This is a genomic window from Mucilaginibacter gracilis (assembly GCF_003633615.1).
Lineage (GTDB): Bacteria > Bacteroidota > Bacteroidia > Sphingobacteriales > Sphingobacteriaceae > Mucilaginibacter > Mucilaginibacter gracilis.
In genome coordinates this window covers 403700-519042 of sequence record NZ_RBKU01000001.1, presented here as the reverse complement: position 1 = coordinate 519042, position 115343 = coordinate 403700, and the positions used below count along the sequence as shown (strand labels likewise).

The window sequence follows — 115343 nt, the reverse complement described above, 5'->3', positions numbered from 1 at the left end:
TTGAAACGGGTATACAGCTTACCGCCTTTCTTAATAAATGGTATCCATGGGACGGACGCATCAAAAGCAGGTTTTGCCTACAGTTTTGGATACATATCATTGTTATTTACATGGTGCTGGTTTTGTTTTTTGAAATTAAGTTCCCTAATTATTTTGGTTATGACGAACTGATGTTCAGACAAACGGTTATTGTAGGTATCATTTTTTCGTTGCTTATCACCGCTGTTTTTGCAGCCGAGTATTTTTTTTACCAATGGAATGATGCCAGACTGAAGACGCTGGAGATGGAACAGCTAACAACGCAGGCTCAGCTTGATGCACTAAAGCTGCAACTTGATCCGCATTTCCTGTTCAATAACCTTAGTATCGTAACCGCGTTAATAGAGGATCAGCCACAGGTTGCCATTTCTTACGTCGCTAAATTGTCGTCTATTTACCGGTATATGTTAGCCAATAGAACTCAGAATGTCATCGCTTTAAAAGAAGAACTGGAGTTTATCAAAGCTTATTTATTTTTATACCAAATTCGGTATGGGGACGGTATTTGTGTACAGATTGAGGAGAGTGAGCATATCGTCCAGTACTGTGTGCCTCCTTTAACCTTACAATTACTGATAGAAAATGCCATTAAACATAATGTTTTTAGTACGGACTCGCCGTTGAATATTCACATTTACTTCCCTGATGGAAAATTGCTGGTTGTGGAGAATAATAAAACACCTAAAGCCGTCAATGAACCAGGTGCGAATATGGGCCTTAAAAATATTAGGGAAAGATACCGATTGTTGAATAGCCCGGCGCCTGTTATAACCGATACCGACTTTTTTTTCAGGGTAGAAATCCCGTTAATTAATTTGAATAATTAAAAAAAAATCTGATGTTAAATGTTTTAATCATAGAAGACGAGTTGCCTAACATACAGAGGCTCAAGAAAATGCTTCATGTTTTAGACCGTGACATTACGGTAATAGCAAATCTTCAAACGGTTCATGACAGTATCCAATGGTTGAAAGCGAATGAGCAGCCGGATATCATTTTCATGGATATCCGGCTAACGGACGGGCTGAGCTTTGAGATATTTAATCATGTACAAATTACCTCACCGGTGATTTTTATTACAGCTTACGATGAATATGCATTAAAGGCCTTTGAAGTAAACGGTATAGATTACCTGCTGAAGCCTTTGGAAGCCGATAAACTGGCAAAAGGTATTCGTAAGGCGAAGTCTATGGCAGGTATCGGAAAGGATGAGAGTATACTACAATTGGTTAAAAGCATGCAGGCCAAGCAGGCCATCTACCGCAACCGTTTCTTAGTGGCCTACCGGGACAAGTATATCCTGGTAATGGCCGGTGAAATTGCTTATTTCACTTCCGAAAATAAAGCCACTTTTCTAATTATGTATAACGGACAGCGGTTGATGATCGATCAGACACTGGAAATTCTGGAAAAGGAAATGGACCCTGAGATTTTTTTTCGGGTTAGCCGCCAATTCATTGTTTCTTTAAAAGCTATCCATAAAATTCATCAATCTTTTAACGGGCAGTTAAAAATCGAACTTACACCCGCCCTGGATGAGGCTATCCTGATCAGTAGGGAAAAATCAGCACAATTAAAAAAATGGTTGGATCAGTCAGCCTGATATATTTGTGTAGCTTAACGGAATCCATTGCTGCGGCAATAGCGTTGGTTCTTTTGTGGGTTGGGTGGGCATTTTCGGCATTTATTTCTGGCAATATTCCCAAAGCTATGTCTGGCCCAATAAAAAGTAATCTCCGGTAATCCTTCAATATTACGTGATATTGTCCTTTAATTCCCGGTTAACGGCTCTATCCAGATGGTATATCGTTTTATAATTAGATAAAAGGCGCAAAAGTGTTATTGTACTCAACAAGTAGTTTACAATTTCGACACGTAATGGTAGGCCGGGACTACATGCACAACTTTACCATTTTTCTCTAACCTATCGGTTTGATCAAGCGTAACTATAAAGCCTTCGTGAGCGGCGAAAAAGGTAAGTGCTTCAACAACACCATCCAGTTCACGGTTTATATTATCAGGGTTTAATTCGAAACAAACTTGGACGGCTTCCACTAATTTGCTGTTATTGATGATAACGAAATCGCATTCATTTTTTTCGGCAAAATAATAGATCTCTCGATATTTTTGACGTAGGTGCAAGTAAATCAAATTCTCGAACTTTCGTCCGTTATCTTCCGAGAAGGAGCCTGAATTAACATTAATCAGCCCCGTATCTATGGCATAAACTTTCCTGGGATTAGCGATTTGCTTTCTTAAAGAGTAGCTAAATTTTGGTACAAATTGTAATAAATACGAATATTCCAGGTGGGATAGATATTCCATTACCGTACTGGTTGACCCTATTTCAAAAAGCGTTTTAAGCCTGTTACCGGTGATTAATTTTGAAACATTAGACAGTAGATAGAACGCCAGCCGCTTCAATGTTGTAACATCCCTTATGCTGTATCTCACTGCGATGTCCCTGATCAGTATGTCCTCGAATAATTGGTTTAATATTTCAGGTATTCCTTGCTTTAAATATTCTGGGAAGCCACCCAATTCTAAATAGCTCAACAAAGAAGATTTATCATAAGATAATTCTTTAAAGGTGCAGAATTCATGATAAGAAAAAGGAAAAAGTTCTTTTGTGATATGCCGCCCAGTTAATCTGGTACCTAACTCTCTGCTTAATAAAGAAGCGTTAGAACCGGTTATCACTAATTTGTAATCTTCATCCAGCTTTTGCCTGGCATATCTTTCCCACTCCGGTATAATTTGTATCTCGTCAAAAAAAAGCACATTGCTTCCACTGGCCTTTATGGATTCATCCAGCCTGGCAAAGTCGGTAGGGCCAAATTCATAAAGCCGAGGATCTTCAAAATTAAGATAAAGCGCATCAGGATATCTTTCTTTGAGTAACTGGAAGAGCAATGTGCTTTTCCCGCATCTTCTTATTCCCGAAACAATCAATGCAAATGCCGACAGGTTTGGTAGAGTTGCCAGCGCATCCCTTTTTAGGCCTGCATCTTTTTGAGATAGGTTTGCTTTTTGTGTTTCAATAACTTGGTTAAGAGCAGATTGAAGTATCATGGTGAATTGTGTGATACAAAAGTACAAAATTGTTTGTTAGTAAAATACAATTTTATTTGATAGTAAAATACAGTTTAAAAATCGTTAATAGATAAAACATTGAGAAATAACATGTTTTTTACGCATTTAGCTAAATTAAGCGCAGATTTAGATAAACCCTGCTAACCAAAGTAGCTCATCTTTGTATAAACAGCGTGATGGCCAATAATTATGGTATCATTCCAATTGCGAGCGGAGCCTGGATTCATCCAGGTCCATTTCTCTTTCCAGCTTACGAATAACGTCCGCATTATATTCGCCATCCCGATAAAATTTAACAAGCAGCTCCCGGTTAAATTCAATAACAGATAGTTGTGCTTTTATCACCCGCTCCAGCACCGTGCCTGTTGATATTGCTGCTTCAAGCGCTTTGTTTTCTTTGAGATAATTACCTTTCAGCCAATTGAAGCGTAATTCATATAAGCGTCTAACCTGATCCACAATTTGTACGTCAGTTTCGATGCCAGAAATACGACTATTGATAAAAGCAATATCTTGATCAATAACGAGCAACCTTAATTCTAACTCTTCATCTTCTTGGTCGTTAGTGGGAATAAAGTTAAGCCATTTGATCAATAGCGGTAAGGTTAGGCCTTGCCCAACCAGGGTAATCACCATAATGATAAACGTCAAAACCAAAATCACATTCCGGTGTGGAAATGCTGTTCCCGAGGTTGTTACCAGGGGTAGTGCCAAAGCAGTTGCAATAGAAACCACCCCTCTCATACCCGTCCAGGACAACACGAGCGTGTTTTTCCAAGTAAATACCTGTTCCTGTTTTTTGCCCCGCAAACGGGGAAAGATGCTTGCCGGCATGATAAATAAAAATCGGATTCCTATAGCCGCCATACTGATGACCAGCCCGTGAAACAGTAAGCTTGAAAGTTTAAAGCCCTGGAGGTTAGTTATAACATCTGATAATTCCAGCCCTATGAGTAGGAAGATTACACCATTAAGCAAAAACGTGATCATATTCCATACCACATTAGATTGTGTGCGCCCCTGGTAAGAAAATACCCTGGGCGACTGCCAGGATATAACCAGACCAGAAACAACCACGGCAAGGACGCCAGACATATTGAAGCGCTCGGCAACCAGGTAACAAATAAAAGGGGTTAACAGGGCAAGGCAATTTTGCGCCATAGGATTGCTTCTTGCCTTTTTGAGTATCAAACAGCAGCCGTAGCCCAGCAGCCCGCCAACCACTATACCGCCAACTGTAACGGCTAAAAACTGTAATCCGGCTTTCCAAAAAATGAAGCTTCCACTCACCACGGCTGCCACCGCTGATCGGTAAATTACCAAAGCCGAAGCATCGTTAACAAGGCTTTCACCCTCAATGATTGTAACTATCCGTTTATCAAGGCCCAGCCCTCTGATTAAACTGACGGCGGAAACAGCATCCGGCGGAGAAACTACTGCGCCAAGTATAAAAGCTGCGCCCCAGCCAAAACCCGGAATCAAGTAGTGGGCTACCACAGCGATAGTCATCGTAGTGCAGATGACCAGCCCTATAGCCAGCCTGGAAATGGGCCGGATAGCTGATTTAAAGTCTAACCACGAAGTGTTCCAGGAAGAGCGGAACAATAAGGGCGGCATAAAGATCAGTAAAACAACTGCCGGGTCAAGCCTAACCACAGGAAGACCGGGGATGAAGCCCACCAATACACCCGCTAAAACCAATAAAATAGGGTAGGGTATGTTCCTGATCTTACCTGCCAGTAAAGACAGGCCAATCAGCATGGCCACCATAAAAATAAATGGGGATAGATCTATCATGGGTTTTAAATATCAAAATGCCGACAGCTTTATCTGTCCCCTTGAGTTTTCGGTCGCTTACATTCCTTTGATTTCGGTAATCAGTTTTTGCAGAACATCTTTTGCATCGCCGAATAGCATATTTGTATTGGGCTGTGAGAATAGTTGATTCTGAATTCCGGCATACCCGGGTTTCATGGTCCTTTTATTAACAACAACCATTTTTGAAAGTCCTACATCCAGTATCTTCATCCCAAAAATAGGGCTTTTCGGGTCGTTCTCTGCAGCGGGATTAACCACATCGTTGGCCCCCAGAATCAAGGCGACATCGGTAGTTGAAAACTCCCCGTTTGACTGATCCATGTCCAGTAACAGGTCATAAGACACGTTAGCCTCAGCCAGCAATACATTCATGTGCCCGGGCATCCGGCCTGCAACCGGGTGGATGGCATATTTTACTTCCACACCTTTTTCTATTAATAATTTTTCTAGCTCATGACAAGTATTCTGGGCCTGGGCAACAGCCAGGCCATAACCTGGCACAATCATAATTTTTTTGGCATAAGCCATGGCGGTTGCAGCATCGCTTATACTGATCTGTTTATGTGCCTCTTCTGTTCCCGGAAGCGCATTGCTGGTTTCTCCACCAAATGATCCTACCAATACATTAGTCAAGGAGCGATTCATCGCCTTGCACATAATAATAGTCAGGATCATGCCGGCAGAGCCCACCAGGATACCGCCGGTTAGCATAACCGGATTTTGATAAAGAAACCCGCCGCAGGCGGTTGCAACACCCGTGCATGCATTGAGTAGTGAAATTACAACCGGCATATCCGCCCCACCAATGGGGAGTACAAAAAACACACCGTAACTAACCGATAATGCAAGTAAAGTGTAAAACACAAAAGAGCCCGGCATTCCCGGATTCCTGCAAAGCAGGTAAACAATTCCGAACAGAACCAGTGCTAGTACGATGAGGTTAAAGCTGTGCTGCCCTCGAAATGTATGATCCTTTACCTTACCGCTAAGCTTGCCATAGGCTACCATGCTCCCCGAAAATGACACCGATCCGATAACGAGGCCGGCAATAATGATAAGCGAGTGCAATACCGGAGATGCCTGTGCCATGTGCTCAAATTCAATGACGGAGATGAGTGCTGCGCATAAACCACCCATGCCATTGAAAATACTAACCAGTTCGGGCATAGCGGTCATTTGTACTTTGCGTGCCGCCGTTGTACCGATGACGGCCCCGATGGCCAATGCGGCGGCTATCCATACATAATTATGTAAATGTGTTCCGCCCGAGCGGTAAAGAACCAGGGTGGCGATGATGGCAATTAGCATACCGCCTGCAGCAACCTGGTTACCCCTACGGGCCGTATCGGGATGGGCCAGCATTTTAAGCCCGGTAATAAATGCTACCGAACCGGTGAGGTAACAAACTGATAATATACTTGCTTCCAGGTTATACATTGTGGCTGGTTTTTGTGGTTGTTGGTTTTCGCTTTTTAAACATTTCCAGCATCCTGTCGGTAACCACAAAGCCCCCTACAACGTTAAGTGTACCTACTACAACAGCCAAAAAGCCTATTATGAGCGCAGGGTAATTATCAGGTGCTGTCTCGCCGATGGCGATAATAGCACCGATAATGATTACCCCGTGAATGGCGTTTGCACCGCTCATTAGTGGGGTGTGCAATACTGATGGAACCTGCGAGATGACTTCGATACCCAGGAAAATCGACAAAATGACAATATAAAACATGTCAAGGTTGTCGTGAATAAAATTAAGTAAGGTGCTCATGATGAAATGGGGCTCAAGGTTGACGGGGAATTTGTTTTACTAACTGAACTTACGCAGGCTGCTCTGATGATTTCATCCTGCGAGTTAACATCTAAAACACCCTTTTCATTGATTAGCAGGCCCAGGAAGCTGGCAACGTTTTTACCATAGAGTTTGCTGGCATCTGCGGGAAGTGTAGCGGCAAGGTTGCTATTCCCTATCACGGTTACAGTTCCGCATTGAATAGTTGCGTTATCCACAGTAACTTCGGTATTGCCCCCCGTGGCCGAAGCCAGGTCGATGATAACAGAGCCTGGCTTCATTGCAGCTACCATTTCCCTGGTTACCAATACCGGAGCTTTTTTGCCACGTATCAATGCGGTGGTGATTAAAATATCTGTTTTTTTAATATGCTCTGCAATACTTGCTTTCTGCCTTTGCTGAAACTCCGCGTTTTGTTCTACCGCGTAGCCACCTGCTTTAGAAGCATCCGCTGCTCCTTCAACTTCAATAAACCGGCCACCCAGGCTCATCACCTCTTCCTTTACCTCGGGGCGGGTATCAAAAACTTCAACAACCGCGCCTAAACGCCTTGCCGTGGCTATGGCCTGGAGCCCTGCAACACCCGCCCCAATAATCATTACCTTAGCCGGTGGTACACTCCCCGCTGCGGTCATCATCATGGGTAAGTAATGAGGGAATATTGATGCCGCAAGTAATACTGCTTTATAACCGGCTATATTGGCCTGAGAACTTAATACATCCATACTTTGCGCCCGGGTGATGCGGGGAAGCATATCCAGGCTGAAAACCGTTAGGTTTTGTTGCTTCCAGGCTTCAATGAGTTGTACATTTGCTAAAGGCTGGTAAATACCAATAAGCACTTTGCCTTTTAAAAGCGCCGGGATATCATTGCCGTTGATGCTCAAAATAATGTGGGCAGTTGCTAACACCTCAGACCTTGACTTAATAATAGCACCGCTTGATGCATATTCAGTGTCAGAACAAAATGATTTTAATCCCGCACCACTTTCTACCCATACAATACAGCCGCTTTTAACCAGCGCCGCAACTTCGGCCGAAAGCATAGAAACCCGGGCCTCCAAAGACGGCTCTCTCAGTATACCTATTGTTATCATAAGTAGATAATTAAATTAGCCTTAGCAGCTCGGGTTATGGTTTGGCTATTTCCAGTACTATCCGGCCGCTGATATCTCCTTTTTTCATATCATCAAATACCGTATTGATATCTTCCAACCTGGCGGATTTGACGGTTGCTTTTACTTTTCCTTCAACGGCAAAGGCAATGGCTTCTTCCATATCCTTCCGTGTTCCAACAATGGAACCGCGGATCGTAGAGCCGTTGATGACAGTGTCAAAAATAGACAGGTCGAACGTGCCTGCGGGCAGTCCGTTTAGTGATAGCACTCCCTTGCGCCGCAGCGTGCTTAATCCCTGGCTAAAGGCAATCCGAGAGGGTGCGGTTACCAGTGTGCCGTGCATGCCACCAGTTTCTTTTTTAAGGAATGTACCCGGATCGTTTTCTTTGGCATTTACGGTAATATCCGCGCCTAAACCTTTTGCCAGTTTTAGTTTATCGTCAGAGATGTCTATCGCTGCAACATGCATTCCCATTGCTTTGGCATATTGCACCGCCAGGTGCCCTAAACCACCGATACCAGAAATAGCTACCCATTCACCGGGTTTAACGTCTGTTTGCTTTAATCCTTTGTAAACGGTAACACCGGCACAAATGATAGGTGCCATTTCTGTGAAATTTATATTGGATGGAAAGCGCGCAACATACCTGGCATCAGCCACCACGTATTCGGCAAATCCGCCATCTACGCTATAGCCGCCGTTCTGTTGACTTTCGCATAAAGTTTCCCAGCCTGTATAACAATAGTCGCAACAACCACAGGCACTGTAAAGCCAGGGTACACCAACAATATCACCCTCCTTCATTTTGTTAACACCATGACCAAGCGCTACCACGTATCCAATTGCCTCATGGCCCGGAACTAGCGGCATTTTAGGTTTGGCGGGCCAATCTCCCTGGCAGGCATGCAAATCAGTATGGCATACGCCACAGGCAATAACTTTCACCAGGATTTCGTTTTCACCCGGTTCTCTCACATTCACTTCTTCGATATGCAAAGGCTCTCCAAACGCATGGATGACGGCTGCTTTCATTTTTTTAGGAATCATAATTTTTTTATAAGTAATGGTTATAGAAAATTGGTTTTATTTTTTTGGGTTAAAGGCTAATAAAATAGGGCAATAGCCCTAAAAGCATGAATGGCCGCAAGCAGCGGCCATTCATGCTTTTAATTAGTAAGCACTATCGGGTGTGGTTACCCTAATCAATTTAGCATTAACAAATTCGTAGATGGCTGCAGGAGATTGTTCCCTGCCATAACCAGAATGTTTGGTGCCGCCAAAAGGCAATTCAGGGGCTATCCCGGTTACGTGGTTGATGTAAACCATACCTGTTTCTATCTTTCTGGCCACCTGCACTGCCCTTTCATTATTGGAGCTGAATACGCTGCCTCCAAGGCCAAAGTCGGTTGCATTTGCCAGGTTAATGGCGGCCTGCTCGTTCTTTACCCTGTAAAACATGAAAACCGGGCCAAAAATTTCTTCCTGATATGCGTCGGTTCCTGGCTGTATGTCGGTCAGGATGGTAGGCTCCATAAAAGCGCCCGGGCGATCGATACGATGTCCGCCGGTTATTACTTTTGCTCCCTGTTCAACAGCTTTTTGAACTTGTTTAATTACATCCTCCACTGCTTTTTCACTGCTTAATGGAGCGAGGTCAGTTTGTTCATCCGTCGGATTTCCTACTTTTAACGCGGCAAACTTAGTTTTGACTTTTTCCAGAAATAGGTCTGCCACTGCCTCTTCAACTATTACTCTCTTAGGCGACACACATACCTGGCCGGCATTCCACATCCGGCCGCGTACAGCGGCCTCGGCAGCTTTTTCTACATCAGCATCATCCAGCACCACAAATGCATCGCTACCGCCCAGTTCTAAAGTGGATTTTTTGATATATTTACCGGCAGCCGCGGCAATAGACGAGCCAGCAGGTTCGCTGCCGGTAAATGTTACGGCTTTAATCCGCTTATCGGCTATCAAACTATCTATTTTACTGCCCGGTATAAACAAGTTCTGGTAAACACCTTTAGGAAAACCGGCTTCTGTAAAAATATCTTCCATAATCTGTGCGCATTGGGGCACATTTGATGCGTGTTTCAACAGCATGGTATTACCGGCCATCAGGTGTGGCGCTGCCGAACGGGTGATTTGGTAAAAAGGAAAATTCCAGGGTTGTATACTGAGCAACACACCGATTGGCTCGTAACTCAGAAATGCGGAGCCTTGAGGAGTTTCAAGGGGCTGATCGGCCAGAAACCGTTCGCCGTGCTCAGCGTAATAGTCAAATATGGCAGCACATAGTTCCACTTCTGCCCGGCTTTCTTTCACTAATTTCCCCATTTCCAGCGTGGCCAAATTTGCCAGTTGAACTGATTTTACACGCATGATATGCGCGACACGGTATAAAAGCTGCGCCCGTTCCGTTTTTGGGGTATTTTTCCATTTTTGGAACGCCTCATCAGCAAGAGCAATCTTTGAATCAATCTGTTCTTCGGTCATCACATCGAAAGATTTAACCAACTCATTATTAAATGGGTTTATGGTTTTAATAGGCGATACCTTAGCTACTGTTTCCATTTTAATTTGATTTTTAATGTTATACAAAGCTATATTTATACTGACGAGGGAAAATGATAAAGGACAGTGATCAAGGTGAGCCTGCTCACATTTCTTTGTGTATATTATGGTAGTTTTGCTATTATTAAACAGTTTGCCATGAGTAGAGAATTAATGGAATTTTCGGATGAGATAGATGAATGGTTTGATAGCGTTACGGTTGAAACGGACGACTTTTGGGAACACCCATGCAATCTGTTTATTTGACGGGCTATTGTTAGGTCTAATAACTATGAACACCATACGGCGCTGGCCAAACCGTTATTATATTGCTATTCCCCGCTCTAAGGCTTTTATTATTCCGCGGTTAAGCTACCCAGCTGGCCGTGGCTATGCTGATGAACCCTTGGGATGGGTAGGCCTAGTTTATAGTTGAAATCTGCTAAAGCCGTAACTTTGAAAGAATATGATAAAGGGATTGCACAGGTGTTGGTAATTTGGGGAAAATACCATTTTGCAACAAAATTTGCGTATTGAACAACGGAGGGCTAAGGCGAAATTTATTGATATTCCGAAATCAATAGGGCATCAAGTTATTATCAAAGTTGTTATATACAAAAAGCCCCAACAGGGGCTTTTTGTATATGCTTGGTAAGCAAAATTACTGCTCAATTAATCCTTTTTTTCTTCTTCTTCTTGCTTTCTTTCGCCACCGGAGTGTTTGCCAATAACCTTTACCTCGCCCGATTCTTTATCGTGGTCAACTTCCATTACATCACCTTCAACCAACTCGCCTTTTAATATCTCTTCGGCAATTGGGTCTTCCAGATATTTTTGGATGGCTCGTTTTAATGGCCTGGCACCAAATTGCGAGTCGAAACCTTTCTCGGCAATAAACTCTTTGGCGTTTTCGGTTAATTCAATTTTGTAACCTAAAGCATGTACCCTGCCAAATAATGAGGCTAACTCAATATCGATGATTTTGAATATCTCATCTTTACCTAACGAGTTAAACACAATAACATCATCAATACGGTTTAAAAATTCGGGAGCAAAGGCACGTTTTAAAGCGCTTTCGATAACACCACGTGAGTGCGAATCGGCCTGATTAACTTTGGCTGCGGTGCTAAAGCCAACGCCTTGGCCAAAATCTTTCAACTGGCGTGCGCCAATGTTCGATGTCATGATGATAATGGTGTTCCTAAAATCAACCTTGCGGCCTAACGAATCTGTAAGCTGGCCTTCATCTAACACCTGTAACAAAATGTTAAATACATCCGGGTGAGCTTTTTCAATTTCATCCAATAACACTACCGAGTATGGTTTGCGCCTAACTTTTTCGGTTAGCTGTCCGCCTTCTTCGTAACCTACGTAGCCCGGAGGCGCACCTACTAAACGTGATACGGCAAATTTCTCCATGTATTCGCTCATGTCAATCTGTATCAGCGCATCTTCGGTATCAAACATAAAACGGGCAAGCTCTTTGGCAAGCTCGGTTTTACCAACACCGGTTGGGCCTAAAAATATAAACGAGCCAATTGGTTTTTTAGGGTCTTTTAAACCTGCACGGGTACGTTGTATAGCCTTGGCTAATTTTTTAATGGCTTCATCTTGTCCAATAATTTTATCGGCAACCTTTTCGGCCATGTTAAGCAGTTTTTGGCTATCGGCCTGGCCAACACGTTGTACAGGTATGCCTGTCATCATTGATACTACCTCGGCAACATTATCTTCGGTAACGGTATAACGTTTTGATTTGGTTTCGGCTTCCCAAACTGCTTTAGCTTGTTCAAGTTCTTCCAATAAATGTTTTTCGGTATCCCTCAGTTTAGCTGCTTCTTCGTATTTCTGGCTGCGTACTACTTTGTTCTTCTCAATTTTTATCTGCTCTATCTTAGCTTCAACATCCAATATATTTTGTGGTACGTGTATATTGGTTAAGTGAACGCGCGAACCCGATTCGTCTAAGGCATCAATAGCCTTATCAGGTAAAAACCTGTCGGTTATGTAACGTGCTGTTAAGGCAACGCAGGCATTAATAGCTTCGGGCGTGTATGTAACACCATGGTGCTCTTCGTACTTATCCTTAATGCGGGTTAAAATTTCGATAGTTTCATCGGGAGTAGCAGGTTCAACCATAACCTTTTGGAAACGACGGTCTAACGCGCCATCTTTTTCAATGTACTGGCGGTACTCATCTAAAGTAGTTGCGCCAATGCATTGTATCTCGCCACGGGCCAGGGCAGGTTTAAACATGTTTGATGCATCTAAAGAACCAGAAGCACCACCTGCGCCAACTATAGTATGTATCTCGTCGATAAACAAAATAACATCCGGCGATTTTTCAAGTTCGTTCATTACTGCTTTCATACGCTCTTCAAACTGGCCGCGGTATTTTGTACCGGCAACAAGCGAAGCTAAATCAAGCGTAACAACGCGTTTGTTAAACAACACGCGCGATACCTTGCGTTGTACAATGCGTAATGCCAAACCTTCGGCAATTGCACTTTTACCAACACCCGGCTCACCTATTAATATAGGATTGTTTTTTTTACGGCGCGATAGTATTTGCGATACTCTTTCAATTTCTTTTTCGCGGCCAACAATTGGGTCAAGCTTGCCATCTTCGGCAGCCTTGGTTAAATCGCGGCCAAAATTATCAAGAACCGGTGTTTTTGATTTGATATCGGATACTTTTTTAGGCTGGCTGAACGATTCTTCCTCGCGGAAATCATCGTCGCCTCCGGTTGGTGATCCGGGCATTTCGTCCGTTACATCGTTTTTATGCGAGTCAACTTCGCCTTTAAATACCTCATAGTTCACGTTAAACTGCATTAAAATTTGCGATGCAATGTTATCTTCATCGCGCAGTATTGATAACAATAAATGCTCGGTGCCAATAACGTCGCTTTTAAATATTTTAGCTTCCAGATAGGTTATTTTCAATACCTTTTCGGCTTGTTTGGTTAGCGGGATGCTACCAATATTAACGTTAGTGCCTGATGTTCCCTTTACAGCGTCTTCTATAGCGCGGCGCAAACGGGCGGTATCAACAGCTAAACTTTTAAGCAGTTTAATAGCAACCCCGTCGCCATCGCGGATGAGCCCTAATAAAAGGTGCTCCGTACCTATATAATCATGCCCAAGGCGAAGGGCTTCCTCTCTGCTGTACGAGATCACGTCTTTAACACGGGGCGAAAATTTAGCTTCCATATAATATACCTTTCAAATGTTTGAACGTCCTAATCTATAAAATAGTTTCTATTATTAGCACGTAATTTTCTTTAACAATATCAACAACGCTGCCAAGCTTATTTTTGTTATTAAAACAGACATTACAATGATATAACATGCAATTATTAATAAATTAAGCTTTTATGTAAAACAAAGCGGGGCTGCACCGTAAATATAAACAGCCATTTTGGTTAAAGCAAGCACCACCTGTAACATTAATTAAACGTTTTTTAACACTCCGTTAAAAAAATTACCCGTGAAACAGGAAATTAAGTCACACTATGACAATTAGACAGAACAATTTTAATAACAAGCCAAATTGCACCGAGTTTTACTTTTACTTCAATTCTCTTTTAAGGCGCCCCGGCTTAAAATTTAAATATTTCGTTTTGGATGGCATATAAAACCAGGCCCGTGCGCGATTTAATGTTGAGCTTTTGAAAAAGCGACTCGCGGTAATTATCAACCGTGCGCGGGCTTACAAACATTACTTCGGCAATTTCTTTATAGGTTAACTCCGAGCACGACAGGCGTAAAAATTCTTCCTCTTTTTTTGAGATATGTGGCAACGTTTCCACATCGGTAATGGAGCGGATGAGTTTGCCCGAAACCATTTCGTTAAGGTAGCTACCCTTGTTATAGATGGATTTAATAGCTTCCAAAAGTTCGCGCGGTTTTGATTCTTTAAGTACATAGCCACCGGCACCGCATTTTATCATTTGTATAACGGCCTTATCATCTTCAAACATGCTAAGGGCAAGTACCTTTATTTGCGGATATTTTGCTTTGAGCCATTTGGTGGTTTCGTAACCATCCATCACGGGCATGTTTATATCCATCAATATTACTTGCGGCTGGGGGTGGTTTAGCAGCATTTGTTGTAGTTGCTTGCCGTTTTCGGCATCGAAAACAACCCTCAGTTCGTTAAATTCGCTCATTAAGGCGGCTATACCGTTTCTGAAAAGGGTATGGTCGTCTACAATTGCTATATTTATTTGTTCGGTTTCCATGAGTTAGTTAAGGATACGGAATAGAAATGATGATGCATGTACCTTTATTGGGCTGCGAGTTTACCTGTACCTGCCCGTTTACTATGGCTGCCCGCTTATTCATGTTTTGCAGGCCCATGCCAAGCTTATTTACAGGTAAAATGGCGGCGTTAAAACCCACGCCGTTATCGTCAATTTGCAGGCGCAGCAGGTTATCTGCGTATTCCATTTTCAGGTTAATTTGAGTTGCCTCGGCGTGCTTGATAATGTTATTTAAAACTTCCTGCAAAATGCGGAAAAGGATAAGGTCCTTGTCGGAATTATTAACCGCAGGCAAATCACCTTCCAACACGTAGTCTATTATGTATTTACCCGATCGCTCGAGCCAGTTAATTTCGTGTTTGATTGCTTCGGACAGGCCGATTACGATGAGCTGGTCGCCCTGTAGTAGCTTGCCCAATAACCTCATCTCTTTTATCGACCGCATGGTTAAATCAATAGCCGCATCAATTTTTTGCCTTGACCGCTCTACATTATCCAATTCTATCGAATTCAGCGTAAGCGAAGTTAGGCTTAACAATTGGCCTATATTATCGTGCAAATCGGCTCCTATGGTTTGCATGGTTTGTTCCTGAACCTCGAGTTGGGTTTTGGTTAACTCGGCCTCAAATGTAACCCGCATTAATGCCTTCTCTTCAATATGGCTTTTTTTGCGCTGGTTATAAACAAAAACAAACAGTATGATAAAGGCAGGTGCTATCAAGAATATAAGCGTGGTGACGAGTACTAATACTTTGATATCCATTTTCGGCAAATAAATGAGTAACTCCAACAGCTATAGAGTATAATATTAAGCAACCTAAAAATGTAGTGTGTTAGGTGATACCCATTCCACAGGGTTATGGTTTTTAACTGGTTGAAAAATATGTTGCAGGCCGTGTTGGTAAAATAAAAAAACAAGGTGCCGGCCACCCACCAAAACTCGGGCGAATATTTGAGCACCACATAACTATCGTCCTTTAGCTGGAGGTAATAATAGTACAACGAATACAGCACAAACAGTACCGACATAACGGTAAAGGTTTGTATGTTATAGATGTATAAATGGTGGTTGTAATTATTTGTTAGTTCATAAATATATATGCCAATAAATATAGCAAGCCCGGTAAAAATTACCGGCTTGCTATTGGTGTATTTGCCAATTAAGTGAGCAAACATTAAATGTGTGAAGCCACCTTCGCACAGCAAAAAAATATTGTAGAGCCAATGGTTACTTATTAGCTTATGAGGGCCCGATATATATATACCCATCAATTCGGTAATGCATGTTGTCAATAAATATAATATCATGGCGCGCCAAACATAGCTTTTATCGGTAGCCAGGCAAAGCAGTGCGGCTATAAAGCAGATAAGCTCAACAACGGTATTTGCTGTAAGATATTGAAACATGATGGTGGTTAATTACAGTTATAAGGGCATAGTTCGCCATTGTCGTCTCCGGGAGGCGGGAAAAGCGGACTCCGTGCCTTTTTATTTTTATTATAGCTTTTTCTAACATTACTTATTACCGAGCAATCAAAAACGTCTACATTTGCCCTTGCCGCAGCATCATACAATGTAGTTGTGATAACAAAGGCATCGCGCCCTTCAATGCCGGTATCGGTATTTGGGTGGGTGGCATAATAAATACGCAGGCCGTAGTGGTGAGGGTCTTTAGCTAATACCTCAAACATGTTTAAATCAAACCACTCGCTTACTGTATTTATAGCATGGTTTTTAAAACCCATAACCATTTTTTCAGCTTTATCTCGGGTTATATTATGGGGTAGGGGCACACAATTAACATCATCACGTTCGCCGCTTACCGCATATAATTTTGCACCTGGTGCTGCAGCCACACCAGGCTGTACAATACTGTTTAAACTAAACAAGGCATCGTTAGCCGCATGTTCGTAATAATCGTGGTGCAACCTTTCTTGCGGGCTAAAATCGCCGCTATCCTTAGTGGAAACCAATATAATAGTAGGTTTTAACGGAAACGTTGTTACGCTGGGATCGGCTGCAAAATAAATACGTACGCCATCAATAGGTCCGGGTTTACTGGTTGATGTTTGGGCGGCCAGTTCTTTATCAAGCATAGTAACCATAGCGTTTAACATGTCCCAGCTAATCCAGTAAGATACTATGGAGGGCTTATTGTCGTGGGCACTATATCTTGCAAAATGATCGATCATTTTCAAGGCAGTTGCCTTGTCAATATTATTTAAGCTTAAAGCTTTAACGGAGGCTGGTGGCAGCATAGGTCTCATTTTTGCCTCCGCCGCTGTTGCGCCGGGGAATGCCGTACTACCTTTGTTTTGTCCGCACGATGCGGCAAATAATAACACCGATAATCCAAATAATAAGTTTTTCATGATGTTTAGGGTTTAAGTGTGAAAATAATAATTAATTGTGACTTTTTACGTTTTACTAAATTGTTGATAAACAATTGCAAAATCAACGTATTTCAACCTGTTTAATACCGTAAAAACACCCGATTAAAAAGGCTTATCATACCGTAAAAGGAGTTTATTTTCTGGATGTATAAATGCTCCCGTAAGGCTATCCTGTTGGTTCACTAATTTTAAATATCAATCGGTAACTCTCACATATTTCCCGATATTCGTCTCTCTCTTAAATACTACTATGGCAGACGAAAAGATCATTTTTTCAATGGCTGGAATAAATAAAGTTTATCCGCCGCAAAAACAGGTTTTAAAAAATATTTACCTCTCTTTTTTTTATGGGGCCAAAATTGGCGTTATTGGTTTAAACGGTTCGGGTAAATCGTCGGTACTGAAAATCATTGCCGGTTTAGATAAATCGTACCAGGGCGAAGTTGTGTTTTCGCCGGGATATACCGTAGGTTACCTTGCCCAGGAACCTGAGCTTGACCCTAACAAAACCGTTCGCGAAGTGGTTGAAGAAGGCGTATCAGAAACTACAGCGGTTTTAAAAGAATACGAAGACATTAACGAAAAATTTGGCTTACCCGAATACTACGAGGATGCCGATGCCATGGATAAGTTGTTAAACCGCCAGGGCGAATTGCAGGATATTATTGATGCCACCAACGCCTGGGAACTGGATACCAAGTTGGAACGCGCTATGGATGCATTGCGCTGCCCCGATCCGGATGCTTTGATATCGGTATTATCGGGTGGCGAGCGCAGGCGGGTTGCTTTGTGCCGACTGTTGTTGAAAGAACCGGATGTTTTGTTGCTGGACGAGCCTACCAACCACCTTGATGCCGAATCGATAGATTGGTTGGAGCAACATTTAAAACAGTATAAAGGCACCGTTATAGCGGTTACGCACGATAGGTACTTTTTAGATAACGTTGCCGGATGGATACTGGAGCTTGACAGGGGCGAGGGCATACCTTGGAAAGGTAATTACTCGTCGTGGTTAGATCAAAAATCCAAACGTTTGGCCCAGGAAGAAAAAACGGAGAGCAAACGCCAAAAAACTTTGGAACGGGAACTGGAATGGGTGCGTATGGCACCTAAGGCGCGGCATGCAAAATCAAAGGCGCGTTTATCAAACTATGATAAGCTGGCATCGGAGGATGGGAAGGAACGCGAAGATAAGCTGGAACTATTTATACCGCCCGGCCCGCGCCTTGGTAATATAGTTATTGAAGCGACCAACGTAACCAAGGCCTATGGCGATAAATTGTTGTTTGATAACCTGAGTTTTTCGTTACCGCCGGCCGGTATTGTAGGTATTATTGGGCCAAACGGCGCGGGTAAAACCACGCTGTTCCGTTTAATTACCGGGCAGGAAAAGCCCGATGCCGGAACTTTCCGCGTTGGCGAAACGGTTGCATTAGGTTACGTCGACCAGATGCACGACGATTTGGACGCCAATAAATCTGTTTGGGAAAACATTACCGATGGTAACGAAACCATATTGCTGGGTAACCGTCCGCTTAACTCGCGGGCATATGTTTCTAAATTTAACTTTAACGGTGCCGATCAGCAAAAAAAGGTAAACGTACTATCGGGCGGCGAGCGTAACCGTGTGCATTTGGCTATTACGCTCAAAAAGGGCTCGAACGTGTTGCTGCTTGATGAGCCCACTAACGATATTGACGTAAATACTTTACGCGCCTTAGAAGAAGCCCTGGAAAACTTTGCAGGCTGCGCCGTAGTGATAAGTCACGACCGTTGGTTTTTAGATAGGATTTGTACCCATATACTGGCCTTTGAAGGCGATTCGCAGGTTTACTTTTTTGAAGGCAACTACAGCGATTATGAGGAAAACCGTAAAAAACGCCTTGGCGATATTGCACCTAAACGCATTAGGTATAAAAAACTGGCTGGGTAAAAAGCAAATAAATAAAGGCTGCCATTTTTGGTGGCAGCCTTTCTCACAATTTAGATTAACAAAGGTTATTTAACCCCAAAGCCCTTTACAAGGTTAAAAACGCTAACGTAATCTAGTGGTTCATCAAAAGCTTCTATAGCAGCAGTTATTGATGTTGTACCGCTAACAGCTGCCAAAGTAGTAATGTTAACACCGCCTTGTGTTGTGTTGTTTTCGGCAGGATAACCGCTAACGCCAGCACCATAGTTGCCATCAACAGCGGCACCAATGCCTGTATCGTTGCTCACGCTTGCACTGCCAGATATCCAGGGTTTAAGTGTTGCCGCAGCACCACCACGTTTTTGGCGTATTTGGCGAATGTGTGCCGCATGGCGAGCCTCAACCGAGTGAATGTTTAATGCTGTAGTTAATACCGGGTTACCAATTAAATTTGGAGCCTGGCCTTTGTAAGCCCTTACACCCGTATCTTCGAGCGCGTTTGCAACGGCCAAAAATGTATCGTAATTGGTAAACACGGTTGGGAACGATGTTGTAAAATCGTAAACACCATTAACGCCCTGGCCAGATTGTGGTACCGCTGCGGCACCTAAAGCACCTTGCAATAAAGCTACGTGAGCCTTTTCGTGATCGCGGATTACGGTTATCGAAGCTAAATCGGCAGCAGCAATTAAATTGGTTGTTGCAACACCCTGGGTATAAAATGCAGCTTCAAGGTATTCTAACTTTAAAGCAAAATTTAATACTCCGTTAACGTTACCAATGTCGCCAACAGCTTGTCCGTAAGCGCGTTTAAATAAGGTGGCAAATGCAAATGGTAATGCAGCAACGGCTACCTTTGAGCCAAAACTGGTTATATTTTTTATAGCCGCACGGCGTGGGCTAAACCTGTCGTTCAATTCAGGATCAACTTTTTCTAATTCTTCTATTATACTGAAAATATTCATGGCGTGATATGATTAAATAGGTAAACTGTTTGCTGAAATTTTTGAACCGGCTGCCAAATAAGCATTGGCTATAACAAGCACCTGGCCTGGCGTGCGCGAAGTTTCTAAACCGGTAGATGTTGAAACAACTGTAGAGTCGGAGAAACTACCATAGCTTAACAAGTCGCGTATGGTTGCCGCATGGCGGGCCTCAACCGAAACTATTTTGCCTGCAAGCACCAAATAGACCGGGTTAACAATTAAATAACCGGCACCGTTATAAGCCGAAACGCCTGTATCTTCAAACGCTTTTGCCTGGGCCAAAATACCTGCGCGGGTTGTAAAATCAACCTTGCTAAAATCGGGAGTAAGGGCTGGTATAATGTTGGTTGGTGCAGCTGCGGTTAAAGCGGCCTTAAAAAATTCGCGGTGAGCAACTTCGTGGTCGCGGATGTCTGTTATATAAGCTTGTTCCTGTACAGATAGTGATGCAAAACCACTGCCCTTTACAGCCTGTATATAAAACGCTGCTTCCAGTTGTTCTAAAGCGTAGGCATAATTTAAAATACCTACATCGCCGCTGCCTACATCAATAGAAGCGTTACCTGAAGGTGTTACGTCGTTGTTGTTTTTACAAGCCGCCAAAACGCTCATGGCAGCAGCCCCTGCGCCGGCATACCGCAAAAAAGACCTCCTTTGCATCTTTGCGTTCAATGTACCTTCATCTCCGATGATGAGTTCATCGTTTTTTGTTAAGTTTTCCATAGATAGTTGATTTTGTTAAATTGGTATTACAATAATTTCTATTTAGTTAAATTGATATACGGCGTAAAATTGACGCCGGTTTTACAAAAACATCATATTACTGAAAATAAATACCTGAGAAAAAATGAGAATATTGAAAACCAAATACTTCATTTAAACGTATGCATGTGTAATAGGCAATACACAAAACGGTGTATAAAAGATTAGCAGATGATAGGTGTTTTTTTAAGCTTATTTACTACTTTTGCAAAATAAATACCATACTAACACGTTATAAAACCAATGTATATTTTAATCTTTTTTCTTGCTCACTGGTTTCTATCCTTATTTTTCCAGACGTTTTTTTTGCACAGGTATGCATCGCACCGCATGTTTACCACGAGCAAATTTTTTGAGCGCTTTATTTATCTGTTAGATTATTTGTGTTTGGGTTCGTCTTTTTTAAACCCGCGCGCCTATGCCTTAATGCACCGCGAGCACCACGCTTACAGCGATACGGAGAGAGACCCGCATTCTCCACATTTTTTTAAGGACGTTTTCCGGATGATGTGGGCAACCGTATTAACCTACGGCGATCACTTAAAGAGATTAAAAGAACCCGAGGCCCGCTTTGCAGGCAACATACCAGAGTGGCCACTTATTGACAGGATAGGATCAACCATTGCTTCGCGCATTGTATTTGGTGTTTTGTACACCTGGTATTATGTTGAGTTTGCAACCGCCTGGTGGATGTACCTGTTATTGCCTATACATTATTTAATGGGGCCAATACATGGTGCTATTGTTAACTGGTGCGGCCATAAATATGGTTATGCCAATTTTGATAACAACGATAAATCTAAAAACAGCACACCGTTTGATTTTTTGATGCTTGGCGAATTGTTCCAAAACAATCATCACAAACACCCCAACAGCGCAAATTTTGCCAAAAAATGGTTTGAGATTGATCCTGTTTACCCTATCATGAAGTTAATGCATTGGGTGCGCTTAATTAAGCTTCGTAAGGCGGTATAGCAATACTGTTTTTGAGATATTTATAAGAGAGAGGTAAGCAGTAATGTTTACCTTTTTTTTGTGGGGTTATTACAAACCCAAAATATGCTGGAGCGAAGTAATCCAATGAGAAGTCTGCCGTGATAATCTAAGCCCGGGTGGGGCTGGCAATTTAAAAGTTAAACTTAATACCTGGGTATATAAGTTTTAAAATAAAGACAAATAAAACCACTCAAAACTAAATTTGCGCGGCTTTATTTGTGTGTTTTTTAAGGATTATTTGTTTTCGGGTGGGGTTGAGGTAATTTCGCCAAACTCGTTAACATAGGCCATCATATTATCCAGGCCACCGCCTGTAGAGTTTTGTGCGCGTTCTTGCTTGCGCATTTCTTTTTCCTCTTTCTTTTTTTGCCTGTTCTTTTCGAGTTGCTTCTTCATGAAGGTTGCCTGAGATTTAGCCATAGTTCTGTATTTTAATTTTAAAAATGAACTTCTGTACAATAATACCTTTTGTGCTAAGCTTGCAAACGCGGGTACGTTAAATTAGGATAGATTATATTTAAGTTTTCTGTGCGTAACGGTATGAGCAAAGAGAAAAAAAAGATCCTGATCCAAAAAAAGCTGGTTAGCGGATGGGTAATAAAAGAAGCATATTGGTGTTCCGTTGCTACAAAGGTAAACAATTTTAGTTTATAAACCGCATAGGGTTACAAAGCATTTAGGAAGCGTTAAAATACAAATATTAATTAATAAAATTAATTAAAAACTTAGTTGTGTTGATTTTGTTAACTATAAATTAAAACAACAACCATGAAAAAATTAAGTTATTTATTAATGATTGCGGGGGCTATGTACACATTACAGGCCTGCAACAGCCATCCTAAAGATGCAAAAGAAACGGCCGATAGTGTTAACAAAACTAAAGACACTACAACTAACGCCATGAATACCGGCGGTATTGCTGTAACTAATGATGATGCTAAATTTGCTACTGCGGCTGCCACCGGCGGTATGGCCGAGGTTGCGTTGGGTAAACTTGCACTTACTAAAACTGCAAACCCGGCTATTAAAGATTTTGCTACCATGATGGTTACCGACCACGGTAAGGCTAACGACCAATTGATGGCTATTGCCAGAACAAAAAACATTACCCTGCCTGCTGCTGTTGACTCTACCCATCAAAAAAAGATGGATAAGTTAAGCAAACTTAGCGGTACCGATTTTGACAAGGCTTACGTTGATGCTATGGTTGACGGCCATAAAAAAACATTGAGCTTATTGCAAGATGAAGCTAAAGACGGTAAAGATGCCGACCTTAAAGCTTTTGCAGAAACAACGGCCCCTACCGTACAAATGCATCTTGATGCTATTAATAAAATACACAGTAGCATGAAGTAAGCAATTGATTTTTTAGCTCTGTATTAAAGGGAATGGCAAACGCTGCTTCCCTTTTTTTATGCCTTGTTATTTATATTGGTGGTTAGCTATTTATGCCACAGCATTTTTTAATTGTAGTGTTAAAAAAAGTATTATTCAAATTTAATTTTTGCGGTAACTAAGGATAATAAATTTTGTAGCTTTCCGGCGGCTAAGTAATTTTTTTGATGTTATATTAAAATTGTTATTGAATTTTATCTTGCATGTTAATATTTTGCCTTAAATAGCAGTTAACAATATAAAATTTTATTAAAAATAACGTACAGTAGCCAAATAGTGGATAATACAGTTTGCATGAACAACGCCCTTAATAAAACTATTGGTTTAACGTGCCGCATTAGTGCCTGCATATTGCTTTTATTGCTGGTATGCTCTTGTGGTTTTTTTGCCGATAAAAATATTAACCATGCGGCTGTTTTGAAACCGGTAAACGCCAGGGCCAACGAAATATTTAATACCGATCCCGAAAAAGCGCTTGCTTATATTGAAACGGAATACCGATTGTTGCCCTACGCTGGGCCGCAGGATCTGTATTTTAAATACGATTATTACCGTAAATATTACCTGGCTAAAAACCACAATTATACCAAAGCATTAGCATATGTTGATAGCATGCTGTTGGTTTTGCAGCCAAGAGCTACCGAAAAAGCAAATAGTTTACTTTTAGCAGAGGCCCATTTAGACCGTGGCGACATTTTGTTTGCCCAAGGTAAGTTTAATGCGGCCTACCTTGATTATTACGAAGCTAAAACAACCATACCACCAAACGACCCGCATTGCGATAACGCAGTGTTTCAGTTTGATTTTTATACGCGCCTTGCCAATATTAGCTATGGGCAGGGCAGATTTTTGGATGCTGCCGACTTTAATAAAAGAGCGTTAAATGCATTGCTGGTTTGTTATACCGATTCGGCTACGCTTTACTCGGTGCAGGGTATTTTTGATAATGTTGGCATTTGTTATTATAAAAGCGGGAGGCTGGATAGTGCCGAGTTTTATTTTCATAAGGCGTTAAAAGCCATCAGCAGTGTACATCCTAAAACACCGCAGCAAAAAATGAACGCAGACGTAGCCCGCGGCGTGGTTTTAGGAAATTTAGGATCGGTTAATTTTGCAAGGGGGGACATAAAATTGGCCGAGCAACGATTTGAGGCCGACATTAGCATTAACAGTAAGCCAGGCTACGCTACCGGCGATGCCTTGGTAACGCAGGTAAAACTTGCCGAACTTTATGTTAAAACCAACCAACTGCCAAAGGCAGCGCAAGTATTGCAACAAATTAAAGCAGCTAAAGATAGCTTACCCGAAGTGATTGATAAGTTACAGCTAATTATGTTGCAAGCATCATATGCAAACGCCACCGGGCAACCTAAACAAGCTTATCATTTATTGCAGTTGTACATAGCGCAAAAAAATGCGCTTAAACTGGCCAATATAAATCTCATGGCATCAGACTTTAGCAAGGAGTTTGAGTTGCTGCGCAGGCAGTTTGACCTTCAGGACCTAAAGAAGCAAAACCAACTTAAAAGCTTGTATTTGTTTGTTGCTATTATTACCTGCCTTATGGCCGCTACCATATTGTACCTCACGTTTAAAAGCTCAAGGCAGGCCAGGGCCAATGCAAAGCAATCGGCACTGCATAACAGGCAGCTTGAAATAACTTTGGATGCCCTTGAAATTAGCAACCACGAACATGCACACTTAATGCGTGTGGTGGCCCACGATTTAAAAAACCCTATTAGCGCTATTTATGGCATTAGCTCGCTGATGACAGAAGATGAGGGCCGCACAACCGAAGATATTGAGATGCTGGAATTAATTAAAGCGGCCAGCAAAAATTTGGATACGCTTATTTATGATTTGCTTGCGGCTAAAATTAATAAATCGGTAGAGGTAACAAAAAAAGCAAATGTTGATTTAAGCGACTTGCTTAAAGAAAGTGTTGCGTTGTTGCAATATCGTGCGGGCGAAAAGAAGCAGAAAATTTTATTTGAAGAGGGAAATAGCTGCCTTGTTCATATTAACCGCGACAGGGTATGGCGCGTACTTAATAATTTGATAGTTAATGCAGTAAAATTTAGTCCGGCAAATACAACCATCCATGTAAAATGGGAACGCGACGAAAACGAGGTTAGGATTGGGATAACCGACGAGGGTATTGGCATACCCGAGGAGCTGAAAAGTAAGATATTTCAGCTCTCCACAGATGCAAAACGCCAGGGCACATCGGGCGAAGAAGCTTTTGGCCTCGGCTTATATATATCTAAACAAATTATTGAGGAGCAAGGCGGCAAAATATGGTTTGAAAGCAACGCTCCAAAAGGCACAACGTTTTATTTTTCGTTGCCGCTGGCACAGTAGGTGCCATATGTTATTTGTTAAACATCACTACTGTGATGCTAATGGTGTAATGGCGGATAGTCTTTAGCATTAAGTCTTGAGTCAAAAAAAGAATAATCTAACTTTTGACTCAAGACTTAGTACTATTAACTTAACACTACGTATCCCGGTAGTAATGTTGTGAGCTAAACGGTTTAGCCGGCAATATTTAATATATTGCAGGTAAAGCTTAGTCGCCTTCTTCCAATAAAAATATCTCGTTAACGCTTAGCTTAAAAATGCCGCTAATTTTTAGCGCCAATATGGTTGACGGGGTGTAGCCACCTGCTTCTATAGAGTTGATGGTTTGGCGGGATACGCCTACGGCATCGGCCAGGTGCTGTTGTGTCATATCTAATTTGGCTCTTTCAACTTTAAGCTTATTTTTCATTTTTACCTGTGCGTTTTAGCAGCCAAAACCAAATGAGGTACATCATGAGCATATTCATTATCACTACCTGCCCGGTTATATCTTTGATTAAATCGCCAAACATTGGGGGAACAAAAGGGGCTACCAATGTATATATAGTTGCAAAACCAAAGGCGAATGCCATAGCGTTTAACCGGATAAACATGATCCGCTCATCCTCAATCTTATCTTTTGATATCGATATCAGGAATAGCCCGATAATGATGAGATCGATGAGCAGCAAGGGCATGATATCTATTCCAAACTGAGGCCAAAGGCATTTAATTAAAACCGCAACGGTAAACGATGTTAGGACGACTATCACCCCAACTGTTTTAAAAGAGTTAGGCAATAGCCTCATCCCTCTTTTTTTGTAAACTTTAATTTCCATAATGACAAATGTAGTTTACATTTTTTGATTCGCCAAATTTATTTTGATGATTTAATAATAGCGTGCAATAAAAGCTGGTAGATTGATTTTTAATATTCAATAGCCGTCCTCTTTCTGGCACCTTTGCTATTGCCAAGTGCTAAATTCTTTTTATATTCATGCCCAAATACCTGCCTTATGTACAAAAGTATACTGCTTGCTGCCTTTTTTATGCTGTTTTATGGGCTGGCCTTTTCGCAAACTGTAAAGCAATTTCCAAAGGTTAAGATGGGTACATCATCGGTAGGCAACGGAGATGTGAGTTTACAATTGGTGGGCCGTATACAAAGCTATAACGCGGTTACGCGCAACGCTCGTGATGTTTACGATAGGTCTATCAATTCGCCTAAATCGGTATTGATACTGGAGAAGAGTTTGAACGACAGTACTGTAAAAAAGTTATATGTTAATAACCTGGAGGGTGGCACTACTACGGTTTACAACATGAATAATAATTTTGTTAAAATAGCCGAAATAAAGCATTCGTTTTCCGGTCGCGATACATCGCTTTTTAAAGAAACCAATTTCCCGGGTTATGCTTTCCAAACACATAAGGTGCGCCCTAATGTGTTTACAGGTAAGCCGGTGGAGATGTGCCTGTCAAACCATAATAAGTACCTGTGGATACCCTATTACCGTCGTGATTATGATAAACTGGCCACCGAGCCATCGGCTATAGCCATTGTTGATGTGGATAGCGATAAAATAGTGCGGGTAATGCCTACGGCCCCGCTGCCCAAAATGGTGGCTTGCTCGGCCGATGATAAGTATATAGCCATAACTAACTGGGGCGATAATACAGTGCATTTGGTTGATATTAGCAGCGGCGACCCTATGAAGTTTCATTATGTGGCCCATTTTGTGGTTGATTATCGCCTCAATCTTAATTTTACAAAAGGTGCCCTTATTAACCGCGACCAGGATTGTGGCCTTTGCCTGCGCGGAACGGTTTTTACGCCAGATAGCAATTACCTGTTTGTTGGCCGCATGGGCGGCGGCGGCATAGCGGTATTTAACACGCAAAGCAAAAAATACCTGGGTACTGTTTACGGTACAAAAAATAATGTACGCCACCTGGTTATTAATGGCGATTATCTTTTTTTAAGCTCTAACAAAGACGGCATGGTTGAGAAAACAAAATGGAAGGAAATTCTCGACTACTTTTTGGCAGGGCAGGGCAAAAAAAACTCGGCTTACCACAACTGGCAAACTGCTTTTACCGGCCTTGGAGCCCGTACTATTACGGTTACTGCCGATGGGGCTTATCTTTTTGCCAATGCCAACATGGAATCCAAAATAAGTATTGTGCGCACAGCGGATATGAAAAATATAGGCTCTATTAACGCCGACCCTTACCCGGTTGGTATGGTGATTGACCAAAGCGACAAGTACCTGATAGTAACCGCACAAGGCCGAAAAGACAAAGGTGGAAATTCGGTAATGATTTATCAGATTACGAGGCGGTTATGAGTGCTGTAAATCCCGAATAACTCAATAATATCGGTAATCTTTCCAAAAAGCTTTTTCGTACAGGCTCCAATAGCAATTGCAAATTATAAAATCGCCTTGTTTGGCAATCAATCATTTAACAGGTTTAGCGGCTTGCTATTACTATCAGGATGATATAATATTTTAGGGCTGTGCGCAAATGTTTTAAAGCGGTAGTTAATTGATTTTCAACCGTCCGTTTAGAAATTCCTAATTTTTCGGCTATTTCCGTTATCGATAGGTTTTCTTTCCTGCTCATGTGGTATATCTCGCGGCATCTTCTTGGCAGGTTGTTCAATAAAGTTTCAACGGTTTCGTTAATTTCCTTTTCATCTATATTGCATTCGCCCTGGTTTTGTGAACTGGAGAGTGCCTCGTGTTGCAGGTTATCATAATCCTCAACGTACTGTACTGCCAATTTTGCTGTTGTTTGCCTTTTACGTATGCCATGATACCCGGCAGCGGTAATTACATAGCTTTTAAACGAATTGATACTAAGCTGTTGCCGTTTATTCCAGATATTCAAAAAAATATCATGAGCTATTTCTAAAGCATCTTCTTCGTTTTTAACATAACGGTAGGCCACGCTATAAACTTTAAACCAGTGTCGTTCAAATAGTTGGTTAAACGCTTTTTGGTTATTAAGTTTAATAGCCTCAAATAGCTCTGAGTCTGTTACATTAATATGCGGCATATAATTGATGCGCTAAAGCTATGGATTACAATTTATTTATTAAAAATTTATTTTGTTAGTTAAAAAAGCTTTGCTGCAACAGATACGCAAAAGCTGTTAGCCATAGTTGCTTTATTTACAGTTTTGCAAACAGCGCCTAAACGGTTACCTGTACCCCAATTAAAATATTTTTTATTTTTATGTGTGTGCCGCAGCGGCTACGTATCTATATAGGTGTAAACCAAATTATACCCTTTTTCAATACAATTATTAATGACTGAAGATCAATATCTTTCCTTGTGTGAAAAATATTTTAAAGGCTTAAGCACGCCCGAAGAAGAAATTTTGATTGAAAAGTACCAGGATGCCGCCGAATTAAATGCAGCAAATAAGAAAGATTGGAGTGCTGCCGATAAAGAGCGGTTAAAAAATTTATTATACACCAAGTTGCAAGCTAACCTTGAGCAACCCGCAGCCAGGGTTTTTAAAATATCTCGTTGGCTTTACGCAGCCGCGGCCGTGCTTGTATTCTCAATACTCGGCATTTACCTTAAAAATACGCAAAGCCATCATGTTGCCGTTAATGCGGTTCAAAATACTAATCCTGTAAAAACTGATATAGGGCCGGGTACAAACAAAGCGGTACTAACCTTAGCTAACGGAAACACCATAACACTTGACGATGCCCCGAACGGTGTTTTAAGTAAACAAGGCAATACCGCCATATCAAAATCGGCAAACGGTATAGTTATTAAAAACAACAACCAGGCTAATAGCCAGCTTGCCGGTAATGCATTAAATACCATTGCTATACCACGTGGTGGCAAATACCATATTACCCTGCCCGATGGTACCAAAGTTTGGTTAAACTCATCGTCGGTATTAACATTCCCAGGCACGTTTACGGGTAACGAAAGAAAAGTTAGTATAACAGGCGAAGCCTACTTTGAAGTAGCCAAAAACAAAAATATGCCATTTAAAATAGATGTAAATGGCAAGCAGGTGGTTGAAGTTTTAGGAACTCACTTTAACATTAATGCTTACGCGGACGAACAAGCCATCAGCACAACTTTACTTGAGGGCTCGGTTAAAATAAATTATCAAAACAAAGAAACCTTTATTAAGCCCGGACAAATGGCAGTTAATAATTTTGCCCAACCCATAAATGTTAAACAGGCTAATATTGACGAAGTGATGGCATGGAAAAATGAAATGTTTTTGTTTAACAATGAAAATATTACATCTATTATGCGTAAAATATCAAGGTGGTACGATGTAGATGTTGTTTTTAAAGGCGATATGAGCAGCATCAATTTCGATGGCAACTACTCCCGCTCAAAAGGATTAACAAGCTTGCTTAAAAATATAGAGTTAGTAGACAAAGTGCGCTTTATAACAGACGAAAGGAGGGTAACAGTTATAGCTAAATAATTACTTTCTGCAAAAAAAAATCCAAAAACCGGGAGTGTTGAGACCACCCCCGGCGTTGATTAGCCTTAGTTAGGTTAATTAGGATAAAACACCAATTAAATCGATTAACCAATTATTTAATCCTAAACAAATGTATAAAATTTTTACTGCACAAAAGTGCGGGAAGATGCAGCGTTGTATCCCTAAATTTGTATTGATAATGAAACTTACCGGCATTTTTATGTTGCTTACCCTTTTACAGGTAAGTGCTGCAAGCCTGGCTCAGCACGTAAGTATCAATGTAAAAAATGCGCCTGTAAAAGAGGTGCTTAACCAGTTAACCAAGCAAACAGGCTATAATTTTATTTGCGATGCCGAAATTATAAGCTCGGCTAAACCTGTTACTATTAACGCCAACGATACCGACCTTAAAACGGTACTTAAAGTTTGCTTTGCCAGCGAAACTGCCGAGATATTAGCCGGCGATAATAATACCATTATTGTGCGTAAAAAGATTTTACCGCCAGCTAAACCTGTTGTAGTTATTGCTGCAATTAGCGTTAGTGGTAAAGTTACCGATAGCAAAGGGCTATCGTTACCAGGCGTAAGTGTTGCAATTAAGGGTACCCAGCAAGGCACCACAAGCGATGGAAATGGCGATTATACCATAAAGGTACCTAACACCAGCGCCATATTGGTATTTACTTTTATTGGCATGGTTACCCAGGAGGTTGCTGTAAACAACAGAACTATTATTAATGTGGTATTGGCCGATGAGGCGCATGTATTAACAGATGTGGTAGTAGTAGGTTATGGTACACAATCGCGCGCTACAGTTACAGCAGCCATAGCCAAGGTAGATGGTAAAAGCATTGCCAGCCAACCCGTTAGTACTCCGGGCGAAGCTTTGGCCGGTTTGGCGGCAGGTGTACAGGTGCAGTCAGATCAGGGTTCAAAACCGGGTGCGGCACCTACTATCCGCGTGCGCGGTATCAGCTCTTTAAGCTCATCTAACGATCCGCTTTATGTTGTTGACGGTTATCCGCTCGAAAGTGCATCAAACTTTAATTTAATTAATCCCGGCGATATCGAATCGATAGAAGTATTGAAAGATGCGGCTTCGGCAGCCATTTACGGTTCGCGCGCGGCAAACGGTGTAGTTATCGTTACAACCAAACGGGGAAAGGCAGGTAAAACCACCTTCTCTGTTAGTGCATACAACGGTGTACAAAGTGTTAACAGGTTTATAAGCGTTTTGAAAAGAGACCAGTATGTACAACAAGTAAAAGATTTGAGCCGGATAAAAGGATTGCTGTACCCAACTGCCTTAGACGGCGATGTATCTGCCTTGCCCGATGTTGACTGGCAAAAAGCTATTTTTAGAAATGCGCCTTTAAGAGATTTTGAACTTAACGCTTCTGGCGGTAGCGAAAAAGTGAGATTTAATGCTTCGGCGGGCCTTTACAAGCAGCAAGGGGTATTAATTGGTACCGATTATAGCCGTTACACAACGCGTATAAACCTTGATGCCGATTTGGTAGACAAGGTAAAGTTTGGCTTTTCTATATCACCATCATACGCCGAGCAATTTAGGCAGCCGTCATCAGGCCAGGCAAGTGGTGCCGGTGCCAATCCATCCGATTTTTTGGTTGGTGTACCCGGTTTGGTTGCTAATGTAAACTTACCAAGTCCGTTAAATCAGGCTTTAACTTTCCAGCCTATAGTGCCGGTATACAAAGCAAATGGTGATATTCAACAACCTTATGATCGTGATCTGGGTTACAACCTATCGCCAACTGCTGCATTTTCGGCAAGTAACTTTTATAATCCGGTTGGTATTTTAAGCCAGTCTATTAACCGTTCAAGGGCTTTTCGCACGTTAAGCAGCACTTTCCTGGAGTATTCGCCTATTAGCGACCTGAAATTAAAAACCTATTTAGGTGCAACTTTAGAAAACGAACAAGTACATGCTTATATCCCCGGTACAATGGCTTACGGCTCGGCACCAACGGCCTCTGCGTCAAACCCGTCGTTGATTGGTATTTACGCATCTGACAATACCCGCACCAGTTTTGATTGGGTTTGGGAAAACACCGCTACTTACGATAAGCAAATAGGTAAACATCACTTTAATTTGCTGGGCTTATTCTCGGCACAAAAATATAACTCGCAAATTAATTACACAGCGGGCTTGCCGGGTACGTTTATTACTACAGCGGTACAAAGCCCTTTAGCTTCGCCAAACACTGTTGGTACCGAATTATTTGATGCCAATACCTTTGTATCATACGCTGGCAGGGTTACTTATGATTATGCTAAGAAATACCTTTTCACTGCCGCTGTGCGCGACGATGGTTCGTCACGCTTTGGTCCTAATAACCGTTACGCAATATTTCCTTCGTTTTCGGCTGGCTGGCGCGTAAGCGAGGAGCCTTTTATGAAACCATTTTTAGAGAAGCTAAAAATAAACGAACTGAAATTAAGAGGTGGTTATGGCCGCACAGGTAATGCCAACATCGGTAGCTTTACGTATGTAAACTCAATTGCTCTTAATACCAACTACGCATCTGGCAGTACCCGTACATTTGGTACCCAGCAAACCGGATTTGCCAATCCTGATCTTACCTGGGAAAAAAATGATCAAACCAGTGTAGGTATTGACCTTAGCTTTTTAAACAGTGCTATCGTTTTTACTGCCGATTACTTTCAGCGTAACTCTAACGGCATGTTGCTGAAAAAAGCCTTGCCACTTGATGTTGGCTACGCATCAAGCTACCAGGCAAACTTAGGTAAATTGAGCAATAATGGCTTAGAGTTTAACGTAAACACAGGTTTTAACCTAGGCAAAGTACGCTGGAACGCCAATGCCAATTTATCAACTTACCGCACTAAGGTTTTAGACCTTGGCGGCCCATCGGCATTACCTGCCGTGGCCGCTATGAACGGTTGGAATAATGTTTACCAGGTACAGGTAGGCCAGCCATTGGGTTTAATGTATGGCTATGTAGTAACCGGTGTGTTTAAAAACGCTGCCGATTTGGCCAATAACCCGAAGGCTACATCGGGTAACTCAATTGGCGATTGGATGATAAAAGATATTAACGGTGATGGTAAAATTGATGCTAACGACCGAACTGTGCTAGGCCACGGCTTGCCGGACTATACTTACGGTTTAACCAATACTTTTCAATACAAAAACTTCGACCTGAGTGTTTTAATACAGGGCGTACAAGGCGTTAGTATCATTAATGGAAATAACAGGCAAACCATTAGCGGTAACAACAACCAAAACTCGCGCAGTGTTTATTACAAAAATTATTTCGACCCGGCAACGCCAGATAGGAATGTAACTTATCCATCGCCTTTATCAGGTGCTTTTGTAAACCCGGGCAATGCCTTGGTTAACCTTGATGTTGAAAACGGTTCGTACCTGAGGGTGAGAAACATCACTTTGGGCTACCGCATGACGGATAGCCAGTTGCATAAAATATTTATAAAAACTGCCCGCATTTATGTAACTGCTCAAAATCCGTTTTTGATAACTAAATACTCAGGTTACAATCCCGAAGCAAATATTATGGGCGGCGACCCTACAACGCCGGGTGTTGACCAAGGAACCTATCCTACAGCCCGCACAATAATTGTAGGTGTAAATTTTGGATTTTAATTGTTTTAACTTGAAGATCATGAAAATTAAAAAACTAATCATAAGCAGCCTTTCCTTATTTACCCTGGTAGCCGTATTGCCCGCTTGTAACAAGTCGTTTATTGATGTTACACCGCAGGGTATAGTTCCGGTAAGTACTTATTATACTACCGAAATTGATATAAAAACAGCACTTAACGGAGTATATAGCAGCTTGAGGCCAATTTATAACGAACAATATGGTTTTGGCGAAGTCCCATCTGACAATACCGAAACTTATAGCGAAAGCGAGGTGCTTTACGGAGAAGAGGATAAACTAACCTGGGCCGCAACATCTACAAACCTGCAAAACGCATACACCCGGTTTTATGCAACCATAGCCTACGCAAATATTGTTTTGGGCCATGTTGGTACCCCGGTAATGACGCAGGCTAACCGTGATAGTTATACCGGCCAGGCTAAGTTTTTAAGAGCGCTAATGTATTTTAACCTGGTGCGCATGTTTGGCGGTGTACCATTAATATTAACCGAAATAACATCAGAGCAACAGGCTTACACCTATAACCGTGCAACATCGGCAGCGGTTTACGCCCAAATAGAAAAGGACTTAACTGAAGCTGCGGCAGTATTACCGGCATCATATACCGGTACCGATATAGGCCGTGCAACCAGCATAGCTGCCAACGCCCTGTTAGGCAAAGTTTACATGTTCGAAAACAAGTTTACCCAGGCCGAAGCAATTTTGGCTACCGTTTCGGCAACAGCCGGTACATTGATACCCTACAACCAGGTATTTGGGTTGGGTAATGATAACAATAAGGATATTATATTTTCGGTACAGTACATCAGCGGTGGCTTTAGCGAAGGTAATACCTTTGCAAGGGGTTTTGTGCCACAGCCATCAGGTACAACAATTACCACATCAGTTACCGGTAATAGTAATAATATTGGCACTGCCGATTTATATAGAGCTTTTGAACCCGGAGATGCCCGCTTAGCTACATCAATAGGCATTTATAATTCGGGCACGCTGGTGTATTATTATGCCAAAAAATTTGTTTACTCAAGCGTTACCGGCGTTAGCGAAGGAGATAACGATTGGCCGGTATTACGTTATGGCGATATTATTTTGCTTTACGCAGAAGCACTTAACGAAAACGGTAAAACTACCGATGCATTAACCCAACTTAACCTGGTACGCACCAGGGCTACCCTTACACCAAAACTTGGGCTTTCACAGGAAGACGCACGTACAGCAATTCGTAATGAAAGGCGTGTAGAGCTTTGCTTTGAAGCCGAAAGATGGTTTGACCTGGTACGCTGGGGTACCTATGTACAGGTGATGACAGCTTTTAAAGCCAATAACAGATCGGCAAACGGCACCATTGGCAATGTTGTGAGCACTTTAAATTTATTTCCTATCCCGTTAAGGGAAATTCAGTTAAATCCTAATTTAACTCAAAACCCCGGATACCTATAAAACCATTTGAGGCTGTCTCAAAAGTGAGGCAGCCTCTTGTTATTTTAGAGTGATTTTTGTTAACTTAAAGGCATGGGAGCGAAAGTAGTTTTTAAGCCATATGACCCTGACCAGTTAACATTTTTACCGTATAAACTGGAGGAGTTAGTACCTGAGGGCCACCCGGTACGCATAGTCAAACAAGTAGTTGACTTGATAGACGTTAAACCGATCAACCGCAAGTATAAAGGCGGCGGGGCATCAAGCTTCCATCCGCGGCTGATGCTGAAACTGCTGGTGTATGGTTACCTGACCAATACCTATTCATCAAGAAAGCTGGAAGACCAGGCGGCACAGAACGTCCACTTTATGTGGCTGTTGGGGATGAAGAAGCCCGATCACAATACCATAAACCGTTTCCGGAGCGAAAAGCTGTCGGGTATCTTAAAGCAGATCTTCTCTCAGATTGTACTGCTGTTGGCAGAACAGGGTATCGTTTCGCTTAAAGAGACTGTGTTTACCGATGGCACCAAGATCGAATCGGTGGCGAACAAATACACCTTTGTATGGGGCAAAAGCATCAAGAACAGTAAAGAGAAGATCAAAAGCCAGCTGGATGAACTATGGAAGTACGCGCAAGGCCTTGCGGCAGAAGAACTAAAAGATACCACGCCAATATCTTTTGAAGAGATCAACCCTGAAAAAGTAAAAGAAACCATAGCTAAGATCGATGCCGCTTTGAACGACAAGGAAGAAGTAAGCAAGCAGGTCAAACAAAAGCTGAACTATGCCAGAAAGAACTGGCCTGCAAACCTGGAACGTTATGACCAGCAGGAAAAGCAGTTAGGTATCCGTAACAGCTTTTCAAAGACCGACCCGGATGCGACTTTTATGCGGATGAAGGAAGACCACATGCTGAACGGGCAGCTTAAACCTGGATATAACCTACAAATATCCACACAAGATCAGTTCATCCTTAACTACAGCCTGCATCAAACCTCTACCGATTATCAGACCCTGCCATCTCACATAGACCAATACGAAGCACTATACAACACACTTCCCCAAGCAGTTGTGGCCGATGCCGGCTACGGTTCAGACGAGAACTACGGCATCTTACAGCAAAAAGGCATCGAAGCCTATATCAAGTACAATACGTTCGACAAAGAACAAAAGGAAGGCATCAAAGCGTTCAGTAATGACAGCCTGCATTACAACGAAGGGGAAAACTACCTGACCTGCCCGATGGGCCAGCGGATGGCACATATCGGTGATGGTCAAAGAATAACCACATCGGGCCATGTACAGCTGATCAGCCGTTACCAGGCAAAGAATTGTAATAACTGCCCCATGCGTGGCGTATGCCATAGCGGGCAGGGCAACCGGATCGTTGAGGTGAACCATTCCCTGAGAAAACACAAGCAGGAAGCAAAGGAAAGATTAAATACAGAACAGGGCATCAAATACCGAAAGCGAAGGCCTGCCGATGTGGAACCGGTATTTGCCCAACTGAAGCATAATCATGGCTTCAGGCGCTTTCTGCTGAAAGGCATGTCCAAAACCGAGGTCGAAATAGGCCTGTTATCCATCGCTCATAACCTCAGAAAGTGGAAAGCCTGAGGCTTTTCGCCCCCTTTTTCCAAAAAACGCTCTTAGAATCGATCAGAAACGAAATATCTGCACAATAGAGCTTCAGCCCCTAATAGCACAATCCAAATATATTCCATAAAAAAACCGCCTCATAATTGCTTATGAGACGGCCTCATTTAATATATTTAAGTCGTTTTAAAATTCGTTCTATCCCTTTTTACCAATAAAAAAATTTGATGGGTTTGCCTGCATTTGTTTGTAACTATCATTAATTAATAAAGCTACAATGAGTTTACCAAAATATGTTAAAAGCTGTATTATGGGTGCTTGTCTGTTATTCGTCACACACCTGGCTATAGCTCAGGGTTTGGCGAATTATGTACAACCAATGGCCGGTACAGCTACAGCCACCACATCATCAGCATTAAAACATGGTTCGGTACTGGCGCGTTACGCCAATACTATCCCCGCTGTTACCGTTCCTTTCGGGATGACACAATGGACACCTCAAACCCAGGCATCCGAAAGTAAATGCGTTCCGCCTTATTATTATAAGGATGATGTGTTAAATGGTATACGTGGCTCACACTGGTTAAGCGGATCGTGCACGCAGGATTACGGCAGCTTTAGCGTTATGCCCATCACAGGTAAATTAAAAACAACCAACTACGGTGCTACCTTTAAACATACAGATGAAACATCGGGTCCGGATATGTATAGCATTAACCTTAAACAATACCAGCTCAAGGCCGCAGTTACCGCCACCGAGCGCTGCGGCATGATGCAATTTACCATGAACAGGGCCGATAGCCTGTACCTGTTAATTAAAGCCAATAGTGATTACCACGAAGGGTTTGTAAAAATAGATAAGCGCAGAGGCGAAATATGGGGCTACAACCCGGTACACCGCATTTACCAGGGTTGGGGCAAAAGTGCAGGTTTCAGCGGTTTTTTTGTGATCCGTATTGAAAGGGCTCCGGGTAACACAGGTGCTTTTTTAAACGACAAAATATTTACTGCGGATAGTATTAAAAACGACGATGGCGCGGGTGTTTATGCCGGTTTTAAACTCAACAAAGGCGAAAAGCTAACCATACGGATAGGAACATCATTTACCAGCCTGGAAGGGGCCCGCAAAAATTTACAAGCCGAAATGCCGGGTTTTAATTTTGAGCAGGTTGCCGCAGCCAACAAAGCCAAATGGGAAAAAACTTTAGGCCAGATAAAAATTGAAACCAATAACGTGCAGGATAAACGTGTGTTTTACACCGCTTATTACCACGCCATGCAACAGCCGCGTTTGTTTAATGATGTAGATGGCAGGTATCCGCGGTTTGCGGGCAACTACCAGATAGAAAAATTAGCTGCTGGTAATTATTATGATGATTTCTCGATGTGGGATATTTACCGGGCCGAAATACCACTGTTTGAAATACTGAATCCACCGTTTGTAAATAACCTGGCGAAATCGTTGCTGCTGAAAGGAAAACAAGGCGGCTGGATGCCTATTTTCCCTTGCTGGAACAGTTATACTTCCGAGATGATAGGCGATCATACTACATCGGTAATCAGTTCGGCCTATTTAAAAGGCATTACTGATTTTAATGCCAACGAAGCTTATCAAATTTTAAGACATAACGCTTTTGACATTCCTGCCAACCGTGCCGATTATGTTGAAGGCAAAGGCCGGAGGGCTCTGGATAGCTATTTGAAATATAAATACATCCCGGTTGAGGATAGTGTGCTTGATGCCTTTCATAAAATGGAACAGGTTAGCCGCACACTGGAGTATGCTTACGATGATTATGCATTGGCGCAATTTGCAAAACGCCTTAAAAACACTAACGATTACAGCGCTTTAATTAAGCGGGCCATGTATTACACCAACGTATTTGATGCATCAACAGGCTTTACCCGCGGTAAGCATGCCGATGGTAGTTGGGTATCTCCTTTTAACCCCGATAAAAAAGAAACTTATATTACCGAGGGCACACCGCGCCAATACACCTTTTATGTGCCACATGATGTACCGGGGCTTGCCAAACTAATGGGCGGTGCCGATAAACTTGAACAAGAGTTAGATAGCTTGTTTAGCAAAGGCGAGTACTGGCACGGTAACGAGCCAGGTCATCAAATTCCGTTTATGTATAATTTTACGCCTTCCCCCTGGAAAACACAGGCCGCAGTACGTAAAATATTAGCCGCCGAGTATAGCGACGGGCCAGGCGGTTTAGGCGGTAACGACGATGCGGGCCAGATGTCGGCATGGTACATGTTTGCCGCTATGGGTTTTTATCCGGTTAACCCAATATCAGGCCAGTATATGTTGTGTTCGCCGTTGTTTAATCAAGTCGCGGTTAGCCTGCAAAACGGTAAAAAATTCCAGGTGATATGCCACAAAAAAAGTATAAAAGCAATGTACATTTATGCTGTAAAACTAAATGGCAAGGCAATGCCTAATAGCTATATCAGCTACCGCGATATAATGAACGGCGGGCAATTAGATATTTACATGCAAGATATGCCGGCTAAAAACTGGGCCAGTAAACCCGCTTATCAGCCCAAAGGCATCAATAATTAATAAAAGAAACTGGATAACAAAAATTAACGGGGAAGGTGCATAAAAACCATAAAGCCATGTTACTTTTACAAGTTGTTAATCTTCAAATACTATGATGCCTATCATTCGTAAACCCATTTTTGCAAGGCTGTCGCTATGGTTTGCCTGCTCATTTTTAATTGTGGGTATTGCCGGTGCAACGCCGGTATTAAAGCTAACGGCAGACACCAATTACCGTAAAGATGCGCCGCCCGAAATTGAGAACCCCGAATGTTTGGGCATTAACAAGCAACCTGCGCATGCGGTTTTAATGCCTTACGCCAACCTGCAAGAGGCGTTGAAAGGTAACAGGCATGCTTCAACCTTGTCGCGCAGTTTAAATGGCAATTGGAAATTCAACTGGGTAGCCTGGCCGATAGACCGCCCGGTAGATTTTTATAAATTGGATTACGATGTATCGGGATGGAAAGATATTGCTGTGCCCTCAAACTGGGAAATTAAGGGCTATGGCACGCCATTTTACCGCAACATAGGCTACACGTTCCAAAAAGATTTTCCGCGCGTAATGAGTACGCCGCCCCCCAAATATACGGCTTTTAAAGAGCGTAACCCGGTTGGGAGTTACCGCCGTGATTTTGACCTGCCTGTTACCTGGCAAGGCGGACGGACATTTATTACTTTTGACGGTGTAGATGCCGGATTTTTTTTGTGGATAAACGGTAAAAAAGTGGGCTATAGCGTTAACAGCCGCAACGCAGCCGAATTTGATATTACTGCTTTTGTAAAACCCGGCAAAAATACGGTTGCCGCCGAAGTGTATCAGTATACATCGGGCAGTTACCTGGAAGATCAGGATATGTGGCGCCTGCACGGTATTTTTCGCAATGTAACTTTGTGGCAAGCACCCGAAGAGCATATCAGCGATTTTTTTATTAAAACCGATTTAGATGCGCTTTACCGCAATGCTGTTGAGGAGGTATCTGTTAAAATAAAAAACTATGGTGATAAGGCAAAGGCATCGCAAAAAGCTTTAGTAACGGTTCACGATGGTGTTAAAATTATTGCATCGGGCATAACAACTGTCCCTGCATTGGCTGCCGGACAAGAAACTACTGTAAACCTCCAGATAAAAATTACTAACCCTTTAAAATGGACTGCCGAAACACCCAACCTTTACACTACGGTTATAAGGCTAAAGCGAGATAATAGGGTAACCGAAACCATTTCGGCTAAAACGGGCTTTCGTAAAATAGAAATTAAGGGCCGCGTATTTATGGTGAACGGCGTGCCCATTAAACTAAAAGGCGTTAACCGGCACGAAAACTGGCCCGAGGTGGGCCACGCCATTACCGAAGCCCAAATGCGGCGCGACCTGGACGTTATTAAGCAGGGCAACTGTAACCACATCCGCACCTGCCATTACTCCGACGACCCGCGTTGGTATGAGTTGTGCGACGAATATGGTATTTACCTGGTTGCCGAGGCTAACCTGGAATGCCACGGGTTGATGAATAAACTGAATGATGAGCCACGCATAAAAGCGGCCATGGTTGATCGTAATGTTGCAAACGTGCAAAGCTTAAAAAATCATCCCAGCATCATCATCTGGTCGTTAGGTAACGAGTGTGGCACTGGCGGTGCTAATTTTTTAGCGGCGCTGGATGCTGTTAAAAACATTGACCAAACGCGGCCCACGCACTATGAGGGCTTTGGTGTTGGCGATAAAAACCCGGCTGATATAGACAGTAAAATGTATCCGCCAATTATTGCCTATGCAGACTCGGCCAATATTAAAAAACGTTTGCTGTCATCGGTAGAAAGGGCAGCTTTAGATAAAAAATTAACTAAGCCTTTTTACTTGTGCGAGTTTGCTCACGCCATGTTCAATTCTATGGGGTCGCTTAAAGAATACGGCGACCTGTTTGATAAATACCCTTCTATACTGGGGGGTGCGATATGGGAATTTCAAGATCAGGGTATTTGGAACCGTCGCGATCCGAAACACCCAATACTGGCCTTTGGCGGTGGTTTTGGCGAATTTCCGAATGACCACTATTTTATCCATAAAGGTGTTGTAGCTTCTGATCGTTCGGCCAAGCCGCATTACCCCGAAATGAAACGCGTTTTTCAATGGATCAGCGTAAGCGGGATCGACCTGCAAAAAGGCATCGTGAGTATCCGCAACAAATACCAGTTTATTAACCTATCAGCATTTAAATGTAAATGGACGATTACTAAAGATGGCAAACAAGTATCTTCGGGCAATATTAACCTGAATGGCATAGGTGCGCTAAGCCAAAAAAATGTTAAGATACCCTATGATAGTGATTTGTTTACGCCCGGAGCCGTTTATTACCTGCGCTTATCATTCACATTAGCCAACAATGAGCTGTGGGCAAAAGCAGGCTATGAACAAGCCGCAGAGCAATTGAAACTGCCAACAAAAGAGGCTGTTATGGCCAAAACTACCACCCAGCCAGCTTTGAAATTGAACGAAGATAAAGATGTGATTGTGGTTAGAGGTAACACCTTCGCTTTAACTTTTGATAAAACATTGGGTACTTTATCGGCCATTAAAAATAACAATAGCGAGGTGTTGATGAATAATGGCGGCCCGATGCTGCATTTATGGCGGGCGGCACACCAACAGGATGACCTTTGGGCCGATAAGGATTGGGATGCTTATGGCTTAAAGGAGCTGAAATGGACTGTTAATAACATAACGGCCAGCCAGGCGTCGCCATCAACTGTAGTGGTAAAGGTTGCTTTAACCGGCACGGGTAAAAAGGATTTTTGGATAAAGCACCAGATAATTTATACGATTACCGGCAACGGAACAATTAAAGTAGACAATGAGGTTGATAGTAACCAACCTACACTGGCGGTTGCGCATATGGGTGTGAGGTTGTTTTTGAATGCGGATTACCAACGGTTTAGTTATTTTGGACGAGGACCATTTGAAAACTATCCCGACCGTAAAACAGGATCGGATGTGGGGATTTACAACAGTACGGTTTGGCAGCAGCTTACGCCTTATGAAAAGCCAATGGAATGTGGCAATCACGAAGATGTACGTTGGGCAAAAATTTGGAGTATTAACGCAGGAACGGGCATTAAAGTAGCAGCTAGCAACCATCTGTTACAGGTATCGGCATTGCCTTTTAGCGACGAGGAACTGGCCGCAACAGAATATAAAATTGATTTGCCAAAAAGTAAGGCAACCGTACTTTGTATAAATTACCAAACCCTTGGTGTTGGCTCAAACAGTTGCGGCCCCAAGCCAATGCCCCAATATACAGTTTACGCCGCCCCCGCAAAATTTACGTATACACTATTATTGATACATTAAAGCGATAAAAATATATATAATCGGCTAAACGAAACCCAATGCGAGGCATACCCATTTTGCTGAGTGAAATGCTTACGGCAGATGGCTATTGGATGGCTGAAACTATATGATAAACCAAAAAGTTACACCGTTTAAAGGGTTGTTTATAACGCCTATTTCGCCGTTATGAGCTTTAATAATTTGTGAAGATATATATAGGCCAAGCCCTATTCCCGAATAATTTTGCGAGGTATTCGCTACTCTGAAGAAACGGTTAAAAACATGGCTAATATTGTCTTCCGGTATACCAATCCCCTGGTCCGAAACGCTTAACCTGATGCGGCCGTTGGCTAAACGTTCAAAATGAACTTCAACCTGGCTGTTTGCGGGGGAGTATTTGAATGCGTTGGTTAAAAAATTGCACAAAACCTGGTCAATGCGTTCATGATCGGCGAAAAGCGTCAATGATTCATCGCCACGTATGTCTACCAGGTGTTTTTCATCTGCCGAGCGGCATTGGTCAACACATTCAATCACCATTTCCATTAAGTTAAATTCATTCTTTTTAAGCTCAAGTTTTCCGGCGTGTATTTTTGTTACGTCTAATAATTCGTCAATTAGGCTTGTTAATTTGTTAATCTGTTTGGATGAGCGGTGCACAAAAGGAGCAATGTCGGCCAGGTTTTCGTTTTTGGCAACCATTTTTTCCAGCACCTGCAACGATGCCTTAACGGTGGTAATAGGCGTTTTTAGTTCGTGGCTGGCAATACTCATAAATTCGTCTTTTTTGGCCATCAATTCTTCGGTAGCCCTTATTGATACCTGCTGGAGCCTAACTTCCTCTTCGGCTTTTTTTCGCTCTATTATTTCTGCTTCCAATTCATCAAGCGTGCGCAAGCGATAAATCATCGGTAATAATTTATATAGGGCATACACAGTGAATAGCGACACAATGGCCGTCATGAATTTTATTAATGCATTTAGCCGGTAAGCCGGCCACCAAAAAATAATGGCATCTAATAAATGAGTGGAACCGCATAGCAGTATAAAGGCGATAAAAAGCCACAGGATTTTTGGAAACGGGATATCTTTTCGTTTGCTGATGATGCGGAATAGCAAAATAGGAATAGCAAAATAAGCTATCCAGATTGCAGCATCCGAAATGATATATAACCAGCCGTGGAAGTTGGCCCAATTTCCGCAGTGCCATCTGGCTGGCCAATCGGCAGTATCAAACAGCTTGGTAAAAAAAATCTTTATCTGGCTTAACAGGCTTTCGTTGGCCAATTGGTGCGAAACGCCTTTTGGATAACATATTGTACCGCACTTTGCCGGCGCATGCACCAAAACCTTGTTATTTTCCATTGTTCAGGTTTAAATCATTTAAATTGTATGTGAATTCCGCGTTGATAAATGAATCAAAAGGGACGCTGAATGTTTAACCCCGACACAATGTTACTAACAATTTTTAGTATGAGTAGGATTGAGAAAAACAAAATTTGTTTACACCCTAAACTAACAAAAAGCTGGCAATTGAATGCTTTTGCGCCAAATAATGCTAAAACGATAAATTATTAGGTGAGTTTTAAATGCTTGCTAAATTATTTGCACCGCGCCGCTGCGGTGCGCCTATGCAAAAATTGTTGATTTGCTGAGCTTAACCGAAAGAATGCCGAAGAGATATGCGGCTAACGATATGTTTGTGCCCTGCATATTATTCAAAGCAGCAAGGCTTTTTTATAAATTTATCAGGCCGTGTAATTTAAATGATATTGATTTTTGGGCAGGCAACTAAACTATATTGAGCACCCGCTAATATACCGCTAAACAAAAACTGCCCAAAACTTATAGGTTTTGAGCAGTTTTTGTTTAGCGGCTTTTATTAATTTATTTCAGGTACAGGTTGCCTGTTACGCGGTAACCGGAAGCTGTGTTGCTATACCAATCTGTAAATGATGAACCTCCCGAGCTTGCCCAGGCTGCAAAATGAGGGTAAGCATCGGTTATTTTAACGGTTTCTAGCGGGTAAATAAATTGATCGTTAAAGCTGATAGCCCAAGGTAAGCTTTCTTTCGATAAATAGTATTTGCCCGACGCAGGTACTGAAGAATCATCCTGTGTTCCAAATAATTTAGAGTCTACCAGGTCGGTAGGTGCGTAGCCAGGTAAGTGAATTTCGTATCCGCGTCTTTCGTTGCTAATTAAAAATGGATTTAATAACGATGCTGTTAAACTTGTTTGGTCAATTGGATTAGTTAATGTAACTAAAACGCTTGCCGTACTGCTAACCACTTTGCTATTTGCGTTTAATGTATTTACATAATAAGCACCTCCGGGGTTAGAAGCAAGTATGTCTGAATTATCAAACGGAATAATTACTGCTTTGCTTTGGCCCGCTTCTACGCCGTTGGAGGCAAACTTAATGTAATTATCTTTAGATAACTGCCCGGTTACAGATTTTACTGCCGATGCTGCAATAGGTAACTGTACACCAAACCCATTTTTGTAAGCTGCACCTGCGGCTGCAACAATATAGTCGCCTTGCATGGTAACTACTTTATTTTGTGCGTTAGTTACAAAAGTGTAGCGGTATTTAACAACCAAATCATTCATATCATAATCGCCTTTTATTGGCCAGTTATCTTCAAACGCTAATGAAGCATAACCTGTTTGTGATGGGAAATAGCTGATGTAAGCGCGGGTAGGATCGTTAGGGAATGCATCAAGTGCATCAATTACGCCGTCGCCATCGGTATCCTGTGCTTTATCGATAGCCGATACACCTACATTTGAGATAGCCGTAACCGGGTTTGATGTAGCATAGAAAACAACATCGTTAAAATCGTTATCACAGCTTGCAGCTTGCCTGTTTATATCTTCAAAAGCAATCAATGTTAGTTTATGAACGTCGTCATAAAGTACTACCGAGTGTTTCTTTAAAGAGGCTGTTGTTTCGGGGTTTAAAGCATTGTCCGAATAAAATTTAGTAGCATTTGTATTGATGCCTGCACCCGTCCAGCCGCTACCAATTAGTATAAAACCAATAGATGTACCTGCATCAAATGTGCCTAATTTTACTTTGTTACCGGCTTTTAAACCACCGCCCGAGCCTAAGCCCGAAGCATTAGGAAAAATAATGGTTGCTTTTTTTATGTCGGCTTCGGTAGTTGGTGGGTTGCCGGTTGTGTAAGTATAAAAGGCAAAACTGTTTAGGTTGCCTGCGCCTTCGGCAACAAAGGTTACCCATACGTCGGCCTTTGCGGTAACATTGATAGTTGAAACGGCCGTGCTAGCCAGGTAGTCTGGGTGGGTAGTTGTTAATGGTTTTGACTCTGGCAGCGATGCGTTTACGTAAGATAGTAATGAAGCGTCGATAACATCAGATGTTGGTTCGAGATAATTAGGGATACCATAGCTTGTTGGGTATTGGGCTGTATTTACAACGGCATCCGCAGTAGATGTATAGGGTAGGGGGTAAGCAAATACTATAGAAGATGATAATAATGTAAGACCCGAGTTGCCCGAGTTAGATGGTATAATAATAGCTTCGGGCACTACATCGCCGCTATAGCCTGCTGCCCCGCCAATGGTGGCATTTATTGCATTGTTATTGATGGTTGCCTGGGCGTAATGTAATAAACCAAGGTAAGATGGATCAATAATTAATTTGGTAAATGATGTTGGTACGCTTATTACAGCGTTAAGGTTGCCACTGGCATCTGTTACACCTTTAAATATGGCTGCATCGGCATTGGTATTTGCAGGGTCGTAAACACTTACCACTACGCCACGCAAAGCGTCGCCGTTAGATGCTTTAAGCGACAGGTTTAGACTGATGTTTTTAGCAGTGTTAAAATTAAAGCCGCTAAAAGTAGTTGTGGGCGTAGGGCTATTTGGGTCTGTGCCCGAATCAACTGAACTTTTTTTGCAGGCTGTTAAGGTGGCAAGGCTAATTAAAAACAGGCCGGGTATTAATCGTTTCATATATAATTTAGTTAGGTTTTCTATTTTTTTTAAAGTTATATATGCAAACTGTGGGCCAAAACGTAAAAACCGTATTTGCAGCTTAAAATTAGCATATTGCTTTATTATTATTCCCGATATGGGAATTATTTTCCACAAACGGGAAAAGCCGAATAGTTTAGTACGCTTCTCGCTTTCCATGCAGTTGGGCAGCACTATAATTTTCAATTTTTTGATGTAAATCGTCGGGGTTAAACGGCTTGCTGATGTAATCGTTCATGCCGGCCTCAAAGGCTTTATCTTTAATATCTAACATAGCCGAAGCTGTTAATGCAATAATAGGAATGAGTTTAAATTTTTCGCCGTCTAAATTTCTAATGGCCGATGCTGCCTCGTAACCATCCATCTCTGGCATTTGTAAATCCATAAATATCATATCATAATCATTTGCCTGCACCTTAGCTATTGCTTCCAGTCCGTTAGAAACTATATCATATTCTATTTCCCATAATTTCATAAATTGCTTTATCAGCATCACGTTTATCTCATTATCCTCGGCCATTAGTACTTTAACTCCTTTTAAGCTGCGGCTTACCGGTTGTACAAGGCGGGGTTTGTTTTTGATGAGATCGTTAGAGCCGTTTTTAAATGTTAATCGAAATTTAAAAGCAGAACCTACACCAGGTTCGCTTTCTACATGGATACTCCCGCCCTGCAATTCAATTAATTTTTTTGTGATGGCAAGGCCAAGGCCTGTTCCGCCAAACTTGCGGGTTGTATCCGAACTGGCTTGCGTAAATCTTTCAAATACTGAGGTAATTTTATCTTTGGCAATCCCTATACCGGTATCAGCAATTTCAAAGTCAATAACAGTGTTTTGGTGGTCTCTGCTTTCTAAAACTGCCGAGATAGTTACTTTGCCTTTAGATGTAAATTTGATGGCATTATTGATGAGGTTTGTTAATATTTGCCCTAACCGTACCTGGTCGCCAACTACAGCGTCTGCAACATCTTTATCAATTATCAGCTTTAGTTTTAAGCCTTTTTCGTTGGCGCGGTGCAGTAAGGCCTGCCTAACGTTGTTAACCAAATCTTCAACGCTAAAATCTGCCATTTCAAATTCAATCTTACCTTCCTCAATTTTGCTGAAATCCAAAATATCGTTAATTAATACCAACAGGTTATCTCCCGAAAATTTCAAAACGTTGAGGTATTCCAGTTGTTCGGGGCTTGGGTTTTTTTGCAGAAGTAAATTAGTAAAGCCTATCACGGCGTTCATAGGCGTTCTGATCTCGTGGCTCATTGTCGACAAAAACTGCGATTTTGCAAGGGTAGCCTGCTCGGCCTGTTCCTTGGCTTTTATCAGCTCTTGTTCGGCGTTTTTACGGCCGGTAATATCTACAATAGCACCATATATTTTTGTTACCTCGCCCTTTTCGTTTAAGTAAGGCTTGCCAATGGCGTTAATAACTTTCATGGTACCATTGGGCAAAACAATTCGGAGGTCAAAGTTCGAAACCTGGGCTGTAGTAATTAACTGTTTAACTTCGTTAATGTACAGCTCCTTATCGTCGGGGTGTATCATTTTGCCAAAAGTTTCTGTTGATGGGCCATCCGTTTCCGGTTCGATCCCAAAAATGCGAAATGCCTCAGCCGACCAGTAGTTTTTACCTGTAACGAGGTCGGATTCCCAACTGCCGCTGTGTGTAAGTTCCTGTGTTTCGGATAGCATAGCCTCGTTGCGCCGTATCATTTCTTCGGCCTTCTTTTGTGCAGTAATTTCGTGCAAAACGGCTAACAGTACTTGCTCATGGTTTATTTTTACAAGGCTTAGGGTTACCAGTACAAAAAACAATTCACCATTAAGGCGCTTATGTTGCCATTCAAACTGGTGAAATCCCTTTTCATACGCCACTCTGTCCATCTCTTTGGCTTTGACGTCAGAATATATCCCATCTGGCTGACAGTCAGGTGAAAAGATGGCCGGATGAAAAGAAAGAAGTTCTTCTTTACTTTGGCAACCATAAAGATTAACAGCGGCGTTATTACAATCTAATATACCTTTGGCGCCTACTAACAGGTGTGCATCGGGCGAAAATTCAAATATTACACGCAGGTTTTCCTCAGCTAATTTTCTATCGGTAATATCCTGAAAAACGCCGTATAATTTTGTTGTCGTTCCGTTTTTAAACTTAGCTTTTCCGGACGAACGCACCCATATCGCTTTTCCCTTTGCGGTAATAAAAGGCAATTCAAAATCCCAGGGTTCGCCGGTTGACATTGATTTTGCAATAGCTTCTTTTATAATTTCTCTACCTTCGGGCAGATAAAATGACAAGGCATTTTCCAGATCGGGCCTAATAGCCGGATCAAGCTCATGGATTTTGTACACCTCTTCGGACCAATAGGGGGTCATCGTAGCTAAGTCGAGCTCCCAGGCACCTGTTTTGGTGAGTTTGCCTGTCTCGGCAAGCATTTCATCTGCGTACTTGTAAGTGGTAACATTATGTAAAATGCCGTTAAAAATGGTGGCATCGCCGTTTACCTGGTTGTGTGTAGCTACACCCTGTAGCCACATTTTTTTTCCGTTCGGCAAGTTAAAGCAGCCCTCCCATTGCCAATTTGTTAACGTGCGGGATGAATTTATAATGGATGTGCGAAAATTATCCTGGTCGGATTCTGATAAAAGGTTAAAAAAACAAGATGGGTTTTCTAAAATAGAAATAGGTTTTAATTCTAACTCAGTTTCAACAGCCTGGTTTATTAACAAGAAAGAGATGTTATTTTTAACAACTTTTAGTTGGAATACTATAGACGGTAATGCCATAAAAATGGCTTCAAAATTAGAAAGGGTATTAACTAGGGGAAGCATAGTTTATATGTGTGGCATTTTTTACGAAGAGGTAAACACATTTGTTGTGTTTAAAATTTAATGCATACACATTAAAAGTTGAGTGCAATGATATTGAAACCTTTTGTAAAGTTTTATATTTTAGGCACTTAATATTTAATCTTAATAAAGCGGGGTTGCTGCTGTAACCTAATTGCTTATTTTAAAGGTCGGTAACAATAGGCTGGTGCAGCGGTGTGTAATAATGTATTATAAATTGGATGTAAAATATAGAAAAGAAAATGTTGTATTGTAGATAGCCTACAATACAACCTTTTCTTTAACAGACCGGGCAACCTGGCTGGCAGTGTCTTCGGCGTATGCCTTTGCTTTGTTAACCAAATCCGACGGATTGTCTAAAAAGTCGCTCAATATGGAAGATCCGTCTTCTCTCTTTTTTGTGATATGCTGAACGCCGTAAGCTACTGCCGCACCCAGCACAAATGTTTTAATAAATCCCATAGTTGTATTTTTAATTAATTAGTTACAATGATTGTGCCATTAAATTAAGGCATCAGTATTTGTTTAAAAGCAAGGCTATCGCCCTTAAAGGTGTCAAAATCTACAACATGATGGATGCCGTTAACTGTGGCTTTGCTGGTGTGCTGCCAAAACAGCCAGTTTGCGGCGCGGTTAACACTCAGTTCGGGTTTATCATAATGGGCTATCCATAACGGATAACCGTCATAATATCCTTTAAGGTAGTCAACATAAAAACTTAGGCCCGAGTAAATAATTGGTTTAACGCGGGTTTTATAACGCAGGTAAGTAAAAAAATCGTTTAGGGCCAGGCGCATCCTTTCGGGCGAAACGCCGTCCAGTTTTTCAATGTCCACCACTAAAGGCATATCATTTTTTTCAAGCTTAACGGTTTTTAAAAATAAGGCCGCCTGTATTTTGCCATTTTTGGCCGGCCTAAAAAAATGATAAGCACCGCAAATCAGTCCGGTTTTTGCAGCTTCGCGCCAGTTAAGCTGAAAGTACGAATCAACAAATTGCTCGCCTTCGGTTGCCTTAATAAAGGCGAAGGTAATATGCATTCCGTTTTCTTCCATGGTTTTAACCTTTAACCAATCTATTTTACCCTGGGCGTAGGATACATCAATGCCGTGGATGGTATATTTTTCGTTTACGTGTATGTTGAAACTTTTATAATGGCGGTAGTTTGGGTTTTCGCCAATATCGTTTATCCAGTGCCAGCCCGTTAAAAAGCCCGAAGCGATGTACTTGTAGTAAAAAGGCGATGCAATAATTAATACCAAAATTGCAATTACAATTTTTAACGGGGTAAAAAAACTTTTTTTAAGTGGTTTGGCAGCCGCTTTACGTGGCCTTGCGGTTGGTTTGCCCGCAGGCTTTTTTTTTATTTGACGAGGCTTGGCTGAGGGTTTACGTGGAAGGGCTGGCACACCGGCAAAAATACAAAAAACGTTAAATACGAGATAGCAATGGTGGGGTTAATTTTGACTGTAGGGGGAGTAAACGGGTGTTACCGGCATTTTTTTGTTTTTTTTAAATCAACCCGTTTTGGAAAAAACCATTTCATTTTGGTATGGTTTTTTTTATTGCCTGAGTATAAAAAGTGCTTTTTTAATTGTTTTATTGCTATTTGCAAACTATGGCATTATGCTTGTTTATAGGCCATCAAAATATAAATTACTTTGTTTACTCCCGTTTTTGCTGTTTAATGAAATTATTTATACGGATCTCCAATCCTGCTACTTCTTTTCCCTCTAATATACTATTGATACAACCATGACCCCTCATTTAAAAAAGCTATCCTTTGCAGGGATGCTCATCACCCTCGGAATTATTTTTGGCGATATCGGTACATCGCCATTGTATGTTTTTCAAACCTTGTTAGTAGAAGGCGGCAAAGTAGATGAGGCCCTTGTATTGGGCTCTATCTCCTGCATCTTCTGGACGCTTACACTGCAAACAACCTTTAAGTACATTGTTATTACTTTACAAGCCGATAATAATGGCGAGGGTGGTATATTTTCGTTATACGCACTGGTTAGGCGGTACGGTAAATGGCTGGCCATTCCGGCAATTATTGGTGCAGGCTGTTTATTGGCCGATGGTATCATTACCCCGCCCATATCGGTAGCATCAGCCATCGAAGGTTTGAATTTGGTACCTGCTTTCTCAAGTGCAATTGTGGCGGGCAATAACCTTGTTATAGGTATTGTGATAGGCATTATTGTGCTGCTGTTTTTTTTCCAGCAGTTTGGTACTAAGGTGGTAGGTTCGGCATTTGGCCCGGTTATGTTAATGTGGTTTTTAATGATCGGGGTTTTAGGTGCTATGCAGTTTGTTCATTACCCATCTATCATCAAAGCTTTTAACCCTTATTATGGCTATAGGTTGCTGGTTTATCACCCAAGCGGTTTTTGGTTGCTGGGTGCTGTTTTTTTATGCACCACCGGTGCCGAAGCGCTATACTCAGATTTGGGCCACTGTGGCCGAAAAAACATCCAGATTAGCTGGATATTTGTAAAAACAACTTTGCTGTTAAACTATTTGGGGCAAGCTGCATGGGTATTAACCCGCCCGGCCGGTTTTGATTTTAATAGTGTTAACCCATTCTTCCAGATAGTGCCGCCATCGTTTTTATTGCCTTGTATTGCACTGGCAACCTTGGCAACCATTATTGCCAGCCAGGCTTTAATAAGCGGTTCGTTCACCCTGATAAGCGAAGCCGTAAGTATGAACTTTTGGCCACGTATAACCATTAAATTCCCATCTAACATTCGCGGGCAAATTTATATACCCAGCATTAACTGGATATTGTGTGTGGGCTGTATTTTGGTAACCCTTTATTTCCGCAAGGTTGAAGCCATGACAGCCGCCTACGGTTTTAGTATTACCATAGCCATGCTTACAACTACCATTTTAATGTACTATTTTATGCGTTATGTTAAGCATTGGCCTGCATGGTTGGTTATTATTATATTATGTGTATTCCTGAGTGTCGAGTCATCGTTCTTCATCACTAACTCGGTAAAAATATTAAAACGGTTATTCTTCCTGGTGTTTGAGTTTGGCTTAATATTTACCATGTATATTTGGTTTAGGGCCCGTAAAATCAACAACCGCTTTCTGCACTTTATCGACCTGAAAGATCAGATCCCGATGCTTAACGCTTTGAGTAAAGATACCTCGGTAGCAAAATATTCAACCCACCTTATTTATTTAACCAAGGCTAATAACGCTAAACAAATTGAGCAAAAAATAATGTACTCGATAATGAGCCGCAGCCCTAAGCGTGCCGATACTTATTGGTTTGTACACATTGAACGCACCGACGAGCCTTTTACTATGGAGTACAGTATTGACCAGATAGAACCCGGCAAGGTAATACGGATTGAATTTAGGTTAGGTTTTAGGATACAGCCTAAGGTAAACGTGTTATACCGAAAGGTGGTTGAAGATATGGTTGCGCGAAACGAGATTGATATTACAAGCAACTACGAATCGTTACGGCAATACAAAATTGCGGCCGATTTCAGGTTTATTATTATGGAAAAATTCTTGTCGTATAACAACCTGTTTAACGTTAGCGAAGGGTTTATTTTACGTTGTTATTTTGCCATTAAAAAAATGGCACAATCGGAAGCGAAAGCTTTTGGCCTGGATACCAGCGAAACCCGAATTGAGAAAATACCACTGGTGGTTAAACCAGTAAATAACATATCGCTAAAAAGGATTGAACCACATCTTGCTGAATTTAGCTGATAAATATCGACATTGCAGGCTCAATGGTTTCATGAGCTTAAAAAATAAACTTCGTGCCGGTATTTGCTTCTTGTTTTTGCTTGCCTTGCTCTGTTCGGGCTTGGCGGCTTATTATTTGCAGCGCCTTTCGAGCGAGTCGAATGCGATATTGAAGGATAATTACCGCTCAATTACGTATACCCAAAATATAGGTAATTTATTAGATGCACCTTTAACGGCGGCAAATTTGAGTGCTATACAAGCAAACTTAACCGCCCAAAAACAAAATGTAACCGAAATAGGCGAAAGGCAATTAACCCGGTCGTTGCAAAATTTATTTAATAGTTATCAAAAAGCGGGCGGTAACCCCGCCCTACTTGGGCAATTAAGCTTTAAAATGCGGGCAACTATTGATGCCATAGTGCGCATCAATATGAAGTCGATTGAGTTTAAAGGCCAAATAGCTAATAATACGGCAAAACATGGCTTAATTATTATTGCGCTCATGGGGTCGTTTTGTTTTCTTATCGGCTTTAGTTTTTTGGTTAACTTTCCGGATTATATTGCAACGCCGGTTACCAAACTTGCCGAAGGGCTTGAGCAGGTAACTATAAAAAATGAGGCGAAAACTAATTTAATAGCCACCATTTCGCACGAGTTAAAAACGCCCATATCGTCGATAAAAATGAGTTTGAAGTTATTGGAAGACTCGCGCGTGGGGCAGGTAAATACCGAGCAAAGGCAGCTGATTGAAAACATAACCGACGATACCCAGCGCCTGCTGCAAATTACCGGCGAATTACTCAATATGGCGCAGGTTGAAACAGGCAAAATACAGCTTAATTTTGGCAGTGCACACCCAAAAGATATTGTTGATTATGCTGTTAAGGCCCTCAAATTTATTGCCGACCAGCGCCGGGTTAGCATTAAGGTTTATTATGATGATAATTTGCCTAATGTTAGGGCCGATTTGGATAAAACAACCTGGGTGCTTATCAACCTGCTATCAAACGCGATAAAATATAGCAGCGAAAATGCTTTTATTGAATTGAGCGTTAAAAAAATAAGATCAAATAGCATAGAGTTTTCTGTTAAGGATTATGGGAAGGGTATTGAACCCCAGTATCTTGATCGTGTATTTGAACGTTATTTTAAAATTCCGGGGATTAACTCCGGGCAACCGGGAACCGGCCTTGGGCTAGCCATAGCTAAGGATTTTATTGAGGCGCAAGCCGGCAAAATAGGGGTAGAGAGCCAATTGAACCAAGGTAGCAGGTTTTACTTTTGGTTAGCCGTTGGATAGTATTATTGGTGTTTTATTTATCTGTGTTTCAAGTTACCTGCCGCGCTGGCAACTAACAAATATCTAAATTGTGTAAATATTTATAAAAGCACTAATTAATAAGCGGGTAAAGCATAATATGTTTTGGAATTTGAATGTAGTATGTTACTTTTATAAACCCTAACTAATTATCGGCTATTTAATTATGATTTCGCAATTCCTTTTTACGTATGTACTACCCATCATACTACTTTCGTTTATTATTGTATTAATTGCAGTAAACCTTTTGCCCGCCAATAATAATAAACACGATAATTAATCCTGAAAATTAACCTGTTCATAGGTGTACTGTTTGCTTACACATATCACCGTGGCGTTGTTTTCTGTGGGGATGGTTTTTATCTCATGGTTAACATGCAATTAAAGTGTTTAATACAGCAAATTGGAGCAAAATTAAATTACGTTTCCCATTAAAGGGTCGGTAAAACCTGGCTTTCCGGTTTCCACGCGGCCCGCATATTGCCTGCTAAAGGCATTTGTACCGGTTATATTTACTGTAAAATGATACCAGTTATGGCTTGTGCTTAAATTAAGTACAAGGGTTTCGGTATGCCCCGGCGGCAACGCTTTTTGGAGCTTGTTGGTTTTATAAGCGTTATCGGTTACCAGTACAGTGTGGTGCTGGTTGCTTGTATTGGTTAGTTTTAAAATAACATTACCAGTTAATTTGTTTTTAGTTAGGCTACGTTCATAGTCAACTTCGATAGTAATATCCGGGTCGGCGGCATTGCCTGTAAACTCCCTGTAAAAGCCATTAGGGCCATAAACCCGCAAATGGTATTTATCGTTTTCAAAAGCATGCAGCGGCCAGCTATCGGCCAGTTTATCACCTGCACTTACGGCGTAGGCCCAGGTGCGTACCGCATCAAAAGTTTGATTAGGCTGAAGGCAATTACCGGGCGCATACACATTAAAAGGGCAGCCCTGGGTTTTACTTCCAAAAACTTCGTTGCGGTTATCAAATGCAATTTCGAAGGTTTTTTTATCGGCACTAAGCTTACCGTTTACATGTAACTGGTAAGGCAATGCATTGGAGGGTTTAACGCCGCTCTCCTGCTTTAAAAATGCCGATGGGTTTGCATTAAATTGTTCGGCCTCCTGCTTGTTAAAAAGTTGGTATGTTGTAGGTAGCTTTTTAAACTTGGCTTTATGTATGGTTTCCAAAAAAGCATCCTTTGTAACAAAATCAGGCGAGGGTATTCCATCGCTGTGATAGGGCCTGAAAACCGAAGTAAGGTTGCCGCAAACTGTGCGGCGCCATTGGCTTATATTGGGTTCGCTAATGTTTTTGCCTGTTTTTTTCGATAAAAAGTCTTCTAAAAATTGGAGTGTTGAAGTATGATCGAACACCTGCGAGTTAACCCAGCCACCCTTGCTCCATGGCGATGCAATAACCAACGGAACCCTGTAGCCTAAACCAATAGGCCCTTCGCGTTCAAACTTCTCGGGGAAACCGTTGCGGGCACTTGCTTGCTCGCGGGTTACAAACTCAACACTGGTATCAATCCCTGCCGATACCTTGCCTGTGTTATTGTTACGGGCATCGGGCGCAACAAAAGGTGGTATGTGGTCAAAATAACCGTCGTTTTCATCATAAGCTAAAATGAAAATGGTTTTTTTCCATACCTCGGGGTTTTGAGTTAAAATATCCAGAACTTCGGATACGTACCACGCGCCATACCAGGGTGCCGAAGGATGATCGGAAAAGCTTTCGGGAGCCGTAAGCCATGATACCGTTGGTAATTTACCGGAATTTACGTCCTTCTTAAACTGATGCAACACATCGCCCTTGGGTACTTTTAAGCTGCGGTTTATGCCATCGTCGTTATAATTAAGGGTGGTTAAATCGTGGTAATCCGGATCGTTTTTATTGGTGTCGAATGCTTTTAAATGAATGTTTTTTTGTTGTTGCGATAAGGCTTCAAAAGCGGTTGCATTATAAACTTCGGCTTCTTTTTTTAAATCATCAAGCTCGGCTTGTTTCTTTTTCAGGAGTTTTTTTGTAGCCGGTAATTGCTCGTCTTTTTCGGTTAATGAGTTTATTTTATTTTCAAGTTGAGCTATTTCGGCAGGTAGTTGTGCTAAACGTTTAGTAATGTTAGTGAGATGCGCCTGGTGCAGTTTAACATTGTACTGTGCAAAATATTCGAGTGGATTATCGCCAAAATTAGACAGCCAAAAGTCTTCGTCGCTTTTTAAGCCGGTATCAACGCTGATCTCGTTTTGATAGCATTTCCAGGCAATTCCGTTTTCTTCCAATCGTTCGGGGAAGGTTTTCCATTTCAATTGTGCCGAATCGGCATCTTCGTTCCACACATTGGCCCTTGAGGTTTCGTGTTGTTCTTCACGTACCGTGCCCGACCAAAAAAAGAGCCGGTTGGGGGTAGTTCCCGTAAGGGATGAGCAAAAATTTTGATCGCAAACGGTAAAGGCATCTGCCAGCGAGTAGTAAAAAGGCAAGTCTTCGCGCTTATGGTAGCCCAGCGTTAATGGCATGTTTGCGTATTCGGGCGTGCCCGAGCGTTTAAAATCAAGCCATTTATCATATTTACCATCATTGCGCGCATTGCTTTGATTGGCCCAGCTATGCGGCAGCGAATGCATCCATGTAGCCTTGGTGTTTTTAATATCGAGATGGAAGGGTGCATAGGTTTGGCCGGCGGCATTGGTTTGCAGCCAAACTTTATTTTGATTAGGTAAATCAATGGCCCGTGGGTCGTTAAAGCCCCTCACGCCTTTTAGGCTGCCGTAGCAATGGTCGAAAGAGCGGTTCTCCTGCATCAGGATAACGATATGCTCGGCATCAAGGTAGGTGCTGCCTTCGGGTGCGTTTATAGCCAACGCTTTTTGTATAGATGGAGGCAAAACATTAGCCAACGCAGCAGTGCCGCTTAAAAATGCAGCCTTTTTTAAAAACTCTCTTCGCGTATCACTCATATTACCAATAGTTATTAATTACCTTTATTTTAAATGCCGTTTTGATAGCCGAGGCGCATGTATCACATTACCCCGTTATTAATATCGTTGCCGAATATAAATGGCATTTCCACATGCTTGTAACATTTGGTTTTGGCTGCCCGGCTATCTACTGTTCTAAAATAATAAAACAGTGTTTATGCAGGGTTTAAAATATGTTATCTTTTTGCAACCTCCATTAATCGCAATTGTCCGATGGGTTTAAGCCCTCCTTGTCCCTGGTTAAGGTAGGTACGCCGTTAGGGAAGGTTACTATCCATATGCTATCAAAATCATCATCGGGCCAGGTTAGGTTATCTAATTGAATGCCTAAGGCTTTGGTAATAAAGGGTATGGCTTTGTGTTCCCAGGTTACTAATATTAAGCCGGTTTTAGTTTTTAAATCGGCGGCTATTTCGTTGTATTCGTGTTCGTCGTGGGTGGTATTTACGGCTATGTTGTATTTTACAACAAGTGGTATAACCGTTTGGAACATGCGCGAATGAAGGGTGGCATTGCCAAGCGTCATTGGGGGTACGTATACAAAATTGGGAACACCAAATTTTGATGTAATAACTGCCGGCAATAAGCGCGAACGGTTTAAACCTTTACAATTAAGGTTATTGCCAACTAATGGTTTTTCGCCGTGGCGTATTAGCACTATTTTTAGATTGGCCGCAGTTGTTGTGCTTTGGGCTATACTGCTTTGCGATAACGCGGCAAACATTAGTAGGGCAATTAAAATTTTATTCATGATAGTATCAAGGCTAATATTCAGCAATGTTACTATTACTAACGTTAATATTAGGTTAAATTTTATGCTGCAAATTGGTGCTCAATTTTGTTTAGCAAACTGGTAACATCAAAAGGTTTGGCTAAAAAATCATCGGGTCCGTTTTTTTGCGACATGCAATCAACCAGGTTATGCGTTGCCGAAATTAAGATAACCGGTATGTTGCAGATGTAAGTTTCTTCCCTTTGTTTTATGGCATGGCATATCTCTCGCCCGTCCATATCTGCAAGCATTACGTCAAGCAAAATCAAGTCGGGACGGTAGTTGTCAATGTACTCAAAAATTTTATCACCTCTCGGGGTGGTGTTCACTTCGTACCCGTTATATTCTAATACGTCGCGTAAAGCACCTAATATGGCTAAATCATCGTCAATCACCAATATCCTTTTGCACATAATTTCCACATTTGTTTATGGTTAGGCAATATTTGTGCCAATAATCATGATGCTTATTGGTGTAAGGTTTAATTTATAAAACCATGATAAACCTTTATCTGTTAACTTTGCAAACTCATATATACACGATATGGATAAATTTGTACTATTTGTTTGTTTACTATTTTTAACCAATAAACTTTTTGCGCAAACCAGTGCGGATAGCGGCAAGGTATCCCCTTTAAAAACCATTAGCTATACCCAATTTAAGGCTTATATTGACGGTGTAGACCTTAGCAATATGGCCGCCGTTGCCGAACTAAACGGCTATCCCGACCCTCAGAAAACGTTGAACCTTAAAAAAGAATTGATGCTTAACGCCGGGCAAGTTAAAGAGGTTACAACCATTAATAATGAGCTTAAACGTAAAATGAAAGAAATGGGCGAGTATATATTAAAAAACGAGCATGCCCTTGATGAGCTTTTCCGTACAAAAAAGGTAGACGACGGTAGTTTGATTTTTTACACCAACCGCTTTGGTTTATACCAGGGCGAAATGCGCAATGCCATTTTACAGGCATATATTAAAGTATTAGCTGTTTTAAGCACCGGGCAGCAAAGTAAATACCAGCAGTTACAGAAAATTGAACGTTAGGTAATATACCGATTGAATTAATTACTTTTGCTGGCTTTATGAGTGCGTTGAGCCTTTATAAGCTATACAAAACAGGTAGTATGAGCTTAAATGATGTTCATCACAATAAAAAAACTAATTGATTCTGATGAAAATTACATTTGATTTTGAAAAGCCCCTTGCCGATTTGCAATTGCAAATGGAAAAGGTAAGGCAAGTTGAAGAAAAAACCAAGGTGGATATGTCGGCAACGTTGGCCGAACTTGACGAGAAATTTGAAACCACCAAAAAACAAATATTTACTCATTTAACCGGCTGGCAGCGTGTACAAATTTCGCGCCACCCTGAGCGCCCTTATACTTTACAGTATATTGAGCTGATGTGTGATGATTTTATTGAAATGCACGGCGACCGCACCGTGGGTGATGATAAAGCTATTGTGGGTGGTTTTGGAACCTTGAACGGACAAACTGTAATGTTTATTGGTCACCAAAAGGGTATTAACACCAAAATGAGGCAATACCGTAATTTTGGTATGGCTAACCCCGAAGGATACCGCAAGGCGTTAAGGCTGATGCGTATAGCCGAAAAGTTTAATAAACCCGTAGTAACTTTGATAGACACACCTGGAGCTTTTCCGGGCCTTGAAGCCGAAGAACGGGGGCAAGGTGAAGCCATTGCGCGCAACCTGCTGGAAATGTCGATACTGAAGGTGCCTGTAATTTGTGTTGTTATAGGCGAAGGAGCATCTGGTGGAGCGTTAGGTATTGGTATTGGCGATAGGGTGCTGATGCTTGAAAACTCGTGGTACTCCGTTATCTCTCCGGAAAATTGCTCAACCATTTTATGGAAAACATGGGAAAATAAAGAGAAGGCAGCCGAGGTGTTAAAGCTTACATCGGTAGATATGCTAAAAAATAAACTGATTGACGGTGTAATTAAGGAGCCTTTAGGAGGCGCACACCAAGACCCGGCTACTATGGCTGCAACGTTAAAAAAACAGCTTATTAAAGACCTGAAGGCACTAAAAGAAAAAACAGCCGAGGAATTGGTGAGTGAGCGTATTGAGAAATTTTGCTCGATGGGGGTGGTTTTAGATAATTAAGCAGATAAAATTTAAAAAATGCTTTTGACTTTAAAAATATCATCCTATATTTGCATTCCATTTCGGAAACGATAAGTAACCGAAAGAGATTGCCTGATAGTATAATGGTAGTACGACGGTTTTTGGTACCGTTTGTCTAGGTTCGAATCCTGGTCGGGCAACATAAAAAATTCGGATTTCGGAGTTTCGATTTCGGATCCGATTTTTTTTATTTTAATGAGTTTCAAATCCGAAATTGTAGTTTCGAAATCCTAAAATTTGCCATGCCTTTACAATTCAACCCTGTTAAACTTTTCTCAGGTTCGGCAACAAAAACACTGTCGGTTAAAATTGCAGAAGCGTATGGGCGAGACTTGGGAGATGTAATTGTATCTCGTTTTAGCGATGGCGAATTTCAGCCTTACTTTAACGAATCGGTTAGAGGGTCGGATGTTTTTTTAATACAAAGCACCAATCCGCCAAGTGATAATTTAATGGAGCTTTTAATGCTGATTGATGCTGCACGCAGGGCATCGGCACATTATGTAACGGCAGTTATACCTTATTTTGGGTTGGCCCGTCAGGACAGGAAAGACAAACCCCGTGTAGCCATTGGTTCAAAACTGGTGGCTAATTTGTTGGTAGCGGCGGGCATTAACCGCATTATGACCATGGACCTACATGCCGCACAGATACAAGGTTTTTTTGATATTCCGGTAGACCATTTGGACGCATCAGTAATATTTGTGCCTTATATAAAAAGCCTCGGCTTAGGTAACTTAACCATAGCTTCGCCGGATATGGGCGGCTCGTACCGGGCACGTGGTTTTGCTAAGTTTTTTAACGCCGAAGTGGTTATTTGCGATAAGCGCCGTAAACGCGCCAACGAAATAGAATCTATGACGGTTATAGGTGATGTAACCGACCAGGATATTGTTTTGATTGATGACATTTGCGATACCGCAGGTACATTAGCAAAAGCAGCAGGCTTAATTATGGAGCGTGGCGCCCGCAGTGTAAGAGCGGTTTGTACACACCCTGTACTATCAGGCAAGGCTTACGAAACCATTGAAAACTCGGTTTTAACCGAATTGATTGTAACTGATACCATTGAGTTAAAACATCAAAGCAGCAAAATACGTGTACTATCAACCGCCGAATTGTTTGCCAAGGCAATTGCCAATGTGAACGAACACGGATCGATAAGCGACTTGTTTAGGGTGGATTAAATGGTTGATGGATCATAGTTGATGGTTCATTGGCATAAAAGAGAGATATATAATTCAATAGATGATGGTCTTTTTGAATTTGAAGATAAAAAAATGGATTGTATAGGTAATGAACGATAGGTGCCATGAACAATGAACTATCAACTATGAACCAGCAATCCATGAACAAACAATAAAATAATAAATACAATGAAATCAATTACTATTAGCGGTTCTCTAAGAGAGAACGTAGGGAAAAGAGACGCCAAAGAGCTGCGTTACGAAGGCAAAGTGCCTGCAGTTTTGTATGGTGGGGCAACACAAACCCACTTCGCGGTGTCCGTAGCTGATTTGAAACCGGTTGTTTACACACCCGTTGTTCATTTCATCGATCTGGATATTCCAGGTACAAAAGCACAAGCCATTATTAAAGACATTCAATTCCATCCGTTAACAGAGGAAATTATCCATGTTGACTTTTTGGAGCTTGATGCTAAAAAAGCGGTTACCATTGAAATTCCAATCCGTTTAACCGGAACTTCTCCTGGTGTTAAAACCGGTGGTAAATTAGTTCAAAAATTGCGTAAACTACGTATCAAGGCTTTACCTGGCGACCACATCGATAATATCGACGTTAGCATCGCTACTTTAGAGGTAGGTAAATCGGTACGTGTTAGCGATTTGAAATTGGAAAAATTAGTTATCACCAATGCAATGGAAGATACTATTGTTTCTGTAACTACCTCACGTGCACTACGTCAGGCAGAACAAGAAGCTGCTTCGGGTAAAAAATAATTACCTGCTAAAATAAAAAGAAGCCTCCCGAGTTATCAGGAGGCTTTTTTTATGGCCGTTTGTGATGTTAAATTTAAAACTTTACCATGTTTAACCAGTTACTATAACTATACCATATACAATCATGAAAATCAGATCCCTTATTATAATCACTTTGCTTTTTATATCCGTGGCAGCCAGCGCACAAACGTTAACCGGCTCCGTTGTTGAAGGCGGCAGTAATATTCGCCTCGAAAATGTTTTTATCCGCGAGGTGGGCAGCAGGCAGGTTGCACTGACAGATAAAAGTGGTAATTTTTACATCCGCACGGCACTTAACCATACGCTCATCTTATCGTTACCGGGCTACGTATCAGACACCTTGTTTGTTATCGATTTTAAGCCTAAGCATATTGAGCTAAAACGGGCCGGCATTACATTGCAAACCGTTACCATTGCCGATAGTAAAGCGGCATTTAACCCCGAAGCAGAGTACCCGGAAGTTTACGAAAAAAGCAAATTCGCGTTATCGCCATCGCGTATATTTGGGAAAGAATCGCGTGATGCAAGGCGTTTAAAACGCTATTTTAAAGTTGAAGCAGAGCAAAGGCAGGTTGACGCCATATTTACCCCGGTGCTGGTAAGCAGCATTGTGCCGTTAAAGGGGCGCGACCTGGAAAATTTTATGAGCATGTATCGCCCGTCGTTAGCTTTTGCAAAAAACAGTTCGCAGCAAACTTTAACCGTTTATATTAACGATTGTTACAAAAAATTTAAGTTGTTACCGGCCGATAAACGCGGCCTGCCCCAACTAAATAACAACTAATTATTGTTGTTATTTAATTTTAACGTTATATTAGTGAGCAAGATGCAATTAAAACTCAACCATAACTATTCTTTAGGTTTTGAACCTCATTTAACTAATGGGGTAAGGCTTATTGTTTTTAATGGGGATGATGAGTGGGTTTGCCGAAAAGAAACTTTGCAGAACCTTACCAAATTTATTGCCGGGCCCGAGGCCCATGTTTTTAAAGGACGGCTGCAATTGTATAAAAACGATGATAGTATTGCCGTTGAAGTGAAGGGGCAACATATAGGTACTATTGCCTTGGCTCAATTGAAGGGACTGCTGCAAATAAATTAGTTGGTTTAGGGTACCCATTAATAAAACTCTTTTAATTTTTAAACTGTTATTGAACAAGTATTATCATCACAATGGTAGTTATGCGTAAAAATTGGGGCTATGTTATAATAACCATGTTTTTCATGGGTATAGCTAGTGGTGTATGTGCCCAAAGCGTTCCGGCTTTGCCTTCCGACCATATTTGCGGCAGGTGGATGATTGTACAAAAAAATTTAAAGGTTGAAATTTACAGAGAAGGACAAGAATTTAGGGCCAAAATAATTTGGTTTAATGATGATGACGACAAAAGCCGCCCAATGGAAACCCGTTTGGACCTTGATAACCCCGACCCCAAAATGCGGACGCAAAAAATTTTAGGCTCAAGCATATTGCAAAAGCTGAGTTATAAGCCGGCCAGTAATTCGTGGGAAAACGGAGTTATTTATGATGCCTTGCACGGCCACCACTGGGATGCATCGGCCTATATTACTAAAAAGGGCGAGCTTAAAGTAACGGGCTACTGGCACTTTAAGTTTATTGGCAAAACGCTAACTTTTATTCGCATTTAATAGCACCCGCCAAATTATTAGTTGAATTTTAATTTAATAAGAAAGAAGAGTGGCTACGCTTATTGGCGTTTACCGTAAATTGGTGTTGAAAAATATTTGAGGGTAACGGATGCATGTTTGTTATTTGCGATGCTTATCTCAAAATTATTTCTCTCAACCGCTTGAATATCAAAAAATAACTTCCTACCTTTGCAGTCCCAAATTGTGGGACAAAAACAAACATTAAAAAGGAACAATGCCTACTATTCAGCAATTAGTTAGAAAAGGTAGAGTAGCTATGGTTGACAAGAGTAAGTCGCCAGCGTTGGACAGTTGTCCACAGCGAAGAGGCGTGTGCACCCGTGTGTACACCACTACCCCTAAAAAACCAAACTCAGCAATGCGTAAAGTTGCGCGTGTACGTTTAACCAATGGTAAAGAGGTTAATGCTTACATCCCTGGCGAAGGCCACAACTTGCAAGAGCACTCTATCGTGTTAATTCGCGGTGGCCGTGTTAAAGATTTACCAGGTGTACGTTACCACATCATCCGTGGTGCTTTAGATACATCAGGTGTTGCAGGTCGTAACCAACGTCGTTCAAAATACGGTACTAAACGTCCTAAACCAGGACAAGTTGCAGCTCCTGCTAAGGGCGCTCCTGCTAAAAAGAAGAAATAATTAAGGAGGATAGAAAGCAATGAGAAAGTCGAAACCAAAAAAGAGAATTATCCTTCCTGATCCAAAGTTCAATGATACTTTGGTTACAAGGTTTGTAAATAATATGATGTATGACGGAAAGAAAAGTACCGCATACTCTATATTTTATGATGCTGTTGAACTTGTTGAGAAAAAAACAAGCGATAGCGGATTAGAAACATGGAAAAAAGCATTAAACAACATTATGCCTGCCGTTGAGGTTAAGAGCCGTAGGGTTGGTGGTGCAAACTTCCAGGTTCCAACAGAAGTACGTCCGGAGCGTAAAATTGCTTTGGGTATGAAATGGTTAATTAGCTACGCACGTAAACGCGGCGAAAAAACCATGATGGAAAAATTAGCCGGAGAAATTATCAGCGCTGCAAAAGGCGAAGGTGCTGCGGTTAAGAAGAAAGAAGATACGCACAAAATGGCCGAAGCCAACAAAGCGTTCTCTCATTTCCGTTTCTAAATTATTGATTTATTGATTTTTGATTGATTGAGTTATTGAGTTTTTTTAAACAGGTAATTCAATCAATCATTTATAATTAATACCAATCAATCATTCAATCATTCAATAATTCAAAAATAAAATGTCAAGAGACTTAAGGTACACCAGGAACATAGGTATTGCTGCTCACATTGATGCAGGTAAAACAACTACTACCGAGCGTATATTATATTATTCGGGTGTTAGCCACAAAATTGGTGAGGTACACGAAGGTGCCGCAACAATGGACTGGATGGCGCAAGAGCAGGAGCGTGGTATCACCATTACTTCGGCTGCAACAACCGTAAACTGGAAATATCGCGGCCAACAATACCACATCAACATTATTGATACACCGGGCCACGTGGATTTTACCGTTGAGGTAAACCGCTCGCTGCGTGTATTGGATGGTTTGGTGTTTTTGTTTTCGGCGGTTGATGGTGTTGAGCCACAATCAGAAACCAACTGGCGCTTAGCTAACAACTATAACGTTGCCCGTATAGGCTTTGTTAACAAGATGGACCGTAGTGGTGCCGATTTTTTAAAGGTTGTTAAGCAAGTAAAATCAATGTTAGGCAGCAACGCCGTACCATTGCAATTACCAATTGGCAGCGAAGAAAGCTTTAAAGGTGTTGTTGATTTGATTAACTGGAGAGGTATCGTTTGGAATGAGCATGATAAAGGGATGACCTTTACCGAAGTGCCTATCCCTGAGGATATGATAGAAGAAGCTACCGAATGGAGAGAAAAATTGTTGGAATCGGTTGCCGATTACGATGAGAGCCTGATGGAAAAATTCTTCGAAGCTCCGGAATCTATCACCGAACGCGAAATTTTAGATGCATTGCGTAAAGCAGTGTTAGATGCTAAAATTGTGCCTATGGTATGTGGTTCATCTTTCAAAAATAAAGGTGTACAAACCATGTTAGATTACGTGATGGAATTATTGCCATCGCCAATGGATGTTGATGGTATAGTTGGTACCAACCCAGATACTGGCGAGGAAATTATCCGTCAACCTTCGGAAAAAGAGCCATTTGCAGCATTGGCGTTTAAAATAGCAACCGATCCGTTTGTTGGTCGTTTATGCTTTATCCGCGTTTACTCTGGTAATTTAGAAGCCGGTTCGTATGTATATAACATGCGTTCGGAAAATAAAGAACGTATCTCTCGTATATTCCAAATGCACGCTAACAAGCAAAACCCTATACCTAATGTAGGTGCCGGTGATATTGCTGCGGTAGTGGGCTTTAAGGATATTAAAACAGGTGATACACTTTGTGATGAAAAACACCCTATCGTTTTAGAGTCGATGAATTTCCCTGAGCCGGTTATCGGTTTAGCTATCGAGCCTAAAACTCAGGCTGATGTTGATAAATTGGGTATGGCTTTAGGTAAATTATCTGAAGAAGATCCAACTTTCCGCGTAACATCTGATGAAGAAAGCGGCCAAACCATTATATCTGGTATGGGCGAACTTCACTTAGATATCATCATGGATCGTTTAAAACGTGAGTTTAAGGTTGAAGTTAACCAAGGTGCTCCGCAGGTATCTTACAAAGAGTCTATCACAGGCCAAACACAACACCGCGAAACATACAAGAAACAAACCGGTGGTCGTGGTAAATTTGCCGATATCCAGGTTATTATATCACCTGCTGACGAAGGTACAGTTGGTTTACAATTTGTTAACGAAATATCTGGTGGTTCTATCCCCCGCGAGTTTATCCCATCTGTAGAAAAGGGCTTTAAAGCTGCTATGGATAACGGTGTATTGGCAGGTTACCCATTGGTGAACATGAAGGTACGTTTGATAGATGGTTCGTTCCACGCTGTCGATTCGGATGCATTATCTTTCGAGATCTGTGCCCGTGGCGCTTACCGCGAAGCTTTACCAAAATGTAAACCGATGTTGTTGGAGCCTATCATGAAAATCGAAATATTAACCCCTGAAGAAAACATGGGGGATGTTATCGGTGATATGAACCGTCGTCGTGGCCAGCTGTTAGGTATGGATTCGCGCGCAGGTGCACAGGTTATTAAAGCAACCGTACCATTGAGCGAAATGTTTGGTTATGTAACTCAGTTACGTACCATTACTTCGGGCCGTGCAACTTCAACAATGGAGTTTGACCACTACGCCGAAGCACCTCGTAACGTACAGGAAGAAGTTGTGGCTAAAGCCAAAGGCAAAAAAGCTGCTGCAAACGCGTAATATATTGACTGAAGGATTGAATGATTGATTTATTGAATGTGAAAGCATTTATTCAATCATTCAGTCCATCAATCATTAAAATAAACCAATCAACTATAAATAATAGCTCTTATAGTTGGTTTAAAACAAAACAAAATGAGCCAAAGAATCAGAATCAAATTAAAATCTTACGATTACAATTTGGTAGATAAATCTGCCGAAAAAATCGTAAAAACAGTAAAACCTACGGGTGCTGTGGTAAGCGGACCAATCCCTTTGCCAACCGAAAAGAAAATTTTTACTGTATTGCGTTCACCGCACGTAAACAAAAAAGCACGTGAGCAATTTCAATTATGCTCATACAAACGTTTGTTAGATATTTACAGTTCAAACTCAAAAACAGTTGACGCTCTGATGAAATTAGAGTTGCCAAGTGGTGTTGAAGTTGAAATTAAAGTATAGTGCCCCTAACCCCCTAAAGGGGGAACGAATAGCAACAAAAAATGCCGCCCTTTGTAAAGAGGAGCGGCATTTTTTGTTGAAAAGCGTATAATTTGAGTTGTAATTGCGGGGTATGGAGCAGTTTCTACGCCAGTATACTTTAAAAAAAAACTGCCTTATGAGCAGCTTTTAAATACAGTGTATTAACATTCTACTTATTCAGTAGTTCGGCCAGTTTGTTTCTTTCGGTTTGTAATTCGCGGGCCAGTTTTTTCTCTTTGTCGTTGGCTTTGGTTTTGTAGGCAGCAAATTCGGCAGATAATTCTTCATACAACTTAATGCGGTAAGCTGCTTCGCGTTTGTTACTTGCAGATAGGTAGATAACCGTTGCCAGTGAGAGTGCCAATATAATTACCAGTCCCCACATAATTATGTTGTAAACCACTTTAGATACCGAAGCACCTAAAAAGCCAATGGAATCAGCTTTTGATATAGAATCAGAAAGGGTTTGATCTTTTGTAGTTACCGCCCCTTGTATACTGGCAATAGCTGTAGCTTGCTCGGATATTTTGGTGTTGGCTTGTTGCAACTTGCGCTTTGCAAGGTTAAGCGTATCCATATAATTTTTATAAAAGGCAATAATTGGCTCTTGCTGATAGCGGTATGTACTTTTAAGTATGGCATTGTATTGCCCGGTAAGGCTGTTATCAACCACCGGCGGCGGTGTTACTTTATCTAAATATTTGGCGTGGTATGTTGGTTTGGCAACCGGTATTTGGGCCTTTACGGGCGGATAAGCTGCTTTTTGAATTTTTTTAACTGTGTCTTGTCCCTGCGCTGCGTATCCGGCGGTTAACAATGCCATGCTTAGTATTAACCTTAAAAGCTTGTTCATATTTAATTTAATTGGTGGTATAGTGTACAATTAGTAACATAGGCAACGGTGTTTTGTTGTTAGCCCGATTGTGCTAATATAAATTCAATTAGTTACAAACCTGATTAAAAAAGCAAATAATAATTGAAGCAACATATCATACCACATAACTATATTAGCAGCATGAATATCGGTATTATTGGTTTGGGCGATATGGGCCGCTTATATGCAAAAGCATTTGCTGCGGCTGGCTATGATGTTTGCGGTTGCGATTTACCCCAGAACAGGGAAAAATTGGAAGCCGAATTAGGCCCGCCGGGCATAAAGGTTTTAAATGACGGGCACGAGGTATCGGCCCGGGCAGATGTATTGATTTATTCGGTAGAGGCGGAGAGCATTGCCGCTGTGGTTGCGCAATACGGAGCATCGGCCAAAGCCGGAGCTATTGTGGCCGGGCAGACGTCGGTAAAGTCGCCGGAGATTGAGGCTTTTGAAAAGTACCTTCCGGCAAACGTATACATTGTAACTATACATGCTTTGCACGGGCCGGGTTTTGCTCCCGATCAGCAAAAGCTGGCTATTATTCCGCACCGGAGCAACCCGGAGGTATACCAGCGGATGCTGGACATTTTTGTTAAGATAGGATCGGACATTGTTGAAATTGGGGATTACCACGAGCACGATAAAATTGTTGCCGATACGCAAGCCGTAACCCACGTAGGTTTTGAAAGTATGGGCACCGCCTGGAAAGAGGCCGGTTTTTTTCCGTGGGAAAATGCATCGTACATAGGGGGGATTGATAACGTGAAGATATTGACTACACTACGTATATTTAGCTATAAGGCGCATGTGTATGCGGGCCTTGCCATATTAAACCCCTATGCCAAACAGCAGGTGAAACGTTACGCGGTATCCGAATCGGAATTGTTTAAGCTGATGATTAAGGAGGAGGAAAAGGATTTTAGGGGGCGCATTTACAAAGCCCGCGATTTTGTTTTCCACGAAAGTACTAAGCCTATTTTGCTTAATGATACCGTAATGCGCGAGTTTTCATTAGCCGGAAAGCCCGAACTGCGTAAGCATAACTCGCACCTGAGTTTACTCAGCATGGTTGATGCCTGGTATCATTTAGGCGTAAACCCTTATGATAACCTCATTTGCCAAACACCACCATTCCGCCTGCGTTTGGGTATTGCCGAATACTTATTTAAAAACGAGGAGTTACTGGAAGAATCGATAGAAGCTGCACTTTACGATAAAACCATCAGGGGCGACGATCTGGAATTTCATTCGGCAGTAAGGGAATGGTCGTCTATTATAGTTTATGGCGATATGAAGGGCTACAAAGAGCACTTTAACCAGGTAAAAGAATTCTTCGGCGACAGGCTTGAGCAAGGCCGTATACAAAGTGCCGAGTTAATTAGGAGGCTGATGGAGTAATGGAGTTTATGCTAAAATAGCCATCGTTCATTCCGAATGAGTTTCAGCTGGAATCTTCTGTGATAGTCTACAAACGTAAATTGTTTATTTCTTCAACATTTCTAAGTTAATTTTATCAAAACACAGTGAGTAATAAAGGTACTCTTTGTTTAAGTCAGCTTCTTCTCTTTTAGCTGCCTGTCTCAGTTTAGTAAGAGCTATGCGTGGAAATTCGGAACAACTGCGTGGATCAAACGATTGTATATCAAATAGTAATTGGGTTATAAATTTATTTTGACCAGTTAAAATTGTGTAATGTGTTACTGTTTTAAAATATTCTGAAGTAATTACACTTATTTTTGTTTTTGTCTCAAAGCTTTTTTCATTTCGCGCAATATGCATTTTATAGCTGTCTGTGTTATTATCAAATTTGCCCTCCAACTCCGAGACTCTAAACCAATACTGTTTATGAACTTTGTACATAACTAATTCTTTGTAATATTCTTTCAGAAGATGAGAGATACGTCTTTCTTCAGCAATAAGTCCTATACGTAAGTTTTTTCTTTCTTTTTTAGTAGTTAACAAATAAGTTACAACTTGTACCAAAATAGCAGAAATCGCACCAATTGATGCAGCTATTAAAACGGCCTGTACGGGCGATAGGCCAGAGGGGTGCTGAGACAAAGTACCGATTATCTTGTCAATCTGCTTTCCCGTGATTTCAATTCTTGTAGTGTCTATTTTAATAGTTAACATAGTTATCCCTTACTTCCCTGCCTCAAATAAAGTCCACGGATACGCTTTCATATCCCTTAAATAATTGCTTTGGTATTTATACTGCGGGTGCAGTTTAAAAAACGGAGCGGCTAAAAAATCCTGACCGTCCGGGTGGCCCATGTGTGCCCAAAACTGCATTTTTCCTGCCAATGCTGTAGTGGTAACCTTGCTTTGTACCGCCCCCATCGGGAAGTATGGTGGCTCATCCCATTCGGGGCAGCCTTTCATATCTTCATCCACATGGCCGCTTATCACACATCGGTTACTGGCTTCTTTATTTTGCAGGGCATCATAACGGTCGCCTTCAATAATTTTGGCGGTGTTTTCATCCAGTTTGCCTTTGTACTGTTCCATCAACTGGCCCATCCTAAGCTTGCGCGCATTGGGCGATGTGGTTTTATCATCCACCTTAAACGTCGTTTCCTCAGCAATCAGCTTCGGGTCGCTAGCAAAGTTTGATCCTATGATAGCTGTATCTTTTGAGCGCCACACCCGGTAACTCTTAAGTCCCAGTTCAAGCTTGGCAACCTCGTTGGTTTTGGTATCGCCAATCAGCCAATCGTTAGCATAGCCTCCATTATTATCGGTAGTCATAATTTTTATCACATCATCAATACTGTTACTGTATTGGGCAGCCTTACGGGCACGCATACACTCGGGCGTTTTTGTAGTGTCAAAACCCTTAAATTGTGTAATGGTAGTTTCGGTTATCAACATACCGTTTTTAGTGATCAAAAAGTCATCGCCGCTATGTATAAAGCCGGGCAGGCAATCCATCAAAATATGGTTGCCCTTTTCGGGGATAATATCGGCAATCACATTCCAGCGTTCGCCAATAATATAATCGGTCCAGTTGTTATGGCCCATTACAATTTTGCCATCCTTTGTATATTTACCATTGGCAATAAATGCACTGCAATTTCCCGGTGCTCTATTATTAGCGCTATCGGCTTTAATCTTATTCAGTACCGATGGTACATAGTATGATGACAGCTCGATGTAGGCATTTAAAGCTGTAACATCTAAACTATCATAAGCCATACCTTTGGCTTGCAGGCCTAAGGCAATGCCTTTTATTTCGGTTTGATATTCCGGTTCCAGTTTGGGCCACAAAATGGTTAAGGCGGCATTGCGGTAAAAGTTCCAGTCCTTTTTGCTGGTAACCGGCAAGTAACTTTTCATTATGTGCAGCAAGGTATCTATCTCTTTAGATAACAGATAGCCGTGTTGGTAACCAATATCAGCGGGGGAGCCTTCCAGGTGTACATATATCCAGCCGTTCTTTTCGGTACGGGTGGCTTTAGCCATACGGTCTGCAGGCGGTGTTTTACAGCTTATGGCTAAACAAAATAGCAGGGCTAACGCTAAAAGGGCTGTGGATAATTTCATTTATAAAGTCAGTTAATTTAAAGTACAATATAATGCTTTCTTTATAAACAACAAAGGGGCAGTAGTTTAACTACCGCCCCTTTGTTTGCCTATTCAAATTTTTATTTATTTATTTACTCGCCCATACATTATCTTTTTCGTTGGCATCCATAAAAATGCCGCCGTCTATTTTTACCGATTTGATGGTTTTAGTTGTTTTTAAACCTACGGTAGCATTTTTTTGATTGGTTTGCCAAATGGCGGGTGTTTGGTGTATGGTGCCGGTGGTGCCATCGCTGTAGGTGATAATTACATCAAACGGAACGGCAAAACCGCCAATATTATTGATGCTGACGTTGTAGCCACTGCCGGCCTTGGTTACGGTGGTAATGGCAAGGTCGATATAATAATTGGTGAAAAACCAGTTGTTGAAAAACCAGTTAAGGTTTTTGCCGGATGCATCATTCATGGAATAAAAATAATCCCATGGGATGGGGTGCTTGCCGTTCCATCTATCCATATAGGCATGTAGGGCCTTTTTAAACAGCTCGTCGCCAAGCATATCTTTTAGAGCCAGGTAGCTTAATGATGGCTTACCGTATTCGTTGTTGCCGTTAGCCGAAAATAATTCGCTCGAAGGGGTGATGATTGGCAGGTCTTCAAACGAAGATGCATCATGTATCCAACGGTTAACACGAAAGTTTTTGTATAGCTTTTCGGCAGCCTCTTTACCAACTTCGGCGGTACCAATCAATAGTTCAAAGGTGGTGGCCCATCCTTCATCCATAAAACCATACCGGCTTTCGTTAATACCCATATAAAAAGGGAAGTAGGTGTGCGCTATTTCATGATCCTGAACAAATTGGGCAAAGTGAAGGTCGTCTTGCTTACTGTCGTTCACCATCATGGGGTATTCCATATCGGCAAAACCCTGGAAGGCCGTCATTTTAGGGAAGGGGTATGGTACACCCGGCCAGTTGTGCGATAACCAGCCCAAACTATTGCGGCCGTTTTGTACCGAATGATGAAAATCGTTAGCGGTGTTATCAAAAGCAGCCTGCATGCTGGCTCTGCGGTTGGTTTTATCATCAACCAATACGCTGGCGGCGTCCCATACATAATGGTTGCTAATGCCTACAGCCATATCGGTAATGTTGTTTGCCGTCCATACCCAGGTATTGGTAGCGTTTTGCTGGGTTACCTTATTACCGGTAACTTCGTCCTGGGTGGCTACATGTATGGTAGAATCGCACGTGAAAGATGCCTCCAGACGTTTGGCAAATTCGGGCTTTAATACTTCGGTAGCATTTTGCAGCGTGCCGGTGGCCCAAACCATGTAGTTTTTGGGTACGGTAACGCTCAGTTTATAATCGTTAAAATCGTTGTAAAACTCTAAAAAATCGGTAAAGGGCAGCCTGTCCCATCCGTTATAGTCGTCGTAAACAGATACCCTTGGGTAAAAGTAGGCCAGGTAAAAAGTTGTACTATCAATCATACCTTCGCGTTCGCTTTGCAGCGATATTTGGTAATGCCAGTTGATATTCAACTTAACCGAATCGTGCGGCATTAAGGGCGTTGGCAGGCGAATACCCTGATTGGTGCTTGAGGCGGCTGCATTATCCCATTTTACGGGCTTATCTCCGGCGGTAAAGCTATCCACCTGTACACCCGGGGTTAAATAATCGGCACTTACGTTGCCACCTCTGGCTGCGCCGGGGCGGTGAATGTTAAGGATGAGTTTCATATTAAGCCCTTTAAGGGTATCGGGGCTGTTATTGATGTAGGTGATTTGTTCGGTACCTTTAACAGTACGATCGGGCGGGAGGGCAGTTACCTGTATATTGTAACGGGCATGGTTTTGCCAGTAGTTTTTACCGGGGCGGCCATCGGGCGAACGGGTGCCTTTGTTATAGGCCTTTTGAATGTCGCGCGGGGTGTACAGCGTTTGTGCCGATGTTGCGGCAACAAACCCCAAAAACAGGGCAGCTGTTAGTACTTGTTTAATCATGATGTTGTTTTTTAATGAAATCAATTACCCAAAAATAAGATAATAAATATATTAAAAAATTTATCACTAAGTGTTTGATAATTAACAGAACATTCCTATCTTTGCCGTCCCTTTCGGGGGAATTATTATGCCTTGAACGAAGCCCTACTGCTTCGATGGGCAAAAACTAAAAAGAAAATGTCAGGAATAATTGGTAAAAAGGTAGGTATGACCAGCATATTCGATGAGGCAGGGAAAAACATCCCATGTACCGTAATCGAAGCTGGACCATGTGTAGTAACACATGTTAAGTCTGTGGATACAGACGGGTACGCCGCAGTACAGTTGGCGTATGGCGAAAAGAAGGAAAAAAACACCAGCGGCCCTCTAAAAGGCCATTTCGAAAAGGCTGGTACCACTCCAAAACGTAAACTTGTTGAGTTTAAAGGATTTGAAGATGAGAAATCACTTGGTGATATTATCACAGTAGAATTGTTTGAAGCCGGCGATTTTGTTGATGTTGTAGGTACCTCTAAAGGAAAAGGTTTTCAGGGTGTTGTTAAACGTCATGGTTTTGCGGGTGTGGGTATGCAAACTCACGGTCAGCACAATCGTTTAAGAGCCCCGGGTTCATTAGGTGCTTCTTCATGGCCTTCACGTGTATTCAAAGGAATGCGCATGGCAGGTCATACTGGTAACGCCCGCGTTAAGGTTCAAAACCTGCAGGTAGTTAAGGTGTATCCAGAGCAAAATTTAATAGTTGTTAAGGGTTCCATCCCAGGAGCTAAGGGTTCATTTGTAATTGTGGATAAATAAGATGGAAGTTAAAGTATTAAATGTATCAGGTAAAGAAACAGGTGCAAGTTTGCATCTACCTGAGTCGGTATTTGGTATTGAGCCCAACGATCACGCAATTTATTTGGATGTTAAGCAGTATTTAGCTAACCAGCGCCAGGGAACTCACAAATCAAAACAACGTAACGAAATTGCAGGTTCAACTCGCAAACTTTACAAACAAAAAGGTACAGGCGGTGCCCGTGCAGGTAGTATTAAATCTCCTTTGTTTAATGGTGGTGGCCGTGTATTTGGTCCGCAACCACGCGACTATAGCTTTAAGCTGAACAAGAAGTTGAAACAACTTGCCCGCAAATCGGCACTGAGCTATAAAGCTATTGATAACAGCATCGTTATAGTTGAAGATTTCAACTTCGAGGCAGTTAAAACCAAAAGCTACATACAGTTTGTTGCAGACTTGAATTTAACTAACGAAAAAACTTTGTTAGTACTGCCTTCAGCAAATAACAATATTTATTTATCAAGCAGAAATCTAAAAAAATCTAAAGTTATCACCGCCGATCAGTTAAGCACTTATGATGTGTTAAACGCTGGTAAATTGGTACTAACAACGGATTCTGTTAAAACTTTGGAGGAAGCATTAGCTAAGTAATCATGGAAGTATTAAAGAAACCCTTACTTACAGAAAAGATATCTCAATTAACTGAGAAGCTTAACCGTTATGCTTTTATAGTAGACCCCAGAGCTAACAAGATCCAGATAAAAGGAGCAATTGAGACCATGTATGGTATTAATATAGTTGCAGTAAACACCATGCGCTATGTTGGAAAGTTGAAAAGTCGTAATACTAAAGCAGGTGCCGTTAGTGGCCGTGCTGCAAAGTATAAAAAAGCGATCATCACTTTAAAAGATGGTGAAACGATAGATTTTTATAGCACAATATAAAGAGATGGCAGTTAAAAGATTTAAACCGGTTACTCCCGGTACCCGTTTCAGGGTAGGTGCCGATAACTCGGATATCACAACAAACGTTCCTGAAAAAACGTTGGTGATGTCTCACAAAAGATCAGGCGGTCGTAACCACGATGGTAAAATGACCATGCGCTACCTTGGTGGTGGCCACAAACAATCATATAGGTTGATCGATTTTAAACGCGATAAGTTTGATATCCCTGCAAAGGTTGCAACTATCGAGTACGATCCAAACCGTTCGGCACGTATTGCATTATTGCATTATGTTGATGGCGAAAAACGTTACATGATAGCTCCGGAAGGACTAACTGTAGGGCAAGTTGTAGTATCGGGCGAAAAATCAGCTCCAGAAGTTGGTAACAGCCTTCCGCTAAAAAACATCCCCTTAGGTTCTATCATCCACAACATTGAGTTGAACCCAGGCCAAGGTGGTACTATTGCCCGTTCGGCAGGTACTTACGCACAGCTATCGGCTCGTGATGGTAAATATGCCATTATCAAATTGCCTTCGGGCGAAACCCGTATGATATTGCTTACTTGTATGGCAACTATCGGTACAGTTTCTAACGGAGACAAAGCAAACGAAGTGTTAGGTAAAGCTGGCCGTAAACGCTGGTTAGGTCGTCGTCCAAGAGTTCGTGGTGTAGCCATGAACCCGGTAGATCACCCTATGGGTGGTGGTGAGGGTAGAGCCTCAGGTGGTCACCCACGCTCACGCAAAGGTTTATTAGCTAAAGGCTTTAAAACCCGCGACAAAAAGAAATCATCTGATCGTTATATCATTGAAAGAAGGAAGAAATAATGGCACGTTCAATTAAAAAAGGACCTTATATTGATCATAACCTGGAAAGAAAAGTTCTGACCTTGAATGATACAAGCAAAAAATCGGTAGTTAAAACCTGGTCGCGTCGTTCCATGATATCTCCTGATTTCGTTGGTCATACGTTCGCAGTACACAATGGTAACAAGTTTATACCGGTGTATGTAACAGAAAACATGGTTGGACACAAGTTGGGAGAATTTGCTCCAACCCGTACATTCCGTGGTCACGCAGAAAAGAAAAAATAAGGCATGGAAGCAACAACTAAAATTAAAAAATCAGTCTTAGTTAGACAACAAAAGGAAGCTGCGAAGGCACTTACTGGAGGTGCTTCTATAGCTAAATTACAAGACTGCCCAACTTCACCACGCAAAATGCGTTTGGTGGTTGATTTGATCCGCGGCGAAAAAGTAGAGAAAGCTTTATACATATTAAAGTATACCAACAAAGAAGCTGCTATCAGGGTTGAGAAATTATTATTATCAGCCATAAAAAACTGGGAAGCTAAAAACGAAGGTAAACGCGTTGAAGACAGCGGTTTATTTGTAAAAGAAATCTCTGTAGGTGGTGGCCGTCAATTAAAAAGATTACGCCCTGCTCCGCAAGGAAGAGGATACCGTATCAGGAAACGTTCAAACCACGTTACCCTAATTGTTGACAGTAAAAACGATAACAACTAATTTAAAATGGGACAAAAAGCACATCCAATAGGTAACCGTTTAGGAATCATCAGAGGTTGGGATTCTAACTGGTTCGGTGGCAACAACTACTCCGATAAATTAGTTGAAGACGAAAAGATCCGCAAATATATTTCGGTACGTATCGCTAAAGGCGGTGTATCAAAAGTGGTTATTGAGCGTACTTTAAAACGCATCACCGTAACTATACACACTGCCCGCCCGGGTATTGTAATTGGTAAAGGTGGCGCAGAGGTTGATAAAATTAAAGAAGAGTTAAAGAAACTGACTAAAAAGGACGTTCAAATTAACATCTTCGAAATTAAACGCCCTGAGCTTGATGCACAATTAGTAGCAGAAGGTATAGCTAAACAACTTGAAGCACGTATATCATTCCGTCGTGCCATGAAAACTACAATTGCTTCAACCATGAGAATGGGTGCTGAAGGAATCAAGATCATGACATCTGGCCGTTTAGGCGGTGCTGAAATGGCACGTAGCGAGCAATATAAAGAAGGAAGAATTCCTTTGCACACTTTCCGTGCAGACATTGACTATGCTTTAGCCGAGGCTTTAACTACCTATGGTAAAATAGGTGTAAAGGTTTGGATTTGCAAAGGCGAAGTTTACGGCAAACGCGATTTATCTCCAAACATTGGTGGTACAAGCAGCAGCAGCGGTAAAGGCGGCAGGCCAGAAGGTGCAGCAGCATACGGCGACCGTGGTGGAAATGATAGAAGAGGTGGTGGTGAGCGTCGTGCAGGCGGCCCAGGTAATGACAGACGCGGTGGTCAAGGTGGCGGTAACAGCCGTCCGGGTGGCCAAGGCGGAGGTAATCGTCCAGGTGGTCAAGGCGGAGGTAATCGCCCAGGCGGTCAAGGTGCAGGTGGAAGCCGCCCGGCCGGAAAGAGATAATATTTAGGTAGATATTAGACGTGAGATATCAGATTTTGGAAAACATTTCTGATCCGCTTTTAAAACTACGATTAACAATAAATAACAAGATACGGGACTATAGAGGGCGAGATTAATATCTCAAATCTAAAATCCCATATCTCAATACTAAAAAAAAATGCTACAGCCAAAAAGAACGAAGTTCAGAAAGATGCAAAAAGGCAGAATGAATGGCCTGGCCAGTCGTGGTGCAGAGCTATCATTCGGTTCATTCGGTATCAAATCACTCGAAGCCGCCTGGATAACCAGTCGTCAAATCGAGGCTGCCCGTATCGCTGTAACACGTTTCATGAAACGTGAAGGCCAGGTATGGATACGTATATTTCCAGACAAGCCGGTTACTAAAAAACCAGCAGAGGTACGTATGGGTAAAGGTAAAGGTGCTCCTGAATATTGGGTAGCAGTGGTTAGACCAGGCCGCATCATCTTCGAAGCCGAAGGTGTGCCTTTGGAAACTGCTAAAGAGGCTTTGCGCCTTGCAGCAGCAAAATTACCGGTGCAAACAAAATTTGTGTTACGTAGGGATTACGTAGAAGAATAACAAAAACAGGTTATCAATTGGGAGTTGCCTCTTATCAGTAGACTAACGCAACTTGGCAATCATAACATATAATTAACAAGAAAATGAAGAACTCAGAAATTTTAGAGCTATCAACCGAAGAACTTACTGCGAGGATCGGGGAAGAAAGAGCCAACATAACCAAATTAAAATTTGCGCATGCGGTTTCGGCAATTGAAAACCCTACCCGTATTACCAAAGTAAGAAAGGATATTGCTCGTTTAAATACTGAATTAACCAAGCGCAAAGCGGCGTCTGCTTCTGAAAAGAATTAATTTTTAGAATTGAAATGGAAAGAAATTTAAGAAAAACACGTACCGGTTTGGTAGTTAGCAATAAGATGGAAAAATCCATCGTTGTAGCTGTTGAACGGAAGGTGAAGCACCCCATCTATGGTAAGTTTGTGAAGAAAACTACCAAATTTATGGCTCATGACGAGACTAATACCTGTGGTATTGGCGATACCGTATTGATTATGGAAACCCGTCCGTTGAGCAAGAGCAAAAACTGGAGATTAGTACAAATTTTAGAAAGGGCTAAATAAGATGGTACAACAGGAATCGAGATTAAATGTTGCCGATAACAGCGGAGCTAAAGAAGTTTTAGTTATCCGTGTATTAGGCGGAACAGGAAAAAGATACGCCTCAATTGGCGATAAAATTGTTGTTACCGTAAAGAGTGCTATACCTTCTGGCAATATTAAAAAAGGTACAGTATCTAAAGCCGTAGTAGTTAGAACCAAGAAAGAGATCCGCAGGAAGGATGGTTCATATATTCGTTTCGACGATAACGCAGCCGTTTTGTTAAACAACCAGGACGAACCGAGAGGTACCCGTATTTTTGGACCAGTTGCAAGAGAGTTGCGTGAAAAACAATTCATGAAAATTGTATCATTAGCACCGGAGGTATTGTAAAATGGAAAGAAAGAAAAATACGCAACCGAAATTGAAGATCAAAAAGGGTGACCTTGTTAAGGTTATTGCCGGAGATTCAAAAGGTTCACAAGGAAAAGTTATAGAAGTATTGGTATCAAAAAGCCGCGTTTTGGTTGAAGGTGCTAATATGGTATCAAAACATACTAAACCTAATGCTGCCAGCCCTAATGGTGGTATTATTAAACAAGAAGCAGCTTTACATATATCTAACGTAATGTTGGTTGACCCGAAATCGGGAAAACCTACTCGCGTTGGAAGGATAAAGAATGCTGACGGTAAATTGGTTAGAGTAGCAAAAATATCAGGGGAGGAAATTAAGTAATGACTTACGTACCAAGATTAAAATCGAAATACAAGGACGAGATCCGTACTGCAATGAAAGAAAAATTTCAGTACAAGAGCGTAATGCAGGTTCCTAAACTGGAAAAAATTGCTATCAACCAGGGTGTTGGTGCTGCTACTACTGATAAAAAGCTGATTGATGTTGCCATTAACGAAATGACAACCATTACAGGCCAGCAGGCAGTTGCATCAAAATCTAAAAAAGATATATCAAACTTTAAGTTACGTAAAAATATGCCGGTTGGTGTACGTGTTACTTTACGTGATAACAATATGTATGAATTTTTGGATCGTTTGATTGCTGTGGCGTTGCCACGTATCCGCGATTTCAAGGGTATTAATGATAAAGGTTTTGATGGCCGTGGTAACTATACTTTAGGTATTACTGAGCAAATTATATTCCCCGAAATCAACATTGACAAAATCAACAAGATTATGGGTATGGATATTACTTTTGTAACCTCGGCTCAAAATGATGTTGAAGCATTAGAATTGCTTAAACAATTTGGTTTACCATTTAAAAATCAAACTCCAACCAACAATGGCTAAAGAAGGTGTAAAAGCACGTGAAGTTAAACGTGCCAGAATAGTAGCTAAATACGCTGAAAAAAGAGCAGCTTTAAAAGCCGCTGGTGATTTTATAGGCCTGGACAAGTTGCCAAAAGCAGCATCTCCGGTAAAGTTGCACAACCGTTGCAAATTAACCGGCCGTCCGCGTGGTTATATGCGCCAGTTTGGTATTTCGCGTGTTACATTCCGCGAAATGGCTTTAGCCGGTAAAATTCCGGGAGTAAAGAAAGCTAGCTGGTAAAAAAGAGAATTCAAAAGTAAAAATTCAAAAGCTTTGGTTTTTTGAATTTTTACTTTTGAATTTTGAATTGAATATTAACCGATGGAAGGTCGGCCGGATGTGCCGGAACGAAACCACCATCATAAACAACAATAATGAATACAGATCCAATTGCAGATTATCTTACACGAGTAAGGAATGCTATTAAAGCCAACCACAGGGTTGTTGAAATTCCTGCATCAAACCTTAAAAAAGAGATCACGAAAGTGCTTTTTGATAAAGGTTACATCGCAAACTTTAAGTTTGAAGACAATGGTCCTCAAGGCATCATCAAGATAGCTTTGAAATACCACCCGATAACTAAAATATCAGCTATACGTAACATATCACGTATCAGCAAGCCAGGTTTGCGTAAATATGCAGGTACTGCTAATATGCCAAGGGTATTGAACGGTTTAGGCATTGCCATCGTTTCAACATCAAAAGGTGTTATGAGTGATAAAGAGGCCCGCGCCCAAAATATTGGTGGCGAGGTTATGTGTTACGTTTATTAATCAAATAAGGAGAACAAGAAAATGTCAAGAGTAGGAAAAGCTCCAATCGCAATCCCGGCAGGCGTTACTGTTACCGTATCTGATGATAACGTAGTTACAGTAAAAGGCCCTAAAGGTGAATTATTCCAGGCAGTTGATACAGATATTACTATCGCTGTGGAAGGTGGACAATTAACAGTACAACGTCCGTCGGAACAAAAACGTCATAAAGCATTGCACGGTTTATACCGCGCATTAATTAATAATATGGTTGTTGGTGTAACAGAAGGCTACAAAATTCAACAAGAACTTGTAGGTGTAGGTTACCGTGCAACCAATGTAGGTAATACTTTAGATTTAGTGTTGGGATTTTCTCACCATTATGTATTTGAATTACCAAAAGAAATTAAAGTTACAACCACTGCTGAAAAAGGTAAAAACCCGATCATCATCCTGGAATCAACTGATAAACAACTGATTGGACAAGTTGCAGCGAAAATACGCTCGTTACGTGCACCAGAGCCTTATAAAGGTAAAGGTATCAAGTTTGTTGGCGAGATATTGAGAAGAAAAGCAGGTAAATCAGCATCTAAAAAATAAGCGTCATGACAGGTAAATTATCAAGAAGAGACAGAATTAGGAAAGGGATCAGAAAACGTCTTTCAGGTTCTTCAGAGCGTCCGCGCTTGTCAGTGTACAGAAGCAACAAAGGTATCTATGCTCAGATCATTGACGATGTAACCGGTAAAACACTGGTATCGGCATCATCATTATCAAAAGAGTTTGCTACAACAGGCAGCAAGTCTGACCAATCGGTAGCGGTAGGTAAAATGGTTGCCGAAAAAGCTGTAGCTGCCGGTATTAAGCAAGTGGTTTTCGATAGAAACGGATATTTGTATCATGGTCGCGTTAAGTCGTTAGCCGAAGGTGCACGTGAAGGTGGTTTAATTTTTTAATTACAAGAAGAGATGTCAACTATTAATATAAAAAGAGTAAAATCAAGCGAGATCGAATTAAAGGATCGTTTGGTTAGCATCCAACGTGTAGCCAAGGTAACCAAGGGTGGTCGTACTTTCAGTTTCTCTGCCATTGTGGTAGTAGGAGATGAGAATGGCATAGTAGGTTACGGTTTAGGTAAAGCGAAAGAAGTAACCGAGGCAATTGCCAAAGGTATTGATGATGCAAAGAAGAACCTGGTAAAGGTTCCGATTATTAACAACACTATACCTCATGAGCAGATAGGTAAGTTTTCGGGAGGTTTTGTATTTTTAAAGCCTGCTGCAAATGGTACCGGTGTTATAGCAGGTGGTGCGATGCGTGCGGTTTTAGAATCGGCAGGTGTGCATAATGTATTAGCAAAATCAAAAGGTTCATCAAACCCCCACAACGTGGTAAAGGCAACAGTTTCGGCATTATCGCAAATGCGCGATGCTTATACTGTAGCTCAACACCGTGGCGTTAGTTTAGGTAAAGTATTTAACGGATAATCAGATCATGGCAAAAATCAAAATAACACAGATTAAGAGCGTGATCGATAGAAGTGAGCGCCAGAAAAGAACCATCGAAGCATTAGGTTTGAAAAGGATCAACCATAGTGTAGAAGTTGAGGCTAATGCAGCTATCATCGGCATGGTTAGGAAAGTAAATCATTTGGTAGCAGTAGAAAACATTTAATGTTATGAATTTAAGTAATCTGAAACCTGCAGAAGGTTCTACTAAAAATAGAAAAAGAATCGGTCGTGGTACCGGTTCAGGTCGTGGTGGTACATCAACACGCGGCCACAAAGGTGCCGGCTCACGCTCTGGTACTTCAACCAAAGTTGGTTTTGAAGGTGGCCAGATGCCATTACAACGCCGTGTGCCTAAGGTGGGCTTTAAAAACGCTAACCGCGTTGAATATGTAAGTGTAAACTTAGATGCTCTGCAAGGTTTGGCCGAACAATATAACATCACAACAGTTAATTTTGATACCCTGAAAGAACATGGTTTGGTATCGAGAAACGACTTAGTGAAAGTATTGGGTCGTGGCGAATTAAAGGCTAAGTTAGAAGTTACAGCACATGCATTTTCGGCCACTGCGCAAAAAGCAATTGAAGCAGCAGGCGGTTCCATCGTTAAGTTATAAATTTCAATGAAGAAATTTTTCGAAACTTTATCCAATATCTGGAAGATAGAAGATTTAAGGGTGCGTATTATCAACACAACCTTATTTCTTCTTATTTATCGTGTAGGTTCATTCGTGGTGTTGCCTGGGGTTGACCCGGCATCACTAACCAATCAAAAAGGTAAAGAAGGTCTGATGGGCCTTCTTAACATGTTTGCGGGCGGTTCGTTTTCGCGCGAGTCTATTTTTGCCTTAGGTGTAATGCCTTATATTTCCGCTTCAATTGTGGTGCAGTTATTGGGTATTGCAGTTCCGTATTTTACTAAATTGCAAAAGGAAGGTGAAAGCGGACGTAACAAACTTAACCAATGGACGCGTTACCTAACTATTGGTATAACTGCTTTACAAGCCATTGGCTATGTAAGTTCACAGGTTAGCACCAAATTAATACCTGAGCCATACTTTACCATTTTATCGGTATTTGTATTAACCGCAGGTACATTATTTGTAATGTGGTTGGGTGAAAAAATCACTGATAAAGGTATTGGTAACGGTATATCGCTAATTATTATGGTGGGTATCATTGCACAATTGCCTGATGCGTTGATTAAGGAATTTTCGTCCCGTGTTAACGGTATTGGCGGCCCATTTGCTTTTATAGTTGAAATTATAGCTTTAATAGCTGTTGTAATGTTCACTATATTAATAGTACAGGGTACCCGCAAAATTGCTGTGCAGTACGCAAAACGTATAGTTGGCAATAAGCAATATGGTGGTGTTAGGCAGTACATACCTTTAAAAGTTAATGCAGCCGGTGTTATGCCAATTATATTTGCCCAGGCTTTAATGTTTATCCCAGGAATGATATCGCAGTTTTTCCCTAAGATAGCATCGAGCGGTATTTTAATTGCACTATCTGATTATACCTCATGGGGGCATAATTTGATGTTTGCGATATTGATTATCATCTTCACTTATTTTTATACGGCTATTACGGTTAATCCTAACCAAATGGCTGATGATATGAAAAAGAACGGTGGCTTTATACCAGGTATTAAACCAGGTAAATCAACTGCCGATTATATTGATGGTGTGATATCAAAAATTACCTTACCTGGTTCGATATTTTTAGCTATCATAGCCATATTGCCGGCTATTGCAGCTATGTTCCAGGTATATGGCCCGTTTGCGCGCTTTTTTGGTGGAACATCACTAATAATTTTGGTAGGTGTTGTGTTAGATACTTTGCAACAGATAGAAAGTCATTTATTGATGCGTCATTACGATGGTTTGATGAAAACCGGAAGAATACAAGGACGTACGGCTATCCCTACTGCAGCAGGTACAACGCCTCCGGCAATATAATAGCCTAATGTCTAAAATTAATTATAGGTCGGCTGAGGAGATAGAGCTGATAAGAGAGAGCTCCTTACTGGTATCTAAAACACTTGGCGAGGTAGCTAAGGTAATAGGGCCAGGTGTAAAGACCATAGAACTTAATAAACTTGCAGAAACCTTTATTCGTGATAACGGTGGGGTTCCTGCATTTTTAAACTATAACGGTTTTCCGTATTCTCTTTGTATTTCACTCAATAACCAGGTTGTACATGGTTTCCCGAGTAACCATGTGTTGGTTGAGGGTGATCTGGTGTCTGTAGATTGTGGTGTGGTAAAACACAAGTATTATGGCGATTCGGCCTATACATTTGCTATAGGTGAGGTTAGCGAGCAAACTAAATTGTTGATGCAGGTTACCAAAGAATGTTTGGTTTTGGGCATTGATAAAGCGGTTGCCGGCTTGCGTATTGGCGATATTGGTTATGCAGTGCAAGAGCACGCTGAAAAAAATAATTTTGGCGTTGTTAAGGAGCTGGTTGGCCACGGTGTTGGCACCCGGTTGCATGAAAAGCCGGAGGTGCCAAATTACGGCAAAAGAGGAGCTGGTATTAAGCTGGAAGAAGGTATGGTTATAGCCATTGAGCCTATGATTAACGCTGGCAGAGCCGGAGTTAGGTTTTGGGACGATGGATGGACGGTATCGACCATTGACGGCAAAGTATCAGCACATTATGAGCATACGGTGGCCATTAGCAAGGGTAAGGCAGATATACTTTCAACATTTTCGTATATAGAAGATATTTTAAGTAAAAAAGAGTAAAATATAAAATAATTTATTTACTTTTGCATCCCGCTTTTAAGGCGGATAATTGTATATAAATCAGTAATATATGGCTAAACAAGCCTCGATTGAACAAGACGGTACAATAAAGGAAGCATTATCAAATGCAATGTTCAGGGTTGAATTAGAAAACGGCCATGAGATTATTGCACATATTTCTGGTAAAATGCGTATGCACTATATCAAAATATTACCTGGCGACAGAGTGAAACTTGAAATGAGCCCTTACGATTTAACAAAAGGAAGAATAACCTACAGATACAAATAAACAAAGAGATGAAAGTTAGAGCATCAATAAAAAAACGTAGCGCTGATTGCAAGATCATACGTCGCAAGGGGAAACTTTACGTTATTAACAAGAAGAACCCTAAGTACAAACAACGTCAGGGATAATTTAAATCGTAATGATCCGTACAACGGTGGCCCGCCGTTCGGTCTTACTTGAAAACAAATAATAAATATGGCAAGGATTGCAGGTATTGATTTACCAAAAAACAAACGCGGAGAAATCGGACTTACTTACATTTTTGGTGTAGGCCGTACCACAGCCCAAGGTATTTTAACCGAAGCTGGTATCGACTTTAATACTAAAGTACAAGACTGGACCGATGAGCAGTTAACCAACATTCGTGGTATCATCAACGAGCGCATTAAGGTAGAAGGTGCCTTACGTTCGGAAGTTCAATTGAACATCAAACGTTTAATGGATATTGGTTGCTACCGTGGTACCCGTCATCGTAAAGGTTTACCGTTACGTGGCCAGCGCACTAAAAACAACTCACGTACCCGTAAAGGTAAACGTAAGACTGTTGCTAACAAGAAAAAGGCTACCAAGTAATAATTGATGGATACGAGATGTGAGATATGATAAATATCTTTTGAGCATCCCGATCTGGAATAGAGAAGATAAAAACAAGGTAAGAGTGCCGGGTTGGAGCAATGGCTCACATCTCAAGTCTCGTATCTAACAATCTAAAAAAGAAAATGGCTAAGACTAAAAAAGTAACCAAAAAGCGTATTGTAATTGTTGAGCCAATTGGCGAGGCACACATTAACGCTACCTTCAATAATATCATCATTACCCTAACCAACAAAAACGGACAAGCCATTTCGTGGTCATCTGCCGGTAAAATGGGTTTTAAGGGTTCGAAGAAAAATACTCCTTATGCAGCCGGACAAGCGGCTTCTGATTGCGGCAAAACAGCTTATGATTTAGGCTTACGCAAGGTAGAAGTTTTTGTTAAAGGCCCGGGTTCTGGTCGTGAATCAGCTATCCGTACTTTGCAAACTGCAGGTATTGAAGTTACCACTATAAGGGACATCACTCCGCTGCCGCACAATGGCTGTCGTCCTTCTAAAAGAAGAAGAGTTTAATTAATCAAATCGTTTAAAGCTAAGATTCTACGGCTGCGGGCTGTTAGATACTTTAAAACAACACAACAATGGCAAGGTACACAGGTCCAAAATCCAAGATTGCGCGCCGTTTCAGAGAACCAATTTTCGGTCCTGATAAAGCGTTAGAAAGAAAAAACTATCCACCGGGAATGCACGGTGCCTCAAAAAGAAGAGGAAAACAATCTGAGTATTCAACTCAGTTGATGGAGAAACAAAAAGTAAAATACACTTATGGTGTATTGGAGAAACAATTTGAAAACCTGTTTCACCGCGCTTCATCTAAAGAAGGTATTACAGGCGAAAACTTGTTGAAGTTTTTAGAAGCCCGTTTAGATAACGCAGTTTACCGTTTAGGTATTGCTCCAACACGTTCTGGCGCACGCCAGCTTGTTGGCCACAAACACATCACTGTTAATGGCGAAGTAGTAAATATTGCTTCGTACGCTTTAAAAGCTGGCGACGTGATTGCTGTACGTGAGAAATCAAAAACAATGGAAGCAATTACAACTTCGGTTGCAGGAAGAAGGATTAATAAACATAGCTGGTTAGAATGGGATCCATCTAGCTTAACAGGTAAGTTTTTAAACTATCCGAACCGCGACGAAATTCCAGAAAACATTAAGGAAAACTTAATCGTCGAGTTGTACTCAAAATAATATAATGATACTTATCCGGAAAAATGATTAACTCAAAACAGTTAATCATTTTTCCGGTTTAATTCATCCAATTAGTAAACAAAAAACACAGGATATAAATGGCAATATTAGCATTTCAGAAACCAGATAAGGTTATCATGCAGAAATCAACTGATTTTGATGGTACGTTTGAATTTCGTCCGTTAGAGCCAGGATTCGGGATAACCATTGGTAATGCTTTACGTCGTATCTTACTTTCATCACTGGAAGGTTATGCGATCACTTCTGTTCGTTTTTCGGGGGTTAACCATGAGTTTTCGACCATTAAAGGTGTGGTTGAAGATGTTACCGAAATTATACTGAACTTAAAGCAAGTTCGTATGAAGAAAAGCGGTGAGTCTGGCGATTCTGAAAAGATATTTGTGATCATCAATGGTCAGGATACTTTCAGTGCCGGTGATATCACTAAGTTTTCAAACAACTTTACCGTTTTAAACCCGGATTTGGTTATTTGCAACATGGATTCGTCTGTTACTTTGGAGATTGAAATTACGGTTGCTAAAGGCCGTGGTTACGTTCCGAGTGAAGAGAATAAAAATCCTGATGCAATGGTTGGTGTTATCGCAATCGATTCGATTTACACACCCATTAAAAACGTAAAATACACTATCGAAAACTATCGCGTTGAGCAAAAAACCGATTATGAAAAATTGGTTTTAGATATTGCTACCGATGGTTCGGTTCATCCGGAAGATGCGTTAAAGGAAGCTGCCAAAATTTTGATACAGCACTTTATGCTTTTCAGCGATGAGAATATGATGCTTGAAGCGCAGGCTAAAGAAGAAACTAAAGAAGTTGACGAGGAAATTTTACACATGCGTAAAATACTTAAAACTGAATTAGTTGATTTGGATCTTTCGGTTCGTGCATTAAATTGCTTAAAAGCTGCCGATATACGCAGCCTGGCCGACCTGGTATCGTACGATGTTGCTGATATGTTGAAATTCAGAAACTTTGGTAAAAAATCATTAACTGAAATTCAGGACCTGGTTAAATCAAAAGGCTTATCTTTTGGTATGAACTTGTCGAAATTTAAGTTAGACGAAGAATAATAAAACAGTATCAAGTAGTTAGTATTGAGTAGCAAGTATTTGCGCATTTTGATACTAAGTACCTGATACTTAATAATAACAATAGAAATAAGCGAGCGCATAATTCCGAGGGTTGATTTATTTTATCCCCAACGGTATGTAACGTGAAAAAAATCAAAACACAATGAGACACGGAAGAAAAGTTAACCATTTAGGCAGAACCGACAGCCACAGAAAGGCAATGTTGGCAAACATGGCCTCATCGCTTATTCAATACAAGCGTATTACTACAACATTGGCAAAAGCAAAAGCATTACGTATTTATGTTGAGCCAATTTTAACAAAAGCTAAAAACGATACTACGCACTCTCGTCGTACTGTATTTAGTTATTTGCAAGACAAAGACATCGTTGCCGAATTATTCCGCGATGTTGCTGTTAAAATAGCCGATCGCCCAGGAGGTTATACCCGTATTGTTAAGTTAGAAAACCGTTTAGGTGATAACGCTTCGATGGCGATTATTGAACTGGTTGACTACAACACTGTATACACTAAGGGTGAAGTTAAAACTGAGAAGAAAGCAACACGCCGTCGTGGTGGATCTGGCAAAGCGAAAACTGCCGGTAGTGCTGATGTAACTGCTGCTGATGATGCAGTTGTTGTTGAAGATGCTCCAGTTGCAGAAGTAGCACCAGAAGAAACTGCTACCGAAGGAACAGAAGAAAAAGGCGCATAATTTATCCGCTTTAATGATAGAGAAGCCCTGCTCAGTTTGAGTGGGGCTTTTTTTGTGCTGTGATGTAACTTTTTTTTGAAAGTAAGCGTCATGTTAGTATATGGAAAAGATATTTACCCTTTTAATGCTTTTTATATTAAGCGGCACCATAGTACGCGCTCAAGATTCGCTCATGTTTTCTAAAAAACAGGTAGCCGATGATATTGCCTTTTTTATGAAAAGTGCTGCCGATATACACCCCAATCTTTATCATGATATTTCGGCGGAACAGTTGGTTGTTAAAGTAGATTCGCTAATAAAGGTACTGCCCGATTCGTTATCCGTTTTAAGGGCTTACAGGGCCTTTGCCGAGGTAACCGCTTTTATTAATGAGGGGCATACCGGCATTAATATGCCTAAGCAAATGAGGCAGCAATTAAAAGCCGGAACTTTTAAAACCGTTCCTTTACAAGTTACCGGTTATGACGGGAAATATTTTATAGCCAACCTGCTTGCGCCGGGGAATAGCCTGAAGGGAATTAAGATACTTGCGGTAAATGGCGAAGCCGCCGAGCATATATTTAAGCGGATAACGGCTTTAAAGGGTGGCTTGCAATCGTTTCGTAAGGTGTCGGCGGTTAATTCTTTTAGGCTTTACTTGCCTATTATTGGCATAACACAGCCATACCTTATTAATTATATTGGTGAGAATAATGTTAAGGGGATGGTTAGTGTTAATGCAATCAGCGAAAGCGAGTATAATACCAGCATAGCCAAACCAAACAACACGCAACCTTACACCTTTACTGTGAAAGATGATTTATATGGTTATCTCAACTTTAAATCGATGGTGAGCTACAACGGTTTTAAGCGTTTTTGTGATTCGGTTTTTGAAGTTTTGGATCATAAACATATTGATAAGCTGGTGGTTGATCTGCGCGAAAATGGAGGAGGAAATTCGCAATTGGGATGGTATTTATTGAATTACATTACCGATAAGCCATTTAGAATGGCCGGTGAAAGTGAACGGAAGGTGAGCCAGCAATTTAGAACTTATATTGAAGCCAACCGCGATATTTACGCAAGCCAGTATACTGACTTTTTAAAATTACCAAATGGCGCTTTTTTTAAAATAGGCAGCACTGAACTGGACAAGCCTATGGATTTGAAGTATAAATTTAAGGGTAAGGCTTGCTTTTTGATTGGCCCGTATACTTTTTCGAGTGCGAATATGCTTAGTGCTGCTATAAAGGATTTTAAACTGGCAACTCTAATTGGCGAGCCAACCGGTGAACCTGGGAATGACTATGGCGAACTATGCAATATTAACTTACCGCAAACAGGCCTTTCGGGCTTTACGTCTACAACCATGTGGGTGAGGCCCAATAATAACAAACTGGATACCCAGCCCATACTTCCGGATTATGCAGTTAGCAACACAGCACCGGGCAATACCGATGCTGTGTTGCTAACTGCTGTGAAATGGTTAAAAAACTAAGAGCGAGGCATATCAGATTATAGTAAAGATATTGTTAATAGACAGGGGATATCATACCCAACATTTACAAAATCCGTATCTTTGCAGCCATATTATAACTGACATGCTTAAAGGATTTTTTAATATACCAACTCCGGTAAACGAGCCCGTATTGAATTATGGGCCGCGCAGTGTTGAACGTGCGGCTTTAAAGGCTGCTTTGGAAGAAGGCCGCGCAAAACAAATAGATATACCTATGTATATTGGCGGCAAAGAGGTACGCACCGGCAAAACCGGAACTGTACGCCCTCCGCACGATCATCAACATGTATTGGCTACTTACCATATTGGCGATGCGAGCCATGTTAACGCAGCTATTGATGCGGCCCTGGCTGCTAAAGCAGGCTGGGAAGCCTTGGCTTGGGAAGAACGCGCTGCAATATTTTTAAAAGCTGCCGATTTACTTTCGGGCCCGTACCGGGCAAAAATAAATGCCGCTACCATGTTGGGCCAATCAAAAAACGCTTACCAGGCCGAGATCGATTCGGTTTGCGAGATGGTTGATTTTTTGCGGTTCAACGTAAGTTACATGGCCGAAATTTATGCCCAACAGCCGCCAATATCGCCAAAAGGTATATGGAACCGCGTTGAGCAACGCCCGCTTGAAGGTTTTGTATTTGCCATAACCCCTTTTAACTTTACGGCCATTGCCGGTAACCTGCCAACATCGGCAGCGATGATGGGTAATGTTGTGGTATGGAAACCTAATGATACACAGGTATATGCTGCCAACGTGCTGATGGAGGCTTTTATTGAAGCTGGCGTACCGGCAGGTGTTATAAACCTGATTTATGTTGACGGCCCTGTTGCAGGTGATATTATTTTTAGCCATCCGGATTTTGCGGGTATACACTTTACAGGATCGACCCCGGTTTTTCAGAATATATGGAAAACCATAGGTACCAATATTCATAAATACAAAACCTATCCGCGCATTGTTGGCGAAACCGGTGGTAAAGATTTTGTACTGGTTCATCCGAGTGCCAATGTTGATGTTGCCGTTACTGCTTTGGTGCGCGGTGCTTTTGAATACCAGGGACAAAAATGTTCGGCTGCTTCGAGGGCTTATCTGCCAAAATCGTTATGGCCTGCCATTAAAACGGGTATGCTGAATGAGCTTGCCGGGATAACTGTTGGCCCGGTTGAAAATTTTGAAAATTTTGTTAATGCGGTTATCGACGAGAAATCGTTTGATAAACTGGCCAAATATATTGACGCCGCTAACAGCGACAGCAGCGTTGAGGTTATTGCCGGCGGGACTTACGATAAAAGTAAGGGCTGGTTTATACAACCTACTGTAATTGTTACGCAGGACCCTCAGTATGTTACCATGCGCGAAGAGCTGTTTGGCCCGGTGTTAACTATTTATGTTTACAACGACGCCGAATTTGATGATATTTTAACTGTTATTGATAGCACATCGATATACGCTTTAACTGGCTGTATTATTTCGCAAGACAGATATGCTATTGCGCAGGCTACACATGCCTTGCGTAACGCTGCGGGGAATTTTTATGTGAACGACAAACCAACCGGAGCAGTTGTTGGGCAGCAGCCCTTTGGCGGTGCCAGAGGTTCGGGCACAAACGATAAAGCGGGTTCGATGATAAACTTGTTGCGCTGGGTATCGCCACGAACCATTAAAGAAACTTTTGACCCACCGAAGAGTTACAGGTATCCGTTTTTGGATAGGGAGGTGTAACCCCCCGGCCATTAAGTTAAGACATTTACCCAAGCATAGACTGGAAGAAGCTGGACTATTCCGTTTCTCTAAGTTTTCAAAAACTGAAATATCATATGAATATAATCGTGGAAGTAATTTCAGATTTAAATAACTCCATTATATCCTTAGCTATGCACATTATCTATCTTGCGATAATAAGTGATGGGGATAGTTAAAATTTAGCTAGGATGCCAATAATAATTAATACTATTTATAGAATGTTTAAACAGCCAACTTGCTATTTAAACATTCTATAAACAGTTGTTTCTTGTCAACGTGGAAAGCAATTGTCTGATATGTTTTTACTTTGCCATAAATAAAACATAATTCTGCGGGCTGGTGTAGCCTGACAACCACGTTGAAATCATTTAATAATTTAAGTGGAGATAATTGTTGAACGTATGGCTCACTATCATCCAGCTTGGTCAAAAGCTCGACAGATTGAATATTGATTAAGGGGACTTCTGTTTCTGCCAACAAACCATACCGCAACAGCAAAGAATTGGAGGTAATCTCTATTGGACGTTTTAAAAAAGCACGGGTCATACCCCATAATTGCACGCCTGCATATGCAGTAATAACTGTAAGTATCCAGGCAACCTTTGGACTCCATCTAACCAGCAACAGATGAAACGCCATAGTTTCAACAATGACCATGAAAATTAATACCCCAAAAAGCGCTATAGCACCTGTGTCTTTATGATAGCTAAATTTCTTATCATTATAAAGCATCTTTTTGTGATTAAAAAAAAGATAATAGATCACAGCGATTTCAGAAGTAACAACGTATGCGATTTTGTTCGGAATAATTGAAAAAGTAACCTTCTTTAGCTCATTGTAGAAATCTCCGGAGGAATCTGCTTTACTATCAAGATGTTTTAATGCCTTTCTTACTCTAATTACTAAGTAAGAGACACTTAATAACTCTACAATGGGAACAATCCAGTATTTTATATAACGCAGCAAAAACTGTTCACTGGTAGGAATGACGCGTCCTGCGCATAAAATTCCGATAGTGAATAATACGGATGAAACATATTTTGCCGCTCCGGATCGCCCACTTAGTAATAATGGGAGAAGGGGCAAAATGATGACCATATCAATCGTCATGCCCAAAGCCAATGGACTTCCATATCGATGGTATGCATTCGAAATAACAAAGACAATTAAAATACAAATAAACAGAGTTATAACGGCGATTGATGTCCACAGCGGAAAAGATATTCTTTTGATATACATGATATTCGTTTTGACGGCCCATGACGAAGGCCTTCATTAATTAGGTTCTGAATTTTTATAGAATCTTAGTAGAATTCCATTATAAAACGTCAAAATGGTAATCTGAGAATTATCATTAAACAATTATAGACAGAATACCTTCGCTGCAATTAGTTATTAAACATAAGGGTAAAAGTTTCACTATTAATAGCTATTTCCCTTATCATATTAAAAACTGTGGCAGTTCATCCATCTGCTAAGTTAAGTTTTAATTTACATATGACAATAATCCCGTCAGTTTTTTAATTGCTTTATTTGCTCCTTTTTGTACATAGTTTGAGCCAATACTGAAACAACTCTGAATGTCTGATATATTTAAAGTTATTCTTCGAAAACTAAAAACTGTGGTATGAATGCAAATTCAGAGATCATTTCAGATTTAAAAAACTTTATTAGATTGTCGGCTACAGAACCCGATTTAAAAGAACTTTTCACCGTATCAAAGAATGACTTTTCACGAAATCGCAAACTTGGTTTTGAACGACTGGTATTAATGCTAATCAATTTTTTCCGAAAAAGTTACAGCATCGAAATCGCTGAATTTTATCGTTTGATAAACAGTGAAGAAAGTAAAGTCACCAAATCAGCTTTTTGCCAGCAGCGAATGAAAATCAAAGACCTGTTTTTTGCTTGCCTTAACGAGATATTAGTGGAAAGTTTTTACAGGAATTATGCCGATCATATTAAGCGGTGGAATGGATTTAGGCTTATAGCGATAGACGGCTCTACAGCCTGCTTAATCAACACAGAAAATGTTACAATATCCCCCCTTCGTCAATTTTGAATGATTGAGGGATTGAATGTGGAATTTTGAATGATTGAGGGATTGAATGTGAAATATTGAATGATTGAGGGATTGAGTGTGGAATAAAAGTATATTTGGCGACTGATGAGTTGAACTGTGTAAAAGCCAATAATTCGATAAAGCACAAATTTAAATCTTACTTTATCCCCCCCCCCCCCCCTTGTCTGAATCAGAATTTATAGAATTTGAGGATTAATAGAATTTATAAACTCAATTAGTGATGGTATTGAGGTGTTTATCAATTTTAATTTGGGTTTACTTAAATTTGAAAACTTTATCTATGTTTTGGTTACTGTTAAAGCTTACGTTTAAATCGTTAATGTAGCCGGTGCTTAGGGTGTAAACCCAGCCGTGTACGCTTAGGTTTTTACCGTTTTTCCAGGCGTTTTGTACTATTGATGTTGCGGTTAGGTTGTTTACGTTTTCGATAACGTTTAGTTCAACAAGGCGGTCGGCTTTTTGCTGGTTGTCTGTTATGGCATCAAGTTCGGCGGCATACAGGCGGTAAACGTCTTTAATGTGGCGCAGCCAGTTATCTACTAAGCCGTTTTGGTCGTTGCCCAGGGCCGCAATAACGCCCCCACAACCGTAGTGGCCGCAAACTATAACGTGTTTTACTTCGAGGATGTTAACGGCATAATCAAGTACCGATAGCATGTTCATATCCGAGTGTACCACTACGTTGGCAATGTTACGGTGCACAAATATTTCGCCGGGCTTAGTATTGGTTATTTGGTTTGCCGGTACGCGGCTATCGGCACAACCAATCCACAGTACAGGAGGTTTTTGTCCGTTGGCTAGTTTGTCAAAATAAGTAGGATCAAGCTTGAGTGTATTGGCTACAAATGTTTTATTACCCTCCAATAGCATTTCGTAGGTGATATGGCTGGTGTCGTTTATTTCGGTAGTGCTCATAGTTTATGGTATTTTAAGGCAGATTATTCTGTTTTTGTAGCGGTAGTAAATTTGCGGCTCAATTTATAAAAAGCAAAATCCCAAATGTCATAAAGCAAAATGGTGAGCAAAATGAGCGGGATAAAGTAAAATACGGTAAAATTGTACATTTCGAAAAGAAATGCGCCCGCAATGGCACCTGCAAAATAAAATGCCAATACCGTTAGGCGCACGTATATGCGGTTTTTTAATACATGGGTTTTAGCCGTATGCGGGTGCAGCAGTTCGGCCATATCGGCACCTACATCGGTAAACAAACCTGTTAAGTGCGACGATTTAATGAGCCCGCCGGATATGGTAGAAACAAGGCTATTTTGTAAACCCATTGAAAATAGCACTGCGCCGATGATAAACTTGCGCTCTATATCGGCACCGTTAAAAAAATGATTGCCGTAAACTGCTACCAGTAAAAGGGTAAACATTTCCATTAAAATAGGGAAGGCGTGGGCCTTATAGCGGTTGGTGCGCTCGAACGAACGAACCAGGAAGTGCGACACAAAAGTACCTGCAAAAAACATAAGCAACCAAATGAAAACGGTGACAAACTCGTTGATATCCTGATCGCTTACCTGCCGGGCAAGTAAAGCAACGTGGCCCGTAATATTTGTGGTATAGGCTAAAAAGGCTATTGCCCCGCACACATTGGTAATACCCGCAACAAAAGCTGTTGACGAGGCCAGCATGAGGTTTGATTTTAGGGAGCGCTTATCTTTAACCTGTCGTAACATTGATGGGGGAGGGTTGGCTTACTGTTCTAAGTTAAAAATAAAAGTTTAACAATTTAAGTTGTTGTTTAATGGCATGTAACCACTTAGGTTAATACTTTGAGCTAAGTGGCAAACCAACACTCAAAGATAATTCATATTTTTAACCACTAACATTTAATAAACTAAGAGAAGTGGATAAAAAACTGGATACCCTACGGAAAAAGAAAGAACAGGCGCAGTTAGGCGGCGGCCAGGCGCGCATTGATAGTCAGCATAAAAAAGGGAAGCTAACGGCACGCGAGCGTTTGCACTTTTTATTGGATGAGGGATCTTTTGAAGAAATAGGAATGTTGGTGTCGCACCGATCAACCGATTTTGGGATGGAGAAAGAGAAATATCCGGGCGATGGTGTTGTTACCGGATATGGTAATGTAAACGGACGCCTGGTTTATGTTTTTTCGCAGGATTTTACCGTTTTTGGCGGTTCGCTATCAGAAACCCACGCCGAAAAGATATGCAAGATAATGGACCTGGCCATGAAAAACGGCGCACCTGTTATTGGCCTTAACGATTCGGGCGGTGCGCGCATTCAGGAGGGCGTAGTATCGCTGGGTGGTTATGCCGATATATTTTACCGCAACACCATGGCATCTGGCGTGGTGCCGCAGCTTTCGGCCATTATGGGCCCATGTGCGGGTGGCGCGGTTTATTCGCCGGCTATAACCGATTTTATATTGATGGTTGAAAACACATCGTACATGTTTGTTACCGGCCCCAATGTGGTTAAAACCGTAACGCACGAGATAGTAACATCCGAAGAGTTGGGTGGCGCAAACACACATGCCAGCAAATCGGGCGTAACGCATTTTGCCTGCGCAAACGAGATAGAGGCCATTAACCATGTTAAGCAATTGCTGAGTTATATGCCTCAAAATTGTGAGCAAACTGCACCGATGCTGCCTTATGATGCAGGCGATGAGTTGCGCCCCAAATTGGCCAGCCTGCTGCCGCAAAATATAGCGCAACCTTATGATATGCGCGAGGTTTTGGAGGAGGTGATTGACGAAGGATCGTTTTTAGAGGTACATAAAGATTTTGCCGAAAACATTGTTGTAGGCTTTGCCCGTTTAGCTGGCAGGAGCATTGGTATTGTGGCCAATCAGCCCGCGTTTTTGGCGGGTGTGCTTGATATTAATTCGTCTGTTAAGGGTGCAAGGTTTATCCGCTTTTGCGATAGCTTTAATATACCGCTGCTGGTTTTTGAGGATGTGCCCGGCTTTTTACCCGGTACCGACCAGGAGTGGAAAGGCATTATCACTAACGGCGCTAAATTACTATATGCCTTTTGCGAAGCCACCGTGCCGCGCATTACCGTTATTACCCGCAAGGCTTATGGCGGCGCTTATGATGTAATGAACTCCAAACATATTGGTGCCGATATGAACTTTGCCTGGCCCAGCGCCGAGATTGCCGTTATGGGTGCCAAAGGCGCAGCAGAGATTATATTTAAGCGCGAAATAAGTACCGCACCAGACCCTGAAGCCAAATGGAAAGAGATGGAACAACTATACTCGGACACGTTTGCCAACCCCTACCGCGCCGCCGAACGTGGCTTTATTGACGAGGTAATTGAACCAGCTGATACCCGTATTAAACTAATAAAGGCTTTTAAAATGCTGGAAAACAAAGTGGTGAATTTGCCGAGGAAAAAGCATGGTAATATGCCGTTGTGATAATTCAAAAGTTAAAAATCAAAAGTATTTTGAATTAGTAGATTGAATGAACGGTAGGCGGCGTTATATTATTTTTGTCTTGATATTTGCAATAGGATGTGTTGTAGCATTTCTGTTTGAAAATAGTTATTTCATTTTTGTAAGAAGTCTTTACACTTATTTTTCTAACGGTAAACTTCGTTTTATCGAAAACGGAGAATTTTATTTTCCAACTTATTCTTTCGTATTTTCTTTTGGGTTGTTTTGCAGTTTGGTAGCTTCCAAAATTCGACGGCCTTTAAATGTGATTGTTTTGATTAGGCTTATTGCTTCGGTATTTGCATTTTGTATGGCTATAGTTGAGTTTAGCAATATTGAAAGTGTGGGGGTGTTAATGATGTGTGATCTATGTAATGGTGGGCCAATGAGGTTTGATTATCGTGATATTAGCATCGACAATATATTTATTATAGCTCTTGTTTTTGCCTACTTACCTTTCATATTGTTTAATAAGTATACCATAAAAAGTCAAAAAGAATATTCATAGTCAAGTCCTTTTTAATTTTGATTTTTAACTTTTGAATTTAAAAATGCTTCATATCGAACAAATAACTCCCCAGCTAACGTGGCGACTGCGCCATGAGGTTTTGTATCCCGATATTCCCATTTATAAAATGTGGATGGATGAAGACGATGATGGCTATCATTTTGGAGCGTTTACCGAAAGCGAATTAGTGGCCGTGGTGTCCCTTTTCTCTAAAGGATCGGATTTTCAGTTTCGCAAATTTGCTGTGCATCCTTCGGTACAAGGGCGGGGGATGGGGAAGGCTTTGTTGAATTATGTGATAGCTTTTGCCAAAGCCGAGGGTGCGCAAAGGTTATGGTGCAACGCACGTTTGCCGGCTATTGGGTTTTATTTAAAATCGGGCTTTAAGCAAACCGGCGAAACATTCTCCAAAAATGGCTTTGATTACGAGATAATGGAACTGATGCTTAATTAGTAACATCCAGGGCATTCAGTTCAGCACGTGCATACCAGTTATCATTTCTATTTAACGATAAGGTAGCCATATCGCGCGCAGCGGCTGTATTGCCCATAGCCTCGTAAACTACCGATAGGTTGTAGGCTGCTTTGCTTGCCAGCCTGGTATTTTTATCATTAATCATCGGCTTTAAAATACTGTCGGCCCGTTCAAAATACCTGGCCTGTATTGCAAGCACCGCGTTTTCCAGCTCGTCGTTTTTATACAAGGGCCTCTGTATGATAGATGTATATTGCGAAAAGTATTGTAACATGTTGCCTGTAGCATCAATGGCCGAATTATCAACAGCTATGCTGTTGTTTTTTATACTTGGGCCAAAGGCAACCGCCGCAAAAGTATTGGTTACCAACATATCGGCCTCGTGATGGCTTGATGAACCGCTTAATTTGCTGATAACGCCGCCCTCGTTATTAAAAAAAGTATAGTCAACAGCAGTATTAATATTGTATTGAGCGTTTTTTAGCTTGTCTTTACCATAATCATCTATTTTGTCCAGTTCAAAATTGGCTGTTAAATAGTTGAGTGCTAAAATATATTGTGCATGATGCTTGTTTAATAGCATGGGTATGCTATCGGCGGTTATGTTATTTGGTTCGGTTAAGTTGATTATTTCAACCTGAGAAAATTGCTTTAACCTGTCTACAACACAATTTAACGATGCGTAAGCCGCATTTCGCAGTACGTTTAGTTTTTTTGTGTTTTTGATACCTGTTTGGCTTGCATCGTATAGGTTGATTACCAATACTTTAGCCGGAGAGTTTTTAAAGGTAAACTTAGGCAAATGGGTAATGTATAGATCAACATAAGACGGTGTTGAACACGAAGAGAGAAATACAATGATTAAGGCAAACTGCCAAAGCTTTTTCATTTTTATATCAAGGACAGCGATTTAAAAAACAGTCAGCACTACTCACATGCTGACTGTTGTACTCAACTAACAAACTCGAATTATGAATCAAAAATCACAATGCAAAGTAAGCAGGGTAATGTAAATTGAGTGTTAAAACATTAATAAATCACGTAGTGCTTTTTAACACATTTAATGCCAATTAGCCAGAAACTTATGGCTTTGTAACTTGGTTTACTATATTTGCTTCGGGCTTTTAGGGCCCATATAACAATTGAATAATCATGGCTGAAAATAAATCGGAAACAAAAACACATATCCCTGTTGTTACAAATCAATCACTAACTTTTTTAGAGCAATACATCAACAACCCTTCGCCAACCGGCTTTGAGTGGAAAGGCCAACAACTTTGGCTGGATTATATTAAGCCTTACATCCACGAAACCTACATTGATAATTACGGTACCGCAGTAGCTATCATCAACCCTCAAGCTAAATATCGTGTGGTTATTGAGGCCCATGCCGACGAAATTTCGTGGTTTGTAAATTACATTACCAGCGATGGTTTGATCTATGTGATCCGCAACGGCGGGTCAGATCATCAAATTGCGCCCTCAAAACGTGTAAACATCCACACAGATAATGGCATAGTTAAAGCTATTTTCGGTTGGCCGGCTATCCACACCCGTAGCGGCGAAAAAGAAGAAGCACCCACGCTTAAAAACATTTTTTTAGACTGTGGTTGTACCAGTAAAGACGAGGTTGAAAAACTGGGTATACACGTTGGTTGTGTAATTACCTATGAGGATGAGTTTATGGTTTTAAACGATAGGTATTATGTTGGCCGCGCCCTTGATAACCGCGTAGGCGGCTTTATGATAGCCGAGGTAGCGCGTTTGCTTACCGAAAACAAAAAGGAGCTAAATTTTGGCCTTTACATAGTAAACGCTGTACAGGAAGAGATTGGCTTGCGCGGTGCCGAGATGATAGCCGATTACATTAAACCCGATGTGGCTATTATTACCGATGTTACGCATGATACCCAAACGCCAATGATTAACAAAATAACCCAGGGCGATTTGGCTTGTGGGCGTGGGCCTGTAGTGTCATACGCGCCTGCTATTCAAAACAACCTTAACAAGTTGTTGATAGAAACGGCACAAAAGGCCGGGATACCATTTCAGCGCCAGGCTTCGTCGCGCTCTACGGGTACAGATACCGACGCCTTTGCATATTCAAACGGCGGCGTACCGTCGGTATTAATATCGTTGCCGCTGCGCTATATGCACACCACGGTAGAAATGATACATAAAGAGGATGTAGATAACGTAATTAGCCTTATTTATGAAACCTTGCTTAATATTGAAGCCGGACACGATTTTAGGTATATTAAATTGTAATTTTGCCTGTATTATTAATACTATAGCCTGTACAACCAAAACTTTTAAAATATAATTATTTTAGCAATATGAAACCAACTCTATTAATTTTGGCCGCAGGTATGGCCAGCCGTTATGGCAGTATGAAACAGGTTGACGGCTTTGGCCCCAACGGCGAAACCATTATTGATTACTCTATTTATGATGCCATTAAAGCTGGTTTTGGCAAAGTAACCTTTATTATCCGTGAAGAATTTCTGGATAATTTTAAAGGTATTTTTGAACCTAAACTTGCAGGTAAAATTGAAACCGATTACGTGTTTCAAAATTTTGACCTGCAACAATACGGTATTGATAAAACTGTTGAACGTGCTAAACCATGGGGAACTGCCCACGCTGTTTTAGCTGCACGCCATGCCGTTAAAGAGCCTTTTTGCGTAATTAACGCCGACGATTTTTATGGTTTTGATGCCTTTGAAAAAATGGCCAAGTTTTTAACTACCGAAGTTGCCGATGATAAATACTCGCTGATAGGTTACCAGATAGACAAAACTTTGTCGGACTATGGTTCGGTATCGCGCGGTGTTTGTAAGGTTGAAGATGGCAACATGGTTGAAATTAACGAACGTACCGAAGTTTACTTTGTTGATGGCGATAAAGTTGCCTACAAAGATGCTACCGGCGAACACCCTTTGCCAAATGATACCCGCGTATCTATGAACTTTTGGGGCTTTACCCCGGCTGTTTTTGAGCAAAGTTTAGATATGTTTAAACGCTTTGTTGATGCTAACGAAACTAACCCTAAGGCCGAATTTTTTATCCCGCTTGTTGCCGACGAATTGATTAAAACCGGCATTGCATCGTTTAAAGTGGTGCCAACTGCCGCTAAATGGTTTGGTGTTACTTATAAAGAAGATAAGCCCATCGTTCAGGAAAGCATTTCTAAACTGGTAGAAAACGGAACTTATCCACCTAATTTGTGGGCATAAGCTTTTGCTGAAAATATAGTGCAGATCCCGCCTTGAGCGGGATTTGTTTGTTAATTGGATTAGGTATAAATCTACTTAGTTATTTTGAGTACAGTTGCTCTAATCCTGCCAACACTTCCTCCAAGAATCGAGCGGACGTTTATCTCATCTTAATTTAAACCATTAAAACCTTTTTGCTGTTGCATTAATATGCAGACAGAATTTTTAGGCGATATCCAAAGCATTGCGCCGCAAAATGGTAAACTGGTTATTAAAACTGCCGAAGCCGAGGCGCATGTGTACGTTTACAGCCCAACCATTATCCGCGTAAATATTACAAAAAGCGCATCTGCGGACGATGAATCTTTTGCCGTTATTCAACCGCCATCGGTTAGCATACAATATCACGAACTTAATGATAGTATTGTTGTAAACACACCGGCACTTAAACTGCACATCAACAAATCGCCCTTGCGTTTTAGCCTTTATACTGCCGATGACAAATTATTGAGTGCCGATGATTCCCGCTTTGGTACAACCTGGCAGGACGAAAAAGTTATCACTTACCGTAAGTTATTCCCCGATGAAAAGTTTATTGGGCTGGGCGAAAAAACGGGCAATCTGGATCGCCGTGGTTCGTCATACGTAAACTGGAACACCGATGCTGCCGAACATGGCATCGATACCGATCCGCTTTATAAAACTTTCCCTTTTTTTATTGGCTTGCATAGCGGTTTGATGTACGGCTTGTTTATGGATAATACCCATAAAAGCTATTTCGATTTTGGCGCCACTACCGATAATGAAATGAGTTGGTTTGGTGCCGATGGCGGCGACATGAACTGTTACTTTTTTGGTGCCCAAACCGTGGCCCAAATATTGGCCGATTATACCTGGCTAACAGGCCGTATGGAAATGCCGCCATTGTGGAGCCTTGGCTACCAGCAATGCCGATGGAGCTATATGAGTGCCAATGAAGTGCTTGATATAGCCCAAACCTTCCGCAAAAAACAGATACCCATAGATGTGATGTATTGCGACATTGACTATATGGACAACTACAAAATATTTACCTGGAACCCCAAAACCTTCGCAAAACCAAAGCTAATGATGGATAAGCTGAAGGCAATGGATATGCACCTGGTTACCATTGTTGACCCCGGCATTAAGGTTGAGGAAGGATATAAGCAATACGACGAAGGCGTTAAGAACGATTACTTTGCCACATACCCAAACGGCGATAAATTTATAGGCGAAGTATGGCCGGGCCGCTGCCACTTTCCCGATTTTTTTAGGCAGGATGTGCGCGAATGGTGGGGTGCGGCGTTTACTGCCTTAACCGATGCCGGGGTCGACGGCTTTTGGAACGACATGAATGAGCCCGCCGCCTGGGGACAAAACATACCCTCGCTAATGCAGTTTGGCGATAAACCCATGCCACAGGTACGCAATGCCTACGGTATGGAAATGGCACGTGCCACCTTCGATGGCACCAAAAAGATATTGAATGGCAAACGGCCCTTTGTATTAACCCGGGCGGCATATTGCGGCACACAACGCTACTCGAGCGTGTGGACGGGCGATAACTCGGCATACGATGCGCACATGCTTTTGGGCCAGCGATTGGTTAACAGCTTGGGGCTAACCGGCATGGCCTTGATAGGTGTAGATATTGGCGGCTTTACCGGCGACCCAACGCCCCAGTTAATGGTACGCTGGAACTCGTTAGGGGTTTATACGCCAATGTTTCGTAACCACGCGCGTATAGATACCGCCCACCGCGAGCCCTGGCGCTGGGGTGCTAAAAACGAAGCCATAATTAAAAAGGACATTGAACTGCGTTATCGCCTGTTGCCTTACATTTATTCGGGCTTTTACCAGGCCAGCCAAACAGGTATGCCTCTGAGCAGGACTTTAGCCATTGACTACCCGTTCGACGATAACATCTATCATCCCAAATATCAAAACCAATTCCTATTCGGTAACTCAATGTTGGTTTGCCCGGTTATCAGCACCGAAAAAACTGCCGATGTTTATTTACCTCAAGGCGAATGGTACCGTTTAAGCAGCGGCATGAAATTTACCGGGAAGCAGGTTGCAAATGTACCTGCACCGCTAACAGATCTGCCTGTATTTATCAAAGCATCGGCCATTATCCCAATGCAAACAACCATACAAAGCACAGCCGAAAAAGGCGATGGTACCCTTCAACTCCACATCTGGAATGGTACTGAGGCTAACGAGTTTATATATTACGAAGACGATGGCTTAACCTACAACTACCAGCAAGGCCAATATTACAAACGCCAAATAAGGTTTTATCCTGCCAAAAAACAGATCGTTCTTGATATACCCGAAGGAACATTCAAATCAAAATTTACGCAGTTTAACCTGGTATTACATGGTTTCGATAAAGTAAATTCGTTAACTATCAATGCCGACGTTAAAAAATATCATACCGGCACATCCAAAACAACATCATTTCTGTTTGATAACACCGAGGGTAACATAAGCATCACATACTAAAATCCAATCGAGCAGGGGGGGATAAAGTAAGATTTAAATGAGAAAGATTCGACAACTTTTAAAAAGTTGTCGAATCTCACGTTTCGCAATCCCTCAATCAATCATTCAAAATTTATAAGGGGGGGGATAAAGTAAGATTTAAAAATATTAAAATACCAACCTTTATTCCTATTCAATCCCTCACTCAGTCAATCATTCAAAATTGATCGGGGGGGGATATTGTAAGATATTTTAAGTTAATTTCTCATTTTTACTGCTCCACTCGCTTCTATACAATATAAAAAAATAGCCTATATTAACAAAAGGACAAAGATTCGACAACTTTTAAAACTTGTCGAATCTCATATTCTCACATTCCGGTAATTCCGGTTCCAGACGAATTTCAAAAAAAACAAATCACAATTCCCAAATCTGAAATCAAAATGCTATCTTTTGGCATTAATTAGCGATGATACAAAAGGAGCATTTTTTGGAACAGCATGATCCGGAACGTAAAGATTTCCAGATCGACCGGATTATTTTGTTTAGCGATGCCGTTTTTGCTATCGCGATAACCCTGTTAATTATTGAGGTAAAGGCTCCCGAGGTTGACCACAGCCATACCACTACTGCCGATATGCTGCAACAGTTGGTAGTACTTATACCAAAGTTTTCCAGCTTTATCATCAGCTTTTTTGTAATAGCCGTTTACTGGCGCAGCCACCACCGAATTTTTGGCTTTGTGAACAACTATTCCGAGAGGCTCATCTGGATAAATATCTTGTTCCTTTTTACTATTGTATTAATGCCTTTTTCGTCGGCCTATTATAGCGAAAACGTGGGTTATAATGTCCCATTTATTTTTTACAACATCAATATTATTTTCACTGGCATAGCCAACTATTGGATGATGCGTTATGTATTTAACCCTAAAAATAGCCTGGTTAAGCATCAGCCGTCGCCAATGTACAGCCACTTGTTCAAGTCAAGGGCCGTTGCTATACCCATATACTTTTTTTGCGCCATACTGCTAACACCACTGCCTCACTTTACAAGCCCTATAATTTATATGGGTTTATGGCCAATGTTTTATTTTATCAAAAAGTATAATACCCGTAAATACGGCAACACTGCTCCCGTTAAACAGCCGCATACTAAACACAAGCATTAAAGGTTAAAATTTGTTAAAGCATCAAGAGCACTTGTTTTGATTATAAATAAATGGCTTAACTTAACATTCTGATTATTAACCCGAATAATTGTTATGAAGACAATCTCTACTGCTTTTTTATTAACAATAGCCTGCTTATCCGCGTTTGCTCAAAAACATACCGCCATTGTGAAGATATTTAAGGTTACAACCTTCCAGCCAAATGGCAGTATAACAATACAAATGGATACTGTAAAGGAAAGTTATAATAAGTTAGACTTAACTTATTTTGCAAAGCATTACAACTACCCAAAACCGTGGCTGCCTGATAGTTTGAGAAACCCCATATATAAAAGCCAAAAAGTAGTTGTTAGTGTAGGAGAGCGGGATGACAAGAAATTTCATTATTCCACGTATACTGTTTACGATAGCCTTTCGCGGGTAACCGCCTTTGGCACAACAGCATGTATGGTTTGCAATTTCCTTCCTTCGGAGTACCGGGTGGTATATAACACTAATGGCAATATCGAAAAGATCACAAAATCGTATATGTCGTCATCCAACGCCCAAAACCTGTATACTATTGCCTATTTCCCAAGCGGTAATATCAATGAGTTTGATTGTTTCAATTACAAAACTTTAGTAAAACGGATAGAGTTACTGTAGGATATAAACAAAAAAACTCCCGAATTTTCGGGAGTTTTTTGTTTATATCAGCTTTTAAACTTATTTCACTTCTTCAAAGTCAACATCAGTTACAGCATCACCGGCTGCGCCTTGCGGGGCACCTTGTGGTTGTTCTGCACCTGGTTGTGCACCATCGCCTGCAGTTTTATACATATCTTCTGATGCAGCGTTCCATGCATTTTGCAATTCGGCTTGTACAGTATCAATGGTAGCTAAATCTTTAGCAGCGTAAGCAGCTTTCAATTTTTCTAAACCGCTTTCAATCGGTGCTTTTTTATCAGCAGGTATTTTATCACCGTACTCTTTCAGTTGTTTTTCTGTCGAGAAAATCAGGGCATCGGCACCGTTAAGTTTTTCAACTTCTTCTTTTGCCTTTTTGTCAGCATCAGCGTTAGCTTCAGCTTCGTCCTTCATCTGTTTAATCTCGGCATCAGTTAAGCCGGAAGAAGCTTCGATACGGATTTTTTGCTCTTTACCGGTAGCTTTATCTTTAGCGCCTACATGTAGTATACCGTTTGCATCAATATCAAAAGTTACTTCAATTTGAGGCACACCGCGTGGTGCTGGTGGTATACCATCTAAGTGGAACCTGCCAATAGTGCGGTTTTGAGCAGCCATTGGGCGCTCGCCTTGCAAAATATGTATCTCTACAGATGGCTGGCTATCAGATGCGGTAGAAAAAGTTTCCGATTTTTTAGATGGAATGGTTGTGTTCGATTCAATCAAACGTGTCATTACGCCACCCATAGTTTCAATACCTAACGAAAGCGGGGTAACATCTAACAACAACACATCCTTAACATCGCCCGATAACACACCACCTTGAATGGCAGCGCCTATAGCAACAACTTCATCAGGGTTAACACCTTTTGATGGTGCTTTACCAAAGAATTTTTGAACAGCATCTTGTATAGCAGGGATACGGGTTGAACCACCTACCAAAATAATCTCGTCAATATCGCCTACGCTTAAACCTGCATTTTTCAATGCTTTTTGGCAAGGCTCAATGGTACGTTTAATTAAGCTATCGGCCAGTTGCTCAAATTTAGCACGGGTTAATGTTTTAACTAAGTGCTTTGGCATACCGTCAACAGCGGTAATGTAAGGCAGGTTAATTTCGGTAGTAGTTGTGCTCGAAAGTTCAACCTTAGCTTTTTCGGCAGCTTCCTTTAAACGTTGTAACGACATTGGGTCACGACGTAAATCAAAACCTTCGTCATTTTTAAATTCGTCGGCCAAATAGTCAATAATAACCTGGTCAAAGTCGTCACCACCTAAGTGCGTATCACCGTCGGTTGCTTTTACTTCAAAAACGCCATCACCTAATTCCAAAACCGAAACGTCGTGAGTACCACCACCGCAGTCAAACACAACAATTTTCATGTCTTTGTGTGCTTTGTCCAAACCGTAGGCAAGGGCAGCAGCAGTAGGCTCGTTAATAATACGGCGTACATTTAAACCAGCAATTTCACCGGCTTCTTTAGTTGCCTGGCGTTGTGCATCGTTAAAATAAGCAGGCACGGTAATAACAGCGTCGGTTACTTCTTGTCCCAAAAAGTCTTCAGCAGTTTTCTTCATTTTTTGAAGAATCATGGCCGAAATTTCTTGCGGGGTATATTTGCGGTCGTCAATTTCAACACGTGGTGTGTTGTTGTCGCCCTTTACTACTTTGTAAGGTACACGCTCAGCTTCTTTTGTTACCTCGTTAAACTGGTTACCCATAAAACGTTTGATAGAAGAGATCGTTTTTGTTGGGTTAGTGATGGCCTGGCGTTTAGCCGGATCACCAACTTTACGCTCGCCGTTGTCAACAAATGCAACTACCGAAGGCGTTGTACGTTTCCCCTCACTGTTAGCTATAACTACAGGCTCATTACCTTCCATTACAGATACGCAGGAGTTTGTTGTTCCTAAGTCGATTCCAATGATTTTAGACATATGATTGATTTTACTATATTGATTATTGTTTTACTAAAGCCATATTAACAAGGGTTGTGCCAATACAGCTTTGGCAGACAGATAATAATCAGAATAATTAAATCACGTCAGATTAGGGATATTAGTGGTGACAGGTTGGCAGAAAATGAGGCGAAAGCTGAAAGGTAAAAGGAGAAAGGAAATACGCTTGCCTTGTGTTTTGATTGTATAAAAACTTTATTGCAAAGTATGAAACCATCACGCGGTTTTTAAAATTGTAGTAGCGAGCTGTAGCGCTGCAACCGCATGTAAGCAAGCCGCCACCCGTTACCAATGATTGTAATTCAAATTTACCTAATCCTATAAATTAAAACGAAATAGGCACCGTTATTTCTGCCCGCATGGGCCTGCCGCTATCTATACCGCCGCGCCAGCGCGGGCTGTTTTTCACAATCTCGATTATTTGTTGGTTTAACTCCGGTTCGCCACCTTTAACTACTTTAATGTTTGTTAAAGTACCATCTTTTTCTACTATAAAGCTCACGTAAACCGGGCCTGCGCGTTCACCGGTGTATTTAACATGCTCATTTACATATCTGTTAAAAGCAGCATCGCCACCCGGAAACTGCGGTTTAACGGTTACAGCCATAAAACCCATAACCACATCTTTAATAGTATCGCTTTTGGCGCTTTTAATAGTTTTGTTGTTAACTTTTACCTTCCCTTGTGCATAAGCGCGATCGCTAAATGCGCTGATGCCTACAATGAATAGTGCCGCCGACAACCATTTTCGCCACATTAGTTTTTTAGGCATTTCGGTTACCCGTTTGGCATCATATAATCCGCAAAGCAGGGTGTGGCTTTTGCTGAAGGCTTCCAATATTTCGGCCTCTGTTAACCCTCTAAAATCGTGTACGGTTTCATTGCACGCACCGCAATGCCAGCCGCTATTACAAGCCTGCATGTTGTTGATTGATTTTGGGCAGTTAAACGATAGTTGCATGTTTTTAAACCTTTCCATTGTGTTGGTGTGTGATTTTTAGAAGTAAACCTTATTTACTATCGCCGGTAAAACTAATTGGCATAGTAAATTGTACACGCACGGGCCGGCCATTTTCTGTTCCCGGTTGCCAGCGCGGCATCTGTTTTAAAGCAGCTATAATATGTTGGTCCAAAACAGGTACCGCACTTCTTAATATTTCGATATGGGTAAGCGAGCCATCTTTTTCAACAATAAACATTGCAAATGCTTTGCCTTTAAAATTACCTGCGTTTTTAACATGTTGAGCCATATATTTTGCAAACGCAACTTCGCCACCCGGAAACGTTGGTTGTAGCCCGGCCCCGCCAAACACACAATTGAGTTGAGTAGTATCTGCCGGGGCCGATAATTTTGATGGAGCCTTCCCGGTGGAGTACAATTTAACCTTACCCATAACCTCATTATGGCAAGCCGAGAGGCCAAGTACCATCATAGCTGCCGCGGTCCATTTTTGCCAATTACTTTTTTGTGGTAGTACTTTAATCCTGTCGGCGTTATACATACCACAAGTATTTTGGCCGTATCGGTTAAAAACATCAAGTATCTGGGCTTCGCTCATCTCTCTAAAATCTCGCACTGTTTTGTTGCAATCGTTGCAATGCCAACCGCCATTACAGGGCTGCAACTGATTAAAAAGTTTGGCACACTTAAATGATAACCCGATGCTTTGGTATTGTTCCATATAAAAATACAGCTTTAATTAAAGATGCATTGCGGCGCATAAATTCCATAAGCTATAGTATAAATTATGTCAGGATATTGAAAATGCTATCTTTTTACTTCCAAAATAATAGTTCAATGGTTATCTTCGCAGCAGTATGGGTATAAAAAAGCATATGGTTTACTTTCTGCTCGCCGTCTTCATGATGGCCAGGGTTGAGCCTGCTTTCCCTTATCTTAAAACCATACCCAAGGTTACCCATAATATTATCACCAATCTAACGTCATTATGTACCGGCGCCCAAAAGGTAAATATCCTTGCCGATGTAGCTATTGACGACCAGGACGGCGACAACAACAAGGAAGCCGAAAAAGAAGGTGAAAAGGAAGTTGCAAAATCTATTAAAGAAGAATGCAAAATGTTGCTGTATAATCATTCCTTAGATCTCATATCTCAGGCAAGCAGCAACCGTACCTTATTTCACCTCTATCTCTCGGGTAAAGAAAGAACCCACGTAAACGAAGTATTCCGCCCGCCTCTCGTTTAATTGAATTTTATAAAATCTTCACGTTTTGTTTTAAACGACAACTAATCCTGTCGCCGAAGGTTTTTGCCGTGTTTCAATACGGTTAAATATTTAATTATTGCTTTTTCTGCGCCTTTTCGGGTGCTTAAAAGCAACATTTCAAACTATTTATATTTTCAATTCAAATGGAAACTTTATCATTTAAAAATACATTAAAATCTAACCTGTCGGCAGGTTTGGTGGTTTTTTTGGTGGCTTTGCCACTTTGCCTTGGTGTTGCCCTGGCCAGCGGCGCGCCATTATTATCGGGCATTATAACTGGCATTGTAGGCGGTATTATTGTAGGCGGTTTAAGCGGTTCGCAGTTAGCGGTAAGCGGGCCGGCTGCCGGTTTAACAACTATAGTGGCTGCAGCCATCATAACCCTGCACTCCTACGAAGCCTTTTTGTTAAGCGTGGTGCTTGCAGGCGTAATTCAAATTGTTTTGGGTTTGGTTAAGGCCGGTAAGGTAGGTTTGTTTTTCCCTTCAAACGTTATTAAGGGCATGCTTGCCGCAATTGGTATTATATTGATATTAAAGCAAATACCACACGCGTTTGGTTACGATGCCGACGCCGAAGGCGATTTTGCATTTTTACAGGCCGATAAGGCCAATACCTTTAGCGAGATTAATAATGTACTCTCTAAATTAAATATGGGTGCAATTTTAATTTTCGCCCTTTCAATGGCAGTATTAATGTTATGGGATACCAAATTGTTTAAAAAGGTAAAAGCTTTCCCTGCCGGGCTTGTTGTTGTTATATTAGGTGTACTGGCATCGGCAGGGCTAAGCGCCTTGCCCGATTATATGCATTTACGTACCAATAGCTTTGTAAAAATCCCGGTATTATCCGGAATAAGCGATTTTGCCACTATTCTTAAATTTCCGGCTTTTAGCGCTATATCCAACCCCGAAGTTTGGACGGTTGCACTAACCATTGCCTTTGTTGCCAGTTTAGAAACCTTGTTGAGCATCGAAGCTGTTGATAAACTTGATCCGCAAAAGCGCTCAACCCCTTTAAACCGCGAGTTATTGGCCCAGGGTTTGGGTAATACCATATCGGGTTTAATAGGTGGCATCCCGTTAACGGCTGTAATAGTACGCGGTGCTACCAATGTTAGCGCAGGTGCAAAAACAAAGTTTTCGGCAATATTTCATGGTGTTTTGTTGCTGGTTACGGTAATACTGATACCCAAGGTATTAAACATGATACCCCTTGCAAGTTTGGCCGCTATATTAATTATGGTAGGCTATAAGCTAACTAAACTTAAGCTTTTTACCGATATGTATAAAGCAGGCTGGAACCAGTTTGCACCCTTTATTATTACGGTTATAGCCATTATTTTGACTGATTTGCTAAAAGGTGTTTTAATAGGCATGGCGGTAAGCATCATCTTTATTTTAGTTAATGCAACCAAAGATTTGATCTTCTCTACCGAAACGCTAACCGATAACGGCAAAGTACAAAGGCTTGTTTTGTCTGAGCAGGTAACCTTTTTAAATAAGGCTCACTTAAACGAGTTTTTTAGCAAAATTGAAAAAGGGAGCAGCGTTTGGATAGATGCCAGCCAAACACGCTACATTGAGCAGGATTGCTTAGAGATTTTGCAGGATTTTAAAACTAAGGCTGTGGCCGATAATATATCTTGTACCATAACCGGGCTAAAAGATCACTACTCGTTTTTAGAAGCTAAGGGCGAATTGGTAGCTCACAGTCACGACCATAACCATCAGCGTTACCAGGATTTGTTTGCAAATAACCGCAAATTTATAGCCGATAAGCTGCATTTGGATATCAATTACTTTACCAAGTTAAACGCCGGCCAATCGCCACCATATTTAATAGTTGGCTGTTCGGATAGCCGCGCGCCGCTTGAGCTTATTACAGGTGCCAAGCCGGGCGAAATATTCAGCCAGCGTAATATCGCTAACCAGGTTATACCGAGCGACCCTAACCTGATGTCGGTTTTGCAATACGCGGTCGAAGCTTTAAAGGTTCAGCATATTATCATTTGCGGCCATTACGGTTGCGGCGGTATCCGTGCGGCCGTAGCCGGTGGCACAAGTGGCAACCTCGACCAATGGTTGAGTCACGTGCGCGATGTTTACCGCATTCATAAAGAAGAACTGGATGCCATTACCGACCCCGAAATGCAACACCGCCGCCTGGTTGAATTGAATGTGAGAGAGCAAATTTATCAGCTAAAAACAACTGCCATAGTGCAAAAGGCCTTACAAAACGGCCAGGTGCTCAATATTTACGGTTGGGTTTATGATTTGGCCGACGGCATGCTGCACGACCTGCAAATAAGCGAAACTGAAACCGAGAGAAATCAGCAGGTTGTTTTGGTTTAATACCTTTTATTCTCACACCTATTAATTAATTCCCCTTAATTAACACTGGCCGGCTGCTTTTTGCATCCGGCCTTATTTTAACATTATGCTTTCTAAAAAACAAAATAGGGCAGCGTTTGTAACGCTGCTTGTTATAGCTATACTATCGGGCAATAAGCTTATTGCGCAAAATACCCGTTATAATACCTCAAACTTTAACGGCTGGGTTGCGCTAAATAGTCAGCTTTATTTAAACGATAATTTTGGCATTCATGCCGAAGTGCAAATACGGCGTAACAACGGTTTTAACCAATGGCAACAGCTTTTATTAAGGCCGGGTATATTTTACAATATTAACAGTAACCTTACCGCTACTGCGGGATATTGCTTTGTAGAAACCTACCCTTACGGCCAAATACCCATAGCCAAAGTAGCCTTTCCCGAACACCGCATCTGGCAGCAAGTGCAGCTAACCCAAAAAACCGGAAATGTTGACATCACAAACCGCTTACGTTTAGAACAACGCTTTTTTGGCGATGCCAGTGTAGGTACCTTTACCAACACCCGGTACGAAAACCGCTTACGCTACATGCTGCGCGTAGCTATACCTTTAACAACCGACGCCAGTAAAGTAACCAAATTATACCTCCCCGTTTACGACGAGGTATTAATAGCCTTTGGCAAAAACGTAAAATACAACACGTTCGATCAAAACCGCTTTGGGGCCGGTATTGGCCTAAACACCGGCAAAACCGGTAAAATAGAAGTGGGTTATATGTACCAATACGTACAACAGCGCAACCTGCAGCCCGATTTTAGCCAGGTTGTAGAAAACAACCACACCCTTTCCATAACCTGGGCCACAAGCCTAAAACTCTATAAAAAGCGTTAACCAACTTAAAGTCTCCCCTACCGGGGGAGATTTAGAGGGGGCTAATTAAAAATCAGCGCAATCATGCAAATCAAATAAAATCAACGGTCAATGTTTGCGATTTGATTATGTTGTAACAAATCAAAATCAGTGTAATCATGCAAATCAAATAAAATCAACGGTCAAAAATCAGTGTAATCATGCAAATCAAATAAAATCAACGGTCAAAAATCAGCGCAATCATACCAATCAATAAAATCAACGGTCTATCTTTGCCGTTTAATTATGTTGAAATATTTGCGCTGGTTTTTATTACCGTTTTCATGGCTGTACGGGTTGGTTATTTTAACCCGTAACTGGTGTTATGATGCAGGTATATTTAAAAGCCACAGTTTCAATATTCCGGTAATTTCGGTAGGTAACCTTGATGTAGGTGGGGCAGGTAAAAGCCCCATGACAGAGTACCTCATTCGGTTACTAAAAAACAACCACAAACTGGCAACCCTTAGCCGTGGCTATGGCCGTAAAACACAGGGGTTTTTAAAGGCCACCCAGGCAAGTACGGCTACAGAAATAGGAGATGAGCCCGCCCAATTCAAACAAAAATTTCCGGATATAACAGTAGCCGTTTGCGAAAGCAGGGTTGCCGGTATTAACCAGCTAAAAGCAAATATTGATCTCGTTATTTTAGACGACGCCTACCAGCACCGTGCAGTTAAACCTGGCCTGAGCATTTTATTGTTTGATTATAGCCGCATATTTGAACCCCATTTTATGCTGCCCGCAGGCAACCTTCGCGAACCCTTCGGTGGCATAAAGCGGGCCAATATCATCATCATCAGTAAATGCCCCCATACATTGGCGGATGCCGAACAACAAGCTATTGTACAACGCATCAAACCATTGGCCAATCAAAGCGTATTTTTTACTGCTATAAATTATAGTTCGCTTTACCCCGTTAACAGTAGGGCAGGTACAACGCAGATTGATAAAGATACCGTTGTATTTATCATCACGGG

109 protein-coding genes and 1 tRNA gene (2 of these 110 running past the window's edge) are annotated in these 115343 nt (G+C 41.4%); 73 read left to right on the top strand and 37 right to left on the bottom strand.

From position 1 onward, the window contains the following. On the top strand, positions 1-866 hold the 3' portion of the coding sequence (locus BDD43_RS02155) for a sensor histidine kinase (RefSeq protein WP_121196095.1). 181 nt of this gene lie to the left of the window's left edge; the window shows 866 of its 1047 coding nt (coding positions 182-1047); its start codon lies off the left edge, out of view; the stop codon is at positions 864-866. A gap of 11 nt (positions 867-877) precedes the next feature. Then, the gene (locus BDD43_RS02150) at positions 878-1642 is read left to right on the top strand and encodes a LytR/AlgR family response regulator transcription factor (RefSeq protein ID WP_121196094.1); all 765 of its coding nucleotides are present in this window, start codon (positions 878-880) and stop codon (positions 1640-1642) included. 257 nt (positions 1643-1899) lie between these two features. Here BDD43_RS02150 and BDD43_RS02145 read toward each other — a convergent pair whose 3' ends face one another. The 12 genes from BDD43_RS02145 to BDD43_RS02090 all read right to left on the bottom strand — a co-directional run bounded on the left by BDD43_RS02145 (position 1900) and on the right by BDD43_RS02090 (position 17048). Then, positions 1900-3111, bottom strand: coding sequence for an ATP-binding protein (locus BDD43_RS02145; protein WP_121196092.1), 1212 nt, complete (start codon positions 3109-3111; stop codon positions 1900-1902). 216 nt (positions 3112-3327) lie between these two features. Continuing rightward, on the bottom strand, positions 3328-4929 hold the full coding sequence (locus BDD43_RS02140) for a Na+/H+ antiporter (protein ID WP_121196091.1): 1602 nt from the start codon (positions 4927-4929) through the stop codon (positions 3328-3330). A gap of 57 nt (positions 4930-4986) precedes the next feature. Then, on the bottom strand, positions 4987-6387 hold the full coding sequence (locus BDD43_RS02135; RefSeq protein WP_211339642.1) for an NAD(P)(+) transhydrogenase (Re/Si-specific) subunit beta: 1401 nt from the start codon (positions 6385-6387) through the stop codon (positions 4987-4989). After that, the gene (locus BDD43_RS02130; protein ID WP_121196089.1) at positions 6380-6718 is read right to left on the bottom strand and encodes an NAD(P) transhydrogenase subunit alpha; all 339 of its coding nucleotides are present in this window, start codon (positions 6716-6718) and stop codon (positions 6380-6382) included. Before BDD43_RS02130 ends, BDD43_RS02135 begins: the two co-directional genes overlap by 8 nt. Then, positions 6715-7836, bottom strand: coding sequence for an NAD(P) transhydrogenase subunit alpha (locus BDD43_RS02125; RefSeq protein ID WP_246001408.1), 1122 nt, complete (start codon positions 7834-7836; stop codon positions 6715-6717). The genes BDD43_RS02130 and BDD43_RS02125 overlap by 4 nt, the downstream gene beginning before the upstream one ends. Positions 7837-7870: 34 nt before the next feature. Then, entirely contained in the window at positions 7871-8905 is a 1035-nt protein-coding gene (adhP, locus tag BDD43_RS02120) for an alcohol dehydrogenase AdhP (protein WP_121196088.1), read from the bottom strand. A gap of 123 nt (positions 8906-9028) precedes the next feature. Continuing rightward, complete coding sequence (locus BDD43_RS02115; RefSeq protein WP_121196086.1) at positions 9029-10432, bottom strand: NAD-dependent succinate-semialdehyde dehydrogenase; 1404 nt, start codon at positions 10430-10432, stop codon at positions 9029-9031. A 651-nt stretch (positions 10433-11083) separates the two neighbouring features. Beyond that, positions 11084-13624, bottom strand: coding sequence for an ATP-dependent Clp protease ATP-binding subunit (locus BDD43_RS02110; RefSeq protein ID WP_121196084.1), 2541 nt, complete (start codon positions 13622-13624; stop codon positions 11084-11086). A gap of 389 nt (positions 13625-14013) precedes the next feature. Next, complete coding sequence (locus BDD43_RS02105; RefSeq protein WP_121196083.1) at positions 14014-14655, bottom strand: response regulator transcription factor; 642 nt, start codon at positions 14653-14655, stop codon at positions 14014-14016. A gap of 7 nt (positions 14656-14662) precedes the next feature. Then, positions 14663-15439: a sensor histidine kinase gene (locus BDD43_RS02100; protein ID WP_121196081.1), complete on the bottom strand. Its 777-nt coding sequence runs from the start codon at positions 15437-15439 to the stop codon at positions 14663-14665. Further along, positions 15421-16083, bottom strand: a complete 663-nt coding sequence (locus tag BDD43_RS02095; RefSeq protein WP_121196079.1) for a hypothetical protein — start codon at positions 16081-16083, stop codon at positions 15421-15423. The genes BDD43_RS02100 and BDD43_RS02095 overlap by 19 nt, the downstream gene beginning before the upstream one ends. Positions 16084-16091: 8 nt before the next feature. Continuing rightward, a complete protein-coding gene (locus BDD43_RS02090) occupies positions 16092-17048 on the bottom strand; it encodes a hypothetical protein (RefSeq protein ID WP_121196078.1) in 957 nt (318 codons plus the stop codon). Between the two features lie 271 nt (positions 17049-17319). On the opposite strand from BDD43_RS02090, the gene ettA reads away from it, so the two are divergent. Then, the gene (ettA, locus tag BDD43_RS02085; RefSeq protein ID WP_121196076.1) at positions 17320-19002 is read left to right on the top strand and encodes an energy-dependent translational throttle protein EttA; all 1683 of its coding nucleotides are present in this window, start codon (positions 17320-17322) and stop codon (positions 19000-19002) included. A 65-nt stretch (positions 19003-19067) separates the two neighbouring features. Here the strand turns inward: ettA and BDD43_RS02080 are convergent, their stop codons facing one another. Next, positions 19068-19946: a ferritin-like domain-containing protein gene (locus BDD43_RS02080; RefSeq protein ID WP_121196074.1), complete on the bottom strand. Its 879-nt coding sequence runs from the start codon at positions 19944-19946 to the stop codon at positions 19068-19070. Between the two features lie 12 nt (positions 19947-19958). Then, the gene (locus BDD43_RS02075; protein ID WP_121196072.1) at positions 19959-20690 is read right to left on the bottom strand and encodes a ferritin-like domain-containing protein; all 732 of its coding nucleotides are present in this window, start codon (positions 20688-20690) and stop codon (positions 19959-19961) included. Between the two features lie 282 nt (positions 20691-20972). Here BDD43_RS02075 and BDD43_RS02070 point away from each other — a divergent pair, with 282 nt between their 5' ends. Beyond that, positions 20973-21704 (top strand): acyl-CoA desaturase, encoded by a 732-nt coding sequence (locus BDD43_RS02070; RefSeq protein ID WP_121196071.1) that lies wholly within the window; start codon positions 20973-20975, stop codon positions 21702-21704. Positions 21705-21959: 255 nt separating this feature from the next. Here the strand turns inward: BDD43_RS02070 and BDD43_RS02065 are convergent, their stop codons facing one another. After that, positions 21960-22145 (bottom strand): hypothetical protein, encoded by a 186-nt coding sequence (locus BDD43_RS02065; RefSeq protein ID WP_121196070.1) that lies wholly within the window; start codon positions 22143-22145, stop codon positions 21960-21962. Between the two features lie 348 nt (positions 22146-22493). Here BDD43_RS02065 and BDD43_RS02060 point away from each other — a divergent pair, with 348 nt between their 5' ends. Then, the gene (locus BDD43_RS02060) at positions 22494-23081 is read left to right on the top strand and encodes a DUF4142 domain-containing protein (RefSeq protein ID WP_121196068.1); all 588 of its coding nucleotides are present in this window, start codon (positions 22494-22496) and stop codon (positions 23079-23081) included. A 333-nt stretch (positions 23082-23414) separates the two neighbouring features. Continuing rightward, positions 23415-25481, top strand: coding sequence for a tetratricopeptide repeat-containing sensor histidine kinase (locus tag BDD43_RS02055; protein WP_121196067.1), 2067 nt, complete (start codon positions 23415-23417; stop codon positions 25479-25481). Positions 25482-25689: 208 nt separating this feature from the next. Here BDD43_RS02055 and BDD43_RS02050 read toward each other — a convergent pair whose 3' ends face one another. Both BDD43_RS02050 and BDD43_RS02045 read right to left on the bottom strand, forming a co-directional pair. Then, entirely contained in the window at positions 25690-25890 is a 201-nt protein-coding gene (locus BDD43_RS02050; RefSeq protein WP_121196066.1) for a helix-turn-helix transcriptional regulator, read from the bottom strand. Beyond that, positions 25880-26299 carry a hypothetical protein gene (locus BDD43_RS02045; protein WP_121196064.1) on the bottom strand — a complete coding sequence of 140 codons (420 nt, stop codon included), beginning with the start codon at positions 26297-26299 and terminating at the stop codon, positions 25880-25882. Before BDD43_RS02045 ends, BDD43_RS02050 begins: the two co-directional genes overlap by 11 nt. Before the next feature lie 177 nt (positions 26300-26476). Between BDD43_RS02045 and BDD43_RS02040 the strand changes: the two genes are divergently transcribed. Then, positions 26477-27808, top strand: a complete 1332-nt coding sequence (locus tag BDD43_RS02040) for a beta-propeller fold lactonase family protein (RefSeq protein ID WP_121196062.1) — start codon at positions 26477-26479, stop codon at positions 27806-27808. Between the two features lie 124 nt (positions 27809-27932). Here the strand turns inward: BDD43_RS02040 and BDD43_RS02035 are convergent, their stop codons facing one another. Then, the gene (locus tag BDD43_RS02035) at positions 27933-28520 is read right to left on the bottom strand and encodes an RNA polymerase sigma-70 factor (RefSeq protein WP_121196061.1); all 588 of its coding nucleotides are present in this window, start codon (positions 28518-28520) and stop codon (positions 27933-27935) included. A gap of 252 nt (positions 28521-28772) precedes the next feature. Here BDD43_RS02035 and BDD43_RS02030 point away from each other — a divergent pair, with 252 nt between their 5' ends. From BDD43_RS02030 to BDD43_RS02005, 6 genes are all read left to right on the top strand, one after another. Beyond that, a complete protein-coding gene (locus BDD43_RS02030; protein WP_121196059.1) occupies positions 28773-29930 on the top strand; it encodes a FecR family protein in 1158 nt (385 codons plus the stop codon). A gap of 130 nt (positions 29931-30060) precedes the next feature. Further along, positions 30061-33576: a SusC/RagA family TonB-linked outer membrane protein gene (locus tag BDD43_RS02025; protein WP_121196058.1), complete on the top strand. Its 3516-nt coding sequence runs from the start codon at positions 30061-30063 to the stop codon at positions 33574-33576. A 19-nt stretch (positions 33577-33595) separates the two neighbouring features. Next, positions 33596-35035: a RagB/SusD family nutrient uptake outer membrane protein gene (locus BDD43_RS02020; protein ID WP_121196057.1), complete on the top strand. Its 1440-nt coding sequence runs from the start codon at positions 33596-33598 to the stop codon at positions 35033-35035. 72 nt (positions 35036-35107) lie between these two features. Further along, positions 35108-36634, top strand: a complete 1527-nt coding sequence (locus BDD43_RS02015) for an IS1182 family transposase (protein WP_121195523.1) — start codon at positions 35108-35110, stop codon at positions 36632-36634. Between the two features lie 256 nt (positions 36635-36890). Continuing rightward, positions 36891-39185: a GH92 family glycosyl hydrolase gene (locus BDD43_RS02010; protein ID WP_246001407.1), complete on the top strand. Its 2295-nt coding sequence runs from the start codon at positions 36891-36893 to the stop codon at positions 39183-39185. Positions 39186-39276: 91 nt separating this feature from the next. Then, a complete protein-coding gene (locus BDD43_RS02005) occupies positions 39277-42513 on the top strand; it encodes a glycoside hydrolase family 2 TIM barrel-domain containing protein (protein ID WP_246001406.1) in 3237 nt (1078 codons plus the stop codon). A 102-nt stretch (positions 42514-42615) separates the two neighbouring features. On the opposite strand, the gene BDD43_RS02000 is transcribed toward BDD43_RS02005, so the two are convergent. From BDD43_RS02000 to BDD43_RS01990, 3 genes are all read right to left on the bottom strand, one after another. After that, the gene (locus BDD43_RS02000; protein ID WP_121196056.1) at positions 42616-43857 is read right to left on the bottom strand and encodes a sensor histidine kinase; all 1242 of its coding nucleotides are present in this window, start codon (positions 43855-43857) and stop codon (positions 42616-42618) included. Positions 43858-44379: 522 nt separating this feature from the next. Next, complete coding sequence (locus tag BDD43_RS01995; RefSeq protein WP_121201848.1) at positions 44380-46476, bottom strand: LruC domain-containing protein; 2097 nt, start codon at positions 46474-46476, stop codon at positions 44380-44382. Between the two features lie 157 nt (positions 46477-46633). Next, positions 46634-49033 carry a PAS domain-containing hybrid sensor histidine kinase/response regulator gene (locus tag BDD43_RS01990; RefSeq protein WP_162846956.1) on the bottom strand — a complete coding sequence of 800 codons (2400 nt, stop codon included), beginning with the start codon at positions 49031-49033 and terminating at the stop codon, positions 46634-46636. Positions 49034-49103: 70 nt separating this feature from the next. On the opposite strand from BDD43_RS01990, the gene BDD43_RS29860 reads away from it, so the two are divergent. Then, a complete protein-coding gene (locus BDD43_RS29860; protein WP_162846955.1) occupies positions 49104-49388 on the top strand; it encodes a hypothetical protein in 285 nt (94 codons plus the stop codon). Between the two features lie 218 nt (positions 49389-49606). Here BDD43_RS29860 and BDD43_RS01985 read toward each other — a convergent pair whose 3' ends face one another. Together BDD43_RS01985 and BDD43_RS01980 are read right to left on the bottom strand one after the other, a co-directional pair. Then, the gene (locus BDD43_RS01985) at positions 49607-49807 is read right to left on the bottom strand and encodes a YtxH domain-containing protein (RefSeq protein WP_121196053.1); all 201 of its coding nucleotides are present in this window, start codon (positions 49805-49807) and stop codon (positions 49607-49609) included. 44 nt (positions 49808-49851) lie between these two features. Then, positions 49852-50607, bottom strand: coding sequence for a GH25 family lysozyme (locus BDD43_RS01980; protein WP_246001405.1), 756 nt, complete (start codon positions 50605-50607; stop codon positions 49852-49854). A gap of 493 nt (positions 50608-51100) precedes the next feature. Here BDD43_RS01980 and BDD43_RS01975 point away from each other — a divergent pair, with 493 nt between their 5' ends. Further along, positions 51101-53083 carry a KUP/HAK/KT family potassium transporter gene (locus BDD43_RS01975; protein ID WP_121196050.1) on the top strand — a complete coding sequence of 661 codons (1983 nt, stop codon included), beginning with the start codon at positions 51101-51103 and terminating at the stop codon, positions 53081-53083. Positions 53084-53114: 31 nt separating this feature from the next. Then, positions 53115-54365 carry a sensor histidine kinase gene (locus BDD43_RS01970; RefSeq protein WP_121196048.1) on the top strand — a complete coding sequence of 417 codons (1251 nt, stop codon included), beginning with the start codon at positions 53115-53117 and terminating at the stop codon, positions 54363-54365. A 432-nt stretch (positions 54366-54797) separates the two neighbouring features. Here the strand turns inward: BDD43_RS01970 and BDD43_RS01965 are convergent, their stop codons facing one another. The 3 genes from BDD43_RS01965 to BDD43_RS01955 form a co-directional block, all read right to left on the bottom strand. Beyond that, complete coding sequence (locus tag BDD43_RS01965; protein ID WP_121196047.1) at positions 54798-57341, bottom strand: phosphocholine-specific phospholipase C; 2544 nt, start codon at positions 57339-57341, stop codon at positions 54798-54800. A 217-nt stretch (positions 57342-57558) separates the two neighbouring features. Then, positions 57559-58113: a histidine phosphatase family protein gene (locus tag BDD43_RS01960; RefSeq protein WP_121196045.1), complete on the bottom strand. Its 555-nt coding sequence runs from the start codon at positions 58111-58113 to the stop codon at positions 57559-57561. 62 nt (positions 58114-58175) lie between these two features. Further along, the gene (locus BDD43_RS01955) at positions 58176-58547 is read right to left on the bottom strand and encodes a response regulator transcription factor (protein WP_121196044.1); all 372 of its coding nucleotides are present in this window, start codon (positions 58545-58547) and stop codon (positions 58176-58178) included. Positions 58548-58677: 130 nt separating this feature from the next. Here BDD43_RS01955 and BDD43_RS01950 point away from each other — a divergent pair, with 130 nt between their 5' ends. From BDD43_RS01950 to rpsJ, 12 genes are all read left to right on the top strand, one after another. After that, positions 58678-59181, top strand: coding sequence for a hypothetical protein (locus tag BDD43_RS01950; protein ID WP_121196042.1), 504 nt, complete (start codon positions 58678-58680; stop codon positions 59179-59181). Between the two features lie 127 nt (positions 59182-59308). Beyond that, on the top strand, positions 59309-60265 hold the full coding sequence (locus BDD43_RS01945; RefSeq protein ID WP_121196040.1) for an acetyl-CoA carboxylase carboxyltransferase subunit alpha: 957 nt from the start codon (positions 59309-59311) through the stop codon (positions 60263-60265). 90 nt (positions 60266-60355) lie between these two features. Continuing rightward, positions 60356-60426, top strand: a tRNA-Gln gene (locus tag BDD43_RS01940). 102 nt (positions 60427-60528) lie between these two features. Then, complete coding sequence (locus tag BDD43_RS01935; protein WP_121196039.1) at positions 60529-61473, top strand: ribose-phosphate pyrophosphokinase; 945 nt, start codon at positions 60529-60531, stop codon at positions 61471-61473. 189 nt (positions 61474-61662) lie between these two features. After that, positions 61663-62247, top strand: coding sequence for a 50S ribosomal protein L25/general stress protein Ctc (locus tag BDD43_RS01930; RefSeq protein ID WP_121196037.1), 585 nt, complete (start codon positions 61663-61665; stop codon positions 62245-62247). Positions 62248-62371: 124 nt separating this feature from the next. Beyond that, on the top strand, positions 62372-63052 hold the full coding sequence (locus BDD43_RS01925) for a peptidase associated/transthyretin-like domain-containing protein (protein ID WP_121196036.1): 681 nt from the start codon (positions 62372-62374) through the stop codon (positions 63050-63052). 33 nt (positions 63053-63085) lie between these two features. Beyond that, on the top strand, positions 63086-63370 hold the full coding sequence (locus tag BDD43_RS01920; RefSeq protein ID WP_147425545.1) for a hypothetical protein: 285 nt from the start codon (positions 63086-63088) through the stop codon (positions 63368-63370). 80 nt (positions 63371-63450) lie between these two features. Further along, a complete protein-coding gene (locus tag BDD43_RS01915) occupies positions 63451-63918 on the top strand; it encodes a DUF2147 domain-containing protein (protein ID WP_246001403.1) in 468 nt (155 codons plus the stop codon). Positions 63919-64153: 235 nt separating this feature from the next. After that, positions 64154-64576 carry a 30S ribosomal protein S12 gene (gene rpsL, locus BDD43_RS01910; protein ID WP_121196031.1) on the top strand — a complete coding sequence of 141 codons (423 nt, stop codon included), beginning with the start codon at positions 64154-64156 and terminating at the stop codon, positions 64574-64576. Between the two features lie 19 nt (positions 64577-64595). Continuing rightward, positions 64596-65063 carry a 30S ribosomal protein S7 gene (gene rpsG / locus BDD43_RS01905; RefSeq protein ID WP_121196030.1) on the top strand — a complete coding sequence of 156 codons (468 nt, stop codon included), beginning with the start codon at positions 64596-64598 and terminating at the stop codon, positions 65061-65063. A gap of 121 nt (positions 65064-65184) precedes the next feature. After that, positions 65185-67296 (top strand): elongation factor G, encoded by a 2112-nt coding sequence (gene fusA / locus BDD43_RS01900; RefSeq protein ID WP_121196028.1) that lies wholly within the window; start codon positions 65185-65187, stop codon positions 67294-67296. Positions 67297-67431: 135 nt separating this feature from the next. Next, positions 67432-67737 (top strand): 30S ribosomal protein S10, encoded by a 306-nt coding sequence (gene rpsJ, locus BDD43_RS01895; protein WP_040627320.1) that lies wholly within the window; start codon positions 67432-67434, stop codon positions 67735-67737. Positions 67738-67927: 190 nt separating this feature from the next. On the opposite strand, the gene BDD43_RS01890 is transcribed toward rpsJ, so the two are convergent. After that, positions 67928-68611 carry a hypothetical protein gene (locus BDD43_RS01890; RefSeq protein WP_121196026.1) on the bottom strand — a complete coding sequence of 228 codons (684 nt, stop codon included), beginning with the start codon at positions 68609-68611 and terminating at the stop codon, positions 67928-67930. 162 nt (positions 68612-68773) lie between these two features. Here BDD43_RS01890 and BDD43_RS01885 point away from each other — a divergent pair, with 162 nt between their 5' ends. After that, complete coding sequence (locus tag BDD43_RS01885; RefSeq protein WP_121196023.1) at positions 68774-70030, top strand: prephenate dehydrogenase; 1257 nt, start codon at positions 68774-68776, stop codon at positions 70028-70030. Positions 70031-70114: 84 nt separating this feature from the next. On the opposite strand, the gene BDD43_RS01880 is transcribed toward BDD43_RS01885, so the two are convergent. The 3 genes from BDD43_RS01880 to BDD43_RS01870 form a co-directional block, all read right to left on the bottom strand. Beyond that, the gene (locus BDD43_RS01880) at positions 70115-70765 is read right to left on the bottom strand and encodes a hypothetical protein (protein WP_121196021.1); all 651 of its coding nucleotides are present in this window, start codon (positions 70763-70765) and stop codon (positions 70115-70117) included. 9 nt (positions 70766-70774) lie between these two features. Continuing rightward, complete coding sequence (locus BDD43_RS01875) at positions 70775-72175, bottom strand: C45 family autoproteolytic acyltransferase/hydolase (protein ID WP_121196019.1); 1401 nt, start codon at positions 72173-72175, stop codon at positions 70775-70777. Between the two features lie 109 nt (positions 72176-72284). Beyond that, positions 72285-74162 carry a M1 family metallopeptidase gene (locus tag BDD43_RS01870; protein WP_121196017.1) on the bottom strand — a complete coding sequence of 626 codons (1878 nt, stop codon included), beginning with the start codon at positions 74160-74162 and terminating at the stop codon, positions 72285-72287. Positions 74163-74339: 177 nt separating this feature from the next. Here BDD43_RS01870 and rplC point away from each other — a divergent pair, with 177 nt between their 5' ends. From rplC to pruA, 31 genes are all read left to right on the top strand, one after another. Beyond that, positions 74340-74957, top strand: a complete 618-nt coding sequence (rplC, locus tag BDD43_RS01865) for a 50S ribosomal protein L3 (RefSeq protein WP_121201847.1) — start codon at positions 74340-74342, stop codon at positions 74955-74957. 1 nt (position 74958) lies between these two features. Then, the gene (rplD, locus tag BDD43_RS01860) at positions 74959-75588 is read left to right on the top strand and encodes a 50S ribosomal protein L4 (protein WP_121196016.1); all 630 of its coding nucleotides are present in this window, start codon (positions 74959-74961) and stop codon (positions 75586-75588) included. Between the two features lie 2 nt (positions 75589-75590). After that, the gene (gene rplW, locus BDD43_RS01855) at positions 75591-75881 is read left to right on the top strand and encodes a 50S ribosomal protein L23 (RefSeq protein WP_121196014.1); all 291 of its coding nucleotides are present in this window, start codon (positions 75591-75593) and stop codon (positions 75879-75881) included. A gap of 4 nt (positions 75882-75885) precedes the next feature. Next, positions 75886-76710: a 50S ribosomal protein L2 gene (gene rplB / locus BDD43_RS01850; protein ID WP_121196013.1), complete on the top strand. Its 825-nt coding sequence runs from the start codon at positions 75886-75888 to the stop codon at positions 76708-76710. Next, positions 76710-76976 (top strand): 30S ribosomal protein S19, encoded by a 267-nt coding sequence (gene rpsS, locus BDD43_RS01845; RefSeq protein ID WP_121196011.1) that lies wholly within the window; start codon positions 76710-76712, stop codon positions 76974-76976. The genes rplB and rpsS overlap by 1 nt, the downstream gene beginning before the upstream one ends. A 3-nt stretch (positions 76977-76979) precedes the next feature. Further along, positions 76980-77408 (top strand): 50S ribosomal protein L22, encoded by a 429-nt coding sequence (rplV, locus tag BDD43_RS01840; RefSeq protein ID WP_121196009.1) that lies wholly within the window; start codon positions 76980-76982, stop codon positions 77406-77408. Between the two features lie 6 nt (positions 77409-77414). After that, the gene (gene rpsC / locus BDD43_RS01835) at positions 77415-78320 is read left to right on the top strand and encodes a 30S ribosomal protein S3 (protein ID WP_121196008.1); all 906 of its coding nucleotides are present in this window, start codon (positions 77415-77417) and stop codon (positions 78318-78320) included. A gap of 157 nt (positions 78321-78477) precedes the next feature. After that, positions 78478-78900: a 50S ribosomal protein L16 gene (gene rplP, locus BDD43_RS01830; RefSeq protein ID WP_121196006.1), complete on the top strand. Its 423-nt coding sequence runs from the start codon at positions 78478-78480 to the stop codon at positions 78898-78900. Positions 78901-78983: 83 nt separating this feature from the next. Then, positions 78984-79193 carry a 50S ribosomal protein L29 gene (rpmC, locus tag BDD43_RS01825; RefSeq protein WP_121196004.1) on the top strand — a complete coding sequence of 70 codons (210 nt, stop codon included), beginning with the start codon at positions 78984-78986 and terminating at the stop codon, positions 79191-79193. A 14-nt stretch (positions 79194-79207) separates the two neighbouring features. Then, on the top strand, positions 79208-79462 hold the full coding sequence (gene rpsQ / locus BDD43_RS01820; protein WP_008506277.1) for a 30S ribosomal protein S17: 255 nt from the start codon (positions 79208-79210) through the stop codon (positions 79460-79462). Between the two features lies 1 nt (position 79463). Beyond that, positions 79464-79832 (top strand): 50S ribosomal protein L14, encoded by a 369-nt coding sequence (rplN, locus tag BDD43_RS01815; protein WP_008506274.1) that lies wholly within the window; start codon positions 79464-79466, stop codon positions 79830-79832. A gap of 1 nt (position 79833) precedes the next feature. Next, positions 79834-80175, top strand: a complete 342-nt coding sequence (rplX, locus tag BDD43_RS01810) for a 50S ribosomal protein L24 (RefSeq protein ID WP_121196003.1) — start codon at positions 79834-79836, stop codon at positions 80173-80175. Continuing rightward, positions 80175-80744 carry a 50S ribosomal protein L5 gene (gene rplE / locus BDD43_RS01805; protein WP_121196001.1) on the top strand — a complete coding sequence of 190 codons (570 nt, stop codon included), beginning with the start codon at positions 80175-80177 and terminating at the stop codon, positions 80742-80744. The genes rplX and rplE overlap by 1 nt, the downstream gene beginning before the upstream one ends. Next, on the top strand, positions 80737-81006 hold the full coding sequence (gene rpsN / locus BDD43_RS01800; RefSeq protein WP_121196000.1) for a 30S ribosomal protein S14: 270 nt from the start codon (positions 80737-80739) through the stop codon (positions 81004-81006). Before rplE ends, rpsN begins: the two co-directional genes overlap by 8 nt. Positions 81007-81140: 134 nt before the next feature. Further along, entirely contained in the window at positions 81141-81539 is a 399-nt protein-coding gene (rpsH, locus tag BDD43_RS01795) for a 30S ribosomal protein S8 (RefSeq protein WP_121195999.1), read from the top strand. Between the two features lie 21 nt (positions 81540-81560). Beyond that, entirely contained in the window at positions 81561-82118 is a 558-nt protein-coding gene (gene rplF / locus BDD43_RS01790) for a 50S ribosomal protein L6 (protein ID WP_121195997.1), read from the top strand. A 5-nt stretch (positions 82119-82123) separates the two neighbouring features. Continuing rightward, on the top strand, positions 82124-82474 hold the full coding sequence (gene rplR, locus BDD43_RS01785) for a 50S ribosomal protein L18 (RefSeq protein WP_121195996.1): 351 nt from the start codon (positions 82124-82126) through the stop codon (positions 82472-82474). Positions 82475-82486: 12 nt separating this feature from the next. Next, positions 82487-83005, top strand: a complete 519-nt coding sequence (rpsE, locus tag BDD43_RS01780) for a 30S ribosomal protein S5 (RefSeq protein ID WP_008506265.1) — start codon at positions 82487-82489, stop codon at positions 83003-83005. A 7-nt stretch (positions 83006-83012) separates the two neighbouring features. Continuing rightward, positions 83013-83192 (top strand): 50S ribosomal protein L30, encoded by a 180-nt coding sequence (gene rpmD / locus BDD43_RS01775; RefSeq protein ID WP_121195995.1) that lies wholly within the window; start codon positions 83013-83015, stop codon positions 83190-83192. 4 nt (positions 83193-83196) lie between these two features. After that, positions 83197-83643, top strand: a complete 447-nt coding sequence (gene rplO, locus BDD43_RS01770) for a 50S ribosomal protein L15 (protein WP_121195993.1) — start codon at positions 83197-83199, stop codon at positions 83641-83643. A gap of 6 nt (positions 83644-83649) precedes the next feature. Beyond that, entirely contained in the window at positions 83650-84987 is a 1338-nt protein-coding gene (secY, locus tag BDD43_RS01765; RefSeq protein WP_121195992.1) for a preprotein translocase subunit SecY, read from the top strand. Positions 84988-84994: 7 nt separating this feature from the next. Then, positions 84995-85780 (top strand): type I methionyl aminopeptidase, encoded by a 786-nt coding sequence (gene map, locus BDD43_RS01760; RefSeq protein WP_121195991.1) that lies wholly within the window; start codon positions 84995-84997, stop codon positions 85778-85780. A gap of 70 nt (positions 85781-85850) precedes the next feature. Further along, positions 85851-86069, top strand: a complete 219-nt coding sequence (infA, locus tag BDD43_RS01755; protein ID WP_008506260.1) for a translation initiation factor IF-1 — start codon at positions 85851-85853, stop codon at positions 86067-86069. A gap of 8 nt (positions 86070-86077) precedes the next feature. Next, positions 86078-86194, top strand: coding sequence for a 50S ribosomal protein L36 (gene rpmJ, locus BDD43_RS01750; RefSeq protein WP_008506259.1), 117 nt, complete (start codon positions 86078-86080; stop codon positions 86192-86194). 67 nt (positions 86195-86261) lie between these two features. Then, positions 86262-86639 carry a 30S ribosomal protein S13 gene (gene rpsM, locus BDD43_RS01745; RefSeq protein WP_121195989.1) on the top strand — a complete coding sequence of 126 codons (378 nt, stop codon included), beginning with the start codon at positions 86262-86264 and terminating at the stop codon, positions 86637-86639. 146 nt (positions 86640-86785) lie between these two features. Continuing rightward, positions 86786-87175 (top strand): 30S ribosomal protein S11, encoded by a 390-nt coding sequence (rpsK, locus tag BDD43_RS01740; RefSeq protein WP_121195988.1) that lies wholly within the window; start codon positions 86786-86788, stop codon positions 87173-87175. A 68-nt stretch (positions 87176-87243) separates the two neighbouring features. Further along, positions 87244-87852 carry a 30S ribosomal protein S4 gene (rpsD, locus tag BDD43_RS01735; RefSeq protein ID WP_121195986.1) on the top strand — a complete coding sequence of 203 codons (609 nt, stop codon included), beginning with the start codon at positions 87244-87246 and terminating at the stop codon, positions 87850-87852. A gap of 98 nt (positions 87853-87950) precedes the next feature. Next, the gene (locus BDD43_RS01730) at positions 87951-88943 is read left to right on the top strand and encodes a DNA-directed RNA polymerase subunit alpha (protein ID WP_121195985.1); all 993 of its coding nucleotides are present in this window, start codon (positions 87951-87953) and stop codon (positions 88941-88943) included. A 163-nt stretch (positions 88944-89106) separates the two neighbouring features. Further along, entirely contained in the window at positions 89107-89658 is a 552-nt protein-coding gene (rplQ, locus tag BDD43_RS01725; protein ID WP_121195983.1) for a 50S ribosomal protein L17, read from the top strand. A 100-nt stretch (positions 89659-89758) separates the two neighbouring features. After that, positions 89759-91135 (top strand): S41 family peptidase, encoded by a 1377-nt coding sequence (locus BDD43_RS01720; protein WP_121195982.1) that lies wholly within the window; start codon positions 89759-89761, stop codon positions 91133-91135. Positions 91136-91238: 103 nt separating this feature from the next. Further along, positions 91239-92876: an L-glutamate gamma-semialdehyde dehydrogenase gene (gene pruA, locus BDD43_RS01715; RefSeq protein WP_121195980.1), complete on the top strand. Its 1638-nt coding sequence runs from the start codon at positions 91239-91241 to the stop codon at positions 92874-92876. Positions 92877-93119: 243 nt separating this feature from the next. Here pruA and BDD43_RS01710 read toward each other — a convergent pair whose 3' ends face one another. Further along, positions 93120-94136, bottom strand: coding sequence for a hypothetical protein (locus BDD43_RS01710; RefSeq protein ID WP_147425544.1), 1017 nt, complete (start codon positions 94134-94136; stop codon positions 93120-93122). Between the two features lie 388 nt (positions 94137-94524). Between BDD43_RS01710 and BDD43_RS01700 the strand changes: the two genes are divergently transcribed. Then, positions 94525-94959: a hypothetical protein gene (locus BDD43_RS01700; protein WP_121195974.1), complete on the top strand. Its 435-nt coding sequence runs from the start codon at positions 94525-94527 to the stop codon at positions 94957-94959. A gap of 276 nt (positions 94960-95235) precedes the next feature. On the opposite strand, the gene BDD43_RS01695 is transcribed toward BDD43_RS01700, so the two are convergent. Together BDD43_RS01695 and BDD43_RS01690 are read right to left on the bottom strand one after the other, a co-directional pair. Beyond that, a complete protein-coding gene (locus BDD43_RS01695; protein WP_121195973.1) occupies positions 95236-95895 on the bottom strand; it encodes a carbonic anhydrase in 660 nt (219 codons plus the stop codon). A gap of 23 nt (positions 95896-95918) precedes the next feature. Then, on the bottom strand, positions 95919-96662 hold the full coding sequence (locus tag BDD43_RS01690) for a YoaK family protein (RefSeq protein ID WP_121195971.1): 744 nt from the start codon (positions 96660-96662) through the stop codon (positions 95919-95921). A 170-nt stretch (positions 96663-96832) separates the two neighbouring features. On the opposite strand from BDD43_RS01690, the gene BDD43_RS01685 reads away from it, so the two are divergent. From BDD43_RS01685 to BDD43_RS01675, 3 genes are read left to right on the top strand one after another with little or no spacing between them, the layout of a single operon-like run. Further along, positions 96833-98374, top strand: coding sequence for an acyl-CoA carboxylase subunit beta (locus tag BDD43_RS01685; RefSeq protein ID WP_121195969.1), 1542 nt, complete (start codon positions 96833-96835; stop codon positions 98372-98374). Between the two features lie 46 nt (positions 98375-98420). After that, positions 98421-98900: a hypothetical protein gene (locus BDD43_RS01680; protein ID WP_121195968.1), complete on the top strand. Its 480-nt coding sequence runs from the start codon at positions 98421-98423 to the stop codon at positions 98898-98900. A gap of 43 nt (positions 98901-98943) precedes the next feature. Beyond that, positions 98944-99354, top strand: coding sequence for a GNAT family N-acetyltransferase (locus BDD43_RS01675; protein ID WP_121195964.1), 411 nt, complete (start codon positions 98944-98946; stop codon positions 99352-99354). On the opposite strand, the gene BDD43_RS01670 is transcribed toward BDD43_RS01675, so the two are convergent. Further along, on the bottom strand, positions 99347-100264 hold the full coding sequence (locus BDD43_RS01670) for a DUF6340 family protein (RefSeq protein WP_121195962.1): 918 nt from the start codon (positions 100262-100264) through the stop codon (positions 99347-99349). The two genes, BDD43_RS01675 and BDD43_RS01670, sit on opposite strands and share 8 nt — an antisense overlap. A 263-nt stretch (positions 100265-100527) precedes the next feature. Between BDD43_RS01670 and BDD43_RS01665 the strand changes: the two genes are divergently transcribed. From BDD43_RS01665 to BDD43_RS01645, 5 genes are all read left to right on the top strand, one after another. Beyond that, positions 100528-101643: a M42 family metallopeptidase gene (locus tag BDD43_RS01665; protein ID WP_121195961.1), complete on the top strand. Its 1116-nt coding sequence runs from the start codon at positions 100528-100530 to the stop codon at positions 101641-101643. A 68-nt stretch (positions 101644-101711) separates the two neighbouring features. After that, positions 101712-102611 carry a nucleotidyltransferase family protein gene (locus tag BDD43_RS01660; RefSeq protein WP_121195959.1) on the top strand — a complete coding sequence of 300 codons (900 nt, stop codon included), beginning with the start codon at positions 101712-101714 and terminating at the stop codon, positions 102609-102611. 189 nt (positions 102612-102800) lie between these two features. After that, positions 102801-105116: a glycoside hydrolase family 31 protein gene (locus tag BDD43_RS01655; RefSeq protein WP_121195958.1), complete on the top strand. Its 2316-nt coding sequence runs from the start codon at positions 102801-102803 to the stop codon at positions 105114-105116. Between the two features lie 448 nt (positions 105117-105564). Beyond that, positions 105565-106266: a TMEM175 family protein gene (locus BDD43_RS01650; RefSeq protein WP_121195957.1), complete on the top strand. Its 702-nt coding sequence runs from the start codon at positions 105565-105567 to the stop codon at positions 106264-106266. A gap of 93 nt (positions 106267-106359) precedes the next feature. After that, positions 106360-106911: a hypothetical protein gene (locus BDD43_RS01645; protein WP_121195955.1), complete on the top strand. Its 552-nt coding sequence runs from the start codon at positions 106360-106362 to the stop codon at positions 106909-106911. A 60-nt stretch (positions 106912-106971) separates the two neighbouring features. Here BDD43_RS01645 and dnaK read toward each other — a convergent pair whose 3' ends face one another. The 3 genes from dnaK to BDD43_RS01630 form a co-directional block, all read right to left on the bottom strand. Next, positions 106972-108870 carry a molecular chaperone DnaK gene (gene dnaK / locus BDD43_RS01640; protein WP_121195953.1) on the bottom strand — a complete coding sequence of 633 codons (1899 nt, stop codon included), beginning with the start codon at positions 108868-108870 and terminating at the stop codon, positions 106972-106974. Between the two features lie 346 nt (positions 108871-109216). Then, positions 109217-109870: an energy transducer TonB gene (locus BDD43_RS01635; RefSeq protein WP_121195951.1), complete on the bottom strand. Its 654-nt coding sequence runs from the start codon at positions 109868-109870 to the stop codon at positions 109217-109219. A gap of 31 nt (positions 109871-109901) precedes the next feature. After that, the gene (locus BDD43_RS01630) at positions 109902-110468 is read right to left on the bottom strand and encodes an energy transducer TonB (RefSeq protein ID WP_162846954.1); all 567 of its coding nucleotides are present in this window, start codon (positions 110466-110468) and stop codon (positions 109902-109904) included. Positions 110469-110727: 259 nt separating this feature from the next. Between BDD43_RS01630 and BDD43_RS01625 the strand changes: the two genes are divergently transcribed. From BDD43_RS01625 to lpxK, 4 genes are all read left to right on the top strand, one after another. Further along, positions 110728-111099 carry a hypothetical protein gene (locus BDD43_RS01625; RefSeq protein ID WP_147425543.1) on the top strand — a complete coding sequence of 124 codons (372 nt, stop codon included), beginning with the start codon at positions 110728-110730 and terminating at the stop codon, positions 111097-111099. Between the two features lie 164 nt (positions 111100-111263). Beyond that, a complete protein-coding gene (locus BDD43_RS01620; protein WP_121195946.1) occupies positions 111264-113474 on the top strand; it encodes a SulP family inorganic anion transporter in 2211 nt (736 codons plus the stop codon). An 85-nt stretch (positions 113475-113559) separates the two neighbouring features. Continuing rightward, positions 113560-114345, top strand: a complete 786-nt coding sequence (locus BDD43_RS01615; protein ID WP_121195945.1) for a DUF2490 domain-containing protein — start codon at positions 113560-113562, stop codon at positions 114343-114345. Positions 114346-114609: 264 nt separating this feature from the next. Beyond that, positions 114610-115343: the 5' portion of a tetraacyldisaccharide 4'-kinase gene (gene lpxK, locus BDD43_RS01610; RefSeq protein WP_121195943.1), read on the top strand. The gene runs 334 nt beyond the window's last position; 734 of the gene's 1068 nt are visible here — the first part of the coding sequence; the start codon lies at positions 114610-114612; its stop codon lies off the right edge, out of view.

Excerpts from the sequence above, each read along its gene's own strand:
- BDD43_RS02075 (WP_121196072.1), bottom strand. The coding sequence starts at position 20,690 with ATGGAAAACTTAACAAAAAACGATGAACTCATCATCGGAGATGAAGGT.
- rpsK (WP_121195988.1), top strand. The coding sequence starts at position 86,786 with ATGGCTAAGACTAAAAAAGTAACCAAAAAGCGTATTGTAATTGTTGAG.
- rpsC (WP_121196008.1), top strand. The coding sequence starts at position 77,415 with ATGGGACAAAAAGCACATCCAATAGGTAACCGTTTAGGAATCATCAGA.
- BDD43_RS01990 (WP_162846956.1), bottom strand. The coding sequence starts at position 49,033 with ATGTGGCTACAGGGTGTAGCTACACACAACCAGGTAAACGGCGATGCC.
- rpsS (WP_121196011.1), top strand. The coding sequence starts at position 76,710 with ATGGCACGTTCAATTAAAAAAGGACCTTATATTGATCATAACCTGGAA.
- BDD43_RS02035 (WP_121196061.1), bottom strand. The coding sequence starts at position 28,520 with ATGCCGCATATTAATGTAACAGACTCAGAGCTATTTGAGGCTATTAAA.
- BDD43_RS01660 (WP_121195959.1), top strand. The coding sequence starts at position 101,712 with ATGAAACCAACTCTATTAATTTTGGCCGCAGGTATGGCCAGCCGTTAT.
- BDD43_RS02110 (WP_121196084.1), bottom strand. The coding sequence starts at position 13,624 with ATGGAAGCTAAATTTTCGCCCCGTGTTAAAGACGTGATCTCGTACAGC.
- BDD43_RS02025 (WP_121196058.1), top strand. The coding sequence starts at position 30,061 with ATGTATAAAATTTTTACTGCACAAAAGTGCGGGAAGATGCAGCGTTGT.
- rplN (WP_008506274.1), top strand. The coding sequence starts at position 79,464 with ATGGTACAACAGGAATCGAGATTAAATGTTGCCGATAACAGCGGAGCT.
- infA (WP_008506260.1), top strand. The coding sequence starts at position 85,851 with ATGGCTAAACAAGCCTCGATTGAACAAGACGGTACAATAAAGGAAGCA.
- rplO (WP_121195993.1), top strand. The coding sequence starts at position 83,197 with ATGAATTTAAGTAATCTGAAACCTGCAGAAGGTTCTACTAAAAATAGA.
- BDD43_RS01720 (WP_121195982.1), top strand. The coding sequence starts at position 89,759 with ATGGAAAAGATATTTACCCTTTTAATGCTTTTTATATTAAGCGGCACC.
- BDD43_RS01650 (WP_121195957.1), top strand. The coding sequence starts at position 105,565 with ATGATACAAAAGGAGCATTTTTTGGAACAGCATGATCCGGAACGTAAA.
- BDD43_RS01915 (WP_246001403.1), top strand. The coding sequence starts at position 63,451 with ATGCGTAAAAATTGGGGCTATGTTATAATAACCATGTTTTTCATGGGT.
- rplV (WP_121196009.1), top strand. The coding sequence starts at position 76,980 with ATGGAAGCAACAACTAAAATTAAAAAATCAGTCTTAGTTAGACAACAA.
- rpsM (WP_121195989.1), top strand. The coding sequence starts at position 86,262 with ATGGCAAGGATTGCAGGTATTGATTTACCAAAAAACAAACGCGGAGAA.
- BDD43_RS02140 (WP_121196091.1), bottom strand. The coding sequence starts at position 4,929 with ATGATAGATCTATCCCCATTTATTTTTATGGTGGCCATGCTGATTGGC.
- BDD43_RS01890 (WP_121196026.1), bottom strand. The coding sequence starts at position 68,611 with ATGAACAAGCTTTTAAGGTTAATACTAAGCATGGCATTGTTAACCGCC.
- BDD43_RS02130 (WP_121196089.1), bottom strand. The coding sequence starts at position 6,718 with ATGAGCACCTTACTTAATTTTATTCACGACAACCTTGACATGTTTTAT.
- BDD43_RS01645 (WP_121195955.1), top strand. The coding sequence starts at position 106,360 with ATGAAGACAATCTCTACTGCTTTTTTATTAACAATAGCCTGCTTATCC.
- BDD43_RS01615 (WP_121195945.1), top strand. The coding sequence starts at position 113,560 with ATGCTTTCTAAAAAACAAAATAGGGCAGCGTTTGTAACGCTGCTTGTT.
- rpsQ (WP_008506277.1), top strand. The coding sequence starts at position 79,208 with ATGGAAAGAAATTTAAGAAAAACACGTACCGGTTTGGTAGTTAGCAAT.
- BDD43_RS02040 (WP_121196062.1), top strand. The coding sequence starts at position 26,477 with ATGTACAAAAGTATACTGCTTGCTGCCTTTTTTATGCTGTTTTATGGG.
- rplR (WP_121195996.1), top strand. The coding sequence starts at position 82,124 with ATGACAGGTAAATTATCAAGAAGAGACAGAATTAGGAAAGGGATCAGA.
- BDD43_RS01675 (WP_121195964.1), top strand. The coding sequence starts at position 98,944 with ATGCTTCATATCGAACAAATAACTCCCCAGCTAACGTGGCGACTGCGC.
- rplW (WP_121196014.1), top strand. The coding sequence starts at position 75,591 with ATGGAAGTATTAAAGAAACCCTTACTTACAGAAAAGATATCTCAATTA.
- BDD43_RS29860 (WP_162846955.1), top strand. The coding sequence starts at position 49,104 with ATGGATGTGCGAAAATTATCCTGGTCGGATTCTGATAAAAGGTTAAAA.
- rplP (WP_121196006.1), top strand. The coding sequence starts at position 78,478 with ATGCTACAGCCAAAAAGAACGAAGTTCAGAAAGATGCAAAAAGGCAGA.
- BDD43_RS01665 (WP_121195961.1), top strand. The coding sequence starts at position 100,528 with ATGGCTGAAAATAAATCGGAAACAAAAACACATATCCCTGTTGTTACA.
- rplC (WP_121201847.1), top strand. The coding sequence starts at position 74,340 with ATGTCAGGAATAATTGGTAAAAAGGTAGGTATGACCAGCATATTCGAT.
- BDD43_RS01710 (WP_147425544.1), bottom strand. The coding sequence starts at position 94,136 with ATGTATATCAAAAGAATATCTTTTCCGCTGTGGACATCAATCGCCGTT.
- rplB (WP_121196013.1), top strand. The coding sequence starts at position 75,886 with ATGGCAGTTAAAAGATTTAAACCGGTTACTCCCGGTACCCGTTTCAGG.
- BDD43_RS02070 (WP_121196071.1), top strand. The coding sequence starts at position 20,973 with ATGTATATTTTAATCTTTTTTCTTGCTCACTGGTTTCTATCCTTATTT.
- rpsG (WP_121196030.1), top strand. The coding sequence starts at position 64,596 with ATGAGAAAGTCGAAACCAAAAAAGAGAATTATCCTTCCTGATCCAAAG.
- BDD43_RS01955 (WP_121196044.1), bottom strand. The coding sequence starts at position 58,547 with ATGTGCAAAAGGATATTGGTGATTGACGATGATTTAGCCATATTAGGT.
- BDD43_RS01620 (WP_121195946.1), top strand. The coding sequence starts at position 111,264 with ATGGAAACTTTATCATTTAAAAATACATTAAAATCTAACCTGTCGGCA.
- BDD43_RS02020 (WP_121196057.1), top strand. The coding sequence starts at position 33,596 with ATGAAAATTAAAAAACTAATCATAAGCAGCCTTTCCTTATTTACCCTG.
- BDD43_RS01670 (WP_121195962.1), bottom strand. The coding sequence starts at position 100,264 with ATGAAAAAGCTTTGGCAGTTTGCCTTAATCATTGTATTTCTCTCTTCG.
- rpsH (WP_121195999.1), top strand. The coding sequence starts at position 81,141 with ATGAATACAGATCCAATTGCAGATTATCTTACACGAGTAAGGAATGCT.
- BDD43_RS01945 (WP_121196040.1), top strand. The coding sequence starts at position 59,309 with ATGAAAATTACATTTGATTTTGAAAAGCCCCTTGCCGATTTGCAATTG.
- BDD43_RS01730 (WP_121195985.1), top strand. The coding sequence starts at position 87,951 with ATGGCAATATTAGCATTTCAGAAACCAGATAAGGTTATCATGCAGAAA.
- rpmC (WP_121196004.1), top strand. The coding sequence starts at position 78,984 with ATGAAGAACTCAGAAATTTTAGAGCTATCAACCGAAGAACTTACTGCG.
- BDD43_RS02055 (WP_121196067.1), top strand. The coding sequence starts at position 23,415 with ATGAACAACGCCCTTAATAAAACTATTGGTTTAACGTGCCGCATTAGT.
- secY (WP_121195992.1), top strand. The coding sequence starts at position 83,650 with ATGAAGAAATTTTTCGAAACTTTATCCAATATCTGGAAGATAGAAGAT.
- BDD43_RS02090 (WP_121196078.1), bottom strand. The coding sequence starts at position 17,048 with ATGAAAAACTTATTATTTGGATTATCGGTGTTATTATTTGCCGCATCG.
- BDD43_RS02010 (WP_246001407.1), top strand. The coding sequence starts at position 36,891 with ATGAGTTTACCAAAATATGTTAAAAGCTGTATTATGGGTGCTTGTCTG.
- fusA (WP_121196028.1), top strand. The coding sequence starts at position 65,185 with ATGTCAAGAGACTTAAGGTACACCAGGAACATAGGTATTGCTGCTCAC.
- rpmJ (WP_008506259.1), top strand. The coding sequence starts at position 86,078 with ATGAAAGTTAGAGCATCAATAAAAAAACGTAGCGCTGATTGCAAGATC.
- BDD43_RS01655 (WP_121195958.1), top strand. The coding sequence starts at position 102,801 with ATGCAGACAGAATTTTTAGGCGATATCCAAAGCATTGCGCCGCAAAAT.
- rpsN (WP_121196000.1), top strand. The coding sequence starts at position 80,737 with ATGGCTAAAGAAGGTGTAAAAGCACGTGAAGTTAAACGTGCCAGAATA.
- BDD43_RS02100 (WP_121196081.1), bottom strand. The coding sequence starts at position 15,439 with ATGGATATCAAAGTATTAGTACTCGTCACCACGCTTATATTCTTGATA.
- BDD43_RS01690 (WP_121195971.1), bottom strand. The coding sequence starts at position 96,662 with ATGTTACGACAGGTTAAAGATAAGCGCTCCCTAAAATCAAACCTCATG.
- BDD43_RS01935 (WP_121196039.1), top strand. The coding sequence starts at position 60,529 with ATGCCTTTACAATTCAACCCTGTTAAACTTTTCTCAGGTTCGGCAACA.
- BDD43_RS02065 (WP_121196070.1), bottom strand. The coding sequence starts at position 22,145 with ATGGCTAAATCTCAGGCAACCTTCATGAAGAAGCAACTCGAAAAGAAC.
- rplX (WP_121196003.1), top strand. The coding sequence starts at position 79,834 with ATGGAAAGAAAGAAAAATACGCAACCGAAATTGAAGATCAAAAAGGGT.
- BDD43_RS01995 (WP_121201848.1), bottom strand. The coding sequence starts at position 46,476 with ATGAAACGATTAATACCCGGCCTGTTTTTAATTAGCCTTGCCACCTTA.
- BDD43_RS01885 (WP_121196023.1), top strand. The coding sequence starts at position 68,774 with ATGAATATCGGTATTATTGGTTTGGGCGATATGGGCCGCTTATATGCA.
- BDD43_RS02105 (WP_121196083.1), bottom strand. The coding sequence starts at position 14,655 with ATGGAAACCGAACAAATAAATATAGCAATTGTAGACGACCATACCCTT.
- map (WP_121195991.1), top strand. The coding sequence starts at position 84,995 with ATGTCTAAAATTAATTATAGGTCGGCTGAGGAGATAGAGCTGATAAGA.
- BDD43_RS01880 (WP_121196021.1), bottom strand. The coding sequence starts at position 70,765 with ATGTTAACTATTAAAATAGACACTACAAGAATTGAAATCACGGGAAAG.
- BDD43_RS02080 (WP_121196074.1), bottom strand. The coding sequence starts at position 19,946 with ATGAATATTTTCAGTATAATAGAAGAATTAGAAAAAGTTGATCCTGAA.
- rplQ (WP_121195983.1), top strand. The coding sequence starts at position 89,107 with ATGAGACACGGAAGAAAAGTTAACCATTTAGGCAGAACCGACAGCCAC.
- BDD43_RS02050 (WP_121196066.1), bottom strand. The coding sequence starts at position 25,890 with ATGAAAAATAAGCTTAAAGTTGAAAGAGCCAAATTAGATATGACACAA.
- BDD43_RS02125 (WP_246001408.1), bottom strand. The coding sequence starts at position 7,836 with ATGATAACAATAGGTATACTGAGAGAGCCGTCTTTGGAGGCCCGGGTT.
- BDD43_RS02030 (WP_121196059.1), top strand. The coding sequence starts at position 28,773 with ATGACTGAAGATCAATATCTTTCCTTGTGTGAAAAATATTTTAAAGGC.
- BDD43_RS02000 (WP_121196056.1), bottom strand. The coding sequence starts at position 43,857 with ATGGAAAATAACAAGGTTTTGGTGCATGCGCCGGCAAAGTGCGGTACA.
- rpmD (WP_121195995.1), top strand. The coding sequence starts at position 83,013 with ATGGCAAAAATCAAAATAACACAGATTAAGAGCGTGATCGATAGAAGT.
- BDD43_RS01970 (WP_121196048.1), top strand. The coding sequence starts at position 53,115 with ATGAGCTTAAAAAATAAACTTCGTGCCGGTATTTGCTTCTTGTTTTTG.
- rplF (WP_121195997.1), top strand. The coding sequence starts at position 81,561 with ATGTCAAGAGTAGGAAAAGCTCCAATCGCAATCCCGGCAGGCGTTACT.
- rpsD (WP_121195986.1), top strand. The coding sequence starts at position 87,244 with ATGGCAAGGTACACAGGTCCAAAATCCAAGATTGCGCGCCGTTTCAGA.
- rplE (WP_121196001.1), top strand. The coding sequence starts at position 80,175 with ATGACTTACGTACCAAGATTAAAATCGAAATACAAGGACGAGATCCGT.
- ettA (WP_121196076.1), top strand. The coding sequence starts at position 17,320 with ATGGCAGACGAAAAGATCATTTTTTCAATGGCTGGAATAAATAAAGTT.
- rplD (WP_121196016.1), top strand. The coding sequence starts at position 74,959 with ATGGAAGTTAAAGTATTAAATGTATCAGGTAAAGAAACAGGTGCAAGT.
- BDD43_RS01680 (WP_121195968.1), top strand. The coding sequence starts at position 98,421 with ATGAACGGTAGGCGGCGTTATATTATTTTTGTCTTGATATTTGCAATA.
- BDD43_RS02115 (WP_121196086.1), bottom strand. The coding sequence starts at position 10,432 with ATGGAAACAGTAGCTAAGGTATCGCCTATTAAAACCATAAACCCATTT.
- BDD43_RS01985 (WP_121196053.1), bottom strand. The coding sequence starts at position 49,807 with ATGGGATTTATTAAAACATTTGTGCTGGGTGCGGCAGTAGCTTACGGC.
- BDD43_RS02150 (WP_121196094.1), top strand. The coding sequence starts at position 878 with ATGTTAAATGTTTTAATCATAGAAGACGAGTTGCCTAACATACAGAGG.
- BDD43_RS01950 (WP_121196042.1), top strand. The coding sequence starts at position 58,678 with ATGGATAAATTTGTACTATTTGTTTGTTTACTATTTTTAACCAATAAA.
- BDD43_RS01960 (WP_121196045.1), bottom strand. The coding sequence starts at position 58,113 with ATGAATAAAATTTTAATTGCCCTACTAATGTTTGCCGCGTTATCGCAA.
- BDD43_RS01625 (WP_147425543.1), top strand. The coding sequence starts at position 110,728 with ATGGTTTACTTTCTGCTCGCCGTCTTCATGATGGCCAGGGTTGAGCCT.
- adhP (WP_121196088.1), bottom strand. The coding sequence starts at position 8,905 with ATGATTCCTAAAAAAATGAAAGCAGCCGTCATCCATGCGTTTGGAGAG.
- BDD43_RS01870 (WP_121196017.1), bottom strand. The coding sequence starts at position 74,162 with ATGATTAAACAAGTACTAACAGCTGCCCTGTTTTTGGGGTTTGTTGCC.
- BDD43_RS01635 (WP_121195951.1), bottom strand. The coding sequence starts at position 109,870 with ATGGAAAGGTTTAAAAACATGCAACTATCGTTTAACTGCCCAAAATCA.
- BDD43_RS01975 (WP_121196050.1), top strand. The coding sequence starts at position 51,101 with ATGACCCCTCATTTAAAAAAGCTATCCTTTGCAGGGATGCTCATCACC.
- BDD43_RS02135 (WP_211339642.1), bottom strand. The coding sequence starts at position 6,387 with ATGTATAACCTGGAAGCAAGTATATTATCAGTTTGTTACCTCACCGGT.
- BDD43_RS02045 (WP_121196064.1), bottom strand. The coding sequence starts at position 26,299 with ATGGAAATTAAAGTTTACAAAAAAAGAGGGATGAGGCTATTGCCTAAC.
- BDD43_RS01965 (WP_121196047.1), bottom strand. The coding sequence starts at position 57,341 with ATGAGTGATACGCGAAGAGAGTTTTTAAAAAAGGCTGCATTTTTAAGC.
- BDD43_RS01700 (WP_121195974.1), top strand. The coding sequence starts at position 94,525 with ATGAATGCAAATTCAGAGATCATTTCAGATTTAAAAAACTTTATTAGA.
- BDD43_RS02095 (WP_121196079.1), bottom strand. The coding sequence starts at position 16,083 with ATGTTTCAATATCTTACAGCAAATACCGTTGTTGAGCTTATCTGCTTT.
- rpsL (WP_121196031.1), top strand. The coding sequence starts at position 64,154 with ATGCCTACTATTCAGCAATTAGTTAGAAAAGGTAGAGTAGCTATGGTT.
- BDD43_RS02060 (WP_121196068.1), top strand. The coding sequence starts at position 22,494 with ATGAAAAAATTAAGTTATTTATTAATGATTGCGGGGGCTATGTACACA.
- BDD43_RS01930 (WP_121196037.1), top strand. The coding sequence starts at position 61,663 with ATGAAATCAATTACTATTAGCGGTTCTCTAAGAGAGAACGTAGGGAAA.
- dnaK (WP_121195953.1), bottom strand. The coding sequence starts at position 108,870 with ATGTCTAAAATCATTGGAATCGACTTAGGAACAACAAACTCCTGCGTA.
- BDD43_RS02145 (WP_121196092.1), bottom strand. The coding sequence starts at position 3,111 with ATGATACTTCAATCTGCTCTTAACCAAGTTATTGAAACACAAAAAGCA.
- BDD43_RS01875 (WP_121196019.1), bottom strand. The coding sequence starts at position 72,175 with ATGAAATTATCCACAGCCCTTTTAGCGTTAGCCCTGCTATTTTGTTTA.
- BDD43_RS01695 (WP_121195973.1), bottom strand. The coding sequence starts at position 95,895 with ATGAGCACTACCGAAATAAACGACACCAGCCATATCACCTACGAAATG.
- pruA (WP_121195980.1), top strand. The coding sequence starts at position 91,239 with ATGCTTAAAGGATTTTTTAATATACCAACTCCGGTAAACGAGCCCGTA.
- rpsJ (WP_040627320.1), top strand. The coding sequence starts at position 67,432 with ATGAGCCAAAGAATCAGAATCAAATTAAAATCTTACGATTACAATTTG.
- BDD43_RS02005 (WP_246001406.1), top strand. The coding sequence starts at position 39,277 with ATGATGCCTATCATTCGTAAACCCATTTTTGCAAGGCTGTCGCTATGG.
- BDD43_RS02015 (WP_121195523.1), top strand. The coding sequence starts at position 35,108 with ATGGGAGCGAAAGTAGTTTTTAAGCCATATGACCCTGACCAGTTAACA.
- BDD43_RS01925 (WP_121196036.1), top strand. The coding sequence starts at position 62,372 with ATGAAAATCAGATCCCTTATTATAATCACTTTGCTTTTTATATCCGTG.
- rpsE (WP_008506265.1), top strand. The coding sequence starts at position 82,487 with ATGTCAACTATTAATATAAAAAGAGTAAAATCAAGCGAGATCGAATTA.